Here is a 115343-nt window from a genome sequence, read left to right on the forward strand (position 1 = left end):
AGCTAAGCCTTACAGCGCCGATGGTACTGCAGGGGGGACCCTGTGGGAGAGTAGGACGCCGCCGAACAATTCTTGAGGAAACCCCGCACCGGTTCGGTGCGGGGTTTTCTGCGTTTAGGCTCGGGGCATGTACTACGACCTCGTCATCTTCGACAACGACGGTGTACTAGTCGACAGCGAGCCCCTGTCCAACCGGCTGCTGGCCGGCTACCTCACCGAGGTCGGGCATCCGACGACGTACGAGGAGTCGGTCCGGGACTACATGGGGTCGGCGATGCACCGGATCCACGAACTGGTCCTGGAGCGGACGGGACAGCACCTCCCGGAGGACTTCGACGACGTCTTCCACACGAGGGTCTTCGCGGCCTTCGAACACGAGCTGGAGCCCGTGGCCGGGGTGACGGGCGTGCTGGAGAAGCTGGCTGCGGACGGTGTGCCGTACTGCGTGGCCTCGTCCGGGAGCCATGAGCGGATCCGGGTGGGGCATCGGAAGACGGGGCTGGACCGGTGGTTCGGGGACGGGCGGGTCTTCAGCGCGCAGGACGTGGGGCGGGGGAAGCCCGCCCCGGACCTGTTCCTGCACGCCGCGGAGCGGATGGGGGTCCCACCGCAGCGGTGCGTGGTCGTCGAGGACTCCCCGCTGGGGGTGCAGGCGGGCGTGGCGGCGGGAATGGACGTGTACGGGTTCACCGCCATGACTGCGGCCGAGAAGCTCGCGGGTGCCAGCCGACTCTTCGCGGACATGGGGGAGTTGGCCGGCCTGCTGCTCTGACGCCGCTGCCGTGCTCGGCGCGCGGCCCGTCTGCGGCCCCGGTGTGGCCCGCACGTGACGAGCTGGCGCCGGCCGACCGACCATGGTCACGCTGACGTCCGGACGGGCGCCGGGTACGCCGCGCACACGCCGCCCCGCATCGCCGAGGCGGCCGCCCGCGTCGCCGAGTGCCTGCCCGACCGGCGTTCGCCGGAGGAAGCGAGTGACTTCGTAGGCCTCCGGGGCGCACGGGGGCACGGGGGCCGCGGTCGGCGGCCGGGTGCGTGGTGAGCGGCGGGCCGGCCGTGGAGCCGACGAAGCGGCTGCTGCGGGACGAGGCGGCGGCCGGGTACGTGTTCGCGGCGAGGTCCGCCCTCGCCGGGTAACACCGCCTCCGTCGGGCAGAGCTGAGGGAAATTCATCTTTGGCCGGATCTACCCACGAGTACCCCCGAGCCCTACGCTCGCCGCCATGACTGATGTGCTGCGGCGCGGTAGGACCTCGTTGGCGTTCGGCTTCTGTGCGCAGGGCGTCGCGTTCGCGCTGCTCGTGACACGCATTCCGGCCATCCAGGACCGGTACGGCGTCTCCGACGCGCTGCTGCCGGCGTTCCTGGCCGCCGTTCCGGTCCTGGCCGGCATCGGCAGCGTGACGACCGAACGGCTGGTCCGCCGGATCCCGCCCAGCCGGGTGCTGCGCTGGTCCCAGCCGATCGTCCTGCTGGCGCTGCTGGGCGTCGGGGCGGGGCGGGAGATGGTGGAGCTGGCGGCGGCGCTGGCCGCGTTCGGGCTGGCGGTGGGGGCGCTGGACGCCTCGATGAACATGCTCGGGGTGAGTCTGCAGCGCCAGTACGGGCGCAGCATCATGCTCAGTTTCCACGCCGCGTACAGCCTGGGCGGCATCGTGGGAGCCTCACTGGCGTGGGCGGGGGCGCACTGGCACCTGGCGTTGTTCGTGTCGTACCTGCCGGTGGTGGCGGTGCTGCTGCCCGCGGCGCTGGTGGGGAGCCGGTGGTACGTCGACGGGAACGCCGGAGGCGGCCCGGTGCCGGACGCGGGCGGCGCGGACGCGGGCGGCGGGCTGGTCTTCCGGGCGCTGCTGCCGTTGTGCCTGGTGATGACGTTCGCGTACATCGGGGACTCGACGGTCTCCAACTGGAGCGCGAAGTACCTTCAGGACGTGCTGGGCGGCAGTGAGCAGCTGGCGACGGTGCCGTTCAACGTGTACATGGTGACCACGCTGCTGGGGCGGGCCATCGGGGACTTCGGGGTGCGGCGGTTCGGGGCGGTGACGGTCGTCCGGGTGGGGGCGCTGGTGGCGGCTGCCGGGTTCGCGGTGGTGGCCGGGGCGCCGGGGGCGTGGGTCGGGATGCTCGGTTTCACCCTGCTGGGGCTGGGGCTGTGCGTGATCGTGCCCCAGACCTTCGCGGCGGCCGGGCGGCTGTTCCCGGGGGCGTCGGACGCGGCGGTCGCACGGCTCAACGTCTTCAACTATGTCGGCTTCCTGGTGGGTTCGCCGCTGGTGGGTGTCCTCGGGGACCTGTGGAACTACCGCTGGGCGATGCTCGTGCCGATGACGTTGGTGCTGGTGACGCTCGCCTACGCCCGGTCGTTCGCCGCTCGGCCGGACCGATACGGTGGCGGGCATGAGCGGCGGCGCACAGCTGATGTGGGACGAGGCAGTGACGGGCTATGACTTCGGTCCGGACCATCCGATGGATCCGGTCCGGCTGGCCCTGACGAAACGGCTGGTGGACGCCTTCGGGCTGGACCGGGACGTGGACGTGGTGGCGGCGAAGCCGGCCGGTGAGTCGACGCTGCGGCTCGTCCACCGGGAGGACTACATCGCGGCCGTGAGGGCGGCGTCCGAGGACCCGGGGGCGGCCGACCAGGGGTACGGGCTGGGGACGATGGACGATCCCGCCTTCGCCGGGATGCACGAGGTCTCGGCGCTGATCGCCGGGCAGTCGGTGGGGGCTGCGGAGGCCGTGTGGCGCGGGGAGGTGCTGCACGCGGTGAACTTCGCGGGCGGGCTGCACCACGCCATGCCGGCGGCGGCGTCCGGGTTCTGCATCTACAACGACGCCGCGCTGGCGATCGCGCGGCTGCTGGAGCTGGGGGCGGAACGGGTGGCGTACGTCGACGTGGACGTGCACCACGGCGACGGGGTGCAGGCGGCGTTCTGGGACGATCCGCGGGTGCTGACGGTCTCGCTGCACGAACATCCGCGGACGTTGTTCCCGCAGACCGGATGGCCGGAGGAGACGGGGGCGGACGCCGCGGAGGGGTCGGCGGCGAACGTGGCGCTGCCCGCCGGCACCGGGGACGCGGGGTGGCTGCGGGCGTTCCACGCGGTGGTCCCTGAGCTGCTGGCCGACTTCCGGCCGCAGGTGCTGGTGTCCCAGCACGGCGCCGACACGCACTTCGAGGACCCGCTGGCTCATCTGGCGGTGTCGCTGGACGCGCAGCGGGCGGTGCACGCGGCGTGCCACGACCTGGCGCACCGGTACGCCGACGGGCGCTGGGTGGCGCTGGGCGGCGGGGGATACGCCGTGGTGGACGTCGTGCCGCGGTCGTGGACGCATCTGGTGGGGATCGCCGCGGGGCGGCCGATCGAGCCGGAGACGGTGACACCGGATTCCTGGAGGCAGGCGGTCTTCGCGCGGACCCGGCAGTTGGCGCCCGGGCGGATGACGGACGGCCGGTGGCCGGTGGCGTGGGCCGACTGGGAGTCGGGGTACGACCCCGCCGACCGGTTGGACCAGGCGGTGCTCGCGACGCGGCGTGCGGTGTTTCCGCTGCGGGGGCTGCTGGCCTGAGGGGGCCGGCCGTCCCCGTACGGCATCGGCGCCCTGCGGACGCGGGGACGGGGCGCTGACGCCCGCGGGCGCCTGGAGGGGAGGGGGGTGACGTCACGGCGGCGCGGAAAACCGTTACGCCGACCGTGGGGTGTTTTCCCGGTTCCGGCCGTTCGCGGGTGCGGGGTGCGCCAGCATCGCTGGCGTGTCGAGCGGCGTGCTGAGCGTGCGGGCCTTGCGGGCCCACCTTCTCGCGTCCCGGATCGCCGGGGTCGTGGCCACGTCGCGGGAGACGAGTCTGCGGAGCTATCGGCTGTTCGCGGCCCGTGACCCCCGGGCCCTGATGGGTATCGATCCGCAGTGTGCGTGGAGTGTGCGGGATCTGATCGGGTTGATGGCCGAGAAATGCGGGGTTTCGGCCGATCCCCGCTTCGCTTCGGGTCATGATGTGATTGACCCCGAGCGGACCCTGGCTGCCCTCGACGCCTTCGCCGGGCGGCTGGCCGTCGCGGCCCGGGGCGGTGCCTCGGTCCTGATCGGCACCGGTCACCCGCACCGGCTCTTGGGTTTCTACGCCGCGCTCGCAGACGGTCTGTCGGCGGCGGGATGTACGGTCCTCACCCCGGCGCAGGGTCGCTGTGTCGACATAACGACCCGGTTCGGCCTACGCACGTACAACCTCGACTACGTACGGGGAGTCGCGCTGCTACGGGAACCCGGGCCGCAGCGCCCCGGTTGTGCGACCGGCGCGCACTCGCACTCACCGCTGCCCGTCCGGACGGCCCTGGTCGGTGCGGCCGAGGCCGGCGGGGTGCTGCCCGACCTCGTCGTCGGGGATCACGGATGGGTCTGCGGGGCAGGTCAGCTGGGGTTTGAGGCCATTGGGCTGGCCGATACGGATGACCCCGCGCTCTTTGTGGGGGAGGCCGAGGGGGTCGTGTCCGTCGCCGTTCCCCTTGATGATGCCGTGCGGGCTGATTACTACCTGCCGCTGACCCGCTACGTACTCAATCAAGCGTGTCTGTCACAGTAGGCCGCCGATGGGTGCACCTCTTCCCCACTCGCATCACCCGCCCCTAGTCTGGGGAGTGAGCACGCAACGACGAAGAGTCACCGGAAGGGGAAGCCGGTGGCCGTCGAGTGCGGAAGGTTCAGGTGTGTCATGGCTGCAGACCAGAGGCCTCTGAGCGAGGTTCAGTTCCTTACCGTGGCGGAGGTCGCCTCGGTGATGCGAGTGTCGAAGATGACCGTGTACCGCTTGGTGCACAGCGGTCATCTGCCCGCGATCCGGGTGGGGCGGTCCTTCCGCGTCCCCGAGAACGCGGTTCACGAGTACCTCCGCGAGAGTTATGTGGGGGTGGACACGGCGTGACGGCTGCCTCGGGGAGGCCGCTGAGCGGCGGGAACGACGGCTTCGGCCGTGGTCCCGACGATCAGAACAGGGCACTTCCGGTCTCCCCGAAGTCCCTCGATTACGACCTCGGCGCTCGGACGGGTAGGCTAGCCCCTCGTAGGTCGTGTGGGCCCATGGCGCCCAAACACCGAGTGATGAGAAGTGAGCGAGGGTAGTCGTGGGCTCTGTTATCAAGAAGCGGCGCAAGCGGATGGCCAAGAAGAAGCACCGCAAGCTGCTCAAGCGCACGCGCGTCCAGCGTCGCAACAAGAAGTAGGCGACGACGCACGAGCGTGCCGCGTCTGTCCTGTGGCCCCCCACCGCATCCGGTGGGGGGCCACAGCCGTATCGCGTGTCCTCCTCCCGGCTGTTTCTCGTCACTTCATGCATCGGGTGGTCATCACAGTGCAACACCGACCCGCTAAGTTGGCGGCACGGGGGAACGCGGGCTAGGTACGAGGTCGAGAAGGAAGGCGCTGATCTTGGGAAAGATCGTGCTCGTGACCGGGGCGGCCCGTCCGCTGGGAGGCCGTTTCGTCCGGCGTATCCAGCGTGACCCGCAGGTGGACCGGGTGATCGCCGTGGACGCGGTGCAGCCCGAGCACCATCTGGGCGGCGCGGACTTCGTCCGGGCGGACATCCGGCAGTCCGCCATCGCCCGCGTGCTCGCGGAGACGGGCGCGGACACGGTCGTGCACATGGACATCACCGCGACCGCCCTGGGCAGCGGCAGCCGGGCCACGGTCAAGGAGACCAACGTCATCGGCACCATGCAGCTGCTCGGCGCCTGCCAGAAGTCGCCGGCCGTGAAGCGGCTGGTCGTGAAGTCCAGCACCAACGTGTACGGCTCCGCGCCCCGCGATCCGGCCGTGTTCACCGAGACGACCCCGCCCAAGTCGCTGCCCAGCGGCGGCTTCGCCAAGGACACCGTCGAGGCCGAGGGCTACGTCCGCGGCTTCGCCCGGCGACGGCCGGACGTCGCGGTGTGCGTGCTGCGCTTCGCCAACATCCTCGGCCCCAGCGTCGACACCCCACTCGCCTCGTACTTCTCGCTGCCGGTCCTGCCGACCGTGTTCGGCTACGACCCGCGGCTGCAGTTCGCCCACGAGGACGACGTGATCGAGGTGCTGCGCGTCGCCTCCCACGAGCCGGAGCGGGGCACGCTCAACAGCGGCACCTTCAACATCGCCGGCGACGGCGTCCTGCTGCTCTCCCAGTGCTCCCGCCGGCTGGGCCGACCCACCGTCCCCTTGCTGCTGCCCGCCGTGACGTGGGCGGGCTCCCTGGTGCGTACGCTGGGGATGACGGACTTCTCTCCCGAACAGATCCGGCTGCTCACCCACGGCCGGGTCGTGGACACCACGCAGATGCGCGAGACGCTGGGATTCAAGCCGAAGTACACGACGGCAGAAACGTTCGCGGACTTCGTGCTCAGCCGGGGGCCGGGTCTCCTGCCCCCCGAGGCCCTTGCGGGGGCCGTCGACCGGATCGCCGCGCTGCCCGTCGCGGGCGGCGGCAAGCCCCCGACGCAGAGCGCCAACTGAGGAGCGCATCAACGATGGCGGACGCCAAGGTCATTCCGTTCGACGACGACCGGTCCCGCGGGAGCGCCGTGCAGCGCCCGCAGCGGCGCAGGGGCCCGGGAGGCCGGCGCAAGAGTGGCGAGCACGTTCCGGTCCGGGACGTGCGCCAGGTGCGTGAGTCGCGGGCGACGGGTGACGTCCAGGCCCTGCCCGGCAGGGACGCCGCGCAGGATGATGGCCCTGTGACCCCTGCGACCCCTGAGCCTGCTGAGCAGACGGCGCCCTCCGGCACGGGCCTGGAGCGGCGCATCGCCGGTGGACTGTCGTTCCTGCGCCGCCGCCTGACCGGGGACTACGAGGTCGACGACTTCGGCTACGACGAGGAGCTCACCGACCAGGTCCTGATGTCCCTGCTGCGCCCGGTGTACGAGAAGTACTTCCGGGTCGATGTGAAGGGCATCGAGAACATCCCGGCCGAGGGCGGGGCGCTGATCGTCTCCAACCACTCCGGGACGCTGCCGCTGGACGGCCTGATGATGCAGGTCGCCGTGCACGACCACCATCCGGCGGGCCGGCACCTGCGGCTCCTCGCCGCCGACCTGGTGTTCGTCCTGCCGGTCGTCAACGAGCTGGCCCGCAAGCTCGGCCACACGCTGGCCTGCGCGGAGGACGCCGAGCGGCTGCTGGCGCAGGGCGAGCTGGTCGGGGTGATGCCGGAGGGGTTCAAGGGCATCGGGAAGCCGTTCAGCGAGCGCTACAAGCTCCAGCGGTTCGGTCGCGGCGGGTTCGTGTCCACGGCGCTGCGGCAGGGTGCTCCGATCATCCCCTGCTCGGTCGTCGGTGCGGAGGAGATCTACCCGCTGATCGGCAACGCCAAGACGCTGGCCCGGTTGCTGGGGTTCCCGTACTTCCCGCTGACGCCGACCTTCCCGTGGCTGGGACCGCTCGGGGCGGTTCCGCTGCCGACGAAGTGGACGATCCAGTTCGGTGAGCCGATCCCGACGGACGGCTATCCGCCGGAGGCGGCCGAGGACCCGATGCTGATGTTCAACCTGACCGACCAGGTCCGCGAGCAGATCCAGCACACGCTGTACAAGCTGCTCGTGCAGCGGCGGTCGGTGTTCTTCTAGCGCTTCGGCGCGCTGCCGCCCACGGCACCCACAGCGGCCCGGTACGGCGACGGGGCGCCCCTCCCGCGGGAGGGGCGCCCCGTCGCCGTACCGGGCCGGGTCACGGCGCTAGGGGGCGTCGTCGCTGTCGATGCCCAGGCCGGGCAGCAGGCCGGGCAGCAGCGGCGGGAGCGTGACGTCCGGTGCGGGGGTGGGCGAGCCGGACGACGGCTCCGTGGTGCCGGTGTCCGGCGGCGGGTCGAGCAGGCCGCCGGTGCTGCCGCCGAGCAGGCCGTCGCTCTGGCCGTCGGAGCCGTCGGGGGACGCGCTCGGGCTGCCGCTGCCGGACTGGCCGGCGGTGGTGGGGGAGCCGCTGCCGGCACTGGGCGCCGCCGCGTGCCCGGTGCCGGAGGAACCGGTGCCCGGGGTGCCCGGGGACTGCCGGCTGCTCGCGCCGCCGCTCTGTGCGGGGGGCTGCGGGAGCATGGACTGGAGCGGGGCCACCTCGTCGTCTATGGCGTCGAAGACCGACGACACCTGCTGACTGACGTCCCCGAGCTGCACGGGCAGTCGCTGGGCCAGGGCGCCCCAGGCGTCGCGGTGCGAGCGCGAGAAGGCGGACAGTGCCTGGATGGGGCCCAGCGAGTCGGGGTCGCGCTCGTAGGCCTCGTGCAGCAGGCGGTGGCCCTCGGCGGCGTCGTGTTGCACGCCGGACAGGGCGCGGCGGATCTCGCCGAGGGACTCGTGGTCGAGGCGGCCGCTGCGACCGCGTTCCATCAGCCGCCGGGCCTCGCTGAGCCGGGTGGAGGCCTGGTCCAGGTAGCTCCGGCCGCGTTCGTCGTCGTTGTCGGACAGGTAGTTGAGCTTGAAGTCCTCGATGCCGCGCTTGAGGCCGTAGAGCGAGTCACCGGGCAGGGCGTCGGAACTCGCGGCGGCGACTCCGCCGAAGGCGCCCGCGGCGACTCCGACACTCAGCCCGCCCGCGGTGAGGCCCTTGGCGAGCCGCGAACGCGGGCGGAACCTCCCCAGCGGGGTCGCCCGGTGTGTGCCCCGGGCCCGAGGGGAACGCTGCTCGGGCACCGAAGGGTCTGTCGCCTCGCCTCCCGCGCCCTCCTGCAGCATGGCCTCGAACGCGGCCACGAGCTGGGCCCGCTGGACGACCTTGACCTCGGGGTCGAGCTCCGGCTTGGGCAGCTCGCCGAGACCGGTGGCAAGGGCCAGCAGTAGGCCCTGCTCGGTCTGTTCCGCAGCGGCTGCGGCCGGTGCCGATCCTTCGGACTGCTCGGCCGCCGAGCCCCGGTCGCTCTGCTCCTCCAGGGCCAGGGCGAAGGCGTTCGCCCGCCGGTGCGCCGATACGTTCGCGATCACTGGCGGCACCTCCTCTCGTCATGACGGTCGACTCCCCAGGGGGCCTGAGGGTTGCACGCCCACGACCACCTCCACTCGTTCGAGTGATCAGGGTTGGCCCGGACGTGACCACAGGGAGCCTGTATCCCGCACAACGAGCGGCGCGGCACTTGGGTTACGGACGGAGGATGATCGGATGGGGAAGTCAACGAACTTTTACGGAAAGTGAGTTGGGGGTCGCCGAAGGTGCGGGCCTGGGTGGGGCGATCAGCGGGCGTCGTCCGGCAGGAGCCGGGCGAGGGTGCGCACGGCGCGGTACTGGAGGGTCTTGATCGCGCCCTCGTTCTTGCCCATGACGCGGGCGGTCTCCGCGACGGAGAGGCCTTGGAGGAACCGGAGTGTCACGCACTCCTGCTGCTGGGGGTTGAGCCGGCGTACGGCGTCGAGCAGGGCGGCGTTGGAGAGGGACTCCAGGACCGATTCCTCGGGCGAGCGTTCGACCTCGTTGGCGTCGAGCATCTCGCCGGTGGTGACCTCCAGCCGGAAGCGGCTCGACTTGAAGTGGTCGGCGACGAGGTTGCGGGCGATCGTGACGAGCCACGCCCCGAAGTCCCGCCCCTGCCAGGTGAAGGTGCCGATCCGGCGCAGGGCCCGCAGAAAGGTCTCACTGGTGAGGTCCTCTGCGGTCGCCTTGCCGCCCACCCGGTAGTAGATGTAGCGGTACACGGTGTCGCTGTACTGGTCGTAGAGACGGCCGAACGCGTCGGCCTCCCCGGCCTGGGCGCGCTCGACGAGGTCCATCATGCGGGCGCTGTCACTGTCGGCGGCCGGGCGGCGGGCGGTGGTCGCGCCGTTGCCGTTGTTCGCCGAACGGCTCCGTCTGCCGACCGCGGCGCCGCCGTCGGCGAGTGCGTAGCACGGGCCTACGGGGGTGGCGGAGGCGAAGGCGGGCACGGCGTACGCGGTGGGGACCAGGCCGCGCATCATGTTGTGCACTGTCGCGACCGTTGCGCGCAGCGTAGCCAGGCCCGAGGCGTCAACCCCGACGTGTGGGTACACGGGACTCCCAGAGGCAGAGCTTCCATCACGTGCAGTGCGGGACCTTTCACCCGTCGTGGCGACGGAGGGGTACCGGTTTGCGTCTGAGGAGAATAACGCTTCGTGCAGGCACTGCTACACCGAGTTGCTCAAATCATCGATTGCGTCGCTTCTGTATCCGATTGACGCTCGATCGGGTGCCGCAGAGTGAGCGTTTGCTGATCGATTCTCTTCGGGTTTCGGGTGGATGCGGGGCGTCTTGTGGCCAGGTGCGGGGGAGGGGACTGGGCAGGGGTTCTGCGGGGTACGTCCCCTGGATTGGCCAGGTGTGAGCGCCGATGACGGGATATGAGTGGCGGGTCCGGTCGGCGGGTGCGGCGTGGCCGGCACGACGGCGGCCCTGCGGCGGCCGGGGCGGGCGCGACGACACTCTCCCCGGTGCACCGGACGCCGCACCGGCTGTGGACTTCTCCCCGGGTGCCGGGTGCCGGGTGCGCACCCGGCACCGGGTCCGGACGCAGCGGGGCGGAGGGGCGCCGCCGGGGCAACGGCCCCCGCCGGTCGGGCCGGATCGGTCCGGCGCCACCGGGCGCGCGGGCCCGCCACGGCGTTCGGGGCGGTCCGTCGCTCGGGGCGAATCCGGGCGCGGCGCCGCACGACCGGGACGCCGCACGACCGGGCGGGGCGGCGGGGGCCGCTGCCCTAGCGGCGCCTGCGGTGCAGGGCGATCGCCGCCGCCGTACCGCCGGCCACCGCGCCGACACCCGCCGCCGCGGGGATGCCGACCTTGGCCGCCTTGCGGCCCGTGCGGTAGTCGCGCAGGCGCCAGTCCAGCCGCCGGGCGTGCTTGCGCAGCTTGGTGTCGGGGTTGATGGCGTAGGGGTGCCCGACCAGGGAGAGCATCGGGATGTCGTTGTGGCTGTCGCTGTACGCCGCGCAGCGGCCGAGGTCCAGGCCCTCCGCCACCGCCAGGGCGCGCACCGCCTCCGCCTTGGCGGGCCCGTGCAGGGGCTCGCCGACCAGCTTGCCCGTGTAGACGCCGCCGACCGACTCGGCCACCGTGCCCAGGGCGCCGGTCAGGCCCAGGCGGCGGGCGATGACCTGGGCGATCTCCACCGGTGCCGCCGTGACCAGCCAGACCTTCTGTCCCGCGTCCAGGTGGGCCTGCGCCAGGGCGCGGGTGCCGGGCCAGATGCGCTCGGCCATGTACTCGTCGTAGATCTCCTCGCCGATCGACTTCAGCTCCGACACGCGGTGGCCCTTGACGATCGAGAGGGCGGAGTCCCGGGCCTCCTGCATGTGCTCGGGGTCCTCGACGCCGGCCAGCCTGAACCAGGCCTGCTGCCAGGCGAACCGGGCCAGGTCGCGCGTCTCGAAGAACTTCCGCTTGTACAGGCCCCGGCCGAAGTGGAAGAGGGCGGCACCCTGCATCACGGTGTTGTCGAGGTCGAAGAACGCGGCGGCCCTGTCATCGCCGGAGACGGGGAATTCCGGTTCCTCTTCCGGCAGGGTGTCCGCCGGGACGTCCTGGGTGGCGTCCTGCGAGGACTTGCGGGCGGCCTCGGCCGAGGCCTCGCCTGCCAACACGCTCCGCGCCGTGGCGGAGCGCCTACGGGGAGTGAGCCATCCTAGAGCGGCCATGCCCGTGAGCATAGCCAGTTTGTTCGGTGCTTCCGGCGCCGAGAGGTTCGCGGGGTGTGAACTCTCCGCGACCGCATCGTTAAGGGAGCTGGTTCCGGGGTGGGTTCCGACCTTGCGCCGCCGCGCGAGAATGGCCGACATGAGTCCCTTCTTCCGTCGCAAGGCCCCGATGGCCCCGAGTGACCGTCTCGTCACCCTCGTCCGCAAGCCCGGGTGCCATTTGTGTGATGACGCACAGCTCGTGATCGAGAAGGTGTGCGGCGAGCTCGGCGTGCCCTGGGAGCAGAAGGACATCACCGAGGATCGGCAGCTCCACGACCAGTACTGGGAGCAGATTCCCGTCGTACTGGTCGACGGCGAGCAGCACACCTTCTGGCGTGTGAACGAGGAGCGGCTTCGCAGGGCACTGACCGACTAGTCCAAACTGGCTGGAAAGTCGCTTAGGATCGACGGCGTTGTGGTCTCGGGGGCGGGATGCGGTAAGGAGTGTGTGCGGCTTTGCCCCCTTCAGCAGAGCAACGACGGCACCCGCACGGCGGTTCCATATCGGCGTGCCGGGGATGCGTGAGCCCGGTCACGTTGGGCGGGCAAATCGGACACCATCTTTGTGCACGCGTTCACAAAGACATAGCCTGCTGTCGACGGGGCGGTCCGGGGACGTATGGCCGCCCGCAGCCCAGCTCTACCCGCAGGAGCACCGTGGCAACTGGCCGAACTCACCGACCGGCGACCCGTAGCCGAGGGATTCCCGAGGCCACCGTCGCCAGGCTTCCGCTGTACCTCCGCGCCCTGACCGCGCTCTCGGAGCGCTCGGTCCCCACGGTCTCCTCCGAGGAACTCGCCGCGGCGGCCGGGGTCAATTCCGCGAAGCTGCGCAAGGACTTCTCGTACCTCGGTTCCTACGGGACGCGCGGTGTGGGGTACGACGTCGAGTATCTCGTCTACCAGATCTCCCGCGAACTGGGCCTCACCCAGGACTGGCCGGTTGTCATCGTCGGTATCGGCAACCTCGGCGCGGCCCTCGCCAACTACGGCGGCTTCGCCTCCCGTGGCTTCCGCGTCGCGGCGCTCATCGACGCCGACCCGGCCCTGGCCGGCAAGCCCGTCGCCGGGATCCCGGTGCAGCACACCGACGACCTGGAGAAGATCATCCAGGACAACGGCGTCTCCATCGGCGTCATCGCGACGCCCGCCGGGGCCGCCCAGCAGGTGTGCGACCGGCTGGTCGCCGCCGGGGTCACCTCCATCCTGAACTTCGCGCCGACCGTGCTGAACGTCCCCGAGGGGGTCGACGTGCGCAAGGTCGACCTCTCCATCGAGCTGCAGATCCTCGCCTTCCACGAGCAGCGCAAGGCCGGCGAGGAGGCAGCCGACACCGCCGTTCCGGCCGCCGCCACCCACGGCGACGCCACCGACCAGGGGCCCGACGGGGACGTCCCCGCCGTGATGCCGGCATGAGTCTCCTCGTCGTGGGACTGAGCCACCGCAGCGCCCCGGTCAGCGTGCTGGAGCGGGCTTCGCTCGGTGCGGACGCGCAGACCAAGCTGCTCCAGGACACGGTCGCCGCCGAGCCGGCCGCCGAGGCCGCGGTGCTCGCCACCTGCAACCGCATCGAGCTGTACGCCGACGTGGACAAGTTCCACGCCGGTGTGGCCGAGCTGTCCACACTGCTCGCCCGGCACAGCGGGGTCGGCCTCGACGAACTCACGCCCTACCTGTACGTGCACTACGAGGACCGGGCCGTCCACCACCTGTTCTCGGTGGCCTGCGGACTGGACTCCATGGTCGTCGGCGAGGGGCAGATCCTCGGCCAGATCAAGGACTCCCTGGCCCGCGCGCAGGACCTGCACACCGCCGGGCGGTTGACGAACGACCTGTTCCAGCAGGCGCTCCGGGTCGGCAAGCGGGCCCACTCCGAGACCGGCATCGACCGGGCCGGGCAGTCGCTGGTCACCTTCGGCCTGGAGCAGTTCTCCCGGGGCACCGACGTCCGGACCTGGACGGCCGGCAAGCGGGCGTTGATCATCGGGGCCGGATCGATGTCGTCGCTCGCCGCGGCGACGCTCGCCCGCGCCGGCGTCGCGGAGGTCGTCGTCGCCAACCGCACCTTCGAGCGCGCCGAGCGGCTCGCCCGGATACTCACCGACGCCCACGGCACGGACGTGGTGGCCCGCGCGGTACCGATGGAATCGGTGCCGGCCGAGCTGACACGTGCCGACGTAGCCGTCTCCTGCACCGGGGCGACCGGACTGGTCCTGACGGCGGAGGCCGTCGCCACCGCGGTCGACGGCCGCGCGGGCGCCCCCACCGCTCCGGCCGGGGACCCCGCGACGGGCGAGCGGACCGGCGCGCGGGCGCTGCCGCCCACCTCCGTCGGCACCGAGGAGGGCTGTCCGCTGGACCCGACCGCCGTCCAGGCGGGTTTCTCCGTGTTCGGTGACGCCGCCGTGGCCGGCATGGACGCGGCGACGCTGGAGCAGCACGCCGCCTGGGTCGACAAGGGCACCGTCGTCCAGCGCCGCGAGGACGCCCGGCGCAACGCCGAGGCCGACGCGGAGCTGATCGGTGCGCTCGCCGCGACCGTGGCGACGGTCGGCCGGATCCCCGAGCGGCGCCGCCCCGAGCCGGCTGCCGGTGCCGCACGGCCCGAGCCGGTCCTCTTCCTCCTCGACCTGGCGATGCCGCGCGACATCGACGCCGCCGCACACCGGCTGGCCGGGGTGCGCCTGGTCGACATCGAGTCCCTCGCCGAGGCCTCCGCCGACGCCCCCATGGCCGCCGACGTCGACCAGGTCCGCCGGATCGTCTCCGACGAGGTCGCCGCGTTCGGCGCCGCCCAGCGGGCCGCGCACATCACGCCCACGGTCGTCGCCCTGCGCACCATGGCCGCCGATGTCGTGGCCGGCGAGATCGCGCGCCTGGAGGGCCGCCTGCCCGGCCTCGACGACAAGCACCGCTCGGAGATCGTCCAGACCGTCCGGCGTGTCGTCGACAAGCTGCTGCACGCGCCGACCGTGCGGGTCAAGCAGTTGGCGTCCGAACCCGGCGGTGCCGGGTACGCGGACGCCCTGCGCACCCTGTTCGACCTCGACCCCGAGACGGTCGCCGCCGTCTCCCGGGCCGAGGACAGCACCGACGAGAAGCAGAACCGAGGGCCGGCATGAGTGACAAGGCTTTGAGGCTCGGGACCAGGCGCAGCAAGCTCGCCATGGCCCAGTCCGGGCAGATGGCGGAGGCCGTCAGCCGGGTGACCGGGCGGCCCGTCGAACTCGTCGAGATCACCACCTACGGTGACGTCTCCCGCGCGCATCTGGCGCAGATCGGCGGCACCGGCGTGTTCGTCACGGCGCTGCGTGACGCGCTGGTCAGGGGCGAGGTCGACTTCGCGGTTCATTCGCTCAAGGACCTGCCCACCGCGCAGCCCGAGGAACTGGCCCTGGCCGCCGTCCCGGTGCGTGAGGACCCGCGGGACGTGATCGTGGCGCGTGACGCGCTGAAGTTCACGGACCTGCCGCGCGGGGCGCGCATAGGCACCGGCTCACCGCGCCGCATGGCGCAGCTGAACGCGTACGCGCGCAGCCACGGGCTGGACATCGAGACGGTCCCGATCCGCGGCAACGTCGACACCCGCATCGGATACGTGCGGGACGGCGAGCTGGACGCGGTGGTGCTGGCCGCGGCCGGCATGTCCCGCATCGGCCGCATCGACGAGGTGACCGACTTCCTGTCGGTCGACACGGTTCTGCCCGCCCCCGGCCAGGGGGCACTGGCGATCGAGTGCAGGGCCGGGAACACCGCCCAGGACGCTGCTCTCGTCGCCGCGCTCGCGGAACTCGACGACCCGCTCACCCGGGCCGCCGTGACCGCCGAGCGGTCACTGCTCGCCGCCCTGGAGGCCGGTTGCAGTGCGCCCGTGGGCGCGCTGGCCGACCTTCCCCCGCTCTCGGCTCCGTTCGAGCGGCGGGACCCCCAGGCCGACGGGCAGATTGTCAAGGAAATGCGCCTGCGGGGCGTCGTCGGCACGACCGACGGCACCGCGCTGGTGCAGCTGTCCACCACCGGTCCCGTGCCCGAGACGCACGACGGGGCTGTGGCACTCGGCCGCGAACTCGCCGCCGAGATGCTCGCCCAGGGCGCGGCCGGTCTGATGGGGGAGCGAGCACTTTGAGCCCCACCACCCTTCCCGCCGGCCTCGAACACGGGCACGTCACCTTCCTGGGTGCCGGACCCGGGGATCCGGGACTGCTGACTCTGCGCGCCGTGGAGGCGCTGGCGAGCGCCGACGTCCTTGTCGCCGAGCACGAGGTGCTCGACGTCGTTCGGAAGCACGCCCGGCAGAGTGTGTCCCTCGTCCGCACGGACGGGGACGCCTCGCCGGATGCCGTTCCGGGCGCGGGCGCGCCTCGGCCGACGGTTGTTGACGGCGCGTCAACAACCGCTGGGGTACCCGCGGAGCGGGATGCGGCACATCTTGTCATGGAGGCCGCGCGGGGCGGCAGGCGGGTCGTGCGTGCCGTGTCCGGCGATCCCGGACTCGACGCGTACGCCGCCGAGGAGATGCTGGCGTGCGCCAAGGCCGGTGTGCCCTTCGAGGTCGTCCCCGGCGTCGCGGCCGCGGTCGGCGTGCCCGCCTACGCGGGTGTCCCGCTGCGGGACGCCGAGGGCACGGACGTCCGGTTCGTCGACGCGCGTACCGCGTCCGACCGCTGCTGGACCGAGGTCGGCGCCTCCGACGGCACGGTGGTCGTGTCCACGACGCTGGACTCCGTGGCCGTCGCGGCCGGCGAGCTGGTCTCGGCGGGCCGCAAGCCCGACACCCCGATGACCGTCACCGTCGCCGGTACGACGACCCGGCAGCGGACCTGGTCGGCGACGCTCGGCACGATCGCGCAGACCCTGAAGCAGGCCAAGGTGCTGCCCTCGCCCGAGGGCGGCCGGCCGGTGATAGCCGTGGTCGGCGAGCGCAGCGCCCCGGCCCAGCGCGACCAGCTGGCGTGGTTCGAGTCCAAGCCGCTGTTCGGCTGGAAGGTCCTCGTGCCGCGGACGAAGGAGCAGGCGGCGTCGCTCTCCGACCAGCTGCGGTCCTACGGCGCCGTGCCGCACGAGGTGCCCACGATCGCCGTCGAGCCGCCGCGCACGCCCCAGCAGATGGAGCGCGCCGTCAAGGGCCTGGTGACGGGCCGCTACGAGTGGATCGCGTTCACCTCGGTGAACGCCGTCAAGGCCGTCCGCGAGAAGTTCGAGGAGTACGGCCTCGACGCCCGCGCCTTCGCCGGCATCAAGGTCGCCGCGGTCGGCGAGCAGACCGCCAAGGCGCTGATCGCCTTCGGCGTGAAGCCGGACCTGGTGCCGAGCGGCGAGCAGTCCGCCGCCGGCCTGCTGGAGGACTGGCCGCCGTACGACCCGGTCTTCGATCCGATCGACCGCGTCTTCCTGCCCCGGGCCGACATCGCCACCGAGACCCTGGTCGCCGGGCTCATCGAGCTCGGCTGGGAGGTCGACGACGTCACCGCCTACCGGACCGTGCGCGCCTCGCCGCCGCCGGCCGAGACCCGGGAGGCGATCAAGGGCGGCGGTTTCGACGCGGTGCTGTTCACGTCGTCCTCCACCGTCCGCAACCTGGTCGGCATCGCGGGCAAGCCGCACAACGTGACCGTGATCGCGTGCATCGGCCCGGCGACCGCCAAGACCGCCGAGGAGCACGGCCTTCGGGTGGACGTCATGGCTCCCGAGCCGTCGGTGCACAAACTGGCGGAGGCGCTCGGCGACTTCGGCCGGCGGCGGCGCGCCGCGGCGCTGGAGGCCGGTGACCCGGTGACCCGGCCGAGTGAGCGGCGCCCGGGGGCGCGCAGACGGCGCACGACGTCGTAGCCGCAGCCCGCCGTTGTCGCGCAGCGGTCAGCCGAACCGGTTCTCCACGCCCCGCCGTCCTCTTCACGGGAGACGGCGGGGCTTTCGCGCGGGGTGTCCTCGTGCGTCAGCGCCCGGAGGCGTACGGCACGAAGGTCGCCCAGGCGGTGGGGTCGAGGGCGAGGCGGGGGCCGTGGGGGTTCTTGGAGTCGCGGACGAGGACGGTTCCGGGGGCGGCGGCGACCTCGACGCAGTCGGGTCCTTCGGCTGTGCTGTAGCTGCTCTTTGTCCACTCCGAGTCGGAGCCGGCTCCGCCGAAGGGCTTGAGTGTCATGTCTCTCCCAGCACATTCTCGATGAAGGCCATCGACTCTCGCGGCGGGAGAGCCTGGGCTCGGATGATTCCATAGCGCATGTCCAGCACCTGTACGTGCTTGGGGTCGGCGATCACGCGGCTGATCTCCTGGACCTCGGCATGTCCCACCGACGTTCCATCCTTGAGCCTGAGAAGCCTGAACGAACCACCAAGGCCGGAGTTCTCCTCACGGCTCAGCGGGAGCACTTGCAGATCCACGTTGCGGAAACGACCAACCTCCAACAGTCGTTCGAGTTGTGCACGCATCACCATCTTGCCCCCAACAGGGCGGCGCAGTGTCGACTCGCACTGCACAAAACTGAACAGAGGACGCCCGGCCTCCTCGCTCACGATGCCCTGGCGGGACATGCGGGCAGCCACGCGCTGCTCAAGCTGGTCCTCCAGGAAGGGGGGCCTGCTGCCGGAGTACACCGCCCGTGCGTACTCCTCCGTCTGTAACAACCCATGAACCACTGAGTTGTTGTAGGCGCACAACTCGACCGCGTCCGCCTCCAGCTTCTTCAGGTCCCGTACCTTCTTCGGGTACCGGACCTCCGCCACGTCCCGCTTCATGGCCGCGATCCGGCCGCCCGCACCCAGGACCTCGTCCGCCGCGTCCAGGTACTCCGGCCGCGGAATGCGCCGCCCCCGCTCCACGGCGGAGACCAGGTCCTCCCCGTAGCCGATGGCCGCCCCGAACTGGGCCTGGGTGAGGCCCGCTCCCTCCCGCCACAGCTTCAGCTGCCGCACGACGGTCCGCATCACGGCCCCGGCTTCGGCGTCCTCCAGTCCCGCGTCCCAGTCGCTCACGTCAGCCGCCCTCTCGCCGCACCCTTTCCGGTCCAACAGGTCCCACGCGTCCCCGTACAGCCCGTACAGCCCGTACAGCCCGGATGGAATCGGTCGCCGCACGGACAGCCACCGACCGCACGGGCCGCCGCATTTCACAGGTTATGCATGCTCGGACACACTGAGTGACGCGAATGAGTGAATCCTCACCCTCCGTCCTCCGGTGTGCCGGCCTTGCGTCCCGGACCGCTGGGGCGTGCGGTGCGGGCCGGTGCCGTGCAGGACGGGGTGGGAGACGCCGGGTCCCGCGCCGACCGACGATCTCGTCGGCCTCGACGACCGCCGCGGATGCCCCCCCCCCGGCCGGGTGCTCGTGCACCGGCGCCGGGAAACGCGTGCTCCGGTGGGGAGAGAGCCGGGGCTGCGGGCGGCAAAAGACCAAAGAACCCCGGGGAAGAACCAACCAGCCGACCACACCTCGCGCAGGTCACCCGGCCGGGTGAAACAGCTCGGCGCGGCTGGCGCTCGGGTGGTCCGGGCGTGCAGTCTCGCCCCGAGACGGCCAAGCCGCCGGCATCGACAACTCCACAAGCCCACACATGCATCGGCCCCCGCCGGGACTGCAATCCCAGTGCGAGGGCCTGACCAACGAGGAAGAAGAGCCTTCCCCATGGCTGAGCAGAAGCCTATCGCTGCCGCGCGTCCGCAACGAGACGTTCGGCGGACGACCACCCACTCCGGTGTCATCCACGTACGCACGTACCAGTCCTGCCGCTACACCGTCGTGGGCAACCACCTCGCCCAGCACCGTGAGCTGTCCCTGACCGCCATCGGGCTGGCCACGCACATCCTGTCGCTGCCCGAGGGCGCCCCGGTCGACATCCGCAGCCTCGCCGACCGCTTCCCCGAGGGGCGGGACCGGATCGCGTTCGCGCTGCGCGAGCTGGAGGCGTGCGGCTACCTGGAGCGGGTGCGCGAGCGTACCGAGTCGGGCCGCCTGCGCACGCGGACCTACGCGCACCACATCCCCACCGGGGCCGCCGCCGGGCGTGCCCTGCCCGAGCCGGCCTCCGGTGCCTCCGAGGTACTCCCGGCCCGTCAGGCCCGCGTCACCGACGCCGCTCGTGGAACCGTGGCCAAAGAAGCGGCCCGGGACAGGCCCCAGGGGTACCGGGGGCCCTCTCCCCTGCCGGCGGACGATGCGGCTGGCGAAGAGGCAGCCGGCGAGGAGGCGGCCGTCCCTCCCGCGCCGCCGGGCCCCGTGGACCGGCCAGAGGCGCCGGAGGCGCGCGGCGACGCGCCCGTCGCCCGCGACCGGCACCACGACAGGGCCGTCGCCCTCCTGGCGGGCCTGCGCCGCACCGACGGCCGCCTCACCCTCTCGCGGCGGCAGGTCGACCGGCTCGCTCCCGCCGTCGTCGCCTGGTTCGCCGGAGGTGCGACGGATGCCGTGGTCCACCGCGTCCTGACCACCGATCTCCCCGTGGACATGCGGCACGCGGCCGGTGTGCTCGCCCACCGGCTCGGCGAGCTGCTGCCGGTGCCCCTCCCGGCGAACCCACCGAACGCGCCCAAGGACACCGAGACCGGCAAGCGTCGCCGCCCCGATCCCTTCCGGACCTGCGACGGCTGTGAACGCGCCTTCCGCGCCCCGGAGCCCGGCAGCCGCTGCCGCGACTGCCGTTCTCCCGGACCGGCACACGCGGACGGTGCGCTACGCGTGGCGTGAGACGGGCGGGCGCCGCGGGCCGCCACCGGTCCTCGGGCAGTCACCGCTCGCCCGCCCGCCGGTGATCGGGCCGCCGCGGGCCGCCGCGGCGCCGGCGGCCAGGGTGGGCCGGGCGGCGGCGGGCGGCCGCGGTGCGAGGGCGCCGGGGCGTGTGCGGGGGCGGGGCGGAGGGGGTCCCTGTTCCAGGACGGGCCCGCTCGGGTCCGGGCGCCCGCCGGGTCCGGACGGCCCTGCCGCACCGACAGGCCGTCGGCATGGGCGCCGCCGCGCCGGGCGTAGCGTAGGTGGCATGACGAAGTACGGAGCCTTCCCCGGTACGCGTCCCCGCCGGCTGCGCACCACCCCCGCCCTGCGCCGCATGGTCGCCGAGACCCGGTTGCACCCCGCCGACCTGATCCTGCCCGCGTTCGTGCGGGAGGGCGTCGCCGAGCCGGTGCCGATCGCGTCGATGCCCGGGGTCGTGCAGCACACCCGCGACAGCCTGAAGAAGGCCGCCGCGGAGGCCGTGGCGGCGGGCATCTCCGGGATCATGCTCTTCGGTGTTCCGGAGGAGGCCAAGAAGGACGCGGCGGGCACCCCGGGCACCGACCCGGACGGGATCCTCCAGGTCGCCCTGCGCGACGTGCGGGCCGAGGTGGGCGACGACCTCCTCGTCATGTCCGACCTGTGCCTGGACGAGACCACCGACCACGGCCACTGCGGGGTGCTCGACGAGCAGGGCCGGGTCGACAACGACGCCACCCTGGAGCGGTACGCCGAGATGGCCCAGGTCCAGGCCGACGCGGGCGCCCATGTCGTCGGCCCCAGCGGCATGATGGACGGCCAGATCGGGGTCATCCGCGACGCGCTGGACCGGATCGGGCGCGAGGACGTCGCGATCCTCGCCTACACCGCCAAGTACTCCTCCGCCTTCTACGGGCCCTTCCGGGAGGCCGTCGCCTCCTCGCTCAAGGGCGACCGGAAGACCTACCAGCAGGACCCCGCCAACTGGCGCGAGTCGATGCGGGAGCTCGCCCTGGACCTGGAGGAGGGCGCGGACATGGTCATGGTCAAGCCGGCCGGTCCCTACCTCGACATCCTGGCCCGTGTCGCCGACGCCGTGGACGTCCCCGTCGCCGCGTACCAGATCTCCGGTGAGTACGCCATGATCGAGGCCGCCGCCGAGAAGGGCTGGGTCGACCGCGACCGGGCGATCCTGGAAGCCCTCCTCGGCATCAAGCGGGCCGGCGCGCGGAACATCCTCACCTACTGGGCCACCGAGGTCGCGCAGAAGCTGGGCTGAGTCCGCCCGGTGCACGGCTGCTCCAGGGAGTGCGACGGGCCCTCGTCGCGCAGGCCCTCGCCGTTGTGGCATCCGGCGAGGGCGAGGGCGGCGAGTGCGGTCAGCGCCGCGAGCAGCAGCCGGGCGCGGTGGTGTGCGGGCATGGGGGCCTTCCGGCGTGGGGTCTACGTGTGTGCCGCCCAGCCTGGGCGCCCGCGGCCGGGCCGGGCCACCCCCATCGGCGAAGTCGGGACACCGGCGCCCGGTCCAACGCCCTGACCTGCGGCGATGCGCACGGTGCGGGACGGGGTCCGGGACGTCCGCGGGACGTGGTGACGCCTTCCGGGGCCGAGCCGGCGCAGGGGCGGGGCGCCGGACGAGGCGTGGCTGCCCTGTGGCGCAAGAGGGCGCCGCGATGCTCCGGGACGCCGTCGGACGCGGCCGGCGTGCGGTGCGGTCGGCGGCAAGTCCCCTGGCGGGATAGGTTGTTGGCCGCAGAGTTGGTTGTGTGTTGAAGGAGACGTCCATGCCCGGTGATGCCCTCGGCCAAGACCCCGCCGAGCTGCGCAGGAGGATCGACACCAGCAAGGCGCACCCCGCCCGGGTCTACGACATCTTCCTCGGCGGCAAGGACCACTATCCCGTCGACCGGGCCGCCGCCGCTGCCGCCCTGGAGCACCAGCCGCGGGCCTTCCTGACGGCACGGCACAACCGCGACTTCCTGCGGCGCGCGGTGACCGGGCTCGTCGCCCGGGAAGGGGTGCGGCAGTTCCTGGACATCGGGGCCGGGCTGCCGACGCAGAACAACGTGCACCAGATCGCCCAGCAGATCGCCCCGCAGTCGCGGGTGGTGTACGTCGACAACGACCCGATCGTGCTCGCGCACGCCCGCGCCCTGCTCACCAGTGGACCCGAGGGCCGGACCGACTACGTCGACGCGGATCTGCGGGAGGTGTCCGCCATCCTCGAACGGGCGGCGGGGACCCTCGACTTCGACCAGCCGGTCGCCCTGTGCCTGCTGGCGGTCCTGCACTTCATCCCCGACGAGGCGGCGTACGACGTGGTCGGGGAGCTGCTGGAGGCACTGGCTCCGGGCAGCTGGCTGGTGCTCAGCCACCTCGCAGACGACCTCACGCCGCACACCGCCCGGATCGTCAAGTCCTTCCAGGAGCGCGGACTGTCGTTCGTGCTGCGGTCCAAGAACAAGGTGGAACGCTTCTTCACGGAGAACGGGCTGAGCCCCGTGGAGCCCGGTGTCGTGCCCGTGCACCACTGGCGTCCCGACGGTGCCGCCCCGGTCTTGAAGGCCCCGTCGCCCGAGTACCTGGACTCCCTCGACCTCGTCGACCGGATCAGGTACCACGACATCAACGATGTCACGGACACCGACGTCAGCGTCTACGCGGCGGTGGCGCGCAAGGCCTGACGGGGGCCGGGAGCGGTGCAGTCGGCGGCCCGGTCCCCGAAGGGACCGGGCCGCCGCCGTCGTCCGTCGCCGGTTGTCAGCCGAAGGCCTTGACGGTGCTCCAGTCCACCGACAGGACGATCTTCACGGGGCCGTTCGTGTTGGTCCGGGACGGATAGTAGACGCGCATCTTGCCGTCGTTGCCGAAGCGGGCCCACATGTCCGGGATGCCGTCCCCGTTGACATCGGGAATCCCGACGGCTGCGGTGACATAGCTCGCGGTCCAGCCGGAGCCGTAGACCACGTCCCCGTTGAGGGAACTGGCGCCGTCCTTCAAGGAGCCGAGGTCGACGCTGCCGCTCGTGGAACCGGGCTTGCCGTGACGGACGTACATCTTCCCGGTGTCCAGGTCCCGCCACAGCAGGTCCGGCGTACTGTCGCCGTTGATGTCGGCGACGTTGACGATGTCGCGGTGCGCCCAGTCGTCGCCGTTCATCAACGTGGCCGATTGGAAGGTGGCGCCGCTGTAGCCGGACAGCGTCCAGAAGGCGGTGCCGGCCCGCAGTACCAGGTCGGGCAGTTTGTCGCCGGTGATGTCGCCGACGGCCTTGATCTGGTCCCAGGTCGAGGGTTCCGGGGAGTTCGAGGGCAGCCGGACCTCCAGCCGCTGGTCGATGTCGAAGCTGCCGTAGCCGTCACCGCGATAGAGCCAGAACCTGCCGTCGGGGGTGACGGCGAACAGGTCGGTGGCCCCGTCACCCGGGTAGGCGTCGTCGAAGTGCGTGATCAGCGCGGCCTTGCCGGTGGCGGCGTCGTACCAGTGGCCAGCCGGGTTCAGCTTGGTGACGCCGCCGTCGACGGCGTATGAGCCGGCCAGGCAGGAGTACAGGTCGCCACCCGGCGTTCCCGTGCAGTTGACGAGGTCTCCGCTGGAACTGACGGTCAGCAGGTCGGGCATGGCGTCGCCGCCTGTGTCACCGGGGCTGTCGGCGTTGTCGCGCGGCGGAACGTAGAAGAGGTAGTCAGCGCGGGCGCTCTGGTTGCCGACTGCGTCGTAGGCGTACACGTTGAGCCAGTTGGGGCCCGCATGCACCGGTTTCAGATCGCCGATGGTGACGGTGTCTGCGGCGTCCTTGCTCGTCCAGCTCAGGCCCTCGATGGCGTACTCGAACCTCGTGGCACCGGTGGAGGTGAACGTGACAGCACCTGTCTCACCGAACTTGCGTGTCGCCCAGACGTCTCCGTCGTCGCTGGCGCGGGGGAAGTCGTCGCTGGTGATCGTGGGCGTGGGCGGCGCGGAGCCGTCGATGGTGAGGGTGCACTCCTTGCCGCCGCCCGGGTAGTAGCCCGAGTAGACGCCTTCCTGGTCCTTCGCGCGGACGTCCCAGTAGTAGGTCGCCTCGTCCTCGAGGGTGACGGGGATGGTTGTGCTGGCGGAGCCGTTGGAGTTGGTCGTGGCCGGGTAGGTCGTCGCTGTGCCACCCGCCTTCCAGAACCGGAAGACCAGGCTGGCGAGGTTTCCATCGGGGTCGCTGGACTGAGCCGACAGAACCAGGTTGGTCTTGCCGACGGTCGTTCCGCCCGTCGCGGTGTTGCAGTTTCCGCCCGGCGTGCTCTTGACGCCGAACGGTACGCTGGGCGCCCGGTTGAAGACGACATCCAGGGTTGCCGAGGTCGCCCGGAACTTGCGCCACGTCTGGGTGTCGGTCTCGTTGGCGGCCCGCATACCGAAGGTGATGTTGGACCAGCCGTTGACCGCGCCCTTCTGAGCGGCGGAGGTCACCTTGAACGCCTCGTAGTCGTCGGGGCAGGAGCTGGAGGACCAGCCGTGGGCGAAGGACTTCGTCTGAAGCCACGTGGCCCAACTCGGCTGGCTGTTCCAGGTCGTGCCCGTCGAGATGCCTCCCGTGAGCCAGATCTGGATGTCACGGGCCGAGCAGGACCAGGAATGGTTGTTGAGCACCCTGAAGGTCGCGTCGGAGACCTGCGCGCCCTCAAGGCTGCTGCTGAAGTTCATTCGCCAGAAGGAGCGGGCCGTGCCGCCGCTGTCGCTCTCGTGGCCGACGCGCGCGTCGGAGGTGCCCGAGTTGAAGTTGGTGCCGTCCCAGAAGCTGGTGTTGGGGTACGGCTTGTACGCCACCGTCCACGCCGACCAGCCGGTGATGGCGGTCGGGTCGAGGAACAGCGGGTAGGTGACGTCGTCGCGGGCGAGTAGACCCGTGTGCGCGACGTCCAGGTCGAGCCGTGCGGTGCCCGTGCGGTCGCCGGTCACCCGCATCGGCATCGGGGCGCTTTGCGCGCCCGGCTCGATACCGCTCAGGCCGGACAGCTCCAGCACGTCGGCGGAGGTGGCGACGGAGGTTCTCGGCGTGGAGCCGGTGTCGGGGGATTCGGGGTCACGGCCGCTGGAGTCCCAGGCGAAGGGTGTGGGGATCGAGCCGATCTCCTGGCCGGCCGGGTCGAGCACGAGGACGCGCCAGGCGTCCTCGTCGTGCCGGAACACAGCCGTCTTCGAGTGCAGCCCGTAGGACACGGTCGCCAGGGCCTCGCTCCGCGCCGCCTCCTCGGTCTTGACGATCAGCAGCTGGCCGAAGCCGCCCTCCTCGCGGGCGACCAGGAGCAGGTCGACACCCGGCAGCACCTCGGGGTAGAGGGCGCGCGGGCCGTCGAGCACCGGCTCGGGCAGCGGGCCCGGCCAGGTGTAGGTGACGGTGTGGCCGGCGACGTCCAGTTCGGCCAGCGCCGTCTCGTCCGCCGCCGGACCGTCCGTCAGGGGACCGCGGCGGTAGGAGCGGTCGGCGCGGGCGTCCGTGCCGGGGGTGCCGCTGGAGAAGCGCACCGGCGTCACGGGGTTGGCCGGGCGGACGCCGAGGCCGTCGCTGGCGTCCTCGGTGCGGCGCAGGCGGTTGTCGACCGGCGCCCACTTGCCCTGTGCGTTCTTCGCCCGCACGGGAAGTGCGCTGATCCGCGAGTGCAGTTGGCCGTCCGGCCGTGCCCAGGTCAGCGACGTGGCGGTGGTCGCCGTGTCGACGGCCACCTCCTTTCCGGTGCGGCGGGCCTCGGCCATGGCGGCGGCCTCGTCGCGCGGGCCGGTGGCCGCCGGCCGAGCGTCGGTCGCCCGTCCGGCCCGGGGCGTCGACGGATCGTCAGGGTGCCACCAGGGCAGGAGGGCGGTGGTCAGGGCGGCCACGATCAGGCCGAGCGTGAGTGTCAGCCGGGTGCGGGTGCGCACGAACGGACTGAGGAGGCGAGGCGGCGCGGACACGTCGGCGGTCTACTCCCGTGTGGGCCAGGCGGAATCAAGACATGGGCGCGCACACGATCACACGATTTACACAGACCGTCCACGTATGAAGAATTTATAAAGCCGTGATGCACGCTTGGTGAAGTCATGGGTGGACCTTGTGCGTGTCAGACCTGTCCCTTTTGATCGCCTGCTCTGTGGCGATGAAGGCCCCTGTTGGCAGTACCTCCTGTTCTGTAAATGATCTGGCGAACTGTCAGAAAAACATCCGTGAGGCAGTTCACAGCGAAGCGCTCCCACCCCCTCCGCCGATCTTGAAGCCTGTGGAGGTCATGACAGAGGGTGCGAACGACCTGTGTTGTTTTCATTGCCTGGGGTGGGAGTCGACGACGCGTATGCGTGTTCAAGGTCCGCTGTCGTGGCTGGGGCGGGGACGCCTGGCCACGACGGAGTCGGAACGGCGGCGCCGGCGGCAGAGCCGCATGGCGATCGTCCTGTTGCTGTCCTCGGCCCTGACGATGACCAGCCTGGGCGCCGAGGCCTGGGCGGTTCCCGGTCCCGGCATGACCCGTGAAGAGGTCAAGCTCCCCGACCTGCCCGACCCCACAACGGTCGGCAAGGACGCGGAGGCCGAGAAGAACCTCACCACCGCGCCCGAGGTGCCGGTCGACCCGTACGAGCCGAAGTCGGTGACGCCGTGGTCGCAGAGCACGGGAAAGGCGACGCTGGACGCGACCACCGAGCCGGGCACGACGGTTCCGGTGTCCAACGGCCTCCCGGTGGCGGTGGGCGTGCCCGACGGCACGGATCCCACCACCATCGACGGTGACTGGCAGGTCGAGCTGGCCGCGCCGAGCACCTCCCAGGACACCGGCGTCTCCGGCCTGATCATGCAGGTCACGCCGCCGGCGGACGCCGATCCGACCGCGCAGGTCACCCTGGCCGTCGACACCACGAGCTTCGCCGACCTCTACGGCCCGCAGGCAGCCGACCGGTTCGGCCTGGTCCTGCTGCCGGACTGCGTCATGAACGCCCCCGACAGCGGCGACTGTGCCGCCGACGGCGGAACGATGACCATGTCCGGCAAGCCGGACCCGCACGCCCAGGAACTGCCCAGCACGGTGACGGAGGTGCCGGCGGACAAGGCGCCCACCACGTCGCAGGCGGCCGAGAAGGCCCGCACCCGCAAGATCCTCACCGGCTCGGTGCCGATCTCCAGCCTCCTCGGCGGGGACACCACCGGCACGGGGACGCAGGCGTCGGGCGCCTCGGCCCGCACCGCCTCCTTCACCACCGGCAGCAGCGTCCTGCCGGCCGTGGACGCCTCGGGCCCGCAGGTGATCGGCGCGATGGACACCGGATCCTCGTCCTCGGGCGACTTCACGGCGACGCCGCTGCTGTCGTCGGGCTCCTGGGCGGCCGGCTCCTCCTCCGGAGCGTTCACCTACTCCTACGCCGTCCAGGTCCCCGAGACCGCCGGCGGCCTCATGCCGAAGATCGCGCTGAACTACTCCTCGCAGTCCGTCGACGGACGCACCTCGGCGACGAACAACCAGGCCTCCTGGATCGGTGACGGCTGGGACTACAACCCGGGCTCGATCACCCGCACGTACGCCAACTGCCGCCAGGACTCCAAGAAGGCCGGTTCGAACAACGCCACACACCGCACCGCGGACCTGTGCTGGGGCTCGAACAACGCCACCCTGTCGCTCGGCGGCACCACCACCGAACTGGTGTGGGACGCCGCGAAGGGCAAGTGGTTCACCGCCAACGGCGACGGGGCCCGGGTCGAGCAGGTCAAGGACCCGCAGACCGCCAACGGCGCCAAGGACGGCGAGTACTGGGTCGTCACCACCCGCGACGGCACCCGCTACCACTTCGGCCTGAACCGCCTGCCCGGCTGGACCGACGGCCAGCCCGTCACCGACTCCGTTCTGACCGTCCCGGTGTACGGCAACCACTCGGGCGAGCCCTGCTACAAGGCCGGCGACTGGCCCGGCTCCTGGTGCACCCAGGGCTGGCGGTGGAACCTCGACTACGTCGAGGACGTCCACGGCAATGCCATGTCCCTGTGGTGGAAGAAGGAGCAGAACTACTACGCCCGCAACTTCAACTTCAAGGCGCCGGTCGTCTACGACCGCGGCGGCTGGCTCGACCACATCTACTACGGCCAGCGCAAGGACAAGCTCTTCACCGACACCGCCCCGGCCCGGGTCGGTTTCACCGTCGCCGAACGCTGCTTCGACGAAGCCCCGCTGACCTGCGCCGACGCCAACTTCGAGGACAAGGATCCGGGCAAGTACCGCATCTGGTACGACACTCCGGCCGACCTGAACTGCAAGAAGGTCACCGCCACCTACACCCGCAAGTGCTGGAACGCCGGACCGTCGTTCTGGTCCCGCAAGCGGCTGACGCAGATCCAGACCTCGGCTCAGCGCCGCACCGACACCACCGCCCGTCAGGTGGTCGACCGCTACGCGCTCAAGCAGAGCTTCCCGGTGCTGAGGACCGGCCCGAACACCGCGCTGTGGCTGGAGTCGGTCCAGCGCACCGGCTACGCGCGCAACGGCTCCACCGACGACAGCGTCTCCCTCAACCCGGTGCGCTTCGAGTCCAACGCCGAGGACATGCCCAACCGGGTCGTGCGGGCCAACGACCCGACCCCCGGGTTCTCCCGCCTGCGCATCGCCCGCGTCATCAACGAGTACGGCGGCGAGACCGTCGTCACCTACAAGGCACCCACCGGCGACTGCGCGACCGGCACCAACCTGCCCGGCAAGTCCGACACCGCGGCGCTGAAGTCCAACACCCGCCTGTGCTACCCGTCGTTCTGGAACCCCGACCCCGAGGTCGAGGACATCGACTGGTTCCACAAGTACGTGGTGGACGCCATCGAGGAACTCCCCAACGTCGACGGCGAGTTCTCCACGAACACCGCCTACACGTACAAGAACCCCGGCTGGAAGCTGGCCGAGGCCGAGTTCACCAAGAAGTCGACGCGCAGCTACTCGCAGTTCGCCGGGTTCGAGCAGACCACGGTGATCACCGGCGCGGACGACGCCAACATCGGCAGCAAGCGCTCCAAGGCCGTCACCCGCTTCTTCCGCGGCATGGGCGACACCGTGCCGGTGAAGGACATCGACGGCGTCGAGATCGCCAAGGACAGGGAGCCCTTCGCCGGGCGCATCGCCGAGGAACTCACCTACACCAGCGCCGACGACGAGGACGGCGACTGGCTCTCCCGCAGCGTCACCGTCCCCGCCGCCACCGAACTGGCCAAGCGGGACCGCGACGACGGCCTGAGCCCGCTGCGCGCCTGGCGGGTCACCGAGCCGGACGAGATCGCGTACACCAAGTCCTCCGGCACCGGGGACGATGCGCGTCTCGAACGCATCGTCAAGACCCGTACCACGTACGAGTCGACCTACGGCCTGCCCGTGCTGGTGGAGTCGCTCGGGGACGCCGACGAGAACAGGACCGGCGACGAGTCCTGCACCAAGCTGGAGTACCTGCACAACACGGCCAGGAACATCATCGGCCTGAGCAAGCAGGCCCTGGTGTCCCCGACCACCTGCGCCGACGCCGACTGGGCCGACCTGTCGACCCTGACCGGCGCCGTGCGGACCGCCTACGACCACCAGGCCTACGGCACCGCGCTCGCCGACACCACGCTGGGCGAGGCCACCGGGTCGTGGACGCTGAACGGCGACGGCACCGGGTTCCGGTCCAACGGCACCACCGACTTCGACGCGGTCGGCCGCGTCGTCAAGGAGACGGACCCGGACGGCAGGACCGGCACGATCACCTACTCCCCGTCCGTCGGGCAGGTCTTCGAGGTCACCACGACCAACGCGCTCGGCCACACCGAGAAGCAGGAACTGGAGCCGGGCCGGTCGACGACCCTGAAGACCACCGACGCCAACGGCTACGTCAGCCAGGCGACCTACGACCCGCTGGGCCGCCTGGCGGAGGCCTGGAGCCCGGGCCGCACCCCGTCGCCCTCGTCCGTCCCGGACTTCCGCGCCGAGTACACGGTGCCCGAGTACGACCCGGACGACCCGTCCAAGACCGACCACAAGCCCCCGTACGTCACCACCTACGCGCGCGGCCACCACGACCGGATCGAGACCTCCGTCACCCTCTACGACGGACTCGGACGGGAGCGCCAGACGCAGGAGGAAGCCGACGGCGGCGGCTACCTGATCACCGACACGCTGTACAACAGCTCCGGTGAGGTCTGGCAGACCAACAACGCCTACCTCGCCGACGAGGTGACCCCGGGCGAACTGTTCACCCCGCTCGCGGACACCGCCGTCCCCAACATCACCCGCTACACCTACGACGGCCAGGGCCGCGTCCTCCAGGAGACGCCGGTACTGAAGGTCAAGGACCCGCTGACCGGGGAAGCCACCTCGGAGCCGGTGCCGGCCCGTGCCACCCGGTACGAGTACGGCACGGACTGGTCGAAGGTCATCCAGCCGGAAGGGGCCTCCTCCTACCGCGTGTGGACCGACGCCCTCGGCCGCACCGTGCGCACCGACACCTTCAACCCGGCGGCGCCCGGCGGCTACACGTCGATGCGCTACACGTACGACCACGCCGGCCAGATGGTGAAGGCGACCAGCTCCGCCGACCCGGCGCACCCGTGGACGTGGACGTACGACCACCGCGGCCGGATGAGCAGCTCCACCGACCCCGACACCGGCACCACGTCCACCACCTACGACACCTACGACCGCCCGCTCACCACGACCAACGCCCGCGGCGTCACGGTCTGGAACGGCTACGACGCCCTCTCCCGGCCGACCGAGCAGCGCCTGAACGGCTCCACCGGCACCCTGCTGGCCGAGTTCACCTACGACACCGTCACCGGCGGCAAGGGCCTGCCCGCCACCGCCACCCGCTACACCGACGGCGAGGCCTACACGCAGAGCGTCGACGGCTACACCCAGGACTACCAGCCGACCGGGACCACGCTCAGCCTGCCGCAGTCCCTGGCCGACACCTGGGGACTCAAGACGTCGTACTCGTACGGCTACACGTACGACGACACCGGCGCGCTGAAGGAGGGCGTGCTGCCGGCCGTCGGCCGGTTCGACGCCGAGAAGCTCGTCGTCCGCTACAACAAGGACGGCAAGCCGCTGTCCGTCTCCGGCAAGGACTGGTACGGCGCCGAGACGGTCTACGACCCCTACGGCCAGGTCCTGCGCTCCACCCTGGGCGCCCAGCCCTACCGCGTGTGGACGCAGAACTCCTACGACGAGTCCAGCGGTGAACTCCAGGACCAGCAGGTCTACCGCGAGCAGACCGGCGACCAGAGCGTGGTTCCCGGCAACCTCGTCTCCCGGCGCACCTACGCCTACGACCCCGCCGGCAACGTCACCTCCATCCAGGAGCACGCCACCGGCATCGCCGAGCGGCAGTGCTTCGTCTACGACCCGCTGGGCCAGCTGAAGACGGCCTGGACCGCCAAGGACCAGAGCTCCTGCACCGGCCCGAAGAACAGCGACGGCACGCTGAACGTGGCGGCCGGCGGCGACAAGTCCGGCTACTGGCAGGAGTACACCTACGACCTCCTCGGCAACCGCACCCGGCTGACCGAGAAGGACCTCACCGGCGACACCGCCAAGGACGCCACGACCACCTACGCCTACGGCAAGGCCGACGGCACCCGGCCGCACACGCTGACCAAGGTGTCCAAGACCTACACCACGCCCGCGGGCGCGCAGGTCAAGGCGGAGGCCGAGCGGCTGTACGAGCTGACCGGAGAGACCAAGTCGGTCACGTCGCTGGACAACGGCGACAAGCAGCAGCTGACCTGGACCTACGACGGCCAGGTCGAGCGGATCACCGGCGAGGGCAGCGGCGGCAAGACCCCCTATCTGGGCCTCGCCGACAAGTGCCTGGACCTCAAGGGCGGCGTGCCCACCTCGGACCAGCCGATCCAGCTGCACTCGTGCAACGCTTCGGCGGCGCAGAACTGGCACTTCGCCACCGCCCCCGGGGCGGCGCAGAGCGACCCCGACCTGGGCACGCTGACGGTCTACGACACGTGGTGCGTCCAGCCCGCCGGCAGCACCGCCGGCTCGGCCCTCCAGGTCCAGGCCTGCGACGGCTCGAGTGCGCAGCAGCTGAAGCGGAACGCCTCAGGCCAGCTGTTCCACGTCGCCACGGGCATGTGCCTTGCGGTCAAGGACGCCAACACCGCGGAGTCGACCCCCATCGTGCTGGCCACCTGCGACGGCACCAAGGCCGAGCAGCAGTGGGCGCCGCAGAACGACACCCGCTACATCTACGGTCCCGACGGTTCCCGCCTGCTGTCGATCAAGGGCAAGCAGGCCACGCTGTACCTGGGCGAGGCCGAGGTCACCGTCCAGCAGGGCGGCGTCCTGGTCAACACCCAGCGCACCTACTCCGTCCCCGGCGGCGCGGTCATGCGCTACGCCTACGGCACCGGGGGCGAGCAACTCGTCGCCCTCGCCGGCGACCACCAGGGCAGCACGTTCGCGGAGGTCGCGCTCAAGGACCAGATGTCGGTGCGGATCCGCAAGCAGGACCCGTTCGGCAACCAGCGCGGCGCCGACACGGTGGGCGTCAACGTCCAGACCCACACCGGGTTCCTGGGCGCTGCCCGCGACGACTCCTCCGGCTTCGTGCCGCTGGGCGCGCGCCTGTACGACCCGGTGGTCGGACGCTTCCTGTCCGCGGACCCGGTGCTGGACCTCAACGACGTCCTGCAGTCCAACGGCTACGCCTACGCCCACAACAACCCGGTGACGATGTCCGACCCGACGGGTCTGGCCATCTCCCTGACCGCCTCCGAGCGGGCGGCGGCACTGGCGGGCGCGGGTCTGTCGGCGGCACAGGTCGCCCAGGCGCAGGCCATGCAGGGCAAGTCCCTCGGCTCGATCATCCTGGCCGTGGCCTGGGAGACGCTCAAGGACTTCATCGGCATCAACGACGCCCTCGCCTGCTTCGGCGGCGACATGTGGTCCTGCGTCAGCATCGTGGCCGAGGCCATCCCCTGGTACAAGCTGAGCAAGCTCCCGAAGGTCGTCAAGGCGGTCAAGCGCACCATCTCGGCGGTCAGGGCCTTCCGCAAGGCCAAGAAGGAGGCGCAGCGGGTCCTGAAGCTGGCCAAGATGGCCGAGACCCTGGCCCTGAAGGCCAAGAAACTGGCGATCGAGAAGGCCAAGAAGAGAGCCGCGCAGAGAGCCAAGAAGAAGGCGGCGGCGGAAGCCAAACGAACAGCCGACAAGGCCGTCGACGTCACCAAGAAGACCGGCAACCCACGCCAGAAGCACGCCCAGGCCAAGGCGGCCCCGAAGTCGTCGTCCCACGGCTCCGGAGGCAAGAGCTCCGGAGGCGGCGGCAAGGGCGGCGGCTCCAAGCCCGGTGGCAAGTCTGGTGGTTCCTCCAAGAGCGAGGGCGGCTCCAGCGGCAGCGGCGGCTCCGGCAAGTCCGGCGGCGGCTCCCACGGGGGTGAGGGCGGCGGGACGTGCAACAGCTTCGTCCCGGGCACCCAGGTCCTGATGGCCGACGGCACGACCAAGCCGATCGAGAAGGTCCGGACCGGGGACAAGGTCGTCACGACCGACCCGCAGACCGGCGAGACCCGGGTCGAGACGGTCACCGCCGAGATCAAGGGCCACGGCCTCAAGCACCTCGTCAAGGTCACCATCGACACCGACGGCACCAAGGGCAGCAGGACGGCCCAGGTCACCGCGACCGACGGCCACCCCTTCTGGGTCCAGGAACTGCACGCCTGGATCAAGGCCACCGACCTGCACGCCGGCGAATGGCTGCGCACCAGCGCGGGCACGTACGTCCAGATCACCGCGGTGGACCGATGGACGGCCCAGACCGCCACGGTGCACAACCTCACCGTCGGTGACGTTCATACGTACTATGTGGTGGCGGGCTCGGCGCCGGTTCTCGTTCACAACATCAGTCCGGAGCAGTGTCAGCTCGGTGTGCAGGAAATGGACCATGTGACGTCGGGAGTCCTTGACATCCAGGTGGATGTCGTCCCGTTCGCGAGTGGTGGCCGAGGGTCGGGCGGATTCGTTGACGATATGGGCGATCGGGTGCCCGGCATGACGTCGTCGAATTATCATCACGTAGAGATGCAGGCCGCTGCCTATATGCGACGCAATGAGGTGGGACGTGGAGTGCTTTACATAAACCACCCTGATGGTATCTGCCCATTCTGCAACGGATCGGCGTATACGCGTCCTGGTGGCACCCCGGTCAATCCTATTGAGGACGCCCTTCCCGAGGGTGCGATGATGTGGGTGTATAATCGAGGCGGAAAATTCCTCGGTAGATTCACAGGTAATTCTCGATAATTGTGACTGGAGCGTTTCGGTGGGGTGTGGCAGGCGCCCTGCCGAAACGCTTTTCAGTGGAACATGTGCCGGTTTGACGATTGCAGATGTGTCGATCGGGCTGATCTCATGGCGTATACTCGGGTGTTGTGGATGAACTCCTGTCAATTAACTCGGATAGCGTCGAACGTTTCCTTCGGCGCTGGTACGGCACAGTGAAGAGTGTGAGTCACTTTCACCTTGACGTAGGCCCGTATGTGCCTGCTGAACTGGTTGAGTGGCATATGGCGGCAGCGCTCGCCGGGTGCCCTGTGACGTTCCAGGATCGTCCCGTTGCCCCTCGGGATCTTGCGCCGGACTCTCGCGGCATGCTCGAATTCTGGGTGGAGAATCAGAACGGCTATTTCTGGGCTGTTAACCTCGATGATGACAGACTCCAGGTCTTCTCCAGGAGGGCGGGAGAAGGCGACTGGGCGAGGTCGGGTGAGTTTCTCAGTGAATTTCTTCTGCATTGCACCGTACGGGAAGCCGTCATCGGAAGCGCGTCCAAGTTCACCACCTTTGTCGATGCTTCAGAAGCCAGTGAGGCTCTGGAGTCGTTTGAGCCGCTGAAGTTCGGAGCTCTTGACAGCGAAGAGCCTCAGGTCAAGCTGTGGTGTAGCGAGGATGCGCTGGTTCGCATGGCACCTCCACCGATGGGATATGCGGGCCCCGGTGAGCAGGTGTGGATGCTTACGTTTGCGGCTCTATCTGATTCAGCTATCGAGCGGTATGCGTCTCGGTTCGGCCTCGAGAGCTTGGCCCGGGCTGAACCTGCTCGTGCGGAGCTTCCGTACGAGCCGCCGCCGTTCTAGACGCCCTGGGATAGTTCTGGACAGGTGCTGGTGGCGAACGAGAATGACCGGCGGGCGCCGAAGATGCGGACTTGCACATGCCGCCGCAAGAGAAGGGTGGAGGCCACTGTGGCTGAGTCGAAGAAGCGGCGACAGCACCCTGACGACAGGGCTGACAACTCGGTCCGAAGCCGGTGGACCACCGGCTGTGCCTGCAGGGCATGGGTAAGCAGGGCAGTAAGCACCACTTGATCTGAGGCGGGAAGGGTTCCCAATCAAGGTCATCCCCACCCGCACCAACATCAACGACGTCACCCAGACCCAGCCCCTCGTCGACGGCATCGGCCGGTGGTCGGCAAGCCCGGACACCCACGACGCCGGCCCGGTGCCGTGCTCGGCGACGAGCGCTACGACACAACCCCCAACCGCTGCGAGCTGCGCAGACGCCGGATCCTGCCGCCGATCTCCCGCAGGGGTGCCCTGAACATCAAGGACCTGGGCATGCTCCGCTACGTCGTGGAGACGGCGTCCGCACATGCCAGCGCACCTGCCGCCGCCCCTTCGCGATCCGCGGCAGGGGCTTGTCGTCCAGCTCGACCAGCGGGCGGCGCACGTTTGAGCCTCCGAGACCGCAGGGCTGAACAGGCCCTGGCGGTTTAGCTGGAACTGATCGGCCTCCAGCAGGCTTCGCGCGCCAAGCACCATCGCGACAGCGGGCCGGATGAGTACTCCGGCCCGCTCCTGCCGCCCGCGCACCGGGCACAGCACTGGGCCTTCGTCGGCTTCAACGCGCCGGTCGTCCCAGATGGCACGCCGTCAGCCGGTTCTGCCCCCTGCCCGGACGGGTTCCGGGCAGGGGGCTCGGCCGCGCTCAGGCGGAGGGCTCAGAGCCGCTCGGGTGTCCTGATGCCCAGGAGGGCCATGCCCTGGTGGAGGGTCCTGGCGGTGACGTCGCAGAGGAACAGGCGGTTGGCGACCTGTTCCGGGGTGTCGGCGCCGAGGACCGGGCACTTGTCGTAGAAGGTCGTGAAGAGGGACGCCAGCTGGTACAGGTACGCCGTCATCTTGTGCGGGGCGTACTCGCCCGCCGCCTCCGCGACCGCGGCCGCGAAGGCGTCCGCGTGGAGGCCGAGGGCGCGCTCCGCCTCGTGCAGGTCCAGCTCCGGGTGGGCGGCGGGGCGGGCCTCGCCGGCCTTGCGGAGGATGGACTGGATGCGGGCGTAGGCGTACTGGAGGTAGACGGAGGTGTCGCCGTTGAGCGAGACCATCTGGTCCAGGTCGAACTTGTAGTCCCGGTTCGCCGACGTCGACAGGTCCGCGTACTTCACCGCGCCGATGCCGACCTGGGCGCCGCGCTCGGTGATCTCGTCCTCGGACAGCTGGTGCCTGACGTCCTTCTCGCGGACCACCGCCGTCGCGCGGTCGATCGCCTCGTCCAGCAGGTCGACCAGGCGGACCGTCTCGCCCTCACGGGTCTTGAACGGCTTGCCGTCCTTGCCGAGCACCGTGCCGAAGGCGAGCTGGTAGGCGTGCACGTCCTCGTTGAGCCAGCCGGCCCGGCGGGCGGTCTCGAAGACCATCTTGAAGTGCAGGGACTGGCGGGCGTCGACGACGTAGATCAGCGAGGTCGCCTTCCGGTGGAAGACGCGGTCGCGGATCGCGGACAGGTCGGTCGCGGCGTAGCCGTAGCCGCCGTCGGACTTCTGCACGATCAGCGGGACCGGGTTGCCGTCCGGGCCCTTGATGTCGTCGAAGAAGACGCACAGGGCGCCCTCGGAGCGGACGGCGACACCCGACTCCTCCAGCAGGCGGCAGGTCTCGGCGAGCATGTCGTTGTAGCCGGACTCGCCGACGATGTCGGGGTCGCTGATCTCCATGTCGAGCTTCTCGAAGACCGAGTAGAAGTAGATCTTCGACTCGTCCACGAACTTCTGCCAGATGGCCAGGGTGTGCGGGTCGCCGGCCTGGAGGTCCACCACCCGGCGGCGGGACCGGGTCTTGAACTCCTCGTCGGAGTCGAACAGCTTCCGCGCGGACTTGTAGAGGCGGTCCAGGTTGGACATCGCCTCCTCGCCGCTCACCTCGCCGGACTTGTGGTCCAGCTCGTGCGGGTGCTCGTCCAGGTACTGGATGAGCATGCCGAACTGGGTGCCCCAGTCGCCGATGTGGTGGCGGCGGACCACGTTCTCGCCGGTGAACTCCAGCAGCTTCACCACGGAGTCGCCGATCACCGCGGACCGCAGGTGGCCGACGTGCATCTCCTTGGCCACGTTCGGCTGGGCGTAGTCGACGACCGTGGTGCCCGGCTGCCCGGCGTGCGGCACACCGAGGCGTCCGGTGTCGTCCGCGTGGCGCGCGGCCAGGTTCCGGACGATCGCCGCGTCGGTGATCGTGATGTTGAGGAAGCCGGGGCCGGAGACCTCGACGTCCTTGATCACGTCACCGGTGGCGACCTCGGCCACCACCCGCGTCGCCAGTTCCCTCGGGTTCGCCTTCGCCTTCTTGGCGAGCGCCATGACCCCGTTGGCCTGGAAGTCGGCCCGGTCGCTTCGTCGCAGCAGCGGGTCCGCGCCGGCGGCCTCCGGCAGGGTGGCCGAGAGGGCGGACGCGAGGTGCTGCCGGACGGAATCGCTGAGGGACGTGACCGAGGCCATAGGTGTGGGTGCCGTTCTCCTCGTGGGGATGGATGGTCCCGGCCAGTATCCCATGGGGGGTAAAGCCGTTTTCCGGGTCGCATGCCGGTCTGTGACAATGGGGTGTCACCCGTTCAGAAAGAAGGACGTGCCGATCGTGGCTCAGAGCACCGAGACCACCGACTGGGTCTCCCGTTTCGCGGATGAGGTCATCGAGGAGTCGGAGCGTCGGGCCCCGGGCAAACCGGTCGTCGTCGCGTCCGGGCTCTCTCCCTCCGGGCCCATCCACCTCGGCAACCTGCGCGAGGTCATGACCCCGCACCTGGTCGCCGACGAGATCCGGCGGCGCGGGTACGAGGTCCGGCACCTGATCTCCTGGGACGACTACGACCGGTACCGCAAGGTGCCCGCCGGGATCGCCGGCGTCGACGAGTCCTGGGCCGAGCACATCGGCAAGCCGCTGACCTCGGTCCCGGCGCCGCAGGGCTCGCCCTACGCGAACTGGGCCGAGCACTTCAGGGCCGCGATGGTCGAGTCGCTGGCCGAGCTGGGCGTGGAGTTCGACGGGATCAGCCAGACCGAGCAGTACACCTCCGGTGTCTACCGCGAGCAGATCCTGCACGCGATGAAGCACCGGCAGGACATCGACGCGGTGCTCGCCCAGTACCGGACCAAGGCCAAGGGCGGGGCCAAGAAGTCGCAGAAGCCGGTCGACGAGGCCGAGCTGGAGGCGGCCGAGGGGTCGGGCGCGGCGAGCGAGGACGACGGGTCCTCCGGTTCCGCCGGGTACTTCCCGTACAAGCCGTACTGCGGCAACTGCGGCAAGGACCTCACCACCGTCACCCACTACGACGACGGCAGCACCGAGCTGACGTACTCGTGCACCGCGTGCGGCTTCTCGGAGACCGTCCGGCTGGACGAGTTCAACCGGGGCAAGCTGGTGTGGAAGGTCGACTGGCCGATGCGCTGGGCCTACGAGGGCGTCGTCTTCGAGCCCAGTGGTGTCGACCACTCCTCTCCCGGGTCCAGCTTCCAGGTCGGCGGGCAGATCGTCGGGATCTTCGGCGGCAAGCAGCCGATCGGCCCGATGTACGCCTTCGTGGGCATCAGCGGCATGGCGAAGATGTCGTCCTCGCGCGGTGGCGTGCCCACCCCGGCCGACGCCCTGAAGATCATGGAGCCGCAGCTCCTGCGGTGGCTGTACGCCCGGCGCCGGCCGAACCAGTCCTTCAAGATCGCCTTCGACCAGGAGATCCAGCGGCTCTACGACGAGTGGGACCGCCTGGACGCCAAGGTCGCCGACGGTACGGCCCTGCCGGCCGACGTCGCCGCCCACTCCCGCGCGGTCCGCACGGCCGCCGGTGAGCTGCCGCGCACGGCCCGCCCGCTGCCGTACCGGACGCTGGCGTCCGTCGCCGACGTGAGCGCCGGCCACGAGGACCAGGCGCTGCGGATCCTGAGCGAGCTGGACCCGGAGCGGCCGCTGGCCTCCCTCGACGAGGCGCGGCCGCGCTACGACCGGGCCGAGGCCTGGATCAACACGCACGTTCCCGCCGACCAGCGGACCATCGTGCGCGCGGAGCCCGACGTCGAGCTGCTGAAGTCCCTCGACGAGGCGTCCCGGGAGTCGGTGCGGCTGCTGGTGGACGGGCTCGCCGGGCACTGGTCGCTGGACGGCCTCACCCACCTCGTGTACGGGGTGCCGAAGGTGCAGGCCGGGTTCCCCGCGGACGCCACGCCCAAGGAGCTGCCGCCGGAGATCAAGACCGCGCAGCGGACGTTCTTCGCGCTGCTGTACCACCTGCTGGTCGGGCGGGACACCGGGCCGCGGCTGCCCACGCTGCTGCTGGCGGTCGGGCAGGAGCGGGTGCGCAAGCTGCTCGGGGAGTGAACGAAAGGGGCCCTCGGCGAGGGCCCCTTTTCCGTGCCCGGGGCGTGCGTCTCGGGTGCCCGCGGGTGCGCGCCGGCTCTGGCGGCGGCTTCGTTCCCGTTCCCCGTCCCGCTCCTGCGGAGTCCGGCCCGCCGCTCCGGACCCGCCGCCCGGTCGGCCGGCCGACCGGTCAGCCGGCCGACCGGGCGGGCCGTCAGGCGATGTGGTCCTCTTCCAGTTCCGCGGTGTGGCGGTTCTGGAACCGCATGACCATGCGCTTGGCCTCGTCGGCGGCCAGGTCCCTGCCGAACTCCGCCTGGACGTTGTCGATCAGCTCGCGCGGCGTCGGGTAGCTGCCGTTGATCGACTGGCGGAAGACCTGGTAGTAGTCCTCCTCCGTCGGCTCCGGGGCGGGACTGCCGCCGCCGTCGCCCAGCTCGCGGGTGCGGCCGGGCACCACCGGGATCGGGAAGCTGCCGGTCTGCTCCGGGGAGATGTCCGCCTGTTCCGGGTCCTGCGGGTACTGCTCCTCGTACCACTGCTCGTACTGCTCCTCCGGGGTGTAGGAGGGGTCGGTGTACGACAGGTCGAAAGAGGGGTCGTAGTTGCCGTGGTACTCGACCTGGCGGGGGGTGTTGAACCACGGGGACTGCTCGTCGTCGGGCTCGGGGGGCAGTTCCTCGAACCCGGCGGGCGGCATGCCCGCGCCAGGGGCGCCCGGGTTCGGGCGCCGCTCGCCGGCCGGTGCCCCACCGAGGGCCCGGGCGGCCGGGGCGGCTTCCTGGCCGCCCGCGTGCGTCACGGCGGTGGCCCGGCCGTCCACGGAGGCCGTGCCGAGCGCGTCACGCTGCGGTGCCGGCGGCAGCAGCACCGGCTCGATGCCCGCCGCGGCCAGCCCGGCCCCGGCCGTCTCCGCCAGCGGAACGCCGTACTTCGCCAGACGCAGCGGCATCAGGGACTCCACCGGCGCCTTGCGCCGCCAGGATCGGCCGAAGCGGGAGCGCAGGCGGGCCTGGTAGACGAGGCGTTCCTGCTCCAGCTTGATGACCTGGTCGTAGGAGCGCAGCTCCCACAGCTTCATCCGCCGCCACAGCAGGAACGTGGGTATCGGGGAGAGCAGCCAGCGCATCAGCCGGACGCCCTCCATGTGCTTGTCGGCGGTGATGTCGGCGATGCGGCCGATGGCGTGCCGGGCGGCCTCGACCGCCACCACGAACAGCACCGGGATCACGGCGTGCATGCCGACGCCGAGCGGGTCGGGCCAGGCGGCGGCGCCGTTGAACGCGATCGTCGCCGCCGTGAGGACCCATGCCGTCTGGCGCAGCAGGGGGAACGGGATCCGGATCCAGGTCAGCAGCAGGTCCAGGGCGAGCAGCACGCAGATGCCCGCGTCGATGCCGATCGGGAACACGTAACTGAAGTTCCCGAACCCCTTCTTGATGGCGAGCTCGCGGACGGCCGCGTACGACCCGGCGAAGCCGATGCCCGCGATGATGACGGCACCGGCCACGACCACGCCGATGAGAATCCGGTGCATCCGTGTCAGCTGTATGGGCGCGGCCACCCGTACTCCCCTCCCACTGCGTGTGTTGCGCGCAACAGGGTTGCACATGTGTGCGGTGTACGGGTGCCCGGTCGGCTGCCCCGGGTCCGCTTCGGTGCCGATTCGGTGCCGTTTCGGCGCCGGTCCGGTTCCTGCCGGCCGCTCCCGGGTCCGCCCGTTGCGCTCTTCGGGTCCTTCAGCCGGGTGTTGGTCCCGGATCCCTCCCCGGTCTCCGGCTCGCTCAGTTCTTGTTCGAGGCGGACGCGGACGGCTTGGCGGAGGCCGACGTGGAGGCCGACGGGGAGGGCTGGGCGCTCGACGAGGCGGTGTTGGCGGTCGACACCGCGGTGACGGCCTCCTTGGCCGCCTTCTGCGCGGCCTTCGTCAGGTCGGCGGCGTCCGGCGTCTTGTCGCCGGCCAGGCCGGCGCCGTTGTAGTCGAGGGTGACGACGACGTTCTCGACGCGGGTGACGACCGTCTGCTGCTTGAACGCGCCTTCCTTCTTCTTCAGGTCGTAGCTGACCGAGGTGGCCTCGTCGCCGGTGCCGGTGACCGGCGCCGCCTTGGTGTTCTCGGCGCCCGTCACCGCCTTGGCGTCCTTGACCTGCTTCTCGTAGTAGTCGTGGGCGAGCCGGTCGCCCTCGCCGCGTGTGACGTCGGACTCGAAGCGCAGCAGGGAGACGTTGAGCCAGCGGAACTGCGAGCCCTTCACCCCGTTGTTGTCGAGGCTGCTCCAGGAGCAGCTGGCGCGGGTGGAGGTGTCGCCGGAGGTGCCCTCCTTGCCCGACTTCGCCTCCGGGACCAGGTCCTCCAGCGTCTTCTTCGACAGCACCCCGCACACCTTGGGAAGCGTGCGGTACGCCGCCGCCTGCACCGTCGGGGACGCGCTCGCCGACGACGACCGCGAGGCTCCGGCGGCCTTCGCGCCGTCGCTCTCGCCGCCGGAGCCGGAGCCGGAGCCGGAGTCGCCGGAGGAGCAGCCGGCGGCGACCAGCATCAAGGGCAGGGCCGCCACGCCGGCGAGGGCGCGCAGCCGACGTGCCCGCTGCTCCTTCCCCCGCTGCCCGTAGCCGGGTGCGGGGGCCGCCCCCTGATCGTCACGCTGGTCTCGCTGGGCTCGTCGCTGCATGGTTCCTTCACTCATGACGCTCGTGGTTCCTGCGGTCGGACGGGGTCCGAGAGGTCACGGTACGCGGTGGGGGAGCCGTGCTGCCGGGCTTCACGCCCATGACCGGCCCGCGGGCCGCGGGGGTGCGGGGGTGTCAGCCCGAGAGCGCGTCCGCCAGTCGGGCCGCCAGTTTCCGTGCCTTGTCCTGCATTTCCTTGCTGTCCGGCTCTGCGGCGGTGGTCGCCGGCTGCTCCTCGTACTCGATCGTCACGATGACGTTCGACGTGCGGAACGCCACAGTCACCTTGCGCCGCTTGGCCGTCGAACCGGACGGGGAGAGCTGGTCGTCGAGGAAGCCCTCGTCGCCGAGGTCGTCGAGGACGCGCGGGCGCAGGTCCTCCGAGGAGGAAGGGGAGGAGGAAGGGGACGACGAGGCGGAGGACGAGCCGGACGCGGACGCCGGGGGGGAGGCCGAGGGCACCGGGCCCACCGGTGCGCTCGACGTGGCGGACGGAGCGGCGGACGCGTCGGTACCGGACGCCGAACCAGCCGGCTCCGGCAGGTCGGCCGCCGCCTGCTGCCCGGCGAAGAGCTGTTCCGCCTCGCTGTCGTCGCTGACGGTGTTGTCGTAGCTGACGATCCGTTCGAAGTCGACGTACAGGTGGTCCGTGGCGGTCGTGGACTCCACCTTCCAGCGGCAGCCGACCTTGCGGTCGGTGTCGTAGGTCAGGATCGGGGTGCCCCGGTAGGCCTTGTCCCGCTGCTCCTCGTCGGCGATCTCCGCGATGCCGGGCAGCATCAGGTCCAGAGTGGCCGGGCTGACCACGCCGCACGGTTCGGGCAGGGTGCGGTACTTGCCGGGCTGGGCCTGGGCGCTCGCCGCGCCCGGTTCGCCCGGATTGGAGTTGTCCGAGCTGCCGCCGTCGCCCGTGCCCCCGGTGCAGCCGGCCAGCAGCGCCGCGAGGAGCGCGGCCGCGCCGGGTACGTAGGCCTTCCGCTGCACGGTGAGGCTCCTCTCGACGGCGGGGCTGGGCCCCACGTGCTCGGTCGTTCGGTGTCCCCGCCGCATATTCGTTTGCCGCTCGGGGGCGCACCCTGACCACAATGTCTATCGCACGCACTGCCGTGGACGCCGGTCCCCTGTCCCATTCGTCGGCCCTGGCGCCGGTTTTGCGATCTGAGGCTTTCATGTTGATTCGGGGGGAATGAGGAAGATATGTCCTTCGTGGAGGTGCCGGGCGCCAGGGTCCCCATCCGTATGTGGGCCGACCCGGCGACGGTGGAGGGCGGGGCGATGCAGCAGCTGCAGAACGTCGCCACCCTGCCGTGGATCAAGGGTCTCGCCGTCATGCCGGACGTCCACTTCGGCAAGGGCGCGACCGTCGGGTCCGTCATCGCCATGCAGGGTGCCGTGTGCCCGGCGGCCGTGGGCGTGGACATCGGCTGCGGCATGTCGGCGGTGAGGACCTCGCTGACCGCGAACGACCTTCCGGGGGACCTGTCGCGGCTGCGGTCGAGGATCGAGCAGGCGATCCCGGTGGGTCGCGGGATGCACGACGACGTCGTCGACCCGGGCCGGCTGCACGGCTTCCCGACGTCCGGATGGGGCGGCTTCTGGGGACGGTTCGACACGGTCGCCGAGGCGGTGAAGTTCCGCGCGGAGCGGGCCACGAAGCAGATGGGCACGCTGGGTTCGGGCAACCACTTCGTCGAGGTGTGCACCGACACCGACGGCGCCGTCTGGCTCATGCTCCACTCCGGCTCCCGGAACATCGGCAAGGAACTCGCCGAGCACCACATCGGCATCGCCCAGAAGCTCCCGCACAACCAGGGCCTGGTCGACCGCGACCTGGCGGTCTTCGTGGCGGACACCCCGCAGATGGCGGCGTACCGCAACGACCTGTTCTGGGCGCAGGAGTACGCCGCGTACAACCGCTCGATCATGATGGCGCTCCTGAAGGACGTGGTCCGCAAGGAGTTCAGGAAGGCGAGACCGGCCTTCGAGCCGGAGATCTCCTGCCACCACAACTACGTGGCGGAGGAGCGGTACGAGGGGATGGACCTGCTCGTCACCCGCAAGGGCGCGATCCGGGCCGGCACCGGCGAGTTCGGCATCATCCCCGGCTCGATGGGCACCGGTTCCTACATCGTGAAGGGCCTCGGCAACGACCGCTCCTTCAACTCCGCCTCGCACGGCGCGGGCCGGCGCATGAGCCGCAGCGCGGCCAAGCGGCGCTTCACGACCGAGGACCTTCAGGAGCAGACCCGGGGTGTGGAGTGCCGCAAGGACTCCGGCGTCGTCGACGAGATCCCCGGCGCCTACAAACCGATCGAGCAGGTCATCGACCAGCAGCGGGACCTCGTCGCGGTCGTGGCGAAGCTGAAGCAGGTCGTCTGCGTCAAGGGCTGAGTCGCTTCCAGTGCCGCGACGGGGCGAACGTTGCCTGTTGCGCACCAGGTGTCCGTCCACCCGTCCTGTCCGCCTCGGCCCCGCCCGGCTCCACCTCTGCCCCGCGCCTACTTGGCGTGCCGCACGGCGTAGATCATCACGAACGCGACGAAGTGGATGCCGAAGAGGAAGTACGCCAGGAAGTACCAGACCTTGCGCTCGTCCTTCGTCTCCTGCTCCAGGCGCTGCCGCTCCAGGGACTGGGCCCCGGGTGCCTCCGGGGAGGTCTCCGCCGGAACCTCCCCGGAGGTCTCCGGGGAGGTCTCCCCGTTCGGCTGTGCCGGCGTGCTCGCGGGCGTGTCGTCGGTCATCACAGTTCCCGGTGGACCTTGGTGTTCGAGGCCTGCGCCCGCGGCCGGACCACGAGGAGGTCGATGTTGACGTGCGGGGGGCGGCTGACGGCCCAGGTGATGGTGTCGGCGACGTCGTCGGCGGTCAGCGGGTCGGCGACGCCCGCGTAGACCTTGTCCGCCTTCTCCCGGTCGCCGCTGAAACGGGTCAGGGCGAACTCCTCGGTCCTGACCATGCCGGGTGCGACCTCGATCACGCGGACCGGCCTGCCGACGATCTCCAGGCGGAGCGTCTCGGCGAGGACGTGGGCCCCGTGCTTGGCGGCCACGTAGCCCGCGCCGCCCTCGTAGGTGCTGTGCCCGGCGGTCGAGGAGACCACGACGACCGTGCCGTCGCCGCTCGCCTCCAGCTTGGGCAGCAGGGCCTGGGTCAGGTTCAGGGTGCCGAGGACGTTCGTCTCGTACATCGTGCGCCAGTCGTCGGGGTCGGCCGTGGCGACCGGGTCGGCGCCGAGCGCGCCGCCCGCGTTGTTGACCAGCACGCCGATCGTCCGGAACGCGGTGGCGAACTCGTCGACCGCGGCGCGGTCGGTCACGTCCAGCTGGTAGGCCGTCGCCGAGTGGCCCGCCTTGCCGATCTCCTCCGCCAGCGCCTCGATGCGGTCCTTGCGGCGGGCGGTGAGCACGACGCGGTAACCGGCCGCGGCGAGCTGCCGTGCGGTGGCGGCGCCGATGCCGCTGCTCGCACCGGTGACGACGGCGATGCGGGAGGCGGCGGACGGGACGGCGGTGGCCATGGGCAGCTCCTCGGGCGTGTGTGCGACGGGCCTGCGCCCAGGGTAGGCGACCGGAGCGGCGGCCCGGTCCGGTACGTCACCGGGCGGCCCTCCGCCCGGGGCACCGCGGCCCGGCGGCCGGGTCAGCCGTCGCCGCGCGGCGCCCACATGATCACGGCCATGCCGGTCAGGCAGACCAGCGCGCCGGCCACGTCCCACCGGTCGGGCCGGTAGCCGTCGGCGACCGCGCCCCAGGCGAGCGAGCCGGCCACGAAGATGCCGCCGTAGGCGGCGAGGATGCGGCCGAAGTGGGCGTCGGGCTGGAAGGTGGCGGCGAAACCGTAGGCGCCGAGCGCGAGGACGCCGCCGGCCACCCACCACCGGCCGCGGTGCTCCCGCACCCCCTGCCAGACCAGCCAGGCGCCGCCGACCTCCAGGAGCGCGGCGACGACGAAGAGGGCGGCGGACCGGAGGATCGGCATGCCCGCAGCGTGGCACACGCGCGTCACCTGTTGGAGGGCGCCTGTCCGGAGCCACGCGTGGGATACATCCGTACGACGCGAGGACACGGCGCGTGCGACGAACGCGGCGCGTGCGAGGAGTGCGACGCGCACGAACGCGACGCGGGTGACGCACACGGCGAACGCGATGAACGCGATGAACGCGACGACTGCGATGAGTGAGGAGTGAGCGGCGTGCGGAGGCTTGTGATGTGGGGCGCGGCACTGGCGGCGCTCGGTGCGGTCGGGGCGGCCTCGCCCGTGGGTGCCGCCGACCCGGGGGCCGACCTGGCCTACCACGGTGTGGCCGCGATGGCCTGGGGCCGGGTGGAGGTGGGGCTGACGCCGCGCAACCACGGGCCGTCGGGGGTGCCGGACGCCACCGTGCGGCTGCGCTGGTCGGTGCCGCTCGCGGTGCGGCAGCCGTGGCTGCCGGCCGGGTGCGTGCGGACGGCGGACCGGGACGTGATGTGCCGGACGGGAGAGCTGGAGGCGGACGGGATCGGGGAGCGGATCGAGCTGGCGGTGCGGTTGCGGGGACGGCCGAGTGAGGTGCGGCTCCGGATCGACACGGTGTGGGGTGGCGGCGCCGTGGACCGCAACCGGGACAACGACCGGCAGCAGGTGCTGGTGCTGGACACGGGGGACGCGTACACCTTCTGAGCCGGCCCGCACCACGCCCTACGGCCGGCGGCCCCCGCGGTCCGCCGCTGCGTCCCGCTGCTTCTCCGCGCCGCCGCCGTTGTCCGCGTCGTAGTGTGCGCGGGCCGTGTGGACCTCGTCGAAGTGAGCCTCCGCCCATTCCTTCACCCCTCCCAGGAGCAGGGCGAGGCTGCTGCCGAGGGGGGTCAGCGTGTAGTCGACGCGGACCGGGACGGACGGGGTGACGGTGCGGGTGAGGAGGCCGTCGCGCTCCAGGGAACGCAGCGTCTGGGTGAGCATCTTCGGGCTCACGCCCGCGATCTTCCGGCTGAGTTCGCTGTAGCGCAGCGGGCCCGGCGTGAGGGCGGCGACGACCAGGCCGACCCACTTGTCGCTGAGCCGGCCGAGGAGCTGGTTGGTCGGGCAGTCGCGCAGGAAGGCGTCGTACGCGATGCGGGCCTGTTCGCGGCGCTGGGCGGCGGTCATGGTCGCCATGGCTCTCCTCATCGGTACGAACGCACTCCCGGGTAACTACTTCCCCGGGGATAGTAACCCTTCCTACGGTTGTCGCTGCCCGGGCAGAAGCGATCAACCAGTGAGGGAACAGGGAGAGTTGCCATGCGTGCAGCAGTCGTGCGGAGCTTCGGCGGACCGGAGGCCGTGGAGGTCGTGCCGGTGGACGTGCCGGAGCCGGACGCCCGGCAGGTACGGATCAAGGTCGCCGCGGCGACCCTGAACCCGGTCGACGCGATCACGCGTGAGGGCGTCTTCGGCGGCGAAGGCGGGCAGACCGGGCTCGGCTGGGACGTCGCGGGGACGGTCGAGGCGGTCGGCGCGGACGCCGCCTGGAGCGTCGGGGACGAGGTGGTGGCCCTCCAGCCCGGCATGGCCAAGCCGGTCGGCACCCATGCCGAGTACGTCGTCGTCGACACGGACGCCGTGGCCGCCGCACCCGCGACGGCGGACGCGGTCGCGGCGTCGACCCTGCCGCTGAACGCGCTCACCGCCGCACAGGCCCTGGACCTGCTGGAGCTGACGCCCGGCCGGTCGCTGCTGGTGACGGGCGCGGCCGGGGCGGTCGGCGGGTTCGCGGTGCAGCTCGCGGCCCACCGCGGGATCGAGGTGACGGCCCTCGCCCGGCAGGACGACGAGGAACTCGTGCGGTCGCTGGGCGCGGCCGGCTTCGTCGCGGCGGACTCCGAGCCGGCCGCAGACGGGTCCTACGACGCGGTGCTCGACGCGGCCGTCCTCGGGGAGGCGGCACTGGCCCGGGTGCGCGACGGAGGGGCCTACGCCGGGGTGATCCCGCCGGCGCGGCCCGCCTCCGTGCGCGGTGTGCGCACCACGGCCGTCCAGGTGGGCGCCGACGGGGCGCGGCTGGCGGAGCTGGTCCGGCTCGTGGACGAGGGGGTGCTCACCCTCCGGGTGGCCGAGACGTTCGCCCTGGACGACGCGGCCAAGGCGCACGCCCGGCTGGCGGAGGGCGGGGTGAGGGGGCGGCTGGTGCTGGTGCCCTAGGGGCGTGGCGCGGCAGCAGCCCTGCGGACCCGGGCATCCGGGGGCCGGCAGGTCCCACCCTCCGCCCGCGCCCCGTGGGGCGCGGGCCGGCAGGTGTCCGCAGCCCGCCGGGACGAGCGGCACCCCGGCCGCGACCAGCCGGCGCGCGGTGGGCACGGTGAGAGCGGAGTAAGAAGCACCGCCGGTGAGTCGCTCGTCATGTCGGACGGCCGGGTGACCTTGGCAGACTGGGACCGTGCCCCACACCGTGCTGCTCGCCGAGGACGACCGCGCCATCCGCCATGCCCTGGAACGCGCCCTGACCCTGGAGGGCTACCGGGTCACCGCGGTCGCCGACGGCGTCGAGGCGCTGGCACAGGCGCACACGTCACCGCCCGACGTGCTCGTCCTGGACGTGATGATGCCGGGCATCGACGGTCTCCAGGTGTGCCGCGTGCTGCGCGCCGAGGGCGACCGCACCCCGATCCTCATGCTCACCGCCCTCGTCGAGACCGCGGACCGGATCGCGGGGCTGGACGCGGGCGCCGACGACTACGTCGTCAAACCGTTCGACATCGAGGAGGTCTTCGCCCGGTTGCGCGCACTGCTGCGCCGGACCGGCCCGGTGGCGGAGCCGCCCGCCGAGGCGCCGAAGCCGTCCCCCGACCGCTACCTGGAGGCGGCCGGGCTGCGCATGGACCCGCAGGCCCGCCGGGCCTGGCGCGGCGAGCGCGAGCTGGAGCTGACCCGCACCGAGTTCGAACTGCTGGAGCTGCTGGTCCGCAACGCCGGGATCGTCCTCGACCACGCCATGATCTACGACCGCATCTGGGGCTACGACTTCGGTCCGGGGTCGAAGAACCTCGCCGTGTACGTCGGCTATCTGCGCCGCAAGCTCGACCAGCCCGACGCGCCCCAGCTGATCCACACGGTCCGCGGGGTGGGCTACGTGTTGCGGGAGGACTGAGTGGCCCGGCCGCGCCGGCTGCTGCCCTCGCGGTGGCCGAGGCTGGTGTCGCTGCGCACCACGTTCGCGGTGTCGTTCGCCGCCGTGACCGCCGCCGTCACCGTGCTCGTCGGGATCCTCTCCTACAACGCCGCCGCCGGACTGGTCCGCGTGGACCAGCAGTCCGTGTTCGACGAGGTCGTCCAGGACGTGCGCGGCGAGGCGCGGCAGCACCGGATGGCGCCGGAGGACTTCTCCTCCTCCGCGCCCGGCCACGACGTGGTCCGACCCGCCAGGACGAACGTGCAGGTCCTCGGCCCGGACGGCGGGGTCTTGGACAGCGGCCGGCCCGCCCTGCCGGTCACCGGCACCGACCGGGAGATCGCCGGATCGGTCGCCGCCGGGAGGCTGGCGGTGCACAAGGACGTCGACGTCGGAAGCGACGTCTTCCGGATCGCGACCGTCTCCCTGGGCGGCGGCCGGGGCGCGGTGCAGGTGGCGCAGGAGTTCAGCGGCACCGAGGACCTGCTCCGGTCACTCCAGCAGCGCACCCTGGTCACGATGGCGGCCGTCGTGCTCCTCGCCGGGCTGTTCGGCTGGTGGCTGGCCCGGCGCATCACCCGCCGACTGGTCGTGCTCACCGACGCCGCCGAGGACGTCGCCCGCACCCGCCACCTCGGCGTCGAGGTGCCCGTCACCGGCAACGACGAGGTGGGCCGCCTCGGCCGTGCCTTCGACCGCATGCTGGGCCGGCTCGCCCAGTCGGAGGAGGACCAGCGTCGCCTGGTCCAGGACGCCGGTCACGAGCTGCGCACCCCGTTGACCTCGCTGCGGACCAACATCTCCCTGCTGCGCCGCATCGACGAGCTTCCGCCCGGGGCCCGGGAGGAACTGGTCGCCGACCTGGGCCAGGAGGCCCGAGAGCTGACCGACCTGGTCAACGAGCTGGTCGACCTCGCCGCCGGGCAGTCCGACAGCGAGCCGGCACAGACGGTGGACCTCGCCGACATCGCCGAGGACGTGGCCGGCCTGACGCGCCGCCGTACCGGACGGCAGATCGTGCTGCGGGCGAGCGGTGGCACCACGGTGCACGGGCGGCCGGGGCCGCTCCAGCGGGCGGTGTCCAACCTGGTGGAGAACGCCGCCAAGTTCGACCGCGACGGCACCGCGCCCATCGAGATCACCGTCGCCGGGCCCGCCGTCCCCGGCCCGGTCCGGGTCGAGGTCCTCGACCGCGGCCCCGGTGTCGCCGACTGCGACCTGCTGCGGGTCTTCGACCGGTTCTACCGCGCCGCCGACGCGCGCTCCCTGCCCGGGTCCGGTCTGGGCCTGTCCATCGTGCGCGAGGTGGCGCTGGCACACGGCGGCGCCCCCTTCGCCGCGCACCGCGAGGGCGGCGGCTCGGTCATCGGCTTCACCGTGGGCGGGGTGGCCTCGCGCGAGGGCGGGGGAGCAGCCGGCTGAGGCGGAGCCGGGGCGGCCCGGCACCCGGAAGAGCCGGGGTCCGGGCCGGCGCAGGGGCGGCACGGTCCGCCGGGGAGCGGCGCTGCACCGGGCCGGCGCGCGGGCGGACGGGGCGAGGGGACGGCGTCCACGGGCACCGGAGGCGGGTCTCCACCGCCCGGCGCAACCGCGTCCCGGCGGGCCTGCGGGCGGAACGCGCCCGGGGCGGGCCGCCGGGTCAGCGGGTCTTGCCGCGGTGCGCGGCGAGCTGCTCGTGGGCCCGCGCGTAGGCGTCCGCGTCGATCTCGCCCGCGGCGAACCGTCGGTCGAGGATCTCCTCCGGGGTCTCACGTCCGGGGGTGCCGGGGGGCGCGCCGCCGGTGCCGCGGCCCAACGGGTGCGTCAGGCGGACGAGCGCCCACACGAGCAGACCCACGAGCACGATCCACAGAATCGGCATGAAGGTCATCCAGGCCCAGCCACCGCCGTCCCAGTACATCATCGCGTCCACCTCCCGGGAGGTGCGCCGTGTCCGCTCCCGGTCCGCCCGGTCGCTGCTCCGCCCTCTCCTCCCCTCAGCCTCCACGCGCACAGGCCGGCCCCGGCAGGGGCCCTTCGTCCCTGATCGCGGGCCGAGCGGCACCGGTCGTCCGCGACGAGCAGGGCGAACTGGGCGAGCTCGGCCCGCAGGCACGGGCGCGGGTCCTCCAGGGGGGTGGATGCGGAAGGCCGTGTGGTCACGGCGCCCCCCCGGCCTCTACGCTATTCCATGGATTTATGGATTACGGGGGGCGGTTCCGTTCCGTGGCACGGAACCGCCCCACGGAACGGGACCACGACGGCGGGACCCGCGGGAACGCGCCCGCGCGGACGGGCAAGGGGAGGAACAGGGTGAGGAACGCGATGGAGGGCGGCGCCGCCGGGGCCGCGCCGGAGGATCGGGCGGCGGGCGCCCGCGACGGCGCGAAGGCGCGGCTGTACGACGCGCTGGCGACCAGCGGCAAGGCACTGGCCAGCGGGAAGCGCCTGGAACTGCTCGACCTGCTCGCCCAGGGCGAGCGCACCGTGGACGCCCTGGCGAAAGCCGCCGGACTGAACCTGACCACGGCCTCGGCCCATCTCCAGACCCTCAAGCAGGCCGGGTTCGTCGTCACCCGCCGCGAGGGCGTGCGCATCCACTACCGCCTCGCCGGCGAGGACGTGGCCCGCCTCTTCGCGCTGCTGCGCGCGGTCGCCGAGAACCACCAGGCCGCCGTCCCCGGAGCACGGGACGCCTACCTCGGCGAGGACGGCGCGGCGGAGGTCGGCCGCGAGGAGTTGCGGGCCCGCGTGGGGGCCCGGGACGTCGTGGTGCTGGACGTGCGGCCGGCGGAGGAGTACCACGCCGGGCACGTCCCCGGTGCGATCTCCATCCCCGTCGGGGAACTGGCCGACCGGATCGGCGAGTTGCCGGAGGCGACGGAGATCGTCGTCTACTGCCGCGGCGCGTACTGCGTCCTCGCCCACGACGCGGTGCGGCTGCTGACCGATCGAGGGCGGCGGGCCATCCGCCTCCACGACGGCATGCTCGAATGGCGCCTCGCCGGCGAACCCGTGGAGAGCGGGGACGTGGGCGGCCCGCCCGCCGGGGCCGTGGACACGGGCGACGAGCCCGCCGGAGCGGCCGCCGGAGCGGCCGGGCCGGGCGCCGGGAACGGGGGACGGGCATGACCGGCACCGTGCCCGCCGGCACGCCGGCCGCGATATCCGACGCCGACCCGGCCCAGCGGCGTGTCCTGCGCGTGCTGGTCGCCGCCCAGATCCTCAGCGGGGCGGGGCTGGCCGCCGGCGTGACCGTCGGCGCCCTCCTCGCCCAGGACATGCTCGGCTCGACCAGCCTCGCCGGCCTGCCCAGCGCCCTGTTCACCGCCGGTTCCGCGCTCGCCGCCATCGCCGTCGGCAGGATCTCCCAGGCCCGCGGACGCCGCCCGGGCCTGGCCGCCGGATACCTGGCCGGGGCCGTCGGCTCCGCGGGCGTCATCGTCGCCGCCGTCCTGGACAGCCCCGTCCTGCTGTTCCTCGCGCTGTTCGTCTACGGCGCGGGCACCGCGACCAACCTCCAGGCCCGGTACGCCGGCGCCGATCTCGCCCGGCCCGACCACCGGGCCCGGGCCGTGTCCACCGTCCTGGTCGCCACCACCCTCGGCGGCGTCGCCGGCCCGAACCTCGCCGCCCCCACCGGCGGCCTCGCCGAGTCCCTCGGCATTCCCTTCCTGGCCGGTCCCTTCCTGCTGTCCGGTGCCGCCTACGCGCTCGCCGCGCTCGTCCTGGCCGTCCGGCTGCGGCCCGATCCACTGCTCCTCGCCCGGACCCTGGCCGCGGGCGGCGAGAGCGGCGCCCCCGGCGGCATCGCGCCGGCCACCGGCCGCGCGGGCGGAGCACGTCCGGGTGTGGTCCTCGGGGCGCTCGTCATGGTCCTGTCCCAGCTCGTCATGGTCGCGATCATGACGATGACGCCGGTCCACCTGCACGACCACGGTCACGGCACCGGCGCCGCGGGTGTGGTGATCGCCCTCCACATCGGCGCCATGTACCTGCCCTCGCCGTTGACGGGCCGGCTCGTGGACCGGGCCCGAGCCCGGCGCCGTGCGCGCGGCGGGACCTTCGACGGTGCCCTGACGGTCGCCGTGGCCTCCGGTCTCACTCTGCTGGCCGCCGCCGTCGTCGCGGCCACGGCGCCCGGCGACTCCGTCGCCCTGCTCGCGTTCGCGCTGGTCCTGCTCGGCCTCGGCTGGAACCTGGGCCTCGTCTCCGGCACGGCGATCATCACCGACGCCGTCCCGCTCGCCACCCGTGCCCGGACCCAGGGCATGGTCGACGTGTCCATCGCCGTCGCCGGCGCCACGGGTGGGCTGAGTTCGGGCGTCGTCATGGCCCAGGCCGGCTATCCGGCCCTCGCCCTCACCTGCGGTGTGCTCGCGCTCGCCGTGCTGCCCGCCGTCGCGGCCACCGCCTACCGCCGCTGATCGTCCGCGTCGCCGCCCGGCCGCGGCGGGAACCGGTCCGGCGCCCTTCCCCGCCCGGCCTACGCCCGCTCGTGCCGCTCACCGGGAACGGGTGAGAGTGGGGGCACTGGCCCAGTGCGCCCCGCCGCAGGCGCCGGCGTCCCCAGCAAGGGAGATCGACATGTCCCAGAACACCGAACCCCGGCCGGCCGAGCCGGGGATCGCGGCGGTCAACCGGGGTGTGCGGGACCGGTTCGCCTTCGACGACACACGGGACCTGGAGGACGCGCGGCGCGGGTTCATGGGCACGGCGCGGCAGAGCGTCGTCCCCGACGCCGACGGGCGCACCGTGTGGGACCTCGACGCCTACGGATTCCTGGACCGGGACTGCCCCGACACCGCCAACCCCAGTCTGTGGCGGCAGAGCAGGCTGTGCTCCGACCACGGTCTGTTCGAGGTGGCCGAGGGCATCTACCAGGTGCGCGGCTTCGACCTGTCGAACATGACGCTCGTCGAGGGCGAGCGCGGCGTCTTCGTCATCGACCCGCTGCTGTGCGCGGAGACGGCCGCCGCGGGCCTGGCCCTGTACCGCGGCCACCGCGGGGACCGGCCCGTGACGGGCGTGCTGTACACCCACAGCCACGCCGACCACTTCGGCGGCGTCCGGGGCGTCGTCACCGACGAGGACGTCGCGGCCGGCGTACCGGTGCTCGCCCCACAGGGCTTCCTGGAGCACGCCGCCAGCGAGAACGTCTACGCCGGTACGGCCATGAACCGCCGCGCCGCCTACATGTACGGCGCGGCCCTGCCGAAGGGGGAGCGCGGGCAGATCGGCACCGGACTCGGCCAGACCGTCTCCACCGGCGCGGTCGGTCTCATCCCGCCGACCGCGTACCTCACGCGCACCGGGCAGACCGAGACCGTCGACGGCATCCGCATGGTCTTCCAGCTCACGCCCGGCACCGAGGCGCCGGCCGAGCTGAACCTTCACTTCCCCGACCGTTCGGTGCTGTGCATGGCCGAGAACGCCACCCACAACCTGCACAACCTGCTCACCCTGCGCGGTGCCCAGGTCCGCGACGCGCGCGTATGGGCCCACTACCTCACCGAGGCGATCGACCTCTTCGCGGACTCCACCGACGCCGCGTTCGCCTCGCACCACTGGCCGATCTGGGGCCGCGAGCGCGTCGTGGCGTTCCTGTCCGAGCAGCGCGACCTGTACGCCTACCTCCACGACCAGACCCTGCGCCTGGCCAACCAGGGCCTGACCCCGCTGGAGATCGCCGAGGAGATGCGGATGCCCCCGGCCCTGGAGCGGGCGTGGCACACCCATGGCTACTACGGCTCCGTCAGCCACAACACCAAGGCCGTCTACCAGCGCTACCTGGGCTGGTTCGACGGCAATCCGGCGCATCTGTGGGAGCACCCGCCAACCGAGGCCGCCCGGCGGTACGTGGAGTTCATGGGCGGCGCCGAAGAGGTCCTGCGCCGGGCCCGCCGGTCCTTCGCCGACGGTGACTTCCGCTGGGTGGTCCAGGTGGTCGACCACGTGGTGTTCGCCGACCCGGACAACACCGACGCCCGCAGCCTGCAGGCCGACGCCCTGGAGCAGCTCGGGTACGGCAGCGAGAACGGCACCTGGCGCAACTTCTTCCTCACCGGCGCCCTGGAACTGCGGCACGGCCCGGTCGGCACCCCCACCGTCACCACCTCGCCCGACCTGCTGGCGGCGCTCACCCTCGGTCAGCTCTTCGACTCCCTCGCCATCCGGGTCGACGGTCCGCGCAGCTGGGACGCGGACCTCGCCGTGCGCTGGAAGCTCACCGACGGCGAACCCGTCACGCTGCGCCTGCGCAACGGGGTCCTCACCCACGTCGCCGGCACCGGCCCCGCGGCGCCCGATCCGGACGTCGAGGTCACCCTCGCCGAGGCGGACCTGCGGGACCTGCTGACCGGCGCCGCCTCCGCGGCCGACCTGTCGGCCCGGGAGGGTGTCACGTTCACCGGCGACGCGGGCAGGCTCACCGAACTGCTCGGGTATCTCGACGCCCCGGACCCGGACTTCGCCGTCGTCGTTCCGTGAGCCGCCGCGGGGGATACTGCGGCGGGTCCGGTTCTTGGGATCGGCGAACGGCGGCGCCCCGGCCGGCGCCGCCGCCCGGGCCGGGGTGCGGGAGTCGATCGCGTGCGTCCAGCCGGGGGTCGCGGCGGCCCGTCCGTCCCGCGGTCGCTCCCGCCGGACGCCATGACTGCCGGTTGCGATGGATGCCCCCACAGCGAACGTCAGGCGGACATGATCTGCAGGTCGGACGTAGCGTCACATGTCAATGAAAAGCTGTGAAATGCCCGCGAATGCCAGTGAAATAGCACCAACGGCCTAGCTCCTCTCGCGCGTGGCCGCTCGCGACGGTGCGCTGACAACAGAGCGGTCGCAGAGATCGCGGCGACCGCGGCGGTACGACCGCGGTGACGGTCGACGGCGCAGCCGCGGCGACGGCGCGACCGGTTCGACGAGGAGGCACGGGTGGCGGACGGCAACGGACTCCCGGACGAGAGCGCGGAACGAAGCGAGCTGGAGGAACTGCGGGCCCGGGTGGCCGCGCTGGAGAGCGAAGCGGCACGGCCGCCGCGGCACCGGGGCCGCTCCTTCCTCGCCGCGGTCCTCATCACGATCGGCTGCATCCTCGCTCCCCTGGCCGTCGTCGCCGCATGGGCCGCCGACCAGGTGGGGGACACCGACCGCTATGTCGCCACGGTCGCCCCGCTGGCCTCCAACCCCGATGTCCAGGACGCCGTCGCCACCCGGGCGACCGACGCGCTGATGGCGAGAATCGACCTGCCCTCCCTGCTCGCCGACATCCCCGCGACGGACCGGCCGCTGGTGGAGAAGGCACTGGGCCCGCTCGCCGACTCCCTGGAGGGGGCGCTCCGCAGCTTCGTGCAGGACAGGGCGCAGGCGATCGTCGCCTCGGACGCCTTCCGGACGCTGTGGACCGAGGCCAACCGCCGCGTGCACAGCGCCGTCGAGAAGGCCCTCACGGGCAGTGGCGGCGGAGCCGTACAGCTCACGAACGACACCGTCACCGTCGACCTCGCTCCCCTGATCGACGACGTCAAGCAGCGTCTCGTCGACCAGGGCCTGACCGTCGTCGGGCGCATCCCCGAGATCCACACGAACTTCACCCTCGTCCGGTCCGACCAGATCGGCAAGATCAAGACGTACGTGCGGCTGCTGCAACTCGCCGGCAACTGGCTGCCGGTGGTCGCCGTCCTGCTGATCGCCGCCGGTGTCCTCCTCGCGGTCCGGCGCCGCAGGGCCCTGGTCGCGGCCTCCCTCGCCGCCGCGTTCGCGGTCCTCCTGCTCGGTATCGGGCTGCGGATCTTCCGCGTGATCTACCTCGACCACCTTCCGGCCGACGTCTCGCAGGACGCGGCGGGTGCCGTCTACGACACGCTCACGCGCTTCCTCCAGACCTCCGTACGGGTGGTCATCGCCCTCGGCGTCGTCATCGCCCTCGGCGCCTGGCTCACGGGGCCGGGTCGGCGCGCCGGGCTGGTGCGGCGGCTGTGGACCTCCGGCATCGGTGAGGTGCGCACCACCGCGGACCGCGCCGGCATGCGCACCGGCCCGGTGGGCCCGTTCGTACGGCGGTACCGCACCTGGATCACCTGGACCCTGGTGGCCGTGGTGGTCCTGGTGTACCTGCTGTGGTCCTACCCCACCGGGTGGGTGGTCGTCGGCCTCGCGCTGCTGCTGTTGTTCCTGCTGGCCGTGGTGGAGTTCCTCGCCGCCCCGGAAGCAGCCGACGCGCAGCACCCCGGCCACGCGACCGTCTGAGACCGCCGCGCGGTTGCGGTGCCCGGCCCCCTGCGGCGCCGGCGCCCCGGCCGCCGCGAGCACGACGGACGGCCCTCTGCCCGGGAGGGCGAGGGCCGGAAACGGGCCGGAAACGGGCCGGAAACGGGCCGGAAACGGGCCGGAAACGGGCCGGAAGGGCGCGGGAACCCCAGGCGGGCTCCCCGGCGCGCAGACCGAGGGCCCGCCGACCGGGGAACCGGACGGCGGGTCCGACGGCCGGCGGGGCCGCCATCGGGCCCGCCCCGGCCGTCAGTACCGCAGGGCGGTCCCCACCTCGGCCTTCACGGTGCCGGTGAGCGTGTGCGTGCTGCGTGCCGTCGCCTCGCCGGAGGATCCGGCGGCCACGTCGGCGACGGTCACCACGACCACGTCGAGCAGTGTCCCGTCGCCGTTGCGGAAGTTGACCTGGACGGCGAAGGACTTCTCGCTGTCCGCGGTGTTGTCCGCCGTCACGGTGACGGTGGTGCGCCCGCTGCCGTCGGTGCTCGGGTCGCCGAGTTTCACATCGTCCTTGGCGTCGACACTGTTCTTGATCGACTCCAGCGTCCGCCCGACCTCCGCGGTCGCCGAGGCGAGCGCCGAGGCGCCCTGGGAGGCCAGCGACGAGGCCGCCGCGGTGACTTCCGCACCCACCGACGAGGCCACCGACGAGGCCACCGAGGCCGCCTTGCTCGCCGCGTCCGACGTGCCGCCACCGCCGTTGTCCGAGCAGCCGCTCACCCCCGCGGCCAGCACCACCGCCAGCACGACGGTCGCCGTGCCACGCGTCACCTGTCCGGCCATGCCGCCTCCTGTCTCCGCCTGCTCCGGCTGCTCCGGTCTGCACTCCACCCCAGTGAAGTGCCGCCCGGCGCCGGACGCACGCCAAGAGGACCGCCCAGGGGACCGCCCGGGGGACGAGGCGGGACGGGCGACGCACGTCAACGGCCCACGCACAGCCGGGCGCACCCTCTGTGCGCGGGTCCCACGACTCCGGTGGCCGATCCGGCGGGCGGCGCGGAAGGTGGAGGAAGAGGCCAGGCGGACGGCGGCCGCAAGCCGGCCGCCCTGCGAGAACGGAGGACGTCCATGGCCACGCAGTCCCACCCCCAGACACCCTCGGGCGGCTACCGGTCCACCTCCACCGGCAACAGCCCCTGGGTCACCGGCGGCGCCACCTTCGCCGGTGTCCTGCTGTTCGTCAACGGTGTCCTGGGCGTCCTCCAGGGCGTCGCCGCCATCGCGAAGGACGACGTCTACGCCCGCATCGGCGACTACGTCTACAAGATCAACCTCACCGGCTGGGGCTGGATCCTGCTGGTCCTCGGCGTCATCGCCGCGTTCGCGGGCTGGGGTGTCCTCGTCGGCGCCGGCTGGGCCCGCGCGGTCGGCATCGCGCTCGCGTCGCTGAACCTGATCACCCAGTTCATGTTCCTGCCGTACTCGCCGGTCTGGTCGGTGATCATGATGGCGATCAACATCTTCGTCATCTGGGCCCTGGCGGTCTACCGGCCGAGTACGGCGCCCCGCTGACCCGCGGGTGCGTCCCGGGCACCGCGCAGGGCTCGTCCCCTCACCGGCGGCTGCGCCGGGCACCGGTCGTGGGGCCCGCGGCGCCCGTCGTCGCGTTCCGCGGCAGTTTGGCGGCCACGCGGCGGGGCAGGAACAGACGGCCCGGGGCGGCCGGTCCGGCGCCGGGCCCCCACGAGACGGCCGGTGGAGGGGACGTGGCCGATGAAGAGCGCCGTGTCCCGCGAGGGGAGCCGCCCACGCGTCCCCGGGCGCCCGCCACGGACGGACGGAGCCCGGTGCCGTGCGGCGCCCGCGCCGCCCCGCGATCGCGGGGGTGTGCGGTGCGGGGGCACGCAGTGAACCCGCAGGTCGTGGCCGGGACCGGCGGACCCCCCTCTGGCCCGCAGGCGGTGACGGCCGCTGCTCGTGACACAGCGCCGTGCGGCCCTCGCCCGAAATCCGTGCGGGCGCCGCAGCGCGCGCACGGCCCGGTCGCCGTCGTGCGGGACTCCATGCGGGACCGCGATGCCCGGCCATGAGACCGCCGGAGCACCCGGGCAGGCCCCTCCGCCCCCGGGGAACGCGCACCACGCGCTGGTGGCGCGCGAGGTGGTACTGCTGCTGGAGACCGACGCCCGGGCCGGACTGAGCACCCACGAGGCCGCCCGGCGGCTCCAGCAGTTCGGGCCCAACGTGCTTCCCCCGGCGGCCGGCGGGGGACTCCTGTGGCGGATCCTGCGCCAGTTCCACCATCCGCTGATCTACGTCCTGCTGGCCGCGGGCGCCGTCACCGCCGCCCTGGGCTCCTACGTCGACTCCGCGGTGATCTTCGGCGTGGTGCTGGTGAACGCACTCGTCGGGCTCGTGCAGGAGTCGAAGGCGGAGACGGCGCTGGAGGGCCTGCGCGAGATGGTGCGCACGACGGCGACCGTGGTGCGCGGAGGCCGTGAACGGAGGACGCCCTCGGCCGACCTGGTCCCCGGAGACCTGGTGCGCGTGGAGGCCGGTGACAAGGTGCCCGCCGATGTCCGGCTGGTCGGGGCCGACGACCTGCGCGTGGACGAGTCCGCTCTGACGGGCGAGTCCGTCCCCGTGGCCAAGGACGAGGTGGTGCTGCATCCGGGGACCCCGGTCGCCGACCGCCGCAACATGCTGCACTCCGGGACCCTGGTGACCGGCGGGCGGGGGACCGGGATCGCCGTCGCGACCGGCGCGGAGACCGAACTGGGCGCCATCCACCGCCTGGTGGGGGCCGCCGAGACCGTGACGACACCGCTGACCGCCAAACTCGCCGCCTTCAGCCGGATCCTGACGGTGGCGATCCTGGCCCTGGCAGCGCTGACCTTCGCGATCGGTCTGGCCCGAGGGCAGGAGGCGGTGCCGACCTTCACCGCCGCGGTCGCCCTGGCGGTGGGCGCGATCCCAGAGGGCCTGCCCGCCGCGGTCACCATCACCCTGGCCATCGGCGTGGCCCGGATGGCCCGGCGGCGCGCGGTGATCCGCCGGCTCCCCGCCGTGGAGACGCTGGGCAGCACCACGGTCATCTGCTCGGACAAGACCGGAACACTGACCGAGAACCAGATGACGGTGCGCACGGTGTGGACACCCGACGCCACCTGCGAGGTGACGGGCTCCGGCTACGCGCCCGAGGGCGCCGTGCTCGGCCCCGGCGGCTCCGCCGCCGTCGTCGACGCGAACCGTGCCCTGTGGTGGTGCCTGCTGGCCGGCGCCGGCTGCAACGACGCGGTCCTCACCGCCAGGGACGGCCGCTGGGAGCTGCTGGGCGACCCCACCGAGGGCGCCATGCTCGTCGCGGCGGCGAAGGGCGGACTGCCCGCCGACGAGGTGGCCGAACGCCACCCCCGCATCGACACGATTCCCTTCAGCTCCGAGCGGCAGTACATGGCGACCCTCCACCGCGACGGCACCACCGGCGACCACGTCGTACTGGCCAAGGGTTCGGTCGAACGCCTCACCGCCCTGTGCCGGCGCCAGATGGCCGCGGACGGCAGTCTCCGGCCGCTCGACCCCGCCGCGGTCACCGCCGCCGCCGAGCGCCTGGCCGCGGGCGGCCTCAGGGTCCTGGCCACGGCCGTGCGACCGCCCGCACCCGCGAAGGCCGGCGCCCTCGGTGAGCAGGATCTGCCGGGCACCCTGGTACTCACCGGGCTCCAGGCCATGCTGGACCCTCCGCGCGCCGCCGCCCCCGCCGCGGTGAGCGCCTGCCGCACCGCCGGCATCACCGTCAAGATGATCACCGGGGACCACGCGGCGACCGCGTCCGCCGTCGCGGAGAGCGTCGGACTGCTCGACCCGGCGGACAGGGACGAGCGGCAGGTGCTCACCGGCGCGGATCTGACGGCACTGCCCGCCGGGGAGTACCCGGGCGCGGTCGACCGGGCCCGGGTCTTCGCCCGCGTCTCGCCGGAACAGAAACTCGGGCTGGTGCGCGCCCTCCAGGACCACGGGCAGGTGGTCGCCATGACCGGCGACGGCGTCAACGACGCCCCCGCCCTGCGCCAGGCCGACATCGGCGTCGCCATGGGGCGCGGGGGCACCGAGGTCGCCAAGGACGCCGCCGACATGGTCCTCACCGACGACGACTTCGCCACCATCGAGGCCGCGGTCGAAGAGGGCCGGGGCGTCTTCGACAACCTCACCAAGTTCATCGTGTGGACCCTGCCGACCAACATGGGCGAGGGACTGGTCATCCTGGTGGCCGTCCTGCTGGGCAGCACCCTGCCGATCCTGCCCACCCAGATCCTGTGGATCAACATGACCACCGCCGTCGCCCTCGGCCTCATGCTGGCCTTCGAACCCAAAGAGGCCGGCATCATGAACCGGCCACCCCGCGACCCCGCCCGCCCCCTGCTCACCGGCGCCCTCGCCGTGCGCGTCCTGCTCGTCTCGGCCCTGCTCGTCGCGGGCTCCTGGTGGCTGTTCACCTGGGAGCGCGGCATGGGCGCGAGCCTGCCCGAGGCGCGCACCGCGGCGGTGAACCTGTTCGTCACGGTCGAGGCCTTCTACCTGTTCAGCTGCCGCTCCCTGACCCGCTCGGCCTGGCGGCTCGGCCTGTTCACCAACCCGTGGATCACCGGCGGTGTCCTCACCCAGGCGGCCGGACAGCTCGCCCTGACCTACCTCCCGACCCTGAACCACCTCTTCCACACGACCCCGATCTCCGGCGGCGCCTGGCTGCGCATCCTCGGCATCGCCGTGCTCACCGCCCTCGTCGTGGCCGCGGACAAGCGCCTGCGCCGCCCGCCGGGGTAGCCGGCCCCGGCCCCGGCCCGTCCGCGGTGCCCGGCGCACGGCGGGCGTGCCGCTCCCCCCTGGCGGTCCCGGGCGGGGCTGCCGGCGCGGGCCGTCCGGCGCCGGTGTGCGGCTCCCCCGCCCGGCGAGCATCCTGTGATCATGGCCATCGCCCTCGCCGTGCCGGCAGCGCTCCTGGCCGCCTGCTGCTTCGCCGTGGCCGCCGTGCTCCAGCAGGAGGCCGCCGCGGCCGTGCCGGAGGAGGAGTCCCTGCGGCCCGGCCTGATCCGCGCGCTGGCCCGCCGGCCCTGGTGGCTGGCCGGCATCGCCCTGTCGGCGGTCTCCTTCGTCGTCCAGGGTGTGGCGCTCGCCTTCGGCCCGCTGGTCCTCGTCCTGCCCCTGGCGTCGACGGACCTCCTCTTCGCCCTGCCGCTCATCGCCCGGCGCCGGCACCGGCGCCTCACCCGGCGGGAGGTGACGGGCGGGGTGTGCACCGCCGGCGGGGTGGCCGCGTTCCTGGTGGTGCTGCCGTACGCGGAGGGGGAGCGGCAGCCCGGCCCCGGGGACTGGCTGCCCCTTCTGGTGGTCGTCGTGCTCTGCGTCTCCGCGCTGGTGCCGGCCGGCCTGCGGGCCTCCGGCCGGGTCCGCGCGGCCGTGTACGCGGCGGCCGCCGGGCTGCTCTTCGCCCTGCTGGACGCTCTGTCGAAGAGCGCGGCGGATCTCTTCCGCGACCGGGGCCTGCACGCCCTGGCGCACTGGGAGCCGTACGCGCTGCTCCTGGTCGGGGGAGCGGGACTGCTGCTGGCACAGAGTTCGTTCCAGGCCGGGTCGCTGGCGGTCAGCCTCCCCCTCATCGACACGATCGAGCCGATCGGCGCCGTCCTGATCGGGGCCGCCGTCTTCCACGAACGCCTGGCCTCGTCGGGACACCTAGCCGTCCAGATCCTCGGCGCGGCCCTGGCGGTGACCGGCATCGTCATCCTGGACAGGTCCCCGCTGGTGCGCACCTGAGCGCGGGTTCACCCGCGCACGGGACCCGGCGCCGGCACACGCTCGGGCCGCCCGGCCACAGGTCGCGCGTGCTCCACCGCGCCTTCACGGCGCGGCTGCCGCCGACCCGGTCGGCCGGGCTTGCTTCACACAGGCGGAGGAAACGCGGAGTGTGTGCCCGTCCTGGGTCCAGGCGCCGGCACGGCGGCTCGCCAGCAGGGGTGAGGCTCCGGCCGATGGCGCCGCGGCATCGCGAGTTGGGCCACCGCCTGAGACCCGAGGACTCCGCTTGAGCGGCAGGCGGTTGCCCGCCGACCTCGACTGGGCAGCATGGCGGGAAGGAAACGGCGGGCGCCCTCCAGCACGTGCTGTACCCCCAACTGCGCAGCAGCGAGGGCATCCGAAAGGACCAGCGGGGATGAGCCAGGGAGTGCCGGTGCCGCAACACGAACAGCGCCAGATCACCGACGAGCAGTTCCACGACGCGGTGCTGATCTGGGACTACCACCGGATGGGTCACGAGCGGCGGCCCTGCTCCGCGGCGATCGGCCTGGGCAGCCACGACCTGGGCGTGGCCACCAGTGCCGTCGTCCTCTACCGCGCCGGCTTCTTTCCGGTCGTGGTCTTCAGCGGCGGAAACAGCCCCACCACCCGTGCCCGCTTCCCCCGCGGCGAAGCCGTCCACTACCGCGAGCACGCCCTGAGCCTGGGCATGCCGGACGAGGCAATCCTGGTCGAGCCGAAGGCCGCCAACACCGGCCAGAACATCACCTTCTCCCGCGAGCTGCTGACCGAGGCCGGCATCGTGGTCGAGTCGCTGCTGCTGATCTCCAAGCCGTACGCGGAGCGCCGTTCGTACGCGACCTGCCGCCAGCTGTGGCCCGAGGTGGAGGTCGTATGCGCCTCCGAGCCGCTGGAGCTGGACGACTACATCAGGTCCATCGGCGACGAGAAGCTCGTCGTCGACATGCTCGTCGGCGACCTGCAACGGGTGATCGAGTACCCGAAGCTCGGCTTCGCCGTCGAGCAGGCCGTACCGGGGGATGTCTACGACGCCTACGAGCGTCTCCTGGGCGCCGGTTTCGACAGCCGCCTCATCAGCACCTGATCCGGGGCCCGCCTCGGGCCGCCGAGCGGGGCGCGGGACGGGCAGCACTGCGCCCGCCGTGCGCCCCTGGCGGTCGAAAGCGAATCGCCTGGCCGCCCAACGGGAAGCTCACCGCCTTGGGGTCCACGCGTGACCGGGCAGACCCTTTCGGCATACGGCATACGGCATGGGCATCCCCACTGCCGTCCTGCCGTACCTGAACTCGACCCGGGCCGCGCACCCCGACCCCCACGAAACCCCAGCTCAGGGCCACACAAGGCAATACGGCTGATGCCCCGCCTCATGCAACCGGTGGCTGAAGTCCTGCCACTCGTGCAGCAGCTGGTACACGTTGAAGGCGTCGCGCGGGCCGCCGCGGTCCGGGACCGTCGACCAGATGAACGCCGCCGCGCCCACCGCCTCCTCGCCGATGTCGCGGAGCGGGTCCACGACCGTCATGGGGAGCCTCACCACGGCGTAGTCGGGGTGCAGGACGACCAGTTCCAGCGGTGGCACCTTGTGCAGCGGGACGCCCTCGATGCCGGTCAGCACCATGGCGGCCATCGTCTCCGGCTTGATCTTGGTGAACATGCCGTTCATGCCGAGCTCGTCGCCGCCGAGTTCCTCCGGGCGCATCGAGATCGGGACGCGGGCCGCGGTCGCACCGTCGGGCGCGCCGAAGTACTTGTACGTCACCCCCACCCGACCACCATCTCTGCTCCCTGTCCGGAGCCGGTCGCTCCGGCGGTCGCCGCGGCGGTCGATCTGATGATCGAACCGCCGGTCGAACCGGTCCAACGGCTCGGGCTCACTCGCTGCGCCCTGTTCCTGGTGCGCTTCGGCTGTTCCCTCCGCGTCGCGTCGGTGCCTTCCCCGCCGGGCACGTCGAGGACCCAGGTCGTCAGTCCCCTCGCCCAGTCCGCCACCGCGATGCATATCTCCACCCGACTGCTTTTTCTAGGACGCGTGGCCCCCGCCGCGCAACCCGATCATCGTGTCAGTGACCTCCCCCACGGCCGCTCGCCGAAACGTGCGGTGAACCTTCTGTCCGCAGGATCGCAGGACCTGCCCAGTCCCTGATCAACACGGCCCGCGCGGGCCGTGTGTTCAAGGCTGTGTGTATCGCCACTCAGTTTCGCAGATCACCGGCCGTCCTCGGAGCTTGATCAGCAGTTGTTTCCGCGCGTTGTCGCCGGCGGTCCGGGGCGTGCGGCCACCGGGCAGCGCCCGCGGTGTGTGCGCGCCGCTGGCCTACCCTGAGGAGGTCACCCAGCAACCGGAGTCCGAGCAAGTCGGAGAAGGTCGGAGAAGTCGCAGGTCATGAGCGAAACGCCCTCCTCGGGAGCGCCCTCACCGGCGCCCTACCCCTACGAAGCGCCTGCCTCGCAGGCGCTGTTCGACCGTGCGTCCGCCGTCACGCCGGGCGGCGTGAACTCGCCGGTGCGCGCCTTCCGCGCCGTGGGCGGCACGCCCCGGTTCATGGTGTCCGGCAGCGGGCCGTACCTGACCGACGCCGACGGGCGTGAGTACGTCGACCTGGTGTGCTCCTGGGGGCCCATGATCCTCGGCCACTCGCACCCCGGGGTCCTCGCCGCCGTCCAGGAGGCCGTCTCCCGCGGCACCTCCTTCGGCACGCCCGGTGAGGGCGAGGTCGCGCTCGCCGAGGAGATCGTCGCCCGGGTGGAGCCGGTGGAGCAGGTGCGGCTCGTCAGCAGCGGCACCGAGGCGACGATGTCCGCCATCCGGCTCGCGCGCGGCTTCACCCGGCGCTCCAAGGTGATCAAGTTCGCCGGCTGCTACCACGGTCACGTGGACTCGCTCCTCGCCGCCGCGGGAAGCGGCGTGGCCACGTTCGCGCTGCCCGACACCCCCGGTGTCACCGGCGCCCAGGCCGGCGACACCATCGTGCTGCCCTACAACGACCTGGAGGCCGTGCAGGAGGCCTTCCACCGGCACCCCGGCGAGATCGCCTGCGTCATCACCGAGGCCTCGCCCGGCAACATGGGCGTCGTCCCGCCGCAGCCCGGGTTCAACCAGGGGCTGAGGGACGCGTGCCACAAGAACGGCGCACTGTACATCTCCGACGAGGTCATGACGGGCTTCCGCACCAGCAGGGCGGGCTGGTACGGCGTCGACGGGGTGAAGCCGGACCTGATGACCTTCGGCAAGGTCATGGGTGGCGGCTTCCCGGCCGCGGCCTTCGGCGGCCGTGCCGACGTGATGGCGCACCTCGCCCCCGCCGGGCCCGTCTACCAGGCCGGAACACTCTCCGGTAACCCGGTCGCCACCGCCGCCGGCCTCGCCCAGCTGCGGCTGCTGGACGACGCGGCGTACGACACCGTCGACGCCGTCTCCGCGCAGATCCGGACCCTGGTCACCGAGGCGCTCACCAAGGAGGGCGTCGCGCACCGGCTGCAGACCGCCTCCAACATGTTCTCGGTGTTCTTCACCGACCGCGAGGTGCGCGACTACGAGGGCGCCAAGGCCCAGGAGTCCTTCCGGTTCACCGCGTTCTTCCACTCGCTGCTGGCGAACGGCGTCTACCTGCCGCCGTCGTCCTTCGAGTCCTGGTTCGTGTCCACGGCCCACGACGAGCGGGCCATCCAGCGGATCGCCGACGCCCTTCCGGCGGCGGCCCGAGCGGCGGCGGAGGCCACGGCAGCATGAGCACGACGCCCTCGAACAGCGGCGACGTCACCGTCGTCCACCTGATGCGGCACGGCGAGGTCGCCAACCCGGACGGTGTCCTGTACGGCAGGCTGCCCGGATACCACCTGTCCGAGCTGGGCCGGAAGATGGCGGACCGGGTCGCCGACCACCTCTCCTCCCGCGACGTCACCCACGTGTGCGCCTCCCCGCTGGAGCGGGCGCAGGAGACGGCGGCGCCGATCGCCGCGGCGCACGGGCTGGACGTGGCCACCGACGGGCGGCTCATCGAGGCCGGCAACGTCTTCCAGGGGAAGACGTTCGGCGTCGGCGACGGGGCGCTGCGCCGGCCGGAGAACTGGAAGCACCTGGTCAATCCGTTCAAGCCGTCCTGGGGCGAGCCGTACGTCGACCAGGTGGTGCGGATGATGGGGGCGCTGGACGCGGCGAAGGACGCGGCGCGCGGGCACGAGGCGGTGCTCGTCAGCCATCAGCTGCCGATCTGGATCGTGCGGTCGTACGTCGAGCGGCGCAGGCTGTGGCACGACCCGCGCAAGCGGCAGTGCACGCTCGCCTCGCTGACGACCTTCACCTACCGCGGCGACAGGATCGTCTCGGTCGGCTACGCCGAGCCGGCCCGCGATCTCGTCCCGGCCCATCTCCTCGCCGGTGCCAAGCCGGTGAAGGGCAAGGACAAGGCCTTCGGCGCGTAGGGCGCCCCTCTCCTGCGGGCCGGAGAGGGGCAGCCCTCGCCGGCCCGGAGGCGGGGTCGCCCGGCAAGACAGTTTCGTGACATTCGTTGCCGAATTCGTATGAAAGTCAGGTGATCGAGCGGAACCTCCCCGTTCGTCGCGCCCTCTCCCTGGGTGACACCCAAGGACGCGACGAATCGGGGATCACATGCGCACGTTCTCCCGGAGGGGAATACTCGGCCTGGGCGCGGGAGCCGCCGCCGCTGCGGGACTCACGGGCTGTCTCGGAGGCTCCTCCTCGTCGGACGGCGGGAGCGGGGCCGGCGGTTCCGGCTCCGGCGACGCCGGCGCGAATCCCTCCGGGGGTCCCACCGCGTCCGCGCGCCCCATCGGCGACGGCTCCACGTCGTTCACGGGCAGGCAGCCGCACCAGCCGGACGCGCCCGAGCCGCTGGAGGCGGGCCAGGAGCCGCCCCAGTTCGTCGTCTTCTCCTGGGACGGGGCGGGGGAGGTCGGCAACGGGCTCTTCCCCCGCTTCCTCGACCTCGCCCGGCAGCACGGCGCGAGCATGACCTTCTTCCTCTCCGGCCTGTATCTGCTGCCCGAGGCGAAGAAGCGGCTGTACGACCCGCCCAACAACCCCCGCGGCGCCTCCGCCATCGGCTACCTGACCGACGAGCACATCAAGGCGACGCTGAAGAACGTCCGTCGCGCCTGGCTGGAGGGCCACGAGATCGGCACCCACTTCAACGGCCACTTCTGCGGCGAGGGCCACGGCTCGGTCGCGCACTGGACGCCCCGGCAGTGGCGCAGCGAGATCGACCAGGCCAGGTCCTTCGTGAAGCAGTGGCGCACGAACACGGGCTGGACCGATCTGCCGCCGCTCCCCTTCGACTACGACAAGGAACTCGTCGGGGGCCGGACCCCCTGCCTGCTCGGCCAGGACGACCTGCTGCCCGCCGCGCGCGAGCTGGGCTGGCGCTACGACGCCTCCTCGCCCGGCGGCCGTCAGGTGTGGCCGGTGAAGAAACAGGGCATATGGGACCTGCCGTTGCAGCAGATACCGTTCCCCGGGCACCGGTTCGAGGTCCTGTCGATGGACTACAACATCCTCGCCAACCAGTCGGTCAACTCGACCAGGGCTCCCGCCCACAACTACCCGGGGTGGCGGCGGCAGGCGGCCCAGTCGTACATCAAGGGATACGAGCGGGCCTACCGGACGAACCGGGCGCCTCTCTTCATCGGCAACCACTTCGAGCAGTGGAACGGCGGCATCTACATGGACGCCGTGGAGGACGCCCTCACCCACATGGCGCGCGAGAAGGAGAAGGGCGCCGACGTACGGCTGGTCTCCTTCCGCCAGTTCGCCGACTGGCTGGACGTGCAGCGGCCGCAGGTGCTCGCGAAGCTGCGCACCCTGGAGGTGGGGCGGCAGCCGGCCGGTGGCTGGAAGGCGTTCCTGGGGGGTGTGCAGGCCACCGGGCGGAACTCCGCCGCGGAGGACCAGGACGCCGCCTGAAATGCGGTTTTCCCCCCGCAAGGGGGGTGCGCAAGATCCCCGGAACGGACATGCGAAACTTTTCACATGAGTGCCGCCAGCCGCGCCCCCCTGCGCCCGACCGCCTGGATCCGCACGCGCCGAGCCGCCCTGACGACCGCCGGTGCAGCCGTCGCGGCACTGCTCGTGTCCGCCTGCACCTCCGGAGGGGTCTCCGGCGGGGGCGGCGACACGAAGTTCATCATGGGCGCGGACGGCATCTCCACCGTCGCCAAGGGCAAGCGCGACCCGGCACCCGACCTGTCCGGCAGGACCATCGACGACCGGCAGATCGCGGTCTCCTCCTTCAAGGGCAAGGTCGTCGTCCTGAACGTGTGGGGGTCCTGGTGCGCGCCCTGCCGTGCCGAGGCCCCCAACTTCGAGAAGGTCTACTCCGACCTCAGGTCCCAGGGCGTGCAGTTCGTCGGCATCAACGTCGCCGACCCCCAGGTCCGCAGCGCCCTCGCCTTCGAGAAGCAGTTCGGCGTCAGCTACCCGAGTCTGTACGACCCGAGCAGCAAGCTGATGCTCCGTTTCAAGAAGGGCACGCTCAACCCGCAGGCGATCCCCTCCACACTGGTCCTCGACCGGGACGGCGGGATCGCCGCCCGCTCCCTGGCCGCGCTGAGCGAGGACAAGCTGCGGTCCATGATCGCCCCCGTCCTCGCGGAGAAGTGACGTGAGCGCGCTCATCCCGCTCGCCTCGGGCGTCTACAACGGCACGGTGCTCAACGGCGCCCTGTTGGTCGCCCTGCCCGTCGCGGTCCTCGGCGGCCTCGTCTCCTTCTTCTCCCCGTGCGTGCTGCCGCTCGTCCCGGGCTATCTGTCGTACGTGACCGGGGTCACCGGCACCGACCTCGCCGAGGCCCGGCGTGGGCGGATGGTCGCCGGGGCCTCCCTGTTCGTGCTCGGCTTCACCGCCGTCTTCGTCTCCACCGGTGCCCTGTTCGGCTACTTCGGGGCGACACTCAAGGCGGAGCAGGGCGTGCTGTCCAAGGTGCTGGGCGTGCTCATGATCCTCATGGGCGTGTTCTTCATGGGGCTGATGCCCTGGATGACCCAGCGCGAGTTCCGCTTCCACCGCAGGCCCGTGGCCGGACTGGTCGGGGCGCCCGTGCTCGGCGCGCTCTTCGGCATCGGCTGGACGCCGTGCATCGGACCGACCCTCGCCTCCGTCCTCGCGCTGTCCTCGCAGCAGTCGAGCGCCGGCCGCGGTGCCGTACTGACCGTCGCCTACTGCCTCGGCCTCGGTGTGCCGTTCGTGCTCGCCGCGGTCGCCTTCCGCAAGGCGCTCGGCGCCTTCGGCTGGGTCAAGCGCCACTACGTGTGGGTGATGCGGATCGGCGGCTCGATGATGATCGTCACCGGTCTGCTGCTGCTGACCGGTGTCTGGAACATCCTTGTCCAGGACCTCCAGTCCTGGTCCGGCGGATTCACTGTGGGGATCTGATCGATGAGCAAGACCACCGCGCCCGACGGGCCCCGGGACCAGGAGCTCGGCGACGCCGGCTCCCAGCTGTCCACCGTCCCCGAGGAGACCTCCCCGGGGGTGCCGGCCCTCGGTGTCGTCGGCTGGCTCCGCTGGTTCTGGCGGCAGCTGACCTCGATGCGGGTGGCCCTGCTGCTCCTGCTGCTGCTGGCGCTCGCGGCCATCCCCGGTTCGCTGATCCCGCAGACCGGCATCGACATCACCAAGGTCGCCGAGTTCCGCAAGGACCACCCCACCCTCTCGCCGGTCTACGACAGGCTCGGCCTGTTCCACGTCTACGGCTCGGTGTGGTTCTCCGCGATCTACATCCTGCTGTTCGTCTCCCTCATCGGCTGCATCGTGCCCCGCACCTGGCAGTTCGTCGGCCAGCTGCGCGGCCGGCCGCCGGGCGCGCCGCGGCGGCTGACCCGGCTGCCCGCCCACACCGGCTGGCGCACCGGGGCCGAGCCCGAGGAGGTGCGCGAGGCGGCACTGGCGCTGCTGAGGCGGAAGCGGTTCCGCGCGCACGTCGCCGGTGACGCCGTCGCCGCGGAGAAGGGCTACCTGCGCGAGGTCGGCAACCTGGCCTTCCACGTCGCGCTCATCGTGATGCTGGTGGCGTTCGCCTGGGGGCAGCTGTTCAAGTCCGAGGGGAACAAGCTCCTCGTCGAGGGCAACGGTTTCTCCAACACCCTGATCGACTACGACGACTTCAAGTCCGGCAACCTCTTCACCACCGATGACCTGACGCCGTTCAGCTTCACCCTGGACGAGTTCACCGGCACCTACGAGACCTCCGGTCCCAACAAGGGCACCGCGCGCACCTTCGAGGCGGCGCTCACCTATGCGGAGGGCGCCTACGGCAAGGACCGCAGGACCGTCGTCCGGGTCAACCACCCCCTGGAGATCGGCGACTCGAAGGTCTACCTGACCGCCCACGGCTACGCGCCCGTGGTGACCGTCCGCGACGGGAAGGGCGAGGTCGTGTTCAGCGGACCGGTCCCGCTGCTGCCGCTGGACTCCAACGTCACCTCCTCCGGCGTGATCAAGGTCCTCGACGGCTACCGGGACGCGCAGGGCGCCAGCGACCAGCTCGGCATCAAGGCCTTCCTGCTGCCGACGTACGTGGCGGGCAACGAGGTGTCCTCCTCCTTCCCGGCGCTGCTGAACCCGGTGTTGAACCTGGAGCCCTACCACGGCGATCTCGGCGTCGACTCGGGCATCCCGCAGAGCGTGTACAAGCTCGACAAGTCGCACATGAAGGGCTTCGAGGACGAAAAGGGCCGGCAGTTGAGGAAGAACCTCAGGCCCGGGCAGACCATGGACCTCCCGGACGGCGCCGGCTCGGTGACCTACGAGGGCACCAAGGAGTGGGCGAACTTCCAGATCACGCAGCAGCCCGGCAGCGGCTGGGCGCTGGCAGGCGCGCTCGGCGCGATCTTCGGTCTCGCCGGCTCCCTGTTCATCCAGCGCCGCCGCGTCTGGGTGCGCGCGGTCCGGGGCGACGACGGCGTCACGGTCGTGGAGATGGCCGGCCTCGGCCGCAGCGAGTCCGCCAAGGTGCCCGAGGAGCTCGGTGAGCTCGCCGGGATCCTCTACGACCGGGCGCCGGGCGTCGCCGAGCCCGACGACGACCCCTCAGATGTCTCCGTACCTGCCGAAGGGGCTGAGCAGCAGTGACTGTCGCCGCCGTCACCAACGAACACCTCGCGAGCATCAGCAATGTGCTGATCTACTCCGCGATGGCCGTCTACACCCTGGCCTTCCTCGCCTACATCGCCGAGTGGCTGTTCGGCAGCCGCAGCAAGGTGGGCCGTACCGCCGCGGCGCTCACCGACCGGCCGGCGGCGCGGAGTACGGCCCAGGCACCCGCCGTCACGGTGAAGAAGGCAGGCGGTACCGCCGTGCTGGAGCGGCCCGAGGTGGTCGTGCGGTCCGCGGCCGGCGCGCGGGACGTGCCCGACGGGCCGGGTGCGCACGGCGGTGACGAGCAGGGCGACCTCTACGGCCGCATCGCGATCTCGCTCACCGTGCTGGCCTTCCTGGTGGAGCTGGCGGGTGTGGTCGCCCGCGCGGCGTCCGTGCAGCGGGCGCCGTGGGGCAACATGTACGAGTTCAACATCACCTTCTCCACGGTCGCCGTCGGCGTGTACCTGGTGCTGCTGGCGCTGAGGAAGAACGTGCGCTGGCTGGGACTGTTCCTGACCACCACGGTCCTGCTCGACCTCGGCCTCGCCGTCACCGTCCTGTACACGGCGAGCGACCAGCTGGTCCCGGCCCTGCACTCGTACTGGCTGTACATCCACGTCTCGACGGCGATCCTGTGCGGCGCGGTCTTCTACGTCGGCGCGGTCGCCACGATCCTCTACCTGTTCAAGGACTCCTACGAGAACAAGCTGGCCGGCGGCGGCACGCCCGGCGCCTTCGCCAACTCCGTCCTCGACCGGCTGCCGGCCTCGGCCTCCCTGGACAAGTTCGCCTACCGCGTCAACGCGGCCGTCTTCCCGCTGTGGACCTTCACGATCATCGCGGGCGCCATCTGGGCGGGCGACGCCTGGGGCCGCTACTGGGGCTGGGACCCGAAGGAGACCTGGTCCTTCATCACCTGGGTCGCCTACGCCGGCTACCTGCACGCCCGCGCCACGGCCGGCTGGAAGGGCCGCAAGGCGGCCTACCTGGCCCTGATCGCCTTCGGTTGCTGGCTCTTCAACTACTACGGCGTCAACATCTTCGTCTCCGGCAAGCACTCGTACGCCGGGGTCTAGCGCCGCAACAGGCGACCTTCGCCCCGCGAACGTCGCCTGCCGCGGCACCAGCGCCACGACGGGGCAGGTCAGCGGCGGCAAGGGGTGCGGAATCGCCGGGCCGGGGTCAGGCTGGTGTCATGACCGGAGCCATAGAACAGGGCACCAGCCAGACCCACGGGAACACACGCATCCTGCACCTGCTGGTGCGGCTCTCCCGGCCCATGGAGACGGTCTGGCCGGTGCTGAGCACGCCGGAGGGGCTGGCGGGCTGGTTCACCGAGGTCGACGTCCTGGAGCCGCGGCTCGGCGGGATCGTCGCGCTGCGCGGTCTGGGAGCCGGAACGGTCACCGCCTGGGACGTGGACCGGATCGCCGAGTACACCGTGGAGGGCGGCGGCCGGATCCGCTTCCACCTGGAGCGGGACGCGGCGAACGGCACCGTGCTGCGGTTCACGCACGAGTTCCAGGGCGAGGGGGAGACGGAGCAGTCCTGGCGGGCCCGGTTCGAGACGTTCATCGCGCGGCTGGGCGCCGGCACCGAATCCGCGCCCTGACCCCGGGGAACGGCCGTGGATCACCCGGGCCGGGACCAGGTGATCCACCACGTCCCAGAGTCCACGGCCGGTGGGATCCGGCCCGGCGTTCCCGCGCCGGATCAACGGCGGCGATCACCGCCGCACACACGCCGGGGATGCGCGCCTTCGCGGGGGCGCCCCCGGCGCGGCGCTCCGCCCCGCTCACGGAGGCGTCAGGCACTCCTCACTCGGAGGCTTCCCCTCCGGCCAGGCGATCCTCACGAAGCGGGAACCGCCGTCCGGGGAGAGTTCGACGATGGGTACGGCTTTGTCGTACGGGTTGCCGTGCGCGTTGAGGCAGATCCAGCCGCTCGCCCCGTTCACTCGCAGTTGCCGCCCCTTGACCTGGGGCCACTGGAGGCCGACGTCCGCGAGGCGCGGGTCCGTCTTCCCCCCGGGGGTGGCCTCGCGGATGCCGTGGACGGCGAGCCGCATCGCGTCGTAGCCGATGATCAGCTGGCCGTCGTCCAGGACGACGTCCCCGACGGGCCCGACCGGGGCGCGCCGGGCCTTCGCCAGCAGGTCGGTGAGCTCCTTGGCGTCCCGTGCCGAGCCGCCCGTCGCCGGCGGGGTGCGGGTCCAGGCGTCGGGGTGGGCGAGGGCGGTGTAGCGCACGGACAGGTTGTGCCGCAGGGCCCCCGCGTCCAGTTGCCGGTCGCCGCTGAGATAGGAGCCCTCGTCCCCGGTCAGCACGGTGAACCTCCGCCCCTGGCAGCCCCGTGCGGCCAGCGCGTTGACGAACTGCCGCAGCTGGGTGTGGCGTCCGGCGAACAGGATGGTGTCGGTCTGCGGCGCGGTGTTGCACACCAGGTAGGTGATCTGCCGGAAGGTGCCGGCCGTCGTCCCCTCCTGGGAGCGGTCGGCGGGCGGCGTGAACGGCTGCGGCTCGTACGGTGAGCCCTTGATCAGCGCGGCGAACGAGTGCTGGAGCGTGCGCGTGTAGGGGTCGCCCGGCTTGTCGTACACCAGCAGCGTCCTGCCCGCGCTCACCTTCGCGAAGGAGGCCAGTGCCCGGGCCTCGTCGGTGTTGGTGGGGGAGACGCGGGCGAGGCCGGGGAAGGGGTCCTTGCCGTTCTGGCCGTTGGCCAGGTTGTCCGCGGTGATCGAGGAGCCGACGACCGGGATGCCGCGCCGGGTCAGCTCGGCCACCGCCAGCCGGTTGTTCTCGGTGCTCATACCGATCCCGGACACCGCCCGCAGCCGGTCGTCCCCGTTCGTCATCCGCTCCAGCCGGTCGACCACCTGCTCCCAGTGGTCGCCGGTCGCGCCCGGGTTGGCGAGCACCAGCCGGATGAGCGGCTTCTGACCGTTGGAGTCGTGGTTGGCCCGCCACTGCGCCAGGTAGGCGCCCTGGAGCTCGTGCTGGACGTCGTGCAACGTCGACGGCGTGGTGGCGGTGTACGGCAGCATCAGCGCGACCGTGACGTAACTGTCCTTCTCCAGGGAGCGGTTCTCCCGGTCGATGGCCCGCGCCGTGTCCCGCAGTTCCCTGCGGCCGAAGTCGTAGGCGGTGCTCGTCACCCCGACGCAGTCCTCGCTGCCCTCGGGTCGCACGACGCCGGGCGCGCACGCGCGGTCGTCGTGCCGGAGGGTGCGCACGGCGAAGTACAGGCCCACCGCCAGCGCCCCCGCCGTCAGCAGGGCGACGTAGCGGTACAGGCGTATCGCCCAGACCTCCCGCAGCCAGGCCGCCGAGCGGATCCTTCCCCTGGGCGCCATCACGCCTCCCCGTCCGAGTCGTCCGTCTCGTCCTCCGGTGTCCGCAGCGGTCGTCCGGCCCGTGCGTCCTCCGGCCAGTCCTGGGCTGCCTGCCACAGCAGCGCGCCACCCTCCTTGTGCAGCTCGCACAGTTGCAGCAGCTCGAACCGCATCCGTTCGCACACCCGCTCGTCCGGCAGCACCAGCGGGTCCGACAGCTGCCACACGGCGTGCAGCAGGCGCCGCACCCGCTGGTGCAGGACGGGGTCGGTGCCCTCGGGCGCGGGCTGCCGGGTGCCGACGCGGTCCAGCGCGGTCGCCGCGCGCCGGTCGTCCTGCCCGTCGAGGTCCCGGCCCTCCTCGTCGTGCGCGTGGAAGTACGGGGCGGTGGCCAGGAAGCACAGCGTGTCCAGCCAGGTCCGCACGTCCAGCGTGGAGAAGGTGTCCCGCAGATGCGCGACCGCCCCCGAGGTGTCGCTGAGGCTCAGCTCGTGGTGGAGCCGGTGGCGGGCCTGGCCGGGGTCGTCGGGGCTGTCGGTGTCGCCGTCGGGCGAGTAGTGCTCGATCAGCGTCTCGTGCACCTCCCGCCACTTGCCGTGCCCGTCCTGCCCGTGGTGCAGGCGGAGCAGGAGCAGGGTGCGCACGAACGGGTCGCCCGCGAAGTGCCCGGGCACCGACGGCAGCCCCTCGGCCGCCAGCCGTGCCTGGAGGGTGCGGACGCCCGCGGAGCCGAAGTCGGCCGGCAGCTGGGCGTCGGCCAGCGCGACGGCCGACTCCAGGTCGTGCGCCGCGGCCAGCACGGTCAGCTCCTCCAGACGGTCGCCGGGCACCAGCTTCTCCAGCAGCGCGCCGTAGACGGGCCGTGCCTCGCCGGGGCCCCGCTCACCGGCGAGTGGGGCGACGAGCAGCAGGCCCAGCGAGCCCGCTCGCCGAGGGTGCTGCCGGGCCGCCTCGGCGAGCAGGTCGATGCCGAGCGGGTTGCCGCCCGTCAGCCGGTGCGTGGCGCGGGGGAGTCCGGCCGGTGTCCCGGCGGTCTCGCACACCGCTCCGACGATGTGCAGGGTGTCGTCGGCGGACAGCGGTGGCAGCGGGACGACCAGTGCGCGCGAGGCGGGCGAGGTGTCCGGGCGCCAGTCGGTGCGCCGGGCCACCTCCGTCAGCTCCAGCCGGGGCGCGCCGTGCAGCACCGGGTGATCGGGACCGCGGATGGCGGCGACGAACGCCACCTCGTCGGCGAAACCTTCCGCCCGGTCCCGCAGTACGGCCTCCATCAGCCCCGGCCCGGGGCCGGTGTGTGCGTTGTCGAGCAGGATCAGCGGCCGGCCCAGCCGCCGCAGCCGCGACCCGATCCCCGCGTACGCCTCGGTGAGGTCGGCGAGCAGGGCCCGCACCAGCCGTCGTTCGGCGTGCTCCCGGGACGGCGAGCCGGCCCGGAAGTGCTGCGACAGCAGGATCAGTCCCCGCTGGGCGTTGCCGCCCGCGTTCGGATAGGTCCGGTACCAGGTCGAGGACTTCTGCTGGCGGCGCCCGGCGAACCCCTCGGTCACCGACTCCAGGGTCGCCTCGATCGCCGCCGCGACGAACGGAGCCTGCCCGCTGGTCGCCGCGATCACCTTGGACACGACACGTCCCGCCCACCGGCCGGCCAGCCCGGTGATGCCCGTCCCGCCCTCGTTCAGCAGCAGGATCCGGCTCAGTTCCCGCCGGATGCGTTCGGCGTCCGCGTCCCGCCAGCCCGAGGCGGCCACCGCCACGAGCCCCGTCATCAGCCTCGGGAAGACGACCTCCCCGGCGTGCTTGACCCGCTCCCCGAGCTGCTCGGCCAGCACCAGCAGCGCCTGCGACACCGGCGACCACGCCTCGGGGGTCTGCTCCGGGCGGGACCGGGTGAACGCCTCCTGCTCGCAGTCGATCAGGGCCAGCGGGGTGTGCCGCAGTTGCCTGCCCGGGCGGGTGACCTCCTGGTAGGCGCTCAGCACCTCCCGCAGGACCGCGCTCTTGCCCAGCCCGCGCCCGCCGGAGAGCACCAGGAGCGGCAACTCCTCACGGCTCGCGTACTCCTTGGGGTCCACGGCACGCAGTTCGTGCGGTCGCACCCCGACCAGCCGTGGCACGAGCCCTGCCGGCTCGGCGTCGAACAGCGCCCCGCGTCCATGCAAACGACTGCTCACCGCGTCTCCCCCCTGAAGCGGTCATCCTGCCCAACCTCAGCGTAAAGAGGGGGAGTTGATTCGGACTAGGTCGCGTGATGCCCGTCGTCTTACGAAAGTGACCGGGATCGGGGCGACCCTTGGCCGACCTCGGGACGGCAGGGGCGGACGGGGTAGCCGGTCCTCCGGTGAGGCCGGGGCGGACGGGGCTGCCGTGCCGGTGGAGGGGCCTGGGGCACGGGACGGCGGCCCATGAGCCGGGTCACGCGGGCGACCGCCCGGTGCCCGGGTTCGGCCCGGTCGGCAGGGGGCAGGACTCCGGCGGTCTGGTACGCGCGGATCCGCCGGGTGGAGAGCCCGGGCGCGGGCCGACGGACCGTAGGCGGGGCGGGTCGTTCGCCAACGGTGCGAAGGTTGCGGATGGTTCGTGTGGAGAGACGTGATGCGGGTGTTGATCGCGTACGGTCCCCAGGGCGCCGCTGTGCCCGGAGCGAGGAGCTGATGGAGCTGATGGAGCCGATGGAGCAGAGGGATCCCGTCGACACGGACGAGGACGAGCGACTCGCGGCCATCGCCCCGGAGATCATCCGCATCACGGTGAGCCTCCTCCGCCGCGTCGCAGGCCTCTACCCCGAGGAACGCGTCCCCCAGGAGGCCCTCCTCGTCGCCGACGGCATCCTGGACCGGTACGGCGTCGACGGCCTCCGCCTCCTCACCATGACGCTCACCGGCTGGGCCGCGGTCGAGATAGAGCGCGAGGCCCAGGCCTCCGGACGCACCCTGCAGTCGGTCCTGGACGAGATGGAACTGACCCGGCTGGAGGTCGAGGTGGGGGAGTGGGGCGCCGAGGGGCAGGACGGGGACCGGGAGGCCGCACGGGACAGCGGCGAGGGCGGGAAAGGAGCCGCGGACAGGGGCAGAGGCGAGGACAGGGACAGACGCGGGGACATGGACGGGGACGGGGGCGGCCGGGGAGCGTGACCTCCACCGGCGCCGGGCCGGCGCGGAACTCTTCGGGGAACTGCTGCGGCTCCCGCGAGGCGGCGTCCCCACGCGCCCGTGGACGTCCTCGGCCGGTCCCCGGTGTCCTCAGCTGCCGTGAGGATCCTCGCCGCGCTCCTTGCGGCGCAGTTCCTCCTCGCGGCGGCGCAGGTCGGCCTCCCACCGCTTCAGCAGTTCGTCGTCCTTCTCGTTCCCCTCCCCCTTGTCCCCCTTGTCCCCCTTGGCGTCCTTGGCGTCCTTGTCCTTCTTGTTCCCCTCCTTGAGGGAGTTCAGGAACGCGGGGTTGTCGTCGGGGGCGACCCAGGCCGTGCGGTGGTTGCGGTGCCCCTCGGTGGGCGTGGAGCCGTTCGCCGGGCGCGGGCCGCGGTTCCGGCCGGCCACCAGCCAGGCGATCGGGCCGACCAGCACCTCGCCGAAGAGCAGGATGATGATCACCCACACGACCTTGGGCAGTCCGCGCACCTCCTCCTCGGGCGTGTTCAGGCAGTCGACGAACGCGTAGATCCACAGCGCCAGCACCAGCAGGAACGGCAGATACCTGAGCATGGACGGGTGATCCCCCAGCAGACGGCGTGGGGCGTGCGACGGCCCCGGTGACGGGGCCAGAGTAGTCCGTGCCGGATACTGGGACGCATGGCTTACGACGATCTTCGTTCCCTTCTGCGGGCACTGGAACGCGAAGGCGACCTCAAGCGCGTCAGGACCGAGGTCGATCCGTACCTGGAGGTCGGGGAGATCGTCGACCGCGTGCAGAAGTCCGGCGGTCCGGCGCTGCTCTTCGAGAACGTCCGCGGCTCCGCCATGCCCCTGGCGATGAACGTCTTCGGCACCGACCGCCGCCTGCTCAAGGCACTGGGCCTGAAGTCGTACGGCGAGATCTCCGACCGGATCGGCGGGTTGCTGAAGCCCGAGCTGCCGCACGGGTTCGTCGGTGTCCGCGAGGCCTTCGGCAAACTCGGCGCGATGGCGCACGTCCCACCGAAGAAGGTCAAGCCCGACAACGCCCCCGTGCAGGAGGTCGTCCTCCACGGCGACGAGGTCGACCTGGAGGCCCTGCCCGCCCTGTTCACCTGGCCCAAGGACGGCGGTTCCTTCTTCAACCTGGGACTCACCCACACCAAGGACCCGGAGACCGGGGTCCGCAACCTGGGCCTCTACCGGCTCCAGCGCCACGACAAGCGCACCATCGGCATGCACTGGCAGATCCACAAGGACAGCCGCAACCACTACCAGGTGGCCGCCCGCAGGGGCGAGCGGCTGCCGGTCGCGATCGCCTTCGGCTGCCCGCCCGCCGTCACCTACGCCTCCACCGCCCCGCTGCCCGGTGACATCGACGAGTACCTGTTCGCCGGGTTCGTCGCGGGCAAGCGGATCGAGATGGTCGACTGCAAGACCGTGCCTCTGCAGGTGCCGGCACAGGCCGAGGTCGTCCTGGAGGGCTGGCTGGAGCCCGGAGAGATGCTGCCGGAGGGGCCTTTCGGCGACCACACCGGCTTCTACACGCCGCAGGAGCCGTTCCCCGCCCTGCGCATCGACTGCGTGACCATGCGGCGCCGTCCGCTGCTCCAGTCGATCGTCGTGGGCAGGCCCCCCACGGAGGACGGGCCCCTCGGCCGCGCCACGGAACGCTTCTTCCTCCCCCTGCTGAAGATCATCGTCCCGGACATCGTGGACTACCACCTGCCCGAGGCCGGCGGCTTCCACAACTGCGCGATCGTCTCGATCGACAAGAAGTACCCCAAGCACGCCCAGAAGACGATGCACGCCGTCTGGGGGGCACACATGATGTCCCTGACCAAGCTCGTCGTCGTGGTCGACGCCGACTGCGACGTGCACGATCTGCACGAGGTGGCGTGGCGGGCCCTCGGCAACACCGACTACGCCCGCGACCTCACCGTCGTCGAAGGTCCCGTCGACCACCTCGACCACGCCTCCTACCAGCAGTTCTGGGGAGGCAAGGCGGGTATCGACGCCACCCGGAAGTGGCCCGAGGAGGGCTACACGCGCGACGGGGGCTGGCCCGACATGGTGGAGTCCGACCCGGCGACGGCGGCCCTGGTGGACCGCCGGTGGAAGGAGTACGGCCTGTGAGCTCGGCGTCCGCTGCCATCCCCCAGCCGGGTCGCACCAAGGCGTTCCTGCGGCTGGTGATGATCGAACACTCGGTGTTCGCGCTCCCCTTCGCCTACATCGCCGCGCTCACCGCGATGTTCCAGCTGGACCGCAACATCCACTGGGGCCGGCTGCTGCTGGTCACCGTCTGCATGGTGGGCCTGCGGACCTTCGCCATGGCGGTCAACCGGATCATCGACCGGGAGATCGACGCGCGGAACCCGCGCACCGCGCAGCGCGAGCTGGTCACCGGCGCGATGTCGGTGCGGCACGCCTGGACCGGCGCGCTGATCGCCCTCGTGGTCTTCCTCGTCTCCGCGGCCCTGCTCAACCCGCTCTGCCTCGCCCTGGCCCCCGTCGCGGTGATCCCGATGGTGGTCTACCCCTACGGGAAACGCTTCACGAACTACCCCCAGGCCATCCTCGGCCTGGCCCAGGCCATGGGCCCGATCGGCGGCTGGCTGGCCGTCACCGGCACCTGGTCCTGGGACGCGGTGATCCTCGGGCTCGCGGTCGGCGTCTGGATCGGCGGCTTCGACCTGATCTACGCGTGCCAGGACGTCGAGACCGACCGCGAGACCGGCGTCCTGTCGGTCCCGGCCCGGTTCGGCGTGCCGGCGGCGATCCGGGGCGCGCGCGTCTGCCACGCCGTGACCACGATCCTGCTCGCCTGGTACGGGCTGGCCACCGGCGCCGGCGCCTTCTACTGGCTCGGCCTGCTGGTCGTCGCCGGCGCGTTCCTCTACGAGCACACCATCGTCCGCCCGCACGACCTGTCGAGGCTGAACCGGGCGTTCTTCTCCGTCAACGGCTTCATCGGCATTGCCCTGTTCGTGTGCGCGCTGCTGGACCTGCTGGTGCGCGGACTCACGGTCTGAACCATCAGAGCTGACAGATAGGCTCGACACCATGAAACCAGGACAGACGCAGCGCGCGCCTTGGATCGTGGGGGTGTCCGGAGCGTCCGGTACGCCGTACGCGGCGGCGGTGCTGCGGGCCCTGCTCGCCGCAGGCGAGAGCGTCGACCTGGTGGTCAGCCGGGCCTCACGGCTCACCCTGCTGGACGAGACCGGCATCCCCTTCCGGGACGCGCACTGGGAGGACGACCTGCGGGCATGGCTGGCCCGCGGGGCGGACGGCAAACCGGACACCTTCGACACGGACCTGAGCGGCGTGCGGTACTGGAACGCCGGGGATCTCGCCGCGGGGCCCTCGTCCGGCTCGTACGCCACCCGGGGGATGATCGTCGTCCCCGCCTCCACCGCCTGCGTCGCCGGTGTCGCCCTCGGACTGTCCAAGGACCTCCTCCAGCGGGCCGCCTCCGTCACCCTCAAGGAGCGGCGCCGGCTGGTCGTGGCCGTGCGGGAGACCCCTCTCGACGGGCGGACACTGCGCCATCTGGTGACACTGGACGACGCGGGCGCGAGTGTCGTGCCCGCCTCGCCGGCCTTCTACGCGGGCGCGACCCACATCCAGGACCTGGTGGACTTCGTCGCCGGGCGCGTCCTGGACGCGGCGGGCGTCCCGCACGGCCTGTACCGCCGGTGGGAGGGCGAGCTGGGCGGCGGAACCCGCAGCTCATGAGCCCCGTCAGGACAGCGCGCCGCACAGCGGCCCGCAGGAACCCCTCAGACCCCTTCACCCCTTTTCAGCGGAAGGCTTCGAATCGCATGGACGCGGTGGACAGGCAGCTCATCCAGGCCCTGAGAGAGAACGGCCGGGCCTCCTACGCGGAGCTGGGACGCCTCGTCGGCCTGTCGGGGCCCAGCGTCACCGACCGCATCAACCGACTGGAGGCGGCGGGCGTCATCACCGGCTACCGCGCCACCGTCGACGCCGCCTCGCTCGGCCTCGGCGTCATCGCCCTCATCGGCATCTCCCTGTCCGACGCCGCCGACCACGAGGACGTGGCCGGCCGGATGAAGGACTTCACCGAGATCGAGGACTGCTGGTTCATCGCCGGCGACGACTCGTACATGCTCAAGGTGCGCGCCCCGGACGTGGACGGCCTGGAGCGGATCATCCGCCGGCTGTCCGGGACCAAGGGCATCTCGCGCACACGCACCACGATCGTGCTCTCCACGAAGTGGGAGAACCGCGTGGGTGAGCTGCCGGAAGAGGTCTAGGACGCGGGCCGTACGGCGGTGCCGGGCCCCGCAAGGCGGGGGAGTACGGTGGGCGGAGCTGTCGGAGAAAGGTTGTGGGCATGGACGTCGGGCTCAAGCGCGAGCTGGAGGAGAAGGTCCGTTCCGGTGAGCGGCTGACCCGCGAGGACGGCATCGCGCTGTACGAGTCCGACGACCTGGCCTGGCTGGGCGGGCTGGCGCACGAGGTGCGGACGCGGCTCAACGGCGACGTCGTGCACTTCAACGTCAACCGGCACCTGAACATGACCAACGTGTGCACGGCCTCCTGCGCGTACTGCTCCTTCCAGCGCAAGCCCGGTGAGAAGGACGCGTACACGATGCGCATCGAGGAGGCCGTGAAGCTGGCCCGGTCGATGGAGTCGGAGCACCTCACCGAACTCCACATCGTCAACGGCCTGCACCCGAACCTGCCGTGGCGCTACTACCCCCGCTCGCTGCGGGAGCTGAAGGCCGCGCTGCCGAACGTGTCGCTGAAGGCGTTCACGGCGACGGAGATCCACCACTTCGAGACGATCAGCGGCCTGTCCGCCTCCGAGATCCTCGACGAGCTGATCGACGCGGGCCTGGAGTCCCTCACCGGCGGCGGCGCGGAGATCTTCGACTGGGAGGTCCGTGAGCACATCGTGGACCACCGCACCCACTGGGAGGACTGGTCGCGGATCCACCGCCTGGCGCACGAGAAGGGTCTGAAGACCCCGTGCACCATGCTGTACGGCCACATCGAGGAGCCGCGGCACCGCGTCGACCACGTGCTGCGCCTGCGGGAGCTCCAGGACGAGACCGGCGGCTTCCAGGTCTTCATCCCGCTGCGCTACCAGCACGACTTCGTCGACATGCAGGACGGCAAGGTCCGCAACCGCCTCCAGGCGCGCACCCGGATGGCGACCGGTGCGGAGGCGCTGAAGACGTTCGCGGTCTCGCGTCTGCTCTTCGACAACGTCCCGCACGTCAAGGTCTTCTGGGTGATGCACGGCGTCCAGACCGCCCAGCTGGCCCTCCAGCACGGTGCCGACGACATGGACGGCTCGGTCGTCGAATACAAGATCACTCACGATGCCGACAACTTCGGCACGCCGAACAAGCTGACCCGCGAGGACCTGCTGGAGCTGATCCGGGACGCCGGCTTCCGTCCCGTGGAGCGCAACACGCGGTACGAGGTCATCCGTGCGTACGAGGGTGCCGACCCGCAGCGCAGGGAGTCGCCGCAGCCGATGCGGGTGTGACTCCTCCCGGCCCGCGGTCCGCGTCCTCGCGTAATGACTACGATGGCCACATGCCCCTTACTTTCGCGCTCGATCCGGCCGTCACCCCCGATCTGCGCGACGGGATCCTCGACCTGTGGGTCGATGTCACCCGCGCGGGCGGCGCCGTCGGGTTCGTGCCCCCGGTGACCCGCGAGGAGATCCGGCCCGAGCTGGTGCGGCACCTCGTGGCGATGGCCCAGGGCCGCAACCGGCTCCTCGTCGGGTTCGACGAGGAGGGCGCGGTGGCGGCGAGCGCCTTCCTCGGCCTCAACACCCACCGGCTCATGACGCACTGGGTGTGGCTGTACACCGTCATGGTGCACCCCCGGCTCCAGGGCAGGGGGCACGGCCGTGCCCTGCTGGCCGCAGCCGAGGGCGCGGCCCGTGGCTTCGGCGGCGTCGAGGCGATCCGGCTGACCTGCCGCGGCGGGGTCGGCCTGGAGCGGTTCTACGGGGCCTGCGGTTACAAGGAGGTCGGCCGGATCCCCGGCGCGATCCGCGTGGCGCCCGGCGACGACCGCGACGACGTGGTCATGCTCCTGCCGCTGGGCTGACACCCGCCGCCGTGATCCACCGGACGGCGTGCTTCACTGGACGTTGCCCCGTTTGGAATCGGAAGAGTGGATTGAGATGCTCCGCTACACACTGATGCGACTCGGAGTCTTCGCGGGCTGCCTCGTGGTCGTCTGGGGCCTCGTCTACTCGGGCGTCGTCCCGCGTGGCCTCGGCTCCTCCAACGGCATGTGGATGGTCCTGCTGTCGATGGTGATCTCCGCACCGATCAGCTTCGTCGTGCTGCGCAAGGAGCGCGACCGGGCTTCGGAGCGGATCGTGCAGAGGGTGGACCGGGCCAAGGCCAACCTGGACGCCAACCGCAACCAGGAGGACCTGGCCGACGACACGGCCCGCGCCCAGGGGGCTTCGTAACTACCCTTGCCCCATGGGTGCCGTGAAGACCAAGCGGATGCCGCGTGCCGTCCGTGAGCAGCAGATGCTGGACGCCGCCGTACGGATCTTCGCTCAGCGCGGGTACACGGCCGCCTCGATGGACGACATCGCGGAACTGGCCGGTGTCTCCAAGCCGCTGGTCTACCTGTACCTGAACTCCAAGGAAGACCTCTTCTCGGCCGTCATCCGCCGCGAGGCCGGCGCCCTCACCGCGGCCGTGCGCGCGGCCGTCCACCCGGAGCGGACCGCCGACCGGCGCCTGTGGGACGGATTGCTGGCGTTCTTCACGCACACCGCCCGGCACCCCGACGCCTGGACCGTGCTGCATCTCCACGCCCGCACGCACGGCGAGCCCTTCGCCGCCGAGGTCGCGGCGATGCGGGCGGAGACCGTGGCCTTCGTGACGCAGCTCGTCGCGGCCGCCGCCCGTGACGAGGGCGCCCCCTGCTCGGGCGGGACCGGAAGCGGGGACACCCGGCGTGTCCGCCTGGCCGAGCAGGAGGTGGCCGGGATCGCCGAGGCGCTCGTCGGGGCCGCCGAGTCGCTGGCCGCCTGGGCCAACAGCGCCGGCCGGGTCACCGCCCGGCAGACGGCGGCCACGCTGATGAACGTCGCCTGGACGGGCCTCGGCGGCCTCGTGGCCGGCCGGAGCTGGTCGCCCCCGGCCGAGTGAGGTCACTCCCCCGGCCGGGTGGACGCGGCCGTGCCGGTCCCGCAGCTCGAACCGCCCGCCCCGCGTACGCCACTGTCGCCGGCCGCGGCACCGGGGTCCTGAACCGTGCCCGCACCGCTCCCGTTCGGGCGTGCCGTGCGCGGCGAGGCCGTGGGCCACACGGTCCACCGGGCGGGAGCGGGCAACGGCCGCGGGCGCGGTGGCGGGGTGGTGCGCGCCGCGGTGCCGGCGGGGGCCGGATGGCGGTCGGTCATGCCGGACGCCCCGTCCCCGCTGCGCGGGACTGCTGACCAAAGTCCTTACTCTGAAGTAAGGTTACCGGAGGTAGGTCCATGGTGCCGCAGCGGAACCACGCCCTGCGCGCACGTGCCCCGCATCAGCACGGAGGTTGCACGACCGCGGCTACCGGAACCCTCCCGGAACCCGCACAACGTCCCCACAGGGGCGCCATACGGTCCCCTTCCCGGCCGACGGCACCCCCGTCCGGCCGCCACAGGTGAACACCCTGCCGCGCCGGAGACGTACGTCAGGCAACAAGCAGGTCCCGCGCTGCACGCCCCAGGAGCCGCCCGTGTCCACCCCTCACCCGACCGACGCCGCCTTCGCCGACCTCGACGGCGCCCGGGGCCCCGTCCTCGTGACGCCCGAGACCAGGCGGCTGGACGGGGCCGTCCGAGAGGCCTTCGTGCCGCCGCTCGCCCGGCCGGTGCGCCACGGCTCGCTCGCCGACCTGCCCTTCGACAACGCGGCCACGGCCCCCGACGCCGTGGTCCTCAGTCGCAAGGAGCACGACGGCCGGTGGACCGAGGTGACCGCGGCGCGGTTCGCCGCGCAGGTGCTGGCGGTGGCGAAGGGACTCATCGCGGAGGGGCTCGCACCCGGCGACCGCATCGCCGTCATGGCGCGCACGACGTACGAGTGGACCCTGCTCGACTTCGCGGCCTGGGCCGCGGGCCTGGTGACCGTCCCGGTCTACCCCACCTCCTCCGTCTTCCAGACCCGCTGGATCCTCCAGGACTCGGGCGCGGTGGCCCTGATCACCGAGACGGCCGAGCAGGCCGCCGCCCTCGGCCCCGAGTGCGAGCGACTGCCCGACCTGCGCCACCTGTGGATCGTCGAGAAGGGGCACGTGGACCGCCTGGCGGAGCCGGTCGCGGCGACCGGCGCGGACCAAGAGGTCGCCGTACGGCGCGGGGTGCTCGGCCCGGACACGCTGGCGACGCTGATCTACACCTCCGGCACGACCGGCCGCCCCAAGGGCTGCGCGCTCTCCCACGGCAACTTCTTCGCCGAGGTCGACAACGCCATCGAGCTGCTCCACCCGGTCTTCAAGGCCCGCACCGGCGAGGAGGCGTCGGTCCTGCTGTTCCTGCCCATGTCCCACGTCTTCGGCCGCATGGTCGCCGTGGCCTGCGTCCGGGCCCGCGTCCGCCTCGGCCACGCGCCGAGCCTGAGGACCGAGGACCTGCTGCCGGACCTGGCGGCCTTCCGGCCGACCTGCCTGCTGACCATCCCGTACATGCTGGAGAAGGTCTTCAACTCCGCCCGCGCGAAGGCCGAGACGGGCGGCCGGGGCGGCTCCTTCGACCGCGCCGCGGCGGTGGCCCGCCGCTACGGCGAGGCCGTCGAGGCGCGGCAGACCGGCACCGGCGGTGGCCCCTCGCGCTCACTGCGCACGGCCCGCACCTTCTACGACCCCCTCGTCTACCGCCGCATCCGCAACGCCATGGGCGGCCGGGTGAAGTACGTGATCTGCGGCGGTTCCCCCCTGGGCCGCCGGCTGGCGGCCTTCTACGCGGGCGCCGGCATCGAGATCTACGAGGGCTACGGCCTGACCGAGACCACGGGCGCGACGACGGTGACGCCTCCGCTCAAGCCCCGCCTGGGCACGGTGGGCTGGCCACTGCCCGGCACCCGCCTGCGCATCGCGGCCGACGGCGAGATCCTCGTCGCCGGCGAGCACGTGCTGCGCGGCTACTGGGACCCCGCGGCGGGCGGAGTCGTCCCCGCGACCAGGGACGGCTGGCTGGCCACCGGCGACCTCGGCGCAATGGACGACGACGGCTACCTCACCATCACCGGCCGCAAGAAGGAGATGCTGATCACCTCGGGCGGCAAGAGCGTCGCCCCGGCCCCGCTGGAGAACTGGCTGCGCCAGCACCCCCTGATCTCCCACGTCATCCTGCTGGGCGACGGCCGCCCCTACGTCTCCGCGCTGATCACCCTGGATCTGGACGGCGTCGGCCACTGGCGCCGCATGGACGGCCGGCACCCGCTCCCGGCGGACCAGCTCGTCGGCGACCCCGACCTCGCGGCGGTGCTCCAGCGCGTGATCGACGAGGCCAACCGGCTGGTCTCGCGACCGGAGTCCATCCGCCGCTTCGCCGTCCTGCCGACGGACTTCACCGAGACGGCCGGCCATCTGACCCCGTCCATGAAACTGCGGCGGGCGGCGATCCTGCGGGACTTCGCTCCGCAGGTGGAGGCGCTGTACGACCGCTGAGACCGCCGCGGGCTCAGCCCGTCCGCCGGTGCTCCGGCGGGTCCCGGGCCGCACCGGCCGCGGAAAGGGCAGGAGCCCCGTCGCCGAACGGCGCGGGGCTCCTTGGGTACTGCTCTCAGGCTGCGATCATGGAGCGATCGAGGCCGGGGTCAGACGGGGGTGACGTTCTCCGCCTGCGGGCCCTTCGGGCCCTGGGTCACGTCGAAGGAAACCTGCTGGTTCTCTTCGAGGGAGCGGAAACCCGTGGCGTTGATCGCGGAGTAGTGAACGAAGACGTCCGGGCCGCCGCCTTCCTGGGCGATGAAACCAAAGCCCTTTTCGGCGTTGAACCACTTAACGGTTCCGGTAGCCATAAGCCCTCCTTGGGCTCAAAGGGTTGCCCTGCTCCAGAACCTGCAAGTGTGAAAACACGTCATGCTGCACAACTGCATTCTTCTGAAAACGACTAGAGCCCGCGGTCACATGCTCCGCAGGCTCTGTACTGCAAGGGAAACCAAACTGCAACTTGTGGCGAGCCTAGCACGCGGGGCGCCGGACGCAATAGAGGCCAAGATCACTTCACCCGGATGTTTGAGTGTGATGCACCCGTCTGGCGGTGGGGTGCCGGGGGCGGCCCGGCCGGGGAGGTCTAGTCTCGCGATGTGGACAATTCTCGCACCCGGCCGCGTGTCGGCCACATCCAGTTCCTGAACTGCCTGCCCCTGTACTGGGGGCTCGCGAGAACCGGCACGCTCCTCGACTTCGAGCTCACCAAGGACACCCCGGAGAAGCTCAGCGAGCAGCTCGTGCGGGGCGACCTCGACATCGGTCCCATCACCCTGGTCGAGTTCCTGCGGAACGCCGACGAACTGGTCGCCTTCCCGGACATCGCCGTCGGCTGCGACGGCCCGGTGATGTCCTGCGTGATCGTCTCGCAGGTCCCGCTGGAGGACCTCGACGGCGCCCGGGTCGCCCTCGGCTCGACATCGCGCACCTCCGTCCGCCTCGCCCAGCTGCTGCTGGCGGAACGCTTCGGCGTGCGGCCCGACTACTACGCCTGCCCGCCCGACCTCAGCCTGATGATGCGGGAGGCGGACGCCGCGGTGCTCATCGGGGACGCCGCCCTGCGGGCCAACCTGCTCGACGGGCCCCGCTACGGCCTCGACGTGCACGACCTCGGCCAGCTGTGGAAGGAGTGGACCGGGCTGCCGTTCGTGTTCGCGGTCTGGGCCGTGCGGCGGGACTACCTGGAGCGCGAACCGGTCATCACCCGCAGGGTCCACGAGGCCTTCCTCGCCTCCCGCAACCTCTCGCTGGAAGAGGTCGCCAAGGTCGCCGAGCAGGCCGCCCGCTGGGAGGGCTTCGACGAGGAGACCCTGGCCCAGTACTTCACCACCCTCGACTTCAGCTTCGGCCCGTCCCAGCTGGCCGCCGTCGCCGAGTTCGCGCGTCGGGTCGGACCGACGACCGGGTTCCCGGCCGACGTGCGGGTGGACCTGCTCCGCCCCTGAGGAGCCGCCGCCGCACGTGTGCGGGCCCTCCGCTCCGCCCGCGGGCCCTGCCGCCCGCGCCACTACCCTGTGCAGGCAGTGACGTCCACGGGGGACGAGGCGTACGTCGACCGGCGTACGGGGGAGGGACCACGCCATGCAGCCGCTCGCAGCCGACGAACCCACCGTGATCGGTCCCTACCGGCTGCTCGGCCGGCTGGGCTCCGGCGGGATGGGCCGGGTGTACCTGGGGCGCAGCGCCGGCGGGCGCACGGTCGCCGTGAAGGCCGTCCACCCGCACTTCGCGCTCGACGAGGAGTTCCGCGCCCGCTTCCGGCGCGAGGTCGAGGCGGCCCGCCGGGTCGGCGGTGCCTGGACCGCATCGGTGCTCGACGCCGACCCGGACGCCGCCGTGCCGTGGGCCGCCACCGCCTACGCGGCCGGGCCCTCGCTCGCGGCGGCGGTCGCCGGGCACGGTCCACTGCCCACGGCCTGCGTACGGGCGCTGGGCGCGGGGCTCGCCGAGGCGCTCGTGGCCGTGCACGAACTGGGCCTGGTCCACCGGGACGTGAAGCCGTCCAACGTCCTGCTCACCCTTGACGGACCCCTGCTGATCGACTTCGGCATCGCCCGCGCCACCGACGGCACCGCCTCCCTGACCTCCACCGGCGTCTCCGTCGGCTCACCCGGTTACATGTCCCCCGAGCAGATCCTGGGCCACCGGGTCACGGGCGCGGCCGACGTCTTCTCCCTCGGCGCGGTCCTGGCGTACGCCGCGACCGGCACCCCGCCCTTCCCCGGTGACTCCTCCGCCGCGCTGCTCTACAAGGTCGTGCACGAGCCGCCGGAACTCGGCGGGCTCGCCGGCGAGCTGGGGGCGCTCGCGGCGGACTGCCTCGCCAAGGACCCGGTGGCCCGCCCGGCACCGGCCGAGGTGTCCCGCCGGCTCGCCCCGGAGGGCGCGGCCCGCCTGATGGCGGGCGGCTGGCTGCCCGGCGCCCTGGTGGAACAGGTGAGCCGGAGCGCCGTGCAGCTGCTGAACCTGGAGGCGGCGGCCGGGCCGGGGGCGGACCGGGCGTCCGGGCCCGTCGGGTTCGGCCACATGGTGGCGGAGACCGCGGAAAGGGCGGAAGGGGCCGGACCCACCGGAGGGGACGGAACTGCTGCGGGAGCCGGTGGGGCCACAGGGGCCGGGGCGTCGCGTGCCCCCGCCGTGGGCGCCGCCGGGTTCGGCCCGCCGCCCGCCATGCCGCCCCGCTCCACCGGGCTCGGCCCGGCGGCGGAGTCCGTGAACCCGCCCGGCGACGCCGTGGCGCCCGCGGACACCGCGAACCCGCCCCGTGACGCCGTGCCGCCCACGGCCTCCGGCCTGCCGGACACCGTCGTACCGCCGCAGGTGCCCGGCCGGCTCTCCGTCAGCGTGGCCGCCGACTCGGCGCCGGGCGCGGGTGGCCGGGGCCGACGGCTGAGCTGCACGGTGGCTCTCGCCGTCGCCGGGGCGCTCGCGGCCGTGACGGTCGGCTCGGTGTTCGTCCTGGACCTGCTCCCGGGCGGCGGGGACCCCGGCGGCAGCCACGCCGGGGCCACGCCGCCGGATGCCGCGGCCTCGCCCGCCACGTCGAGCGGCCCGCCGGCCGACACGTCCGCGGTCGGTGCCGTCCCCACCCGCTACCTCGGCACCTGGGAGGGCCAGGGCACCGGGCTGGGCGGCGCGCTGCCCATGGGCACCTTCCGGGTGACCCTCCGGCAGGCGGCCGTGGGCGGGAAGGCGGGCGAGGTGCGCAACACCGACCAGCTCGGCGGCGTCTGCACCGACGTCCTGACGCTGCGGCAGGTGGCGAAGACCGAGCTCGTCGTGTCGTCCGTCGGGGCCGACACCAATCACCCCGGATGCGACCGGGGACGTCACACCGTCCACCTCGTGCCGGAGGGCGACGATCTCGTGTACCGGTCGGAGAGCTCGGCGTCGGGGGAGCCCGTCGCGCGGATGTCGAAGATCGAACCGGGGTAGGCCCCCCTGCAGGGATGACCGGGACGGCCGGGACGATCCGGACGGCCGGGGCGCCGCGAGACGGGGGCGCCGGGAGACGGGGGCGATGAGGGACGGGGGACCGGGATGCACGACCCTGACGTGATCGCCGTGGCCGTGGCCGCGGTCTGGGGTGCGGTGGCGGGCGCCCTGCTGCCGCGGGCCGTCTACCGCTTCTCCGTGCCCGCCGGGGAGGACTGGCGGGCCGCCTGCCCGTCCGGCCACCCGCTGCCGGGATGGGCCGGCCGGGCGCGATGTGCCCTGTGCCCCCCGGCGGATGCCCGGTACGGCACCGGCACCGCGGCCCTGCCGCCGGTGGCCGCCCTCGTCTGCGCCGCCCTCGCGGGCGCCACCGGCCCCCGTCCGGAACTGGCGGCCTGGCTGCTGCTCGCGCCCGCCGGGGTCCTGCTGACGGCCGTGGACATGCGGGTGCGGCGGCTGCCCGACGCGCTGACCCTGCCGCTCGCCGCCGCCGCGCTCGGCCTGCTCGGCCTCGCCGCGCTCCTGCCCGAGCACGCCGGCAGCTGGCCGACCGCCTTCTGCGGTGCGCTCGCCCTGGGCGCCGGCTACTACCTGCTGTTCCGCATCAACCCGGGCGGCATGGGCTTCGGCGACGTGAAGCTGGCGCTCGGCGTGGGAGCCGTCCTCGGCTGGTACGGCTGGGGGACGGTGCTGCTCGGCACCTTCGCCGCCTTCCTCCTCGGGGCGCTGTTCGGGGGTGCGCTCGTCCTCGCGGGGCGGGCCGGACGCCGTACGGCGATCCCGTTCGGGCCGTTCATGGCCGCCGGGGCGTTCGTGGGGGTGCTGGTGGGCGCGTACAGCGTGTGACGTCGGCCTGGCGTGGGTGCGGCAAGACGCCTGGCGTAGGCTGGATCGGTCCGTCCACACCCCTTGACGAAAGGGACGCCCGGTGACCGAGAAGGCCGACCTCCAGTCCGTGCTCGACCGTGCCGCCGCCGGTGGGCGGATCAGCCCCGAGGAGGCACTCGACCTCTACCGCGACGCCCCGCTGCACGCGCTGGGCGCGGCCGCGGACGCCGTGCGCCGCCGCCGGTACGCGGGCACCGAGCACATCGCGACGTACATCATCGAGCGGAACATCAACTACACCAACGTGTGCGTCACGGCGTGCAGGTTCTGCGCCTTCTACGCCGCCCCGAAGGACACGGACAAGGGCTGGACCCGCGACCTCGACGACATCCTGCGCCGGTGCGCGGAGACGGTCGAACTGGGCGGCACCCAGATCATGTTCCAGGGCGGCCACCACCCGGACTACGGCGTCGAGTACTACGAGAAGCACTTCCGGGCCATCAAGGACGCCTTCCCGCAGCTCGTCATCCACAGCCTGGGGGCGAGCGAGATCGAGCACATGGCCCGCATCTCCGGCGTCCCGGTCGAGGAGGCCATCACCCGGATCCACGAGGCAGGACTGGACTCGTTCGCCGGCGCCGGCGCGGAACTGCTGCCCGAGCGGCCCCGCAAGGCGATCGCCCCGCTGAAGGAGTCCGGCGAGCGCTGGCTGGAGATCATGGAGATCGCGCACCGGCTGGGCGTGGAGTCCACCTCCACCATGCTCATGGGCACCGGCGAGACCAACGCCGAGCGCATCGAGCACCTGCGGATGATCCGCGACGTCCAGGACCGCACGGGCGGCTTCCGCGCCTTCATCCCGTACACCTACCAGCCCGAGAACAACCACCTCAAGGGCCGTACCCAGGCCACGATCTTCGAGTACCTGCGGATGATCGCGATCGCCCGCCTCTTCCTCGACAACGTGGCGCACATCCAGGGCTCCTGGCTCACCACGGGCAAGGAGATCGGCCAGCTGTCCCTGCACTACGGCGCGGACGACCTCGGCTCGATCATGCTGGAGGAGAACGTCGTGTCGTCGGCCGGCGCCAGGCACCGCTCCAACCGGCTGGAGATCATCGACCTGATCCGGAAGGCCGGCCGCGTCCCCGCGCAGCGCTCCACGACGTACGAGCACCTCGTCGTCCACGAGGATCCGGCGAACGACCCGGCCGACGACCGCGTCGTCTCCCACATCTCCTCGACGGCCATCGAGGGCGGCACGGCTCATCCGGAGCTGAAGCTGCTGACCTCCAACTGATCTTTCCGGGAGTCGGGTTGGAGACCATTCACGCCGCGGACGAGGTCTACGTCGGCTGGGACACCGCACCGGTCGGGGACGGCGCCGTGATCGTGGCGCGGGACCGGGTCGTGGCCCTCGGCGCGTTCGGGGACCTGCGCGAGCGGTGGCCGGGGGCGCGGGTGCGCCGGTGGCCCGGCGTGCTCGGCCCGGCGCGGGTCCACGAGGGGCCGCTCCCGGACGCGCCGACGCCCCGGGAACGCATCCACGCGGTGCTGAAGCTGGGCGCGACGGCGGTCGTCGAGGAGTACCTCGACCCGCCCGCGCTCCGGGCCGCCGCCGAGCGGAACCACGTGCTGGTCCTCCCACGTGCCCGGCCGTGCCTCATCACCGACGCGGGCCGCGCCGACCTCGCGGTCTTCGACGCCGACGGCGCCTGCATCGCCACGGTCTGCGCCGGACGCCTGGTCCACCGGCGCCGCTGAAGGACCGCCGACCCCGTCGGCTCGCGCCGACGCCGTCTTCCCCCGGCCCCGGCGGGGCGGCGGTGGCGCCGTGGCCTGCCCGCCCGGCACCGCCCGCCGGCCCGTTGCCGTCGCGCGGACGGGTGGAGGACGCGGGCGCGAGGAGGAAGCCGACGCCCGCCCCGGGGGACCGCCCTGCAAGAATGGCGGAGTGACCCGCGCATCCCTGGACAAGCAGCCGCACGAAGTCGCCTCGATGTTCGACGACGTGGCGGAACGGTACGACCTGACCAACGACGTGCTGTCCCTGGGCCAGACCCGGCTGTGGCGCAAGGAGGTGGCGGACGCCGTCGACGCCCGCCCGGCGCAGAAGGTCCTCGACCTCGCCGCCGGTACGGCCACCTCCTCGCTGCCCTTCGCCCGCACCGGGGCGTACGTCGTCCCCTGCGACTTCTCGCTCGGCATGCTCCAGGTCGGCAAGAAGCGGCACCCCTGGCTCCCGCTCACCGCGGGCGACGCCACCAGGCTGCCGTTCAGGGACGACACCTTCGACGCGGTGACGATCTCCTTCGGTCTGCGCAACGTGCAGGACACCGACACGGCGCTGAGCGAGATGCACCGGGTCACCCGGCCCGGTGGGCGCATCGTCATCTGCGAGTTCTCCCATCCGACCTGGGCGCCCTTCCGGACCGTCTACACCGAGTACCTGATGCGCGCCGTGCCGCCGGTCGCCCGCGCGGTGTCCTCCAACCCGGACGCCTACGTCTACCTCGCCGAGTCCATCCGCGCCTGGCCCGACCAGCCGGCCCTCGCCCAGCGGCTGCAGAAGGCCGGCTGGACGAAGGTGGCCTGGCGGAACCTGACCGGCGGGATCGTCACCCTGCACCGCGGCTTCAAGGAGAGCTGAGGCCCTCCGGCTCCGCGGGGAGCGAGGCCCCTGCGCCGCGGGGAGCCGGAACGCGGCGGTGCCCGGGGCCGTGTCCCCCGCGGCGGTTCGGGGGCCGCGGCCTCAGGGGGAGCCGAGGATCACGTAGGGGTCGCCCGGTTCGTCCAGCTCCCGCCGCACCCCACCGTGGGGCGGAGGCGGCACGCGGGGCTCGCGCACGCCCCCGCCGCCCTCGCCCTCCCCGAAGCCGAACCACACGTACACCACGGAGTCGCGCGGCACCTCGGAGCCGGGCTGCGGGTACTGGCGCGTGACGTGGTCGACGACGGTGAGATGAAAGTCGGGCCGCTCGGGCGCGCTGACGAGGAGACCCCGGGACAGGGCCGCCTGCCGTGCGTCGACGGCCATCAGCCCGACCAGCCTCGGCACGCGCACTTCGGGTGTCTCGGGTGTCATGGGCACGGACGTCACCCCCAGCGGTACCGGCAGGGTAGCCGTCCGCGCCCACCGCCCGGAAGGGCAAGGTGTCTTTCTGTGACAGTTGGTGACCGTCGGTCACAGATCCAGGCGGTAGCAGTGCCCCTGTCGCTGCGACGCCGGCGTCGTGAAGGTCTCCGCGCGCCGCATCCCCAGCCGTTCGGCGACCGCGATCGACCTCCGGTTGCGGGCGTCGACCATCGCCACCACGCCGTCCACGCCCGCCGTGCGCAGCCGTTCCAGCGTCATACGGGCCGCTGCGGTGACATAACCCCTGCCCCAGTACTCCCGGCCGAGCCGCCAGCCGATCTCCATCTCGCCCGCCGGACCCCACTCCCACGGCCAGGGCTGGGCGCCGGTGAACCCCATGACCCGGTCCTGCTCGTCCAGCAGCGTCCACAGGCAGAAGCCGCGCTCGGCGTCGTGCCGCCGCTGGCGGGCGGTGAGCTCCTCGTAGACGGACAGTTCGGCGGTCCTCCCGCCGTGGAACTCCATGACGTCCGGGTGGTCGAAGACCCGGTGCCAGGCGACGGCGTCCTCGTCGGTGGGGACGCGCAGCCGTACCACGGGGAGAGTTCGGTTCACGGGGCAGCCCTTCAGCCGGTTGATCCATGCCGCTGAATAGACTGCCCATGTCCTGTGCCCGTCGGCACACGTATTTCGAACTTGGGGAGATCCCGCCGTGACCGTCGTGACCGAGCCCCTCTCCGAGAACACCGCCGATGTGATCGTCGTGGGCGCGGGCCCGGCCGGATCCACGACGGCGTACCACCTGGCGCGGGCCGGGCTCGACGTGCTCCTCTTGGAGAAGACCGAGTTCCCGCGGGAGAAGGTCTGCGGCGACGGGCTCACGCCGCGGGCCGTCAAGCAGCTCGTGGCCATGGGCATCGACGTCTCCGAGGAGGCCGGCTGGCTGCGCAACAAGGGCCTGCGGATCATCGGCGGCGGCGTGCGCCTCCAGCTGGACTGGCCGGATCTCGCCTCCTTCCCCGACTACGGCCTGGTCCGCAAGCGCGACGACTTCGACGAACAGCTCGCCCGTCAGGCGCAGAAGGCGGGGGCGCGGCTGTACGAGCGCTGCAACGTCTCCGGCCCGATCGTCGACGACCGCACCGGCCGCATCATCGGCGTGACCGCCAAGCTCGGCGAGGAGAAGCGCCCCGTCACCTTCCACGCGCCGCTGGTGGTCGCGGCCGACGGCAACTCCACCCGCCTGTCCCTGGCGATGGGGCTGCACCGCCGCGAGGACCGCCCGATGGGCGTGGCCGTCCGGACGTACTTCACCTCCCCGCGCCACGACGACGACTACCTGGAGTCCTGGCTGGAGCTGTGGGACCGGCGCGGGCCCCAGGACCGCCTCCTGCCCGGCTACGGCTGGATCTTCGGCATGGGCGACGGCACGTCCAATGTGGGCCTGGGCGTGCTCAACACCTCCGACTCCTTCAAGGAGCTGGACTGGCGCGAGGTCCTCAAGGCCTGGTGTGCCTCCATGCCGGAGGACTGGGGCTACACGCCCGAGAACATGACCGGCCCGATCCGCGGCGCGGCCCTTCCGATGGCCTTCAACCGCAAGCCCCACTACACGCGCGGACTGCTGCTGGTCGGCGACGCGGGCGGACTGGTGAACCCCTTCAACGGCGAGGGCATCGCCTATGCCATGGAGTCCGGGCAGCTCGCCGCCGACGTCATCGTCCAGGCCCACGCGCGGGCCACGCCCGGCCAGCGCGAACTCGCCCTCCAGGGCTACCCGCGCGTCCTGAAGGACACCTACGGCGGCTACTACACCCTGGGCCGCGCCTTCGTGAAGCTCATCGGCAACCCGAAGGTCATGCAGATCGCGGCCCAGCGCGGTCTGACCCATCCGCTGCTGATGAGGTTCACGCTCAAGCTCCTGGCCAACCTCACCGACCCGACGGGCGGCGACGCCATGGACCGCATCATCAACGGACTGAGCAAGGTGGCGCCCAAGGCCTGAGCCCGGTACGCGGCTTGGGGGAGAGCCGACGAGGGCCGCAGCCCCCGAGCGGCTGCGGCCCTTCGCCGTACCCCGGTGATGCCCGCCCCGTCGCGCACGGGGCGGGGACGTGCGTCAGAGCACCCGCACCGCTCCCGACGGCGGGTCGTACGACAGCGGCTTCTCGACCACACCCGACGACGGGTTCTGCGCGCCGACGAACATGCCGCCGCCGACGTACACCGCCACGTGGTACGCGCTGCCCGCGCCGCCCCAGTAGAGGATGTCGCCCGGCTGAAGGTTGTTCAGCGACACCTGCGTGCCGGCGGTGGACTGGGACTGGGAGACCCGCGGCAGGTCGACGCCGACCTGCTTGAAGGCCGCCTGGACGAGTCCCGAGCAGTCCCAGGAGCTGGGGCCGGTGCCGCCGGAGACATAGGCGTCACCGACCTGCGCCTTCACGAAGGCGACCACCGTGGCGGCCGAACCCGTGGCCGTCGACGCGCTCGTGGAGGCGGTGGAGGCACTGGGGGCCGCGGGGGCGGCGAGGGTGGCCCGCCCGCTGCTGCGCGAGGCCCGCTCGGCGGCGACCCTGCGGGCGTCCTCCTCGGCCTTCTTCTTGGCCTCGGCCTCCTTCTTCTTGGCCTCGGCGAGGTTCTTCTCGGCCTGCTGCGCGGCCTTCGCCGCGGCTGCGTCCCGCTCCGCCTGCAGCTCGAAGTTGGCGGCGGCCAGCTGCGTGGCCTCCGCGGACTGGGCGACCTGGGCGGACAGGTCGGCCGTCAGGGTCGGCAGTTCGAGGGTCTGCGTCGTCTCGGACTCGGCGGCGCTCGCCGAAGCGGACGCACCGGCCACTGCCAGGGTGCTGAGGACGCCACCGGCAACTCCGGCCCGCATCGCGATCTTCGACGCGCTGCGGCGGGGCTTCCGGTGGCTGCGTATGTGAGCGGTGTGGGACATGGCTACAACGGGTATCAGGGGCTCCTCCATACCTTCAAGCAACGTGTGGTGCGCCACAGTTGCTCAACGGAAGCCCCGAATCCCGGGCGTGTTGTTTCTTATTGACGTCGTAACGGACATTGCGGACGTCCGCCAACACGCCTTTGATCACGTACTTTCGCCATTACGCCCGAAATGCCCCTCAACTACCACCGGTTGGGGTCGATGGCCAAGCCCGGTTCTCATGGGTCTCTCATCGATGTGGCCGAGGTCACGGAACGGTCACCACTCCGGCCGCGTCCCGCGTGCGAGGTGCGGCCGGAGTGGTGACCGGATCGCGCCCGCCGGACTTCGTGAACGCGTGCACGCGTCCACATCGACCCACCCGGCTCCCCCTGACGTGTGAACGCGTCCTCTATCAAGGCACCGCATCCAGCACCAATTTGCATGCAGCGGAACTCTCTTGATATGGAGACGAACCCTCTGAGCTGCCATGACGAGCGAAAATGTCACCTCTGGTGATCACTCGGACGCTTCCTGTGCGAAGATCACCGCTCATCCGACTTCATGATCCTTCGTCAGGTGGTGGAGATCACAAAGCTCGTGCAATACCCCGTGTCGCAGATCACAGACCTGCGGGCATAAGATGCACGCGGTTGGGCTTGTGACCTGCTTCACATGTTCTCGATCTTCGCCGGGGCGGGCGGGGTTCGAGGGGCTGACGAGGCAGGTGTGAGCCCGATGCAAACCGCCAGCAGTCAGTGCCGACTGAGAGGAGCGAGGAGCGGTGAACGCGTATGCGCCCATCCTCGTACTGGGAGCCCTCGGGGCAGGCTTTGCGATCTTCTCCGTGGTCATGGCCACGCTGATCGGTCCGAAGCGGTACAACCGCGCCAAGCTCGAAGCCTACGAGTGCGGTATCGAGCCGACCCCCACGCCGGCCGGCGGCGGGCGCTTCCCCATCAAGTACTACCTGACGGCGATGCTCTTCATCGTCTTCGACATCGAGATCGTCTTCCTCTACCCGTGGGCCGTCACCTTCGACGCCCTGGGTGTGTTCGGGCTCGTGGAGATGTTGCTCTTCGTGCTCACCGTCTTCGTCGCCTACGCCTACGTGTGGCGGCGCGGCGGCCTGGAATGGGACTGAGGGGCCTTACGACATGGGACTCGAAGAAAAGCTGCCGAGCGGATTCCTGCTGACCACCGTCGAGCAGGCCGCGGGCTGGGTGCGCAAGGCGTCGGTCTTCCCCGCCACCTTCGGCCTCGCCTGCTGTGCCATCGAGATGATGACCACCGGGGCCGGCCGCTACGACCTGGCGCGCTTCGGCATGGAGGTCTTCCGCGGATCACCGCGCCAGGCCGACCTGATGATCGTCGCGGGCCGGGTCAGCCAGAAGATGGCGCCGGTCCTGCGGCAGGTCTACGACCAGATGCCCAACCCCAAGTGGGTCATCTCCATGGGAGTCTGCGCCTCCTCCGGAGGCATGTTCAACAACTACGCGATCGTCCAGGGCGTCGACCACGTCGTCCCCGTCGACATCTACCTGCCCGGCTGCCCACCGAGGCCCGAGATGCTGTTGGACGCGATCCTCAAGCTCCATCACAAGATCCAGACCTCCAAGCTCGGCGTGAACGCCGAGGAGGCGGCCCGTGAGGCGGAGGAGGCGGCGCTCAAGGCCCTGCCCACCATCGAGATGAAGGGGCTGCTGCGGTGAGTGACGCCCAAGGCAACGGGGTCAACCCCGAGAAGGACCTCAGCGCGTCGAACCTGCCGGGCCAGCGCGGCCAGGGCGGCGAGGAGATCCGCGTCCAGCGCGGCATGTTCGGAGCCGCGGGCGGCGGCGACACCTCGGGCTACGGCGGGCTGGTCCGCTCGGTCAGGCTGCCGGGACCGGCGAGCCGGCCCTACGGCGGCTGGTTCGACGAGGTCGCCGACGAACTCGAGGGCGCACTGGAGGAGCAGGGCCTGCTCGCCGGCAACGCCATCGAGAAGACGGTCGTCGACCGCGACGAACTCACCTTCCACATCGAACGCGAGCACCTCGTCCGCGTCGCCCGCACCCTGCGCGACGACCCGGCCCTGCGCTTCGAACTGTGCACCGGCGTCAGCGGCGTCCACTACCCGCACGACAAGGGCCGCGAGCTGCACGCCGTCTACCACCTGCGCTCGATCACCCACAACCGGCTCATCCGCCTGGAAGTCAGCGCCCCCGACAGCGACCCGCGCATCCCGTCGCTGTGCTCCGTCTATCCGACGAACGACTGGCACGAGCGCGAGACCTACGACTTCTTCGGCATCGTCTTCGACGGTCATCCGGCCCTGACGCGGATCATGATGCCGGACGACTGGCAGGGCCACCCGCAGCGCAAGGACTACCCCCTCGGCGGCATCGCCGTCGAGTACAAGGGCGCCCAGATCCCGGCTCCGGACCAGCGGAGGTCGTACTCGTGAGCACTTCCCACGCATCCGACGCCCCGGCGGCCTCCGCCGCCTCGGCACGCGAGACCACCGAGGGCACCGTCTACACGGTCACCGGCGGCGACTGGGACGAGGTCGTCCAGTCCGCGGCCCGTGCCGACGACGAACGCATCGTCGTCAACATGGGTCCGCAGCATCCGTCCACCCACGGGGTGCTGCGCCTGATCCTGGAGATCGAGGGCGAGACGGTCACCGAGGCCCGCTGCGGTATCGGCTACCTCCACACCGGCATCGAGAAGAACCTCGAGTACCGGACCTGGACGCAGGGCACCACGTTCGTGACGCGCATGGACTACCTGACGTCCTTCTTCAACGAGACCGCCTACTGCCTCGCCGTCGAGAGGCTCCTCGGCATCGAGGACGACATCACCGAACGGGCAAAGATCATCCGGGTGCTCCTGATGGAGCTGAACCGGTTGTCCTCCCACCTGGTGTGCATCGCCACCGGCGGCATGGAGCTCGGCGCGACCACGATCATGATCTACGGGTTCCGTGACCGCGAGATGATCCTGGACCTCTACGAGCTCATCACCGGCCTGCGGATGAACCACGCGTACATCCGTCCCGGTGGACTCGCCCAGGATCTGCCGCCCGGTGCGGTCGACCAGATCCGCGAGTTCGTCAAGAAGATGAAGAAGAACCTCCCGGAGTACGACAAGCTCGCCACCGGGAACCCCATCTTCAAGGCCCGCATGCAGGACATCGGCTACCTCGACCTGGCCGGCTGCATGGCCCTCGGCGCCACGGGACCCATCCTGCGCGCCACCGGCCTGCCGCACGACCTGCGCAAGTCCCAGCCGTACTGCGACTACGAGACGTACGACTTCGACGTCCCGACCGCCGACAGCTGCGACTCCTACGGCCGCTTCCTGATCCGCCTGGAGGAGATGCGCCAGTCGCTCCGGATCGTCGAGCAGTGCCTGGACCGGCTCCAGCCCGGCCCGGTCATGGTCGCCGACAAGAAGATCGCCTGGCCCGCCCAGCTCGCCCTGGGACCCGACGGGCTCGGCAACTCCCTCGACCACATCAAGAAGATCATGGGCACCTCCATGGAGGCCCTGATCCACCACTTCAAGCTGGTGACCGAGGGTTTCCGCGTACCGCCGGGACAGGCGTACGCGGCGGTCGAGTCGCCCAAGGGCGAGCTCGGCGTGCACGCCGTCTCCGACGGCGGCACCCGTCCCTACCGGGTCCACTTCCGCGACCCGTCCTTCACCAACCTGCAAGCCATGGCGGCGATGTGCGAGGGCGGCCAGGTCGCCGACGTCATCGTCGCCGTCGCGTCCATCGACCCCGTGATGGGAGGCGTCGACCGGTGACCACCTCTTCCTCCGAGCGTGGCGTCAGCCTGGGCATGCCCGAGCTGCCCGCGCCCGCGTATCCGGACGACGTCCGGGCCCGGCTGGAGTCGGACGCGCGGGAGATCATCTCCCGCTACCCCGACTCCCGCTCCGCGCTCCTTCCGCTGCTGCACCTGGTGCAGTCCGAGGAGGGGCACGTCACCCGCACCGGGATGCAGTTCTGCGCGGACGTCCTCGACCTGACCACGGCCGAGGTCACCGCGGTCGCCACCTTCTACACCATGTACCGGCGCAGGCCGAGCGGCGACTACCAGGTCGGCGTCTGCACCAACACCCTGTGCGCGGTGATGGGCGGCGACGCGATCTTCGAGGAACTCCAGGAGCACCTCGGCGTCGGCAACGGCGAGACGACCGGCGACGGCAAGGTCACCCTGGAGCACATCGAGTGCAACGCGGCCTGCGACTACGCACCGGTCGTGATGGTCAACTGGGAGTTCTTCGACAACCAGACCCCCGACAGCGCCAGGCGCCTCGTCGACGACCTGCGGGCCGGAGTGCCCGTGGCGCCGACGCGCGGAGCACGGCTGTGCACCTTCAAGGAGACCGCGCGGATCCTGGCCGGCTTCCCCGACGAGCGGCCCGGCGCGGTCGAGGAGAGCGGCAGCGCGGGACCTGCGTCACTGGCGGGCCTGCGCCTGGCGAAGGGGGAGACCGCACCCGCGCGCGTGGTCCACCCGCGCGACGGTGGACCGCACGAGGAGCCGCACGACCGGAAGGCGCACGAGCCGTCGCCGGTCGAGCACCCGAGTTCTCCCGAGGCGCCGCGGGACACCTCCGCATCCGACCCGTCCCACCCGGCCGGGCCTGCCGCCGAGGAGGGGGAGTGATGACCTTGGCACCCGAACTGAAGGACACGGGCCCCGAGAAGCTCCTCTCACCCGTGCTGTCGGCCTTCTGGGACGACGACCGGTCCTGGACGCTGGACGTCTACCGGAGGCACGAGGGGTACGAGGGGCTCCGCAAGGCGCTCGCCATGTCGCCGGACGACGTGATCGCGTACGTCAAGGACTCCGGTCTGCGCGGGCGCGGCGGCGCGGGATTCCCGACGGGAATGAAGTGGCAGTTCATTCCCCAGGGGGATGGAAAGCCGCACTATCTTGTTGTCAACGCCGACGAATCGGAGCCCGGGACCTGCAAGGACATCCCGCTCCTCTTCGCGAACCCGCACAGCCTCATCGAGGGCATCGTCATCGCGTGCCACGCCATCAGGTCGTCGCACGCGTTCATCTACCTGCGGGGTGAAGTCGTCCCCATTCTGCGGCGGTTGCACGAGGCCGTGCGCGAGGCCCACGCGGCGGGATACCTCGGCAGCAACATCCTCGGCAGCGGACTCGACCTCGAACTCACTGTGCACGCGGGTGCGGGCGCGTACATCTGCGGTGAGGAGACCGCACTGCTGGACTCGCTCGAAGGCCGACGCGGCCAGCCGCGGCTGCGTCCCCCCTTCCCTGCCGTCGCGGGCCTCTACGCGTGCCCCACTGTGGTGAACAACGTCGAGTCGATCGCGTCGGTTCCCGCCATCATGAAGAACGGCAGGGAATGGTTCAGGTCGATGGGCAGCGAGAAGTCCCCGGGCTTCACGCTCTACTCGCTCAGCGGCCACGTCGCCACCCCCGGCCAGTACGAGGCCCCCCTCGGCGTCACGCTCCGCCAGCTGCTCGACATGAGCGGCGGCATGCGGCCGGGCCACCGCCTGAAGTTCTGGACGCCGGGCGGTTCCTCGACACCGATGTTCACCGACGAGCACCTCGACGTCCCCCTCGACTACGAAGGCGTGGGCGCCGCCGGTTCCATGCTCGGCACCAAGGCCCTGCAGTGCTTCGACGAGACCACCTGCGTCGTCCGCGCCGTGACCCGGTGGACCGAGTTCTACGCCCACGAGTCCTGCGGCAAGTGCACGCCCTGCCGCGAAGGCACCTACTGGCTGGTGCAGCTGCTGCGGGACATCGAGGCGGGCAAGGGCGCGACGAGCGACCTCGACAAGCTCGCCGACATCGCCGACAACATCAACGGCAAGTCGTTCTGCGCCCTCGGCGACGGCGCCGCCTCGCCGATCTTCTCCTCGCTGAAGTACTTCCGCGAGGAGTACGAGCAGCACATCACGGGCCGCGGCTGCCCCTTCGACCCCGCCCGGTCGACGGCCTGGGCCGACCGCACGGAGGTGAACGCATGACCGTGACCACCAGCGCTCCCTCGAACGGAGGAGGGGCGGCGGTCCCGCCGGAAGATCTCGTGACGCTGACGATCGACGGCATCGAGATCAGCGTGCCCAAGGGCACCCTGGTCATCCGGGCCGCGGAGGAACTCGGCATCGAGATCCCCCGGTTCTGCGACCATCCGCTCCTCGATCCGGCCGGTGCCTGCCGGCAGTGCATCGTCGAGGTCGAGGGCCAGCGCAAGCCCATGGCCTCCTGCACCATCACCTGCACCGACGGGATGGTGGTCAGGACCCAGCTCACCTCGCCGGTCGCCGAGAAGGCCCAGAAGGGGGTGATGGAGCTCCTGCTCATCAACCACCCCCTGGACTGCCCGGTCTGCGACAAGGGCGGCGAGTGCCCGCTGCAGAACCAGGCGATGTCCCACGGACAGGCCGATTCCCGCTTCGAGGGCCGCAAGCGCACGTACGAGAAGCCGGTCCCCATCTCCACACAGGTCCTGCTCGATCGCGAACGCTGCGTGCTGTGCGCGCGCTGCACCCGCTTCTCCCAGCAGATCGCGGGCGACCCGATGATCGAACTGGTCGAGCGGGGTGCGCTCCAGCAGGTCGGCACCGGCGAGGGCGATCCCTTCGAGTCGTACTTCTCCGGCAACACCATCCAGATCTGCCCGGTCGGCGCGCTCACCTCCGCGGCATATCGTTTCCGCTCCCGCCCCTTCGACCTCGTCTCCTCGCCGTCCGTGTGCGAGCACTGCTCCGGCGGGTGCGCCACGCGCACCGACCACCGGCGTGGCAAGGTCATGCGGCGGCTCGCCGCGAACGACCCCGAGGTCAACGAGGAGTGGATCTGCGACAAGGGCAGGTTCGCGTTCCGTTACGCCCAGCAGAAGGACCGTCTCGTCACGCCCCTGGTGCGCAACGCCGAGGGCGAGCTGGAGCCGGCGTCCTGGCCGGAGGCGCTGCGGATCGCCGCGCAGGGACTGCTCGCCTCCCGCGGCCGGACCGGTGTCCTCACCGGCGGGCGGCTCACCGTCGAGGACGCCTACGCCTACAGCAAGTTCGCGCGCGTGGCGCTCGACACCAACGACATCGACTTCCGCGCGCGCGTGCACAGCAGCGAGGAGGCCGACTTCCTCGCCGCCCGCGTCGCCGGCCGCGGGAGGGACGTCGACGGCACGGGCACCACCTTCGCCTCGCTGGAGAAGGCCCCGGCGGTGCTGCTGGTCGGGTTCGAGTCCGAGGAGGAGGCGCCCGGCGTCTTCCTGCGGCTGCGCAAGGCGTGGCGCAAGCACGGGCAGAGGGTGTTCGCCCTGGCGACCCACGCGACGCGCGGGCTGCACAAGACGGGCGGCACGCTGCTGCCGGCAGCCCCCGGCACCGAGACCGAGTGGCTGGACGCCCTCGCCAGCGGTGTCGGCCTGGAGGACTCCGGCACCGGCGCGGCCGACGCACTGCGCGCCGAGGGCGCGGTCATCGTCGTCGGTGAGCGGATGGCCGGGGTGGCCGGTGGGCTCACCGCCGTGCTGCGCGCCGCGTCCGCGACCGGTGCCGATCTGGTGTGGGTCCCCCGGCGGTCCGGGGAGCGCGGCGCCGTCGAGGTGGGTGCGCTGCCGTCGCTGCTGCCGGGCGGGCGCCCGGCCACCGACCCCCGCGCGCGCGAGGAGGTCGCCGCGGCCTGGGGCGTCGCCGAACTGCCGCACCGCTACGGCCGCGACACCGGCCAGATCGTCGAGGCCGCCGCAGGCGGCGAACTGCAGGCACTGGTCGTCGCCGGGGTCGAGGTCGCCGACCTGCCGGATCCGGCACGCGCGCGTGCCGCGCTGCGCGAGGTCGGCTTCCTGGTCTCGCTGGAGCTGCGGCCCAGCGAGGTCAGCGAGCTCGCCGATGTCGTCCTGCCCGTCGCCGCGGTCGCCGAGAAGGCCGGCACCTTCCTCAATTGGGAAGGCAGGGCCCGCTTCTTCGAAGCCGCGCTGAAGCCCGACCAGATGACCCGCCGCCTGGCGCCCACCGACGCCCGTGTGCTGCAGATGCTGGCCGACGCCATGGACGTCCACCTCGGTCTGCCGGACCTGGGAACCGCCCGCGCGGAACTGGACCGGCTCGGTGCCTGGGACGGACCGCGCGCCAGCGAGCCGAGGGAGACGGCGCTGCCGCTGCCGCGGCCCGCCGCCGGAGAGGCCGTCCTCGCCGGTCACCGCCTCCTGCTCGACCAGGGTGTTCTGCAGGAGGGGGACGAGGCGCTCGCCGGGACCCGGCACGCGGCACGCGCGCGCGTGTCGGCCGCGACCGCCGCCGAGGCGGGCGTCCGGGACGGCGACGTCATCGCGGTGAGCGGCCCCGCCGGGTCCGTCGCGCTGCCGTTGCAGGTGACCGAGATGCCCGACCGGGTGGTCTGGCTTCCGCTGAACTCCGTCGGTGGCGGTGTCGCCTCCGACGTCGGGGTGCCGCCCGGCTCCCTCGTCCGCATCGGCCCGGCCGCATCCGCCGCCGACGCCCCCCAGGAGGTGGAGGCATGAGCCCGTACCTCGCCGCCGAGAACCTGTCGCTGTTCGGCCGCGACCCGTGGTGGCTGATCGCGATCAAGGCGGTCTTCTGCTTCGCGTTCCTGATGGTGACCGTGCTGTTCTCCATCGTGTGGGAGCGCAAGGTCGTGGCCTGGATGCAGTTGCGCATCGGCCCCAACCGGCACGGCCCGTGGGGAATGCTGCAGTCCCTGGCCGACGGCGTGAAGCTGATGCTGAAGGAGGACGTCATCGTCCGCCGCGCCGACAAGGTGGTGTACGTCCTCGCCCCGATCGTCGCCGCCATCCCGGCGTTCATGGCGATCGCGGTGATCCCCTTCGGCCCGGCCGGCAACGAGATCTCGATCTTCGGCCAGCGCACCACGATGCAGCTCACCGACCTGCCGATCGCGATGCTGTACGTCCTCGCGGTCGCCTCGGTCGGCATCTACGGCATCGTCCTGGCGGGCTGGAGCTCCGGTTCCACCTACCCGCTGCTGGGGGGCCTGCGCTCCTGCGCGCAGATGATCTCCTACGAGATCGCCATGGGTGCCGCGTTCGCGTCGGTGTTCCTCTACTCCGGGTCGATGTCGACGTCGGCGATCGTCGAACAGCAGCAGGACCGCTGGTACGTCGTCCTGCTGCCGGTCTCCTTCATCATCTACGTCGTCACGATGGTCGGCGAGACCAACCGCGCCCCCTTCGACATGCCGGAGTCCGAGGGTGACCTGGTCGGCGGCTTCAACACCGAGTACTCGTCCATCAAGTTCGCGATGTTCATGCTCGCCGAGTACGTGAACATGGTGACGGTCTCGGCCGTCGCGACGACGCTGTTCCTCGGCGGCTGGCGCGCCCCGTGGCCGATCAGCACCTTCTGGGAGGGCGCCAACCACGGCTGGTGGCCGCTGCTCTGGCTCGTCGTCAAGGTGCAGCTGCTGCTGTTCTTCTTCATCTGGCTGCGCGGCACCCTGCCCCGCGTCCGCTACGACCAGCTGATGAAGCTCGGCTGGAAGGTCCTCATCCCGGTCTCCGTGGCGTGGCTGATGCTCGTCGCGACCGTGCGGACCCTGCGGAACGAGAACTACGACTTCGCCGACATCGCCCTCTACGTGGGCGGCGGTGTCCTCGCCCTGCTGCTCCTGTCGTTCGTCGCCGACCTGTTCCGGCAGAAGGCGAAGGACACCGAGCAGTCCACCGCCCGGCCGGCCGGCTTCGACCCGATGGCCGGGGGATTCCCCGTACCGCCGCTGCCCGGCCAGGAGTTGCCGGCGGTGCCGCGGCGCCGCCCGAGCCGGGAGCGGGAGCTCATTGTCAGTGGTGGGCCCGATACTCACAGTGACGGACCGCTGGATGGAAAGGAGGCGTCCGATGGCTGAGGAGCCCAAGGAGACCAAGCCCGGTTTCCTCAACCCGGTGGCCGGCTTCGGCGTGACCTTCAAGGCCATGTTCAGGAAGCGGCTGACCGAGCAGTACCCGGAGCAGCACAAGACCACGGCTCCGCGGTTCCACGGACGGCACCAGCTCAACCGCCATCCGGACGGCCTGGAGAAGTGCGTCGGCTGCGAGCTGTGCGCCTGGGCCTGCCCCGCCGACGCCATCTATGTGGAGGGCGCCGACAACACCGACGAGGAACGCTACTCGCCGGGCGAGCGCTACGGCCGCGTCTACCAGATCAACTACGCCCGTTGCATCCTGTGCGGCCTGTGCATCGAGGCGTGCCCCACGCGCGCGCTGACCATGACGAACGAGTTCGAGCTGGCCGACTCCAGCCGCGCCGACCTCATCTACACCAAGGAGCAGCTGCTCGCCGGCCTCGACGAGGGCATGGTCGACAGCCCGCACGCCATCTACCCGGGGATGGACGAGCAGGACTACTACCGGGGCCTGGTCACCGAGGCGGCGCCCGGCACCGAGCGGCAGGTCGCCCGCTCCAAGGGCGAGGTCCCGCCGGAGGAGCCCTCCTCCGGCGCGGACGAGCCCGCGTCCGAGGGGGTGGTCCGCCGATGAGCGCGACGCTCGCCGCCTACTCCACCTCCACCGGAGAGGCCTTCCAGTTCTGGGTCCTCGGCACGGTCGCGGTGATCGGCGCCCTGTGCACCGTCTTCATGAAGAAGGCCGTGCACAGCGCCCTCTGCCTCGCCGGCACCATGATCGTCCTGGCGGTGTTCTACCTCGCCAACGGCGCCTACTTCCTCGGCGTCGTGCAGATCATCGTCTACACCGGCGCGATCATGATGCTCTTCCTGTTCGTGGTGATGCTCGTCGGCGTGACCGCGGCGGACTCCCTGAAGGAGACCGTCAAGGGTCAGCGCTGGCTGGCCCTCGTCTGCGGGCTCGGCTTCGGCATCCTGCTGGCGGCCGGCATCGCCAACGCCTCCCTGAAGGAGTTCGACGGGCTCGGCCGGGCCAACGCGGGCGGCAACGTGCAGGGCCTGGCCAGCCTCATCTTCACCAAGTACGTCTTCGCCTTCGAGATCACCGGCGCGCTGCTGATCAGCGCGGCCGTCGGCGCGATGGTGCTCACGCACCGCGAGCGCACCGAGCGGGCCAGGACGCAGCGCGAGCTGTCCGAGCAGCGGGTGCGCGAGGGCGCGCACGTCCCGCCGCTGCCGGCCCCCGGCGTGTACGCCCGGCACAACGCCGTGGACATCGCGGGCCTGCTGCCCGACGGGACCCCCTCCGAGCTCACCGTCAGCAAGACGCTGCGCGAGCGCGGCCAGATCCGCGACGTCTCCACGGAGGCCCTCAACGACCTCCGGGCGCTGGAGCAGCGGGCCGAGGAGCGCCTGGAGCGGAAGACGGTCGCACCGGCGACCTTCAAGCGGACCGAGGAGGCGTCGCAGTGAACCCGGTCAACTACCTCTATCTCGCTGCCCTGTTGTTCACCATCGGCGCCACCGGGGTGTTGATCCGGCGCAACGCCATCGTGCTCTTCATGTGTATCGAGCTGATGCTGAACGCCTGCAATCTCGCGTTCGTCACCTTCTCCCGCATGCACGGCAACCTCGACGGCCAGGTCATCGCGTTCTTCACGATGGTCGTCGCCGCAGCGGAGGTCGTGGTCGGGCTCGCGATCATCGTGTCGCTGTTCCGTTCCCGCCACTCGGCCTCGGTCGACGACGCCAGCCTGATGAAGCTGTAAGGGGTCGGAAGAATCGTGGAGAACCTGATCGCGCTGCTCATCGCGGCGCCCCTGCTCGGAGCGGCCGTCCTGCTGGTCGGTGGCCGGCGTCTCGACGCCGTCGGCCACTGGATCGGCGTCCTGCTGTCCGCCGTCTCCTTCGTGTTCGGCCTCGTCCTCTTCTCCGACCTGCTGAGCAGGGACGCGGAGCAGCGGACGCTGACCCAGCACCTGTTCAGCTGGATCCCGGTCGAGGGCTTCCAGGCGGACGTGGCGTTCCGCCTCGACCAGCTGTCGATGACGTTCGTCCTGCTGATCACCGGCGTCGGCTCGCTGATCCACCTGTACTCGGTCGGGTACATGGAGCACGACGAGCGCCGCCGCCGCTTCTTCGGCTATCTCAACCTGTTCCTCGCGGCGATGCTGCTGCTCGTTCTCGCCGACAACTACCTGCTGCTGTACGTCGGCTGGGAGGGCGTCGGTCTCGCCTCCTACCTGCTCATCGGCTTCTGGCAGCACAAGCCCAGCGCGGCCACCGCGGCGAAGAAGGCCTTCCTGGTCAACCGCGTCGGCGACATGGGCCTGTCGATCGCCGTCATGCTGATGTTCACCACCTTCGGCACCTTCGCCTTCGGTCCGCTCCTCGGTACCCGGACCGAGCCGGGCCTCGCCGCCGACGCCACCGAGGGCAAGCTCACGGCCATCGCCCTGTTGCTGCTGCTCGCGGCCTGCGGCAAGTCCGCCCAGGTGCCGCTGCAGTCCTGGCTCGGGGACGCGATGGAGGGCCCGACCCCGGTCTCGGCCCTCATCCACGCCGCCACGATGGTGACCGCGGGCGTCTACCTGATCGTGCGCTCGGCTGCGATCTTCAACGGCGCGCCGGACGCCCAGCTCGTCGTCACCGTCGTCGGAGCGGTCACGCTCCTGTTCGGTGCGATCGTCGGTTGTGCGAAGGACGACATCAAGAAGGCGCTGGCCGGCTCGACCATGTCGCAGATCGGCTACATGGTGCTGGCCGCGGGCCTCGGCCCGATCGGCTACGTCTTCGCGATCATGCACCTGGTGACGCACGGCTTCTTCAAGGCCGGGCTGTTCCTCGGCGCGGGTTCGGTCATGCACGGCATGAACGACGAGGTCGACATGCGCCGCTACGGCGGCCTGCGCAGGTACATGCCGATCACCTTCGTCACCTTCGGCCTCGGCTACCTCGCCATCATCGGCTTCCCCGGGCTGTCCGGCTTCTTCTCCAAGGACAAGATCATCGAGGCGGCCTTCGCCAAGGGCGGCACCGAGGGCTGGATCCTCGGCGGCTGCGCTCTGCTCGGCGCGGCCATCACGGCGTACTACATGACCCGCGTGATGCTGATGACGTTCTTCGGCGAGAAGCGCTGGCAGCCCGACGCGCAGGGACACGAGCCGCACCCGCACGAGTCGCCCGGGAACATGACGATCCCGATGATCCTGCTGGCCGTCGGGTCGGTCGGCGCCGGTGCGTTCTTCAGCATCGGCGACCGGTTCCTGCACTGGCTGGAGCCGATCACCGGCCACGCCGAGGGCGACTCCCCGCTCAGCGCCGCCGCCATCACCGGCGGGACGATGGTCTGCCTGGTCGTCGGCGTCGCCATCGCCTGGGCCCAGTACGGCCGCCGGCCCGTCCCGGTCGTCGCCCCGCGCGGCTCGCTGCTCACCCGGGCCGCACGGCGTGATCTGCTGCAGGACGACTTCAACCACGTCGTCCTGGTCCGCGGCGGTGAGCACCTCACGCGGTCCTTGGTCTACGTCGACCACACCCTGGTCGACGGTGTCGTCAACGGCACGGCCGCGTCGGTCGGCGGCCTGTCCGGGCGCCTGCGCAAGCTGCAGAACGGCTTCGCGCGGTCGTACGCGGTCTCGATGTTCGGCGGTGCGGCCCTGCTCATCGCCGCCACCCTGCTGATGAGGGCGGTCTGATACCGATGTCCTTTCCTCTGCTCACAGCGACGGCGGTGCTCCCGGCCGTGGGGGCGATCGCCACGGCCGCCGTACCGGCCGCGCGGCGCACCGCCGCCAAGTGGCTGGCGCTGCTGTTCACCCTCGCCACACTCGCGCTCGCGGTCACGATCGCGGTGCGCTTCGACCCGGGCGGCGACCGCTACCAGCTCACCGAGTCCCACGCATGGATCGCCGAGTTCGGGGTGCGCTACGAACTGGGCGTGGACGGCATCGCGGTCGCGCTGATCGCCCTCACGGCCCTGCTGATCCCGTTCATCGTCCTGGCGGGCTGGCACGACGCCGACCCGCTGGAGACCGGCAGCAGGCGGTGGCGGCCCACCCAGGGCTTCTTCGCCTTGATCCTCGCCGTCGAGGCGATGGTGATCCTCTCCTTCGAGGCCACCGACGTCTTCCTCTTCTACATCTTCTTCGAAGCCATGCTCATCCCGATGTACTTCCTCATCGGCGGTTTCGGGGACCGTGCCCACGAGCACGGCGAGGAGGCGGCGTCGACCCAGCGGTCGTACGCGGCGGTCAAGTTCCTCCTCTACAACCTGGTCGGCGGTCTGATCATGCTGGCCGCGGTGATCGGCCTGTACGTGGTCGCCGGGAACTTCAGCCTCCAGGAGATCGCCCAGGCCCGCGCCGGCGGCACGCTCGACATGGCGACCAGCACCGAGCGCTGGCTGTTCCTCGGCTTCTTCTTCGCCTTCGCGGTGAAGGCGCCGCTGTGGCCGCTGCACACCTGGCTGCCCAACGCCATGCAGGAGTCCACCGCGCCGGTCGCCGTCCTCATCACGGCGGTCGTCGACAAGGTGGGCACCTTCGCGATGCTCCGCTTCTGCCTCCAGCTGTTCCCGGAGGCGAGCAAGTGGGCGACGCCGGTCATCCTCGTCCTGGCGCTGATCAGCATCGTCTACGGCGCGCTGCTCGCCGTGGGCCAGCGCGACATCAAGCGACTGGTGGCCTACGCGTCGATCTCCCACTTCGGCTTCATCGTCCTGGGCATCTTCGCGATGACCAGCCAGGGCCAGTCCGGGGCGACGCTGTACATGGTCAACCACGGCATCTCCACGGCCGCCCTCATGCTGGTCGCGGGCTTCCTGATCTCGCGGCGCGGGTCGCGGCGCATCGCCGACTACGGCGGCGTACAGAAGGTCGCACCGGTGCTCGCCGGCACCTTCCTGATCGGCGGCCTGGCGACCCTGTCGCTGCCGGGACTGGCCCCCTTCGTGAGTGAGTTCCTGGTCCTGGTCGGCGCGTTCACGCGCTACCCGGCCGTCGGCATCGTCGCCACGTTCGGCATCGTGCTCGCCGCGCTGTACACGCTCGTCCTCTACCAGCGGACGATGACCGGGCCGGTGAAGCCGGAGGTCTCGGCGATGCCCGACCTCAGGGTGCGCGAGATCGTGGTCGTCGCCCCGCTGGTCGTCCTGCTGGTCTTCCTGGGCGTCTACCCGAAGCCCGTCACGGACATCGTCAATCCGGCGGTCCAGCAGACCCTGTCCGACGTACACGAGAAGGACCCCCAGCCCGAGGTGGAGGCGGCCAAGTGAGCGCAACAGCCGTCCACAGCCTGTGGACAACCGCGGCCGATCCGATCTCGAAGATCGACGCGCCGAAGATCGAATACGGGCAGTTGTCGCCCACCCTGATCGTCGTCGGCGCCGCCGTCATCGGTGTGCTCGTCGAGGCGTTCATCCCGCGCAGATCCCGCTACTACGCACAGGTGTTCGTCTCCGCCGTCGCGCTCACCGCCGCCTTCGCCGCGGTCGTCGCGCTCGCGGCCGACGGATACGGCACCACGAAGGCCGGGATCGCGGCGATGGGCGCGATCGCGGTCGACGGCCCAGCCCTCTTCCTGCAGGGCACGATCCTGCTGGCCGCGTTGGTCGGCCTGTTCACCTTCGCCGAGCGGCGCCTGGACCCGGAGGCCCATGGCAACCGCGTCGACTCCTTCGCCGCGCAGGCCTCGGCCGTACCGGGCAGCGACAGCGAGCGCGCCGCGGTCAAGGCCGGGTTCACCACGACCGAGGTCTTCCCGCTGCTGCTCTTCGCGGTGGCCGGCATGCTGGTCTTCCCGTCGGCCAACGACCTGCTGACCCTCTTCGTCGCCCTGGAAGTCTTCTCGCTGCCGCTGTACCTGTTGTGCGCGCTGGCCCGCCGCAAGCGGCTGATGTCGCAGGAGGCCGCGGTCAAGTACTTCCTGCTCGGCGCGTTCGCCTCCGCGTTCACCCTGTTCGGGATCGCCCTGCTCTACGGCTACTCCGGCTCGGTGTCGTACGCGACCATCGCGCAGGTGGTCGACGGAACCGTCACCAACGTCGACCCCGCGCTGGCCGGCACCATGGGCAACGACGCGCTGCTGCTGCTCGGCACCGCGCTGCTGGTGACGGGTCTGCTGTTCAAGGTGGGCGCGGTGCCGTTCCACATGTGGACGCCGGACGTGTACCAGGGCGCCCCGACCCCCGTCACCGGCTTCATGGCGGCGGCGACGAAGGTGGCGGCCTTCGGCGCGCTGCTGCGGGTGCTGTACGTCGTGCTTCCGGGCCTGC

Annotated in this window: 96 protein-coding genes (1 of these 96 running past the window's edge); 71 read left to right on the plus strand and 25 right to left on the minus strand. The window is 71.6% G+C overall.

The window, feature by feature from the left end; genetic code table 11:
• Positions 1-127: 127 nt before the first annotated feature.
• From I3F54_RS07840 to I3F54_RS07875, 8 genes are all read left to right on the plus strand, one after another.
• The gene (locus tag I3F54_RS07840) at positions 128-772 is read left to right on the plus strand and encodes an HAD family phosphatase (protein ID WP_240117900.1); all 645 of its coding nucleotides are present in this window, start codon (positions 128-130) and stop codon (positions 770-772) included.
• Positions 773-1222: 450 nt separating this feature from the next.
• Complete coding sequence (locus I3F54_RS07845) at positions 1223-2446, plus strand: MFS transporter (RefSeq protein WP_240117901.1); 1224 nt, start codon at positions 1223-1225, stop codon at positions 2444-2446.
• Positions 2397-3569, plus strand: coding sequence for an acetoin utilization protein AcuC (locus I3F54_RS07850; protein ID WP_240117902.1), 1173 nt, complete (start codon positions 2397-2399; stop codon positions 3567-3569). Before I3F54_RS07845 ends, I3F54_RS07850 begins: the two co-directional genes overlap by 50 nt.
• A 196-nt stretch (positions 3570-3765) precedes the next feature.
• Positions 3766-4581: a phosphatase gene (locus I3F54_RS07855; RefSeq protein ID WP_240118130.1), complete on the plus strand. Its 816-nt coding sequence runs from the start codon at positions 3766-3768 to the stop codon at positions 4579-4581.
• 129 nt (positions 4582-4710) lie between these two features.
• Positions 4711-4920, plus strand: a complete 210-nt coding sequence (locus I3F54_RS07860; protein WP_205384706.1) for a helix-turn-helix domain-containing protein — start codon at positions 4711-4713, stop codon at positions 4918-4920.
• A 199-nt stretch (positions 4921-5119) separates the two neighbouring features.
• Positions 5120-5218 (plus strand): 30S ribosomal protein bS22, encoded by a 99-nt coding sequence (locus I3F54_RS07865; protein ID WP_003948845.1) that lies wholly within the window; start codon positions 5120-5122, stop codon positions 5216-5218.
• Positions 5219-5423: 205 nt separating this feature from the next.
• Positions 5424-6485 carry an NAD-dependent epimerase/dehydratase family protein gene (locus I3F54_RS07870; RefSeq protein WP_240117903.1) on the plus strand — a complete coding sequence of 354 codons (1062 nt, stop codon included), beginning with the start codon at positions 5424-5426 and terminating at the stop codon, positions 6483-6485.
• Positions 6486-6499: 14 nt separating this feature from the next.
• The gene (locus I3F54_RS07875; protein WP_240117904.1) at positions 6500-7594 is read left to right on the plus strand and encodes a lysophospholipid acyltransferase family protein; all 1095 of its coding nucleotides are present in this window, start codon (positions 6500-6502) and stop codon (positions 7592-7594) included.
• A 108-nt stretch (positions 7595-7702) separates the two neighbouring features.
• On the opposite strand, the gene I3F54_RS07880 is transcribed toward I3F54_RS07875, so the two are convergent.
• The 3 genes from I3F54_RS07880 to I3F54_RS07890 form a co-directional block, all read right to left on the minus strand.
• On the minus strand, positions 7703-8941 hold the full coding sequence (locus I3F54_RS07880; protein ID WP_240117905.1) for a DUF5667 domain-containing protein: 1239 nt from the start codon (positions 8939-8941) through the stop codon (positions 7703-7705).
• Between the two features lie 246 nt (positions 8942-9187).
• On the minus strand, positions 9188-9979 hold the full coding sequence (locus tag I3F54_RS07885) for an ECF subfamily RNA polymerase sigma factor, BldN family (protein ID WP_240117906.1): 792 nt from the start codon (positions 9977-9979) through the stop codon (positions 9188-9190).
• A 681-nt stretch (positions 9980-10660) separates the two neighbouring features.
• Positions 10661-11599 carry an HAD family phosphatase gene (locus tag I3F54_RS07890; protein ID WP_240117908.1) on the minus strand — a complete coding sequence of 313 codons (939 nt, stop codon included), beginning with the start codon at positions 11597-11599 and terminating at the stop codon, positions 10661-10663.
• A 139-nt stretch (positions 11600-11738) separates the two neighbouring features.
• On the opposite strand from I3F54_RS07890, the gene I3F54_RS07895 reads away from it, so the two are divergent.
• The 5 genes from I3F54_RS07895 to I3F54_RS07915 all read left to right on the plus strand — a co-directional run bounded on the left by I3F54_RS07895 (position 11739) and on the right by I3F54_RS07915 (position 17470).
• Positions 11739-12017, plus strand: coding sequence for a glutaredoxin family protein (locus tag I3F54_RS07895; RefSeq protein WP_374205873.1), 279 nt, complete (start codon positions 11739-11741; stop codon positions 12015-12017).
• 281 nt (positions 12018-12298) lie between these two features.
• Positions 12299-13057, plus strand: a complete 759-nt coding sequence (locus tag I3F54_RS07900; RefSeq protein ID WP_240117910.1) for a redox-sensing transcriptional repressor Rex — start codon at positions 12299-12301, stop codon at positions 13055-13057.
• On the plus strand, positions 13054-14763 hold the full coding sequence (locus I3F54_RS07905) for a glutamyl-tRNA reductase (RefSeq protein WP_240117911.1): 1710 nt from the start codon (positions 13054-13056) through the stop codon (positions 14761-14763). The genes I3F54_RS07900 and I3F54_RS07905 overlap by 4 nt, the downstream gene beginning before the upstream one ends.
• Positions 14760-15767: a hydroxymethylbilane synthase gene (gene hemC, locus I3F54_RS07910; protein WP_240117912.1), complete on the plus strand. Its 1008-nt coding sequence runs from the start codon at positions 14760-14762 to the stop codon at positions 15765-15767. The genes I3F54_RS07905 and hemC overlap by 4 nt, the downstream gene beginning before the upstream one ends.
• The gene (locus I3F54_RS07915; RefSeq protein WP_240117913.1) at positions 15764-17470 is read left to right on the plus strand and encodes a bifunctional uroporphyrinogen-III C-methyltransferase/uroporphyrinogen-III synthase; all 1707 of its coding nucleotides are present in this window, start codon (positions 15764-15766) and stop codon (positions 17468-17470) included. The genes hemC and I3F54_RS07915 overlap by 4 nt, the downstream gene beginning before the upstream one ends.
• Positions 17471-17576: 106 nt before the next feature.
• Here I3F54_RS07915 and I3F54_RS07920 read toward each other — a convergent pair whose 3' ends face one another.
• Both I3F54_RS07920 and I3F54_RS07925 read right to left on the minus strand, forming a co-directional pair.
• Complete coding sequence (locus I3F54_RS07920; RefSeq protein ID WP_240117914.1) at positions 17577-17783, minus strand: DUF397 domain-containing protein; 207 nt, start codon at positions 17781-17783, stop codon at positions 17577-17579.
• Complete coding sequence (locus I3F54_RS07925; protein WP_240117915.1) at positions 17780-18613, minus strand: helix-turn-helix transcriptional regulator; 834 nt, start codon at positions 18611-18613, stop codon at positions 17780-17782. The genes I3F54_RS07920 and I3F54_RS07925 overlap by 4 nt, the downstream gene beginning before the upstream one ends.
• Positions 18614-19262: 649 nt before the next feature.
• On the opposite strand from I3F54_RS07925, the gene I3F54_RS07930 reads away from it, so the two are divergent.
• Both I3F54_RS07930 and hemB read left to right on the plus strand, forming a co-directional pair.
• Positions 19263-20321, plus strand: coding sequence for a helix-turn-helix domain-containing protein (locus I3F54_RS07930; RefSeq protein ID WP_240117917.1), 1059 nt, complete (start codon positions 19263-19265; stop codon positions 20319-20321).
• Between the two features lie 289 nt (positions 20322-20610).
• A complete protein-coding gene (gene hemB / locus I3F54_RS07935; RefSeq protein ID WP_240117918.1) occupies positions 20611-21603 on the plus strand; it encodes a porphobilinogen synthase in 993 nt (330 codons plus the stop codon).
• Here the strand turns inward: hemB and I3F54_RS07940 are convergent.
• Positions 21567-21746, minus strand: coding sequence for a hypothetical protein (locus I3F54_RS07940; protein ID WP_240117919.1), 180 nt, complete (start codon positions 21744-21746; stop codon positions 21567-21569). The genes hemB and I3F54_RS07940 overlap by 37 nt on opposite strands.
• Positions 21747-22108: 362 nt before the next feature.
• Here I3F54_RS07940 and I3F54_RS07945 point away from each other — a divergent pair, with 362 nt between their 5' ends.
• Positions 22109-23008 (plus strand): SAM-dependent methyltransferase, encoded by a 900-nt coding sequence (locus I3F54_RS07945; protein WP_240117920.1) that lies wholly within the window; start codon positions 22109-22111, stop codon positions 23006-23008.
• 76 nt (positions 23009-23084) lie between these two features.
• Here the strand turns inward: I3F54_RS07945 and I3F54_RS07950 are convergent, their stop codons facing one another.
• Entirely contained in the window at positions 23085-26252 is a 3168-nt protein-coding gene (locus tag I3F54_RS07950; protein ID WP_240117921.1) for a DNRLRE domain-containing protein, read from the minus strand.
• Positions 26253-26713: 461 nt separating this feature from the next.
• On the opposite strand from I3F54_RS07950, the gene I3F54_RS07955 reads away from it, so the two are divergent.
• Together I3F54_RS07955 and I3F54_RS07960 are read left to right on the plus strand one after the other, a co-directional pair.
• Complete coding sequence (locus I3F54_RS07955; protein WP_240118131.1) at positions 26714-34579, plus strand: polymorphic toxin-type HINT domain-containing protein; 7866 nt, start codon at positions 26714-26716, stop codon at positions 34577-34579.
• Between the two features lie 347 nt (positions 34580-34926).
• A complete protein-coding gene (locus tag I3F54_RS07960) occupies positions 34927-35412 on the plus strand; it encodes a hypothetical protein (protein ID WP_240117922.1) in 486 nt (161 codons plus the stop codon).
• A gap of 863 nt (positions 35413-36275) precedes the next feature.
• Here I3F54_RS07960 and argS read toward each other — a convergent pair.
• Positions 36276-38045, minus strand: coding sequence for an arginine--tRNA ligase (gene argS / locus I3F54_RS07965; protein WP_240117923.1), 1770 nt, complete (start codon positions 38043-38045; stop codon positions 36276-36278).
• Between the two features lie 127 nt (positions 38046-38172).
• Between argS and lysS the strand changes: the two genes are divergently transcribed.
• On the plus strand, positions 38173-39915 hold the full coding sequence (gene lysS / locus I3F54_RS07970; protein WP_240117924.1) for a lysine--tRNA ligase: 1743 nt from the start codon (positions 38173-38175) through the stop codon (positions 39913-39915).
• Between the two features lie 193 nt (positions 39916-40108).
• Here lysS and I3F54_RS07975 read toward each other — a convergent pair whose 3' ends face one another.
• From I3F54_RS07975 to I3F54_RS07985, 3 genes are all read right to left on the minus strand, one after another.
• The gene (locus tag I3F54_RS07975) at positions 40109-41458 is read right to left on the minus strand and encodes a DUF2637 domain-containing protein (RefSeq protein WP_240117926.1); all 1350 of its coding nucleotides are present in this window, start codon (positions 41456-41458) and stop codon (positions 40109-40111) included.
• 220 nt (positions 41459-41678) lie between these two features.
• Entirely contained in the window at positions 41679-42581 is a 903-nt protein-coding gene (locus tag I3F54_RS07980) for a DUF3558 family protein (RefSeq protein WP_240117927.1), read from the minus strand.
• A gap of 118 nt (positions 42582-42699) precedes the next feature.
• Positions 42700-43548 (minus strand): DUF3558 domain-containing protein, encoded by an 849-nt coding sequence (locus tag I3F54_RS07985; RefSeq protein ID WP_240117928.1) that lies wholly within the window; start codon positions 43546-43548, stop codon positions 42700-42702.
• Between the two features lie 213 nt (positions 43549-43761).
• Here I3F54_RS07985 and I3F54_RS07990 point away from each other — a divergent pair, with 213 nt between their 5' ends.
• Entirely contained in the window at positions 43762-44955 is a 1194-nt protein-coding gene (locus I3F54_RS07990; protein WP_240117929.1) for an RtcB family protein, read from the plus strand.
• Positions 44956-45062: 107 nt separating this feature from the next.
• Here the strand turns inward: I3F54_RS07990 and I3F54_RS07995 are convergent, their stop codons facing one another.
• From I3F54_RS07995 to I3F54_RS08005, 3 genes are all read right to left on the minus strand, one after another.
• The gene (locus I3F54_RS07995) at positions 45063-45305 is read right to left on the minus strand and encodes a hypothetical protein (protein WP_240118150.1); all 243 of its coding nucleotides are present in this window, start codon (positions 45303-45305) and stop codon (positions 45063-45065) included.
• Entirely contained in the window at positions 45305-46081 is a 777-nt protein-coding gene (locus I3F54_RS08000) for an SDR family NAD(P)-dependent oxidoreductase (RefSeq protein ID WP_240117930.1), read from the minus strand. The genes I3F54_RS07995 and I3F54_RS08000 overlap by 1 nt, the downstream gene beginning before the upstream one ends.
• Before the next feature lie 122 nt (positions 46082-46203).
• Positions 46204-46542: a YnfA family protein gene (locus tag I3F54_RS08005; protein WP_240117931.1), complete on the minus strand. Its 339-nt coding sequence runs from the start codon at positions 46540-46542 to the stop codon at positions 46204-46206.
• A 228-nt stretch (positions 46543-46770) separates the two neighbouring features.
• On the opposite strand from I3F54_RS08005, the gene I3F54_RS08010 reads away from it, so the two are divergent.
• A complete protein-coding gene (locus I3F54_RS08010) occupies positions 46771-47223 on the plus strand; it encodes a hypothetical protein (RefSeq protein WP_240118132.1) in 453 nt (150 codons plus the stop codon).
• A gap of 18 nt (positions 47224-47241) precedes the next feature.
• On the opposite strand, the gene I3F54_RS08015 is transcribed toward I3F54_RS08010, so the two are convergent.
• Positions 47242-47697 (minus strand): helix-turn-helix domain-containing protein, encoded by a 456-nt coding sequence (locus tag I3F54_RS08015; protein WP_240117932.1) that lies wholly within the window; start codon positions 47695-47697, stop codon positions 47242-47244.
• 123 nt (positions 47698-47820) lie between these two features.
• On the opposite strand from I3F54_RS08015, the gene I3F54_RS08020 reads away from it, so the two are divergent.
• The 3 genes from I3F54_RS08020 to I3F54_RS08030 all read left to right on the plus strand — a co-directional run bounded on the left by I3F54_RS08020 (position 47821) and on the right by I3F54_RS08030 (position 51109).
• Positions 47821-48720 carry an NADP-dependent oxidoreductase gene (locus I3F54_RS08020; protein WP_240117933.1) on the plus strand — a complete coding sequence of 300 codons (900 nt, stop codon included), beginning with the start codon at positions 47821-47823 and terminating at the stop codon, positions 48718-48720.
• A 235-nt stretch (positions 48721-48955) separates the two neighbouring features.
• Complete coding sequence (locus I3F54_RS08025) at positions 48956-49666, plus strand: response regulator transcription factor (RefSeq protein ID WP_240117934.1); 711 nt, start codon at positions 48956-48958, stop codon at positions 49664-49666.
• Positions 49667-51109 (plus strand): HAMP domain-containing sensor histidine kinase, encoded by a 1443-nt coding sequence (locus I3F54_RS08030; RefSeq protein WP_240117935.1) that lies wholly within the window; start codon positions 49667-49669, stop codon positions 51107-51109.
• Between the two features lie 217 nt (positions 51110-51326).
• Here I3F54_RS08030 and I3F54_RS08035 read toward each other — a convergent pair whose 3' ends face one another.
• Positions 51327-51590 carry an SHOCT domain-containing protein gene (locus I3F54_RS08035; protein ID WP_240117936.1) on the minus strand — a complete coding sequence of 88 codons (264 nt, stop codon included), beginning with the start codon at positions 51588-51590 and terminating at the stop codon, positions 51327-51329.
• Positions 51591-51979: 389 nt separating this feature from the next.
• Between I3F54_RS08035 and I3F54_RS08040 the strand changes: the two genes are divergently transcribed.
• The 4 genes from I3F54_RS08040 to I3F54_RS08055 all read left to right on the plus strand — a co-directional run bounded on the left by I3F54_RS08040 (position 51980) and on the right by I3F54_RS08055 (position 57910).
• The gene (locus I3F54_RS08040; protein ID WP_240117937.1) at positions 51980-52798 is read left to right on the plus strand and encodes a metalloregulator ArsR/SmtB family transcription factor; all 819 of its coding nucleotides are present in this window, start codon (positions 51980-51982) and stop codon (positions 52796-52798) included.
• Positions 52795-54093 carry an MFS transporter gene (locus tag I3F54_RS08045; RefSeq protein WP_240117938.1) on the plus strand — a complete coding sequence of 433 codons (1299 nt, stop codon included), beginning with the start codon at positions 52795-52797 and terminating at the stop codon, positions 54091-54093. Before I3F54_RS08040 ends, I3F54_RS08045 begins: the two co-directional genes overlap by 4 nt.
• Before the next feature lie 160 nt (positions 54094-54253).
• Positions 54254-56155 carry an alkyl/aryl-sulfatase gene (locus I3F54_RS08050; protein ID WP_240117940.1) on the plus strand — a complete coding sequence of 634 codons (1902 nt, stop codon included), beginning with the start codon at positions 54254-54256 and terminating at the stop codon, positions 56153-56155.
• Positions 56156-56596: 441 nt separating this feature from the next.
• Positions 56597-57910 carry a hypothetical protein gene (locus tag I3F54_RS08055; protein WP_240117941.1) on the plus strand — a complete coding sequence of 438 codons (1314 nt, stop codon included), beginning with the start codon at positions 56597-56599 and terminating at the stop codon, positions 57908-57910.
• A 270-nt stretch (positions 57911-58180) separates the two neighbouring features.
• On the opposite strand, the gene I3F54_RS08060 is transcribed toward I3F54_RS08055, so the two are convergent.
• Positions 58181-58714: a hypothetical protein gene (locus I3F54_RS08060; protein WP_240117942.1), complete on the minus strand. Its 534-nt coding sequence runs from the start codon at positions 58712-58714 to the stop codon at positions 58181-58183.
• 285 nt (positions 58715-58999) lie between these two features.
• Between I3F54_RS08060 and I3F54_RS08065 the strand changes: the two genes are divergently transcribed.
• From I3F54_RS08065 to I3F54_RS08080, 4 genes are all read left to right on the plus strand, one after another.
• Complete coding sequence (locus tag I3F54_RS08065; RefSeq protein WP_240117944.1) at positions 59000-59443, plus strand: hypothetical protein; 444 nt, start codon at positions 59000-59002, stop codon at positions 59441-59443.
• A 576-nt stretch (positions 59444-60019) separates the two neighbouring features.
• Positions 60020-62695 (plus strand): cation-transporting P-type ATPase, encoded by a 2676-nt coding sequence (locus tag I3F54_RS08070; RefSeq protein ID WP_308373235.1) that lies wholly within the window; start codon positions 60020-60022, stop codon positions 62693-62695.
• Positions 62696-62836: 141 nt separating this feature from the next.
• Positions 62837-63685 (plus strand): DMT family transporter, encoded by an 849-nt coding sequence (locus I3F54_RS08075; protein ID WP_240117946.1) that lies wholly within the window; start codon positions 62837-62839, stop codon positions 63683-63685.
• 397 nt (positions 63686-64082) lie between these two features.
• A complete protein-coding gene (locus tag I3F54_RS08080) occupies positions 64083-64772 on the plus strand; it encodes a YdcF family protein (RefSeq protein ID WP_240117947.1) in 690 nt (229 codons plus the stop codon).
• A gap of 243 nt (positions 64773-65015) precedes the next feature.
• On the opposite strand, the gene I3F54_RS08085 is transcribed toward I3F54_RS08080, so the two are convergent.
• A complete protein-coding gene (locus tag I3F54_RS08085; protein ID WP_240117948.1) occupies positions 65016-65687 on the minus strand; it encodes a hypothetical protein in 672 nt (223 codons plus the stop codon).
• Positions 65688-66071: 384 nt separating this feature from the next.
• On the opposite strand from I3F54_RS08085, the gene hemL reads away from it, so the two are divergent.
• The 8 genes from hemL (at position 66072) to I3F54_RS08125 (ending at position 74395) form a co-directional block, all read left to right on the plus strand.
• On the plus strand, positions 66072-67418 hold the full coding sequence (gene hemL / locus I3F54_RS08090; RefSeq protein ID WP_240117949.1) for a glutamate-1-semialdehyde 2,1-aminomutase: 1347 nt from the start codon (positions 66072-66074) through the stop codon (positions 67416-67418).
• Positions 67415-68110 carry a histidine phosphatase family protein gene (locus I3F54_RS08095; RefSeq protein ID WP_240117951.1) on the plus strand — a complete coding sequence of 232 codons (696 nt, stop codon included), beginning with the start codon at positions 67415-67417 and terminating at the stop codon, positions 68108-68110. Before hemL ends, I3F54_RS08095 begins: the two co-directional genes overlap by 4 nt.
• Before the next feature lie 187 nt (positions 68111-68297).
• Positions 68298-69608, plus strand: coding sequence for a hypothetical protein (locus I3F54_RS08100; protein WP_240117953.1), 1311 nt, complete (start codon positions 68298-68300; stop codon positions 69606-69608).
• Positions 69609-69674: 66 nt separating this feature from the next.
• The gene (locus tag I3F54_RS08105) at positions 69675-70304 is read left to right on the plus strand and encodes a TlpA disulfide reductase family protein (protein WP_240117954.1); all 630 of its coding nucleotides are present in this window, start codon (positions 69675-69677) and stop codon (positions 70302-70304) included.
• Position 70305: 1 nt separating this feature from the next.
• Positions 70306-71076: a cytochrome c biogenesis CcdA family protein gene (locus I3F54_RS08110; RefSeq protein ID WP_240117956.1), complete on the plus strand. Its 771-nt coding sequence runs from the start codon at positions 70306-70308 to the stop codon at positions 71074-71076.
• A gap of 3 nt (positions 71077-71079) precedes the next feature.
• Positions 71080-72774 carry a cytochrome c biogenesis protein ResB gene (locus I3F54_RS08115; protein WP_240117957.1) on the plus strand — a complete coding sequence of 565 codons (1695 nt, stop codon included), beginning with the start codon at positions 71080-71082 and terminating at the stop codon, positions 72772-72774.
• Complete coding sequence (ccsB, locus tag I3F54_RS08120; RefSeq protein ID WP_240117958.1) at positions 72771-73859, plus strand: c-type cytochrome biogenesis protein CcsB; 1089 nt, start codon at positions 72771-72773, stop codon at positions 73857-73859. Before I3F54_RS08115 ends, ccsB begins: the two co-directional genes overlap by 4 nt.
• A gap of 119 nt (positions 73860-73978) precedes the next feature.
• Positions 73979-74395, plus strand: coding sequence for an SRPBCC domain-containing protein (locus tag I3F54_RS08125; RefSeq protein WP_240117959.1), 417 nt, complete (start codon positions 73979-73981; stop codon positions 74393-74395).
• A 183-nt stretch (positions 74396-74578) separates the two neighbouring features.
• Here I3F54_RS08125 and I3F54_RS08130 read toward each other — a convergent pair whose 3' ends face one another.
• Both I3F54_RS08130 and I3F54_RS08135 read right to left on the minus strand, forming a co-directional pair.
• Positions 74579-76135 carry an ABC transporter substrate-binding protein gene (locus I3F54_RS08130; RefSeq protein ID WP_240117960.1) on the minus strand — a complete coding sequence of 519 codons (1557 nt, stop codon included), beginning with the start codon at positions 76133-76135 and terminating at the stop codon, positions 74579-74581.
• Entirely contained in the window at positions 76135-78285 is a 2151-nt protein-coding gene (locus I3F54_RS08135; protein ID WP_240117961.1) for a hypothetical protein, read from the minus strand. Before I3F54_RS08135 ends, I3F54_RS08130 begins: the two co-directional genes overlap by 1 nt.
• A gap of 480 nt (positions 78286-78765) precedes the next feature.
• Here I3F54_RS08135 and I3F54_RS08140 point away from each other — a divergent pair, with 480 nt between their 5' ends.
• Entirely contained in the window at positions 78766-79245 is a 480-nt protein-coding gene (locus I3F54_RS08140; protein WP_240117962.1) for a hypothetical protein, read from the plus strand.
• 108 nt (positions 79246-79353) lie between these two features.
• On the opposite strand, the gene I3F54_RS08145 is transcribed toward I3F54_RS08140, so the two are convergent.
• Positions 79354-79812 carry a PLD nuclease N-terminal domain-containing protein gene (locus I3F54_RS08145; protein ID WP_240117963.1) on the minus strand — a complete coding sequence of 153 codons (459 nt, stop codon included), beginning with the start codon at positions 79810-79812 and terminating at the stop codon, positions 79354-79356.
• 87 nt (positions 79813-79899) lie between these two features.
• Between I3F54_RS08145 and I3F54_RS08150 the strand changes: the two genes are divergently transcribed.
• The 9 genes from I3F54_RS08150 to I3F54_RS08190 all read left to right on the plus strand — a co-directional run bounded on the left by I3F54_RS08150 (position 79900) and on the right by I3F54_RS08190 (position 88893).
• Entirely contained in the window at positions 79900-81357 is a 1458-nt protein-coding gene (locus tag I3F54_RS08150; RefSeq protein WP_240117964.1) for a menaquinone biosynthesis decarboxylase, read from the plus strand.
• Positions 81354-82256: a menaquinone biosynthesis prenyltransferase MqnP gene (gene mqnP, locus I3F54_RS08155; protein ID WP_240117965.1), complete on the plus strand. Its 903-nt coding sequence runs from the start codon at positions 81354-81356 to the stop codon at positions 82254-82256. The genes I3F54_RS08150 and mqnP overlap by 4 nt, the downstream gene beginning before the upstream one ends.
• Before the next feature lie 31 nt (positions 82257-82287).
• Positions 82288-82962: a UbiX family flavin prenyltransferase gene (locus I3F54_RS08160; RefSeq protein ID WP_240117966.1), complete on the plus strand. Its 675-nt coding sequence runs from the start codon at positions 82288-82290 to the stop codon at positions 82960-82962.
• An 86-nt stretch (positions 82963-83048) separates the two neighbouring features.
• On the plus strand, positions 83049-83504 hold the full coding sequence (locus tag I3F54_RS08165; protein WP_205384767.1) for an Lrp/AsnC family transcriptional regulator: 456 nt from the start codon (positions 83049-83051) through the stop codon (positions 83502-83504).
• A gap of 80 nt (positions 83505-83584) precedes the next feature.
• Positions 83585-84748 carry an aminofutalosine synthase MqnE gene (gene mqnE / locus I3F54_RS08170; RefSeq protein ID WP_240117967.1) on the plus strand — a complete coding sequence of 388 codons (1164 nt, stop codon included), beginning with the start codon at positions 83585-83587 and terminating at the stop codon, positions 84746-84748.
• A gap of 50 nt (positions 84749-84798) precedes the next feature.
• A complete protein-coding gene (locus I3F54_RS08175) occupies positions 84799-85323 on the plus strand; it encodes a GNAT family N-acetyltransferase (protein ID WP_240117968.1) in 525 nt (174 codons plus the stop codon).
• Positions 85324-85399: 76 nt separating this feature from the next.
• The gene (locus tag I3F54_RS08180) at positions 85400-85696 is read left to right on the plus strand and encodes a DUF4229 domain-containing protein (RefSeq protein ID WP_240117969.1); all 297 of its coding nucleotides are present in this window, start codon (positions 85400-85402) and stop codon (positions 85694-85696) included.
• Between the two features lie 13 nt (positions 85697-85709).
• Positions 85710-86390, plus strand: coding sequence for a TetR/AcrR family transcriptional regulator (locus I3F54_RS08185; RefSeq protein ID WP_240117970.1), 681 nt, complete (start codon positions 85710-85712; stop codon positions 86388-86390).
• Between the two features lie 571 nt (positions 86391-86961).
• On the plus strand, positions 86962-88893 hold the full coding sequence (locus I3F54_RS08190; protein ID WP_240117971.1) for a long-chain fatty acid--CoA ligase: 1932 nt from the start codon (positions 86962-86964) through the stop codon (positions 88891-88893).
• Between the two features lie 149 nt (positions 88894-89042).
• Here I3F54_RS08190 and I3F54_RS08195 read toward each other — a convergent pair whose 3' ends face one another.
• Positions 89043-89246: a cold-shock protein gene (locus tag I3F54_RS08195; RefSeq protein WP_004984723.1), complete on the minus strand. Its 204-nt coding sequence runs from the start codon at positions 89244-89246 to the stop codon at positions 89043-89045.
• Positions 89247-89534: 288 nt separating this feature from the next.
• Here I3F54_RS08195 and I3F54_RS08200 point away from each other — a divergent pair, with 288 nt between their 5' ends.
• The 6 genes from I3F54_RS08200 (at position 89535) to I3F54_RS08225 (ending at position 95851) form a co-directional block, all read left to right on the plus strand.
• Positions 89535-90383, plus strand: coding sequence for a menaquinone biosynthetic enzyme MqnA/MqnD family protein (locus I3F54_RS08200; RefSeq protein WP_240117972.1), 849 nt, complete (start codon positions 89535-89537; stop codon positions 90381-90383).
• A 136-nt stretch (positions 90384-90519) separates the two neighbouring features.
• Positions 90520-92373, plus strand: a complete 1854-nt coding sequence (locus I3F54_RS08205; RefSeq protein WP_240117973.1) for a serine/threonine-protein kinase — start codon at positions 90520-90522, stop codon at positions 92371-92373.
• 105 nt (positions 92374-92478) lie between these two features.
• Complete coding sequence (locus I3F54_RS08210; RefSeq protein WP_240117974.1) at positions 92479-93219, plus strand: A24 family peptidase; 741 nt, start codon at positions 92479-92481, stop codon at positions 93217-93219.
• Positions 93220-93301: 82 nt separating this feature from the next.
• Positions 93302-94501, plus strand: a complete 1200-nt coding sequence (mqnC, locus tag I3F54_RS08215) for a cyclic dehypoxanthinyl futalosine synthase (RefSeq protein WP_240117975.1) — start codon at positions 93302-93304, stop codon at positions 94499-94501.
• Between the two features lie 17 nt (positions 94502-94518).
• Positions 94519-94965 carry a hypothetical protein gene (locus I3F54_RS08220; protein WP_240117976.1) on the plus strand — a complete coding sequence of 149 codons (447 nt, stop codon included), beginning with the start codon at positions 94519-94521 and terminating at the stop codon, positions 94963-94965.
• A 190-nt stretch (positions 94966-95155) separates the two neighbouring features.
• Positions 95156-95851, plus strand: coding sequence for a demethylmenaquinone methyltransferase (locus tag I3F54_RS08225; RefSeq protein ID WP_240117977.1), 696 nt, complete (start codon positions 95156-95158; stop codon positions 95849-95851).
• Positions 95852-95953: 102 nt separating this feature from the next.
• On the opposite strand, the gene I3F54_RS08230 is transcribed toward I3F54_RS08225, so the two are convergent.
• On the minus strand, positions 95954-96286 hold the full coding sequence (locus I3F54_RS08230; RefSeq protein ID WP_240118133.1) for a PASTA domain-containing protein: 333 nt from the start codon (positions 96284-96286) through the stop codon (positions 95954-95956).
• 99 nt (positions 96287-96385) lie between these two features.
• On the minus strand, positions 96386-96892 hold the full coding sequence (locus I3F54_RS08235; RefSeq protein ID WP_240117978.1) for a GNAT family N-acetyltransferase: 507 nt from the start codon (positions 96890-96892) through the stop codon (positions 96386-96388).
• 97 nt (positions 96893-96989) lie between these two features.
• Between I3F54_RS08235 and I3F54_RS08240 the strand changes: the two genes are divergently transcribed.
• On the plus strand, positions 96990-98282 hold the full coding sequence (locus I3F54_RS08240; RefSeq protein WP_240117979.1) for a geranylgeranyl reductase family protein: 1293 nt from the start codon (positions 96990-96992) through the stop codon (positions 98280-98282).
• A gap of 114 nt (positions 98283-98396) precedes the next feature.
• Here the strand turns inward: I3F54_RS08240 and I3F54_RS08245 are convergent, their stop codons facing one another.
• Positions 98397-99218: a C40 family peptidase gene (locus tag I3F54_RS08245; RefSeq protein WP_240117980.1), complete on the minus strand. Its 822-nt coding sequence runs from the start codon at positions 99216-99218 to the stop codon at positions 98397-98399.
• Between the two features lie 766 nt (positions 99219-99984).
• On the opposite strand from I3F54_RS08245, the gene I3F54_RS08250 reads away from it, so the two are divergent.
• The 14 genes in view from I3F54_RS08250 to nuoN are tightly spaced (at most 15 nt apart) and all read left to right on the plus strand, a layout consistent with a single transcriptional unit that may run on beyond the window.
• Positions 99985-100344, plus strand: coding sequence for an NADH-quinone oxidoreductase subunit A (locus tag I3F54_RS08250; RefSeq protein WP_007383963.1), 360 nt, complete (start codon positions 99985-99987; stop codon positions 100342-100344).
• Between the two features lie 13 nt (positions 100345-100357).
• Positions 100358-100912, plus strand: coding sequence for an NADH-quinone oxidoreductase subunit B family protein (locus I3F54_RS08255; protein WP_240117981.1), 555 nt, complete (start codon positions 100358-100360; stop codon positions 100910-100912).
• Complete coding sequence (locus I3F54_RS08260) at positions 100909-101649, plus strand: NADH-quinone oxidoreductase subunit C (protein ID WP_240117982.1); 741 nt, start codon at positions 100909-100911, stop codon at positions 101647-101649. Before I3F54_RS08255 ends, I3F54_RS08260 begins: the two co-directional genes overlap by 4 nt.
• On the plus strand, positions 101646-102995 hold the full coding sequence (locus I3F54_RS08265; protein WP_240117983.1) for an NADH-quinone oxidoreductase subunit D: 1350 nt from the start codon (positions 101646-101648) through the stop codon (positions 102993-102995). The genes I3F54_RS08260 and I3F54_RS08265 overlap by 4 nt, the downstream gene beginning before the upstream one ends.
• Positions 102992-103864, plus strand: a complete 873-nt coding sequence (gene nuoE / locus I3F54_RS08270) for an NADH-quinone oxidoreductase subunit NuoE (RefSeq protein ID WP_240117984.1) — start codon at positions 102992-102994, stop codon at positions 103862-103864. The genes I3F54_RS08265 and nuoE overlap by 4 nt, the downstream gene beginning before the upstream one ends.
• Positions 103864-105210: an NADH-quinone oxidoreductase subunit NuoF gene (gene nuoF / locus I3F54_RS08275; RefSeq protein ID WP_275675855.1), complete on the plus strand. Its 1347-nt coding sequence runs from the start codon at positions 103864-103866 to the stop codon at positions 105208-105210. The genes nuoE and nuoF overlap by 1 nt, the downstream gene beginning before the upstream one ends.
• On the plus strand, positions 105207-107711 hold the full coding sequence (locus I3F54_RS08280) for an NADH-quinone oxidoreductase subunit G (RefSeq protein WP_240117986.1): 2505 nt from the start codon (positions 105207-105209) through the stop codon (positions 107709-107711). The genes nuoF and I3F54_RS08280 overlap by 4 nt, the downstream gene beginning before the upstream one ends.
• Positions 107708-109072, plus strand: coding sequence for an NADH-quinone oxidoreductase subunit NuoH (nuoH, locus tag I3F54_RS08285; RefSeq protein ID WP_240117987.1), 1365 nt, complete (start codon positions 107708-107710; stop codon positions 109070-109072). Before I3F54_RS08280 ends, nuoH begins: the two co-directional genes overlap by 4 nt.
• Positions 109065-109703, plus strand: a complete 639-nt coding sequence (gene nuoI / locus I3F54_RS08290) for an NADH-quinone oxidoreductase subunit NuoI (RefSeq protein WP_240117988.1) — start codon at positions 109065-109067, stop codon at positions 109701-109703. The genes nuoH and nuoI overlap by 8 nt, the downstream gene beginning before the upstream one ends.
• Positions 109700-110542, plus strand: a complete 843-nt coding sequence (locus I3F54_RS08295) for an NADH-quinone oxidoreductase subunit J (RefSeq protein ID WP_240117989.1) — start codon at positions 109700-109702, stop codon at positions 110540-110542. Before nuoI ends, I3F54_RS08295 begins: the two co-directional genes overlap by 4 nt.
• Positions 110539-110838 (plus strand): NADH-quinone oxidoreductase subunit NuoK, encoded by a 300-nt coding sequence (gene nuoK / locus I3F54_RS08300; protein ID WP_205384795.1) that lies wholly within the window; start codon positions 110539-110541, stop codon positions 110836-110838. The genes I3F54_RS08295 and nuoK overlap by 4 nt, the downstream gene beginning before the upstream one ends.
• Before the next feature lie 15 nt (positions 110839-110853).
• A complete protein-coding gene (gene nuoL / locus I3F54_RS08305) occupies positions 110854-112767 on the plus strand; it encodes an NADH-quinone oxidoreductase subunit L (protein WP_240117990.1) in 1914 nt (637 codons plus the stop codon).
• A gap of 5 nt (positions 112768-112772) precedes the next feature.
• On the plus strand, positions 112773-114344 hold the full coding sequence (locus I3F54_RS08310) for an NADH-quinone oxidoreductase subunit M (RefSeq protein WP_240117991.1): 1572 nt from the start codon (positions 112773-112775) through the stop codon (positions 114342-114344).
• Positions 114341-115343: the 5' portion of an NADH-quinone oxidoreductase subunit NuoN gene (nuoN, locus tag I3F54_RS08315; RefSeq protein ID WP_240117992.1), read on the plus strand. The gene runs 647 nt beyond the window's last position; 1003 of the gene's 1650 nt are visible here — the first part of the coding sequence; its start codon is at positions 114341-114343; its stop codon lies off the right edge, out of view. Before I3F54_RS08310 ends, nuoN begins: the two co-directional genes overlap by 4 nt.

Origin of the sequence: Streptomyces sp. MUM 2J (genome assembly GCF_022414535.1) — a bacterium.
Classification (GTDB): domain Bacteria; phylum Actinomycetota; class Actinomycetes; order Streptomycetales; family Streptomycetaceae; genus Streptomyces.

Coding starts and splice junctions, on each gene's coding strand:
- mqnE (WP_240117967.1), top strand. CDS start 83,585: ATGGACGTCGGGCTCAAGCGCGAGCTGGAGGAGAAGGTCCGTTCCGGT.
- I3F54_RS07840 (WP_240117900.1), top strand. CDS start 128: ATGTACTACGACCTCGTCATCTTCGACAACGACGGTGTACTAGTCGAC.
- I3F54_RS07945 (WP_240117920.1), top strand. CDS start 22,109: ATGCCCGGTGATGCCCTCGGCCAAGACCCCGCCGAGCTGCGCAGGAGG.
- I3F54_RS07890 (WP_240117908.1), bottom strand. CDS start 11,599: ATGGCCGCTCTAGGATGGCTCACTCCCCGTAGGCGCTCCGCCACGGCG.
- I3F54_RS08015 (WP_240117932.1), bottom strand. CDS start 47,697: ATGGCGACCATGACCGCCGCCCAGCGCCGCGAACAGGCCCGCATCGCG.
- I3F54_RS08105 (WP_240117954.1), top strand. CDS start 69,675: ATGAGTGCCGCCAGCCGCGCCCCCCTGCGCCCGACCGCCTGGATCCGC.
- I3F54_RS08115 (WP_240117957.1), top strand. CDS start 71,080: ATGAGCAAGACCACCGCGCCCGACGGGCCCCGGGACCAGGAGCTCGGC.
- I3F54_RS08065 (WP_240117944.1), top strand. CDS start 59,000: ATGGCCACGCAGTCCCACCCCCAGACACCCTCGGGCGGCTACCGGTCC.
- nuoF (WP_275675855.1), top strand. CDS start 103,864: ATGACCTTGGCACCCGAACTGAAGGACACGGGCCCCGAGAAGCTCCTC.
- I3F54_RS07990 (WP_240117929.1), top strand. CDS start 43,762: ATGTCCTTCGTGGAGGTGCCGGGCGCCAGGGTCCCCATCCGTATGTGG.
- I3F54_RS08165 (WP_205384767.1), top strand. CDS start 83,049: ATGGACGCGGTGGACAGGCAGCTCATCCAGGCCCTGAGAGAGAACGGC.
- I3F54_RS08085 (WP_240117948.1), bottom strand. CDS start 65,687: ATGCATCGCGGTGGCGGACTGGGCGAGGGGACTGACGACCTGGGTCCT.
- I3F54_RS08005 (WP_240117931.1), bottom strand. CDS start 46,542: ATGCCGATCCTCCGGTCCGCCGCCCTCTTCGTCGTCGCCGCGCTCCTG.
- I3F54_RS08230 (WP_240118133.1), bottom strand. CDS start 96,286: ATGACACCCGAGACACCCGAAGTGCGCGTGCCGAGGCTGGTCGGGCTG.
- I3F54_RS07960 (WP_240117922.1), top strand. CDS start 34,927: ATGCTCGAATTCTGGGTGGAGAATCAGAACGGCTATTTCTGGGCTGTT.
- I3F54_RS08295 (WP_240117989.1), top strand. CDS start 109,700: ATGAGCGCGACGCTCGCCGCCTACTCCACCTCCACCGGAGAGGCCTTC.
- I3F54_RS08095 (WP_240117951.1), top strand. CDS start 67,415: ATGAGCACGACGCCCTCGAACAGCGGCGACGTCACCGTCGTCCACCTG.
- hemL (WP_240117949.1), top strand. CDS start 66,072: ATGAGCGAAACGCCCTCCTCGGGAGCGCCCTCACCGGCGCCCTACCCC.
- I3F54_RS08140 (WP_240117962.1), top strand. CDS start 78,766: ATGGAGCTGATGGAGCCGATGGAGCAGAGGGATCCCGTCGACACGGAC.
- I3F54_RS07940 (WP_240117919.1), bottom strand. CDS start 21,746: ATGCCCGCACACCACCGCGCCCGGCTGCTGCTCGCGGCGCTGACCGCA.
- I3F54_RS07955 (WP_240118131.1), top strand. CDS start 26,714: ATGGCGATCGTCCTGTTGCTGTCCTCGGCCCTGACGATGACCAGCCTG.
- I3F54_RS08075 (WP_240117946.1), top strand. CDS start 62,837: ATGGCCATCGCCCTCGCCGTGCCGGCAGCGCTCCTGGCCGCCTGCTGC.
- I3F54_RS08100 (WP_240117953.1), top strand. CDS start 68,298: ATGCGCACGTTCTCCCGGAGGGGAATACTCGGCCTGGGCGCGGGAGCC.
- I3F54_RS07905 (WP_240117911.1), top strand. CDS start 13,054: ATGAGTCTCCTCGTCGTGGGACTGAGCCACCGCAGCGCCCCGGTCAGC.
- I3F54_RS07920 (WP_240117914.1), bottom strand. CDS start 17,783: ATGACACTCAAGCCCTTCGGCGGAGCCGGCTCCGACTCGGAGTGGACA.
- hemC (WP_240117912.1), top strand. CDS start 14,760: ATGAGTGACAAGGCTTTGAGGCTCGGGACCAGGCGCAGCAAGCTCGCC.
- I3F54_RS07980 (WP_240117927.1), bottom strand. CDS start 42,581: ATGAGTGAAGGAACCATGCAGCGACGAGCCCAGCGAGACCAGCGTGAC.
- I3F54_RS07895 (WP_374205873.1), top strand. CDS start 11,739: ATGAGTCCCTTCTTCCGTCGCAAGGCCCCGATGGCCCCGAGTGACCGT.
- I3F54_RS08020 (WP_240117933.1), top strand. CDS start 47,821: ATGCGTGCAGCAGTCGTGCGGAGCTTCGGCGGACCGGAGGCCGTGGAG.
- I3F54_RS08150 (WP_240117964.1), top strand. CDS start 79,900: ATGGCTTACGACGATCTTCGTTCCCTTCTGCGGGCACTGGAACGCGAA.
- I3F54_RS08125 (WP_240117959.1), top strand. CDS start 73,979: ATGACCGGAGCCATAGAACAGGGCACCAGCCAGACCCACGGGAACACA.
- I3F54_RS07995 (WP_240118150.1), bottom strand. CDS start 45,305: ATGACCGACGACACGCCCGCGAGCACGCCGGCACAGCCGAACGGGGAG.
- I3F54_RS08050 (WP_240117940.1), top strand. CDS start 54,254: ATGTCCCAGAACACCGAACCCCGGCCGGCCGAGCCGGGGATCGCGGCG.
- I3F54_RS08310 (WP_240117991.1), top strand. CDS start 112,773: ATGTCCTTTCCTCTGCTCACAGCGACGGCGGTGCTCCCGGCCGTGGGG.
- I3F54_RS08180 (WP_240117969.1), top strand. CDS start 85,400: ATGCTCCGCTACACACTGATGCGACTCGGAGTCTTCGCGGGCTGCCTC.
- I3F54_RS08280 (WP_240117986.1), top strand. CDS start 105,207: ATGACCGTGACCACCAGCGCTCCCTCGAACGGAGGAGGGGCGGCGGTC.
- nuoI (WP_240117988.1), top strand. CDS start 109,065: ATGGCTGAGGAGCCCAAGGAGACCAAGCCCGGTTTCCTCAACCCGGTG.
- I3F54_RS08060 (WP_240117942.1), bottom strand. CDS start 58,714: ATGGCCGGACAGGTGACGCGTGGCACGGCGACCGTCGTGCTGGCGGTG.
- I3F54_RS07845 (WP_240117901.1), top strand. CDS start 1,223: ATGACTGATGTGCTGCGGCGCGGTAGGACCTCGTTGGCGTTCGGCTTC.
- argS (WP_240117923.1), bottom strand. CDS start 38,045: ATGGCCTCGGTCACGTCCCTCAGCGATTCCGTCCGGCAGCACCTCGCG.
- I3F54_RS08045 (WP_240117938.1), top strand. CDS start 52,795: ATGACCGGCACCGTGCCCGCCGGCACGCCGGCCGCGATATCCGACGCC.
- I3F54_RS08080 (WP_240117947.1), top strand. CDS start 64,083: ATGAGCCAGGGAGTGCCGGTGCCGCAACACGAACAGCGCCAGATCACC.
- I3F54_RS07930 (WP_240117917.1), top strand. CDS start 19,263: ATGGCTGAGCAGAAGCCTATCGCTGCCGCGCGTCCGCAACGAGACGTT.
- I3F54_RS07850 (WP_240117902.1), top strand. CDS start 2,397: ATGAGCGGCGGCGCACAGCTGATGTGGGACGAGGCAGTGACGGGCTAT.
- I3F54_RS08160 (WP_240117966.1), top strand. CDS start 82,288: ATGAAACCAGGACAGACGCAGCGCGCGCCTTGGATCGTGGGGGTGTCC.
- I3F54_RS08205 (WP_240117973.1), top strand. CDS start 90,520: ATGCAGCCGCTCGCAGCCGACGAACCCACCGTGATCGGTCCCTACCGG.
- nuoH (WP_240117987.1), top strand. CDS start 107,708: ATGAGCCCGTACCTCGCCGCCGAGAACCTGTCGCTGTTCGGCCGCGAC.
- I3F54_RS08210 (WP_240117974.1), top strand. CDS start 92,479: ATGCACGACCCTGACGTGATCGCCGTGGCCGTGGCCGCGGTCTGGGGT.
- I3F54_RS08035 (WP_240117936.1), bottom strand. CDS start 51,590: ATGATGTACTGGGACGGCGGTGGCTGGGCCTGGATGACCTTCATGCCG.
- I3F54_RS08145 (WP_240117963.1), bottom strand. CDS start 79,812: ATGCTCAGGTATCTGCCGTTCCTGCTGGTGCTGGCGCTGTGGATCTAC.
- I3F54_RS08255 (WP_240117981.1), top strand. CDS start 100,358: ATGGGACTCGAAGAAAAGCTGCCGAGCGGATTCCTGCTGACCACCGTC.
- I3F54_RS07860 (WP_205384706.1), top strand. CDS start 4,711: ATGGCTGCAGACCAGAGGCCTCTGAGCGAGGTTCAGTTCCTTACCGTG.
- I3F54_RS08185 (WP_240117970.1), top strand. CDS start 85,710: ATGGGTGCCGTGAAGACCAAGCGGATGCCGCGTGCCGTCCGTGAGCAG.
- I3F54_RS07875 (WP_240117904.1), top strand. CDS start 6,500: ATGGCGGACGCCAAGGTCATTCCGTTCGACGACGACCGGTCCCGCGGG.
- I3F54_RS08175 (WP_240117968.1), top strand. CDS start 84,799: ATGCCCCTTACTTTCGCGCTCGATCCGGCCGTCACCCCCGATCTGCGC.
- hemB (WP_240117918.1), top strand. CDS start 20,611: ATGACGAAGTACGGAGCCTTCCCCGGTACGCGTCCCCGCCGGCTGCGC.
- I3F54_RS08000 (WP_240117930.1), bottom strand. CDS start 46,081: ATGGCCACCGCCGTCCCGTCCGCCGCCTCCCGCATCGCCGTCGTCACC.
- I3F54_RS08010 (WP_240118132.1), top strand. CDS start 46,771: ATGTGGGGCGCGGCACTGGCGGCGCTCGGTGCGGTCGGGGCGGCCTCG.
- I3F54_RS08195 (WP_004984723.1), bottom strand. CDS start 89,246: ATGGCTACCGGAACCGTTAAGTGGTTCAACGCCGAAAAGGGCTTTGGT.
- I3F54_RS08245 (WP_240117980.1), bottom strand. CDS start 99,218: ATGTCCCACACCGCTCACATACGCAGCCACCGGAAGCCCCGCCGCAGC.
- I3F54_RS08130 (WP_240117960.1), bottom strand. CDS start 76,135: ATGGCGCCCAGGGGAAGGATCCGCTCGGCGGCCTGGCTGCGGGAGGTC.